Consider the following 108650-nt stretch of genomic DNA (forward strand, 5'->3'; position numbering starts at 1 on the left):
GCGCCGGGGGCGGCGCAGCGGGCGGCGCAGGGGGCGGCGCCGCTCGGGGCCGCGAGCCGGAGTCGCCCGGAGTCCCCGTCGCGGCCGACGATGCCGCGTACCTCATCTACACCTCGGGCAGCACCGGCGCGCCCAAGGGCGTCGTCGTCGAGCACGGCCAGCTGGCGGCCTCCACCCTGGCCCGCCGCACGGTCTACCCCGGCCGGCCCGTCTTCCTCCTCGTCTCCCCGCTGGCCTTCGACTCGTCGGTGGCCGGCCTCTGGGGCACCCTCACGGCAGGCGGCCACCTGGTCGTCGCCACCCCGGACGAGGTCCGCGACCCGGAGCGGCTGGTCGAACTCGTCGAGCGCCACCAGGTCACCCAACTGCTGTGCGTGCCCTCCCTCTACAGCGTCCTGCTCGACGCCGCCCGCTCCCTCGGGGGCGAGCGCCTGAGCTCCCTGGAGACCGTCGTCGTCGCGGGCGAACCCCTGCCGCCCGAACTCGTCGACCGCCACTTCGCCCAGCGCACCGCCCCCACCGCGCTGGTCAACGAGTACGGCCCCACCGAGGCGACCGTCTGGGCCAGCTACCGGCGCTTCGACGCCCCCGGCCCCGTCTCCATCGGCCGGGCGGTCCCCGGCGCACGGCTCTACCTGCTCGACGACGAGCTGCGCCCGGTGCCGCCGGGCACCGAGGGCGAGCTGTTCATCGGCGGCGCCGGGGTGTCCCGCGGCTACCACGGCCGGCCGGAGGCCACGGCCCGTGTCTTCCTCGACGACCCGCATCCGGACGTGCCCGGGGCCCGGATGTACCGTACGGGCGACCGCGCCCGCTGGAACGCCGACGGCACCCTCGCCTTCCTCGGCCGCCGCGACCACCAGGTCAAGATCCGCGGCCACCGGGTGGAACTCCCGATGATCGAGGCGCAGTTGTCCGCCCTGCCCGGCGTTCGCGAGGCCGTCGTCGTCCCCGACGCCGACGGCACCTCCCTGACCGCCTTCGTCCTCACCCCGGCCGATCCGGTGCCGGCCCCCGAGTCATTGCGCGAGCAGCTCGCCACCCGGCTCCCGGCCGTCATGGTCCCGGCCCGGATCGTGTGCCTCGACGCGTTCCCCCGCACCGTCAACGGCAAGGCGGACCGGGCGGCCCTGCGGGCCCGGGCCGAGGAGCAGCCCCTGCCGGGCGCCGCTCCCACCGCTCAGACCGCCGCCGCCGTGCCAGTGGCCCAGGGCGACCTGACCGCGCAGGTCGCCGCCGCCTGGGCGGAGGTCCTGAAGGCCCCTCACGTGCCGCTGGACGTCAACTTCTTCGACCTCGGCGGCCACTCCCTCGCGATGTTCCAGCTCCGCGAGGCGCTGGAGCGCCATACCGGCAAACGGCCGCCGGTGATCGCGCTGTTCAAGCACACCACCGTCGCCGCGCAGGTCGCGATGCTGCGCGACGGCGACGGTTCCCCCGAAGGCGCCGACGGCACCGCCTCGGCCGAACGCCGCGCCGCCGCCCGCCGCGCCCGCGCCCTGCGCGCCCGCCGGCAGGACCCGGCCCAGGAGACCGCGAAGTGACCACCGACACCATGACTCCGTACGACACTCCCGCAGCCGCCGAGACTCCGCACCACGCGACCGACCACGCCGCCGCCGACAGTGCCGACACCGCCCTGTGGCTGTACCGGACCGCTCCCGTCGCCGACCCGGTCGCCCGCCTGATCTGCTTCCCCCACGCCGGAGGATCCGCGTCCTTCTTCCGCGACTGGGGTCACCGGATCCCCGGGGTCGAGGTGTACGCGGTCCGCTACCCCGGCCGCGCCGAGCGCCTCGCCGAGCCGGTGGCGACGGACCTGCGCGAGCTCGCCCGCGCCGTCGCCGACGCGGTGGCCCCCCTGGCCGACCGCCCCCTGGCCCTGTTCGGCCACAGCATGGGCGCGCCGATCGCCCTGGAGACCGCCGCGGCGCTGGAGGCCCGCGGGATCGACCCCGTCCACCTGTTCGCGTCGGGCTCCCGCAACGCCCCGTACCCGTCCCCCGAGGACTGGGCCGACCCGGACGAGGCGGACGACCCGGCCGTCGTCGAACGGCTCCTCACCCTCGGCGGCACCGATCCCGAGCTGGCCGCGGACCCTGAGTTCCAGGAGCTGGTCCTGCCGTACGTACGGGCGGACGCGCACATGTTCCACGCGTACGCCCCCGGCTCCGGCTCCGGCTCCGCCCCGAGCGTGCGGTGCCCGGTCACCACCCTCACCGGCGACGCCGACGCGGACGCCGACTGCCGGCCCTGGAGCGAGCTGACCACGGGCGGTGTCCGTGAACAGGGCGTGCCGGGCGACCACTTCTACCTGGTGGCCGCGCCTCCCCACGCCCTGATCCGGGACACCCTGGCCGGCGCGCCCGTCCCGTCGGCCGGCTGAACCGCCGCGTCCCTCCCCCGCCCCACCTCCACCACCGAGGAACCCGGAGCATCTGTGGAAACTCTCCAGGCGAGCGCACCCGACTGCGCCCCCGCCGACGGGCTCGCCGGCCTGCTGTCCCCGCTCGCCGAGCCGGAGTTCCTCCGCCACCGGCTGGGGTCCGGACCCGTCGTGATCCGCGGCCGGGAAGGCCGCTTCCGCGGCCTGTTCGGCTGGCCCCAGCTCAACGAGGTCCTCGCGGCGGCCCGCACCGACGCCTCCCGCATCCACCTGGTGCGGGCCGCCGACGGGGTGCCCCTGGCGTCCTGCGCCGAGCCCGTCCCCCAGCTGTCCCCGCGCGGCCGCCCCTCGCGGCTGCGCCCCGAGCGCCTGTACGAGGTGCTCGGCGCGGGCGGCACCCTCGTCGTCGACGGCATCGAGGAACTCCACGCCCCGCTGCGGGCCCTGGCCACCGCGGTGGAGGGCTCCCTGCGCTCGCTCGTCCAGGCCAACCTCTACGCGAACCTGGGCGGGGCCGAGCAGGGCTTCCACACGCACTGGGACGACCACGACGTGTTCATCCTCCAGGCCGAGGGCGCCAAGCACTGGGACATCCACCCGCCGACCGAGGAGCACCCCGTCGGGGTCCTCTCCGCCCCGGCCCCGCCGGCCGGGGGCGCCGCCACCTGGTCCGGGGAACTGACCGACGGCGACGTGCTCTACCTGCCGCGCGGCTGGTGGCACACCGTCAAGGCGGTCGAGGGCCGCCCCTCGCTCCACCTGACCCTCGGCACCCGGCTGCCCTCGGCCGGAGACCTGCTGCGGCGCCTGCTCGTGCACCTGGCCCGCGCCCACTCCCTCGTACGCCAGGACCTGCCGAGGTTCACGACCGAGGAGCACGCGCAGGACTGGTACGAGGGCCTGCGCGAGGTCCTGGTCGCCGCCGCCCGCGAGCCCGGCCTCCTGGAGCAGCTGGCCGGGCAGGTCGACGGCGGAGCCCCGGCCCGGCCGCGGTTCGGCCTCCCCCACGGCGGGCCGGTCACCGACCCGGCCGGCAACCGGTGACCCGCCGGGCGGGGGCGCGCCTGAGGCCCCCGGCGGCCGTACGCGGCCTGCCGCCGGCGTTCTGGTGGATCTGGCTGAGTGTCCTGGTCAACTGGATCGGCGGCTTCGCCGCTTCCCTGCTGGCCCTGTCGCTGACCGCCGGGCGCGGCTACTCGGCGACGTACGCGGGGCTCGTCCTGTCCCTCGTCGGGCTCGGCGGGATCGCCGGCGCGTTCCTGGGCGGAGCACTCGCCGACCGGATCGGGCGGCGTACGACCATGTTCGCCGCGCACGTCTGGACGGCGGCGAGCATGGCCCTGCTCGGCGTGAGCGGCGAGCCGTGGGCGGTGGCCGCGTCCGCCCTGGCCATGGGGCTCGGCGCCACCGCGGTACGGCCCGCGATGCAGGCGTCGCTCACGGACCTCGTCCGGCCGGAGGACCGCCAGCGGGCCTTCGCCCTGAACTACTGGGCCCTGAACGCGGGCGGCGCCATCGCGGCGGTGCTGGCGGGCCTCATGGTCCGCCACGGCTACGCCCTGGTCTTCCTGGCCGATGCCGCCGCGACCCTGCTGTGCGGAATCCTGGTGCTGGCGAAGGTCCCCGAAACCCGCCCCGCCCCGGCCGAGCGGCCGACGGCTCCGGCCTCGCCGGGGTCCGCACCGGCATCCGGGCCGGAATCCGGGCCGAAGTCCGCTCCGGTGTACCGCGACGGCTCCTTCATGCTCTTCGTCCTGATGACCACCCTCTTCGCCGTGGTCTTCAAACAGGGGTCCGCCACCCTGCCCGTCGTCATGACCCGCGAGGGGCACTCGCCCGAGATGTACAGCCTGGTCATCGCCGCGAACGGGCTGATGGTCGTCGCCCTGCAGATCCCCCTGAGCCGGCTGGCGGGCGGACGCTCGCGCGCCATGGTCCTGCTCGCCGCCGGCCTGCTCCTCGGCTGGGGCTTCGGCCTGACGATGCTCGCGGACGGCGTCGCCGCCTTCGCCTGCACCGTACTGATCTGGACCCTGGGCGAAATCCTGCAGGCCCCGGCCGGTATCGCCGTCACGGCCGACCGCGCCCCCGCCGACCGACGCGGCCGCTACCAGGGAATGTACGGGGGCGCCTGGTCGACCGCCGCGTTCCTGGCGCCCGCGGGCGGGGGCTGGGTCCTCGACCAGTGGGGCGCCACCGCCCTGTGGACCCTGTGCGCGGTGCTCGCCACCACGGCGGGCGTCGGCTTCGCGCTGGTCACCGGTCGTATCGAGGACTTCCGTACGGGCCGTCCGAGCCCCGTACGGGACGGAAGCGGCACCCCGCTTCCACATCCACCCGCCTCCTCCGGACCCGGAAGAGGAATCGCAACCGAAGGGAACCCGTCATGAACGAGCAGTTCATCGCCGACACCTGCGTCGCCGCCCACGTCGACACCGAGGAGTTCGTCGTCAACAACTGCGTGGCCGCCTACGTCGACGCCGACGAGTTCGTCGTCAACAACTGCGTCGCCGCGTACGTGTGAGCCGATGACATCCACCCGTACCCAGGAGCCCGGCCCGGACAGCGACCGCTGTCCGGCGCCGGGCACCGGCCCGCACCACCCGGCCGTGGTCGGCGCAACGCGGGTCCTCACCGGACCCGCCGGTACCCCGCCCGCCCTCCACCTGGCCGTGAGCGACCTCCCCGACCCCGGCCCGGACCGGCCGTGGCAGGCCGACCGGCAGGCGTTCGGCACCTCCTGGGCCGGACCCGAGCAGGCCCGCCGCTCCGCCGAGGGGGAAGCCGTCGAGCGGCTGTGCAACTCCGTACCACCCGCCCCGCAGCGGATCCGCTACGCGACCCACGAAGAGCTGACCCGCCGGGGCATCCCCGCGCTGGACCCCCGCCGGCTCGTCCTGTACTCGCCCCGCCAGTACGCGCGCCCCGGCTTTCCGTTCCGCCCCTTCCTGCGGGACTCCCCGGCCCATTGGATCGAAGGCCGCTTCGCCGATCGCGACGAGCCCGTCCACGTACCCGCGTTCCTCGTGTACACGGCCTGGCGGCGGATGCCGCACGCGCGGCCGGAACCGCTGTACGCCTTCCCGGCCCTGGGCGGCACCGCCGCGGGCCCCACCCCCGGACACGCGCTGCGCGCCGGGCTGGCGGAGGTGGTCGAACGCGACGCGGCCGCCGTGTGGTGGGCCCACGCCCGGCCGCTGCCGGCCCTGGAGCCGACCCCGTACCTGCGCGGCCTGACCGGCGGCGCCTCCCGCGAGTTCGACATCCGGCTCATGTACGTCGAGAACGAGTTCGGGGCCCCGGTACTCGCCGCCGGCGTGCGCAGCCGCGCCGAGGGCTGGCTGACGTACGGGTTCGCCGTACGCCCGGACCCGGTCGAGGCCGCGGCCAAGGCGCTGGCGGAGGCGTACACCCTGCACCTGACCTGCCGCACCCTGGACAACCCCGCGGCGACCGTACGGACCCCGGGCCGGCCTTCCCCGCTCAAACCCTGGCGCGCCGACCGCCGCTACCTCGACTCCTACCGCGGCGACGCGTCGGACGTCGTCGAGCAGCTGTGCCAGCAGCAGCTCTACCTGGACCGCAGGGCAGCCGACCGCGTCGCGCCGTGGGCCTGGGACCTCCCGCCCGGCCGCTGGAGCGACGTCCCGCGCATCGACGCGGGCGATGCGGGCGACACCTTGCTCGACCGGGTCCGCGCCCAGGGGTACGAGGTCATCACCGTGGACATCACCACCCCAGAGGCCACGGCCGCGGGCATGCACGCGGCCCGCACCATCGTCCCGGGCACGGCCGGCGCCGCCCCGGCCGCCTACCCCGCCCTGGGCGCCGGCCGCCTGCAACAGGCCGGCACCCGCCTGGGCTGGACCTCCTCCCCTCTCCCCGAGACGGCCCTCAACACCTTCCCGATGCCGCACTCCTGAGCGGGACGGGCATGATCCGGCACCGGCAGCCGTGCGGGCGGCGGGCCGCAGGTGCAGTCAGCGGACCGGGACGGGCAGCGGGACGGCCGGGCTGACGGGCGGGCTCAGCCGGTCGGCGCCCGGCGGCACGGGCACGGCGGCGAACGTGGCGTCCTGCTGTGCCTGGAGCTCCTTCTTCCGGGCCGGCGTCGTGGAGGGCAGGCGCTGCTCCTCGTACAGCAGGTGGGTGACCTCCTGCGCGTGCTTGCTGGCGGGGGTGTGGAACTGCACCTCGAAGAGCTGCCCGGAGCGCGGGGCGCGCCAACCGGTGTTGAGGCCCTTGTAGCCGCTGGTCCTGCCCCAGGTGTTGGACCACTTGGTGTTGTCGTTGCCCCAGGCCGACATGACGGCGGACACGGTGGTCACGCCGTCGGTGTAGGCGCCGTCCGGCCACTGGAGGGTGTATCGGACGGCGTCGCCCAGCCGGGCCAGGACCGCGTCCACATTCTGCTCGGGGTGTTCCTTGAGGGAGGTGGCGACCTTCCGCTTGAGGGAGTCGGGCGACTTGAGGCGGTGCTCGAAGCCGATCAGCTCCGCGCCCGACGCGAGGGCGGCGGTGCGCACATCCACGCTGATCGACCGCTCGGCCGTCTTCGTCCGGTCGATGTAGGCGTCGACCTCGGCGTTGTCGGAAGCACTCAGTGCGAGCCCGTCCCCCTTCCAACCGCCGTCGTCGCCGGAGCCGGCGGCAGCCGCCGGCCCGGCACCGAGGGCCAGCGCGGTGGCGAGCGCCGCCGTGAGCAGGCCTCGGCCGACGGTGGGTGTGGTGGTCGTGCTGGTCGTGCTGGTCGTCATGGACTCCGCCTTCACGCTGGTGGGATGACCTCGGTAAAGGCACAACCGACCCGGCGTCCGGAGGGTTACTGCGCTCCGCCGACCACCGCGCCGGCGACGGCGCGACCGGCGCGCGCTTCCTGACGGCGCTCGACCGCCTGCTCCACCACCCGGAGGATCTGCGACCCGCGACTCGCGCTGCCGGAGCAGGACCACCCCGCGCTGGGTACCCTCCTCGGGTATGCGGACTACGGGGCCGTCCGTACCGAGGGAGCGCATGGAGGCGCACCATGGGACAGCATGTGACGGCAGGCGTCGACGGTTCGCCCGAGAGCCGGGCGGCGGCCCGCTGGGCCGCCCGCGAAGCCGCGTTGCACGCAGTGCCCCTCCGGATCGTCCACGCCGTGGACCTGCCCCTGATCCCGGTCGCCCCGCGCCTGGACCAGGTGACGGCCGACCGGTGGGCCGACGAGGAACTCACCCGGGCGGTGCAGGACGTACGCGGTCGGCATCCCGGACGCCGTGGTCGCCCACAGCTGAGACCGGGCTACGAGACCGACGACGCCGCACTGCCGTAGCCGCCAGGTGCCTCGTGCCGTTCGTACGGCTCCTGGGTCCGGTCTCGCCCGGTGGGCGGCCGTGCTGCTCAGGGCGGTCGGGTCCCCGGAGGGGCCGTTCGGACCTCTTCGCCGCGCTCCGCCCCGGCCGCCGCGACGTGCTGCTTGACGTCGGCGAAGCTGTCGGGGGCCACGGAGACCGAGTCGATCCCCGCATCCACGAGGATCCGGTGAAGGCAGTCGTCGCTGGGGCGCTGGTAGGTGTCCGGGGCCCTGGGACAGACCGTCCGGGCCACACGACGGCCCTGGGCGGCCCGCCTCGGACGGTCCGGCGGGGGCGCACCCTGGAGACATGTCCCAGGTGACCACAACCGATCTGTACGAGGTCACGATGGCGCTGTCGTACCTGGAGGAGGGCATGCGCGCCCCGGCGACCTTCAGCCTCTTCGTACGGGACCTGCCGACGGGCCGGGGCTTCCTCGTCGCCGCCGGCCTGGAGCCGTCGCTCGACTACCTGTCCCGGTTCGAGATCACGGCGGACGACGTCGGCGTGTTCGCACGGGCCCTGCACCGGCCACCCGCGGAACTGGCGGGCCTGGCCGGGCTGCGGTTCGACGGGACGGTCCGTGCCGTTCCCGAGGGGCGGACCGTCTTCGCCGGCGAGCCGCTGCTGGAGGTGACTGCGCCGCTGCCGCAGGCCCAGCTCGTCGAGACGTACCTGCTCAACCAGGTCTGCCACCAGACGGCCGTGGCCTCGAAGGCGGCGCGCTGCGTGCTGGCCGCCCGCGGGCGGCCGCTGGTGGACTTCTCGCTGCGGCGCGACCACGGGCCGCAGGCCGGCATCCAGGCCGCCAGGCTCGGGGCGCTCGCCGGCTTCGCCGGCACCAGCAACGTCGACGCAGCGGACAGGCTCGGCCTCACCGCCGCCGGAACGATGGCGCACTCCTACATCGAGTCCTTCCCGTCCGAGGAGGACGCCTTCCGTGCCTTCGCCCGGGCCCACCCGGGCCCGGTGACCCTCCTCGTCGACACGTACGACACCGAGCAGGGCGTCGTCACCGCCGCCCGGGTACTGGCTGACCTGAGGCGCGGGCCGGGCTGCGCGATCCGCCTCGACAGCGGGGACCTCGGAGAACTCGCCCGCCGCTCGCGCGCCCTGCTGGACGCCGCCGGGCTCACGGACGTACGGATCATCGCCAGCGGCGGCCTGGACGAGTACGAGGTCGACGAACTGGTGTGCTCGGGGGCGCCGATCGACGTCTTCGCGGTCGGCACACGGGTCGGGGTGGCGGCGGACGCGCCGTACCTGGACGCCGCCTACAAGCTCGTGGAGTACGACGGGCGGCCGGTGATGAAGCTGTCCTCCGCGAAGGTCACCGCTCCGGCGCCCAAGCAGGTCTACCGCCGGCCTGGTGAGCCGGACGTGATCGCCCTGCGCGACGAGGAACCGCCGCCGGGTGCCGGGGCGCTGCTGCGCACGGTGATGCGGGACGGCCGCAGGACCGGGCCGCCCGACACGCTCGCCGCCGCACGCGCCCGTCTGACGGCCGATCTCGCGGCCCTGCCCGAGTGGGCCCGGCGCATCCGCGACCCTCGGGCGCCGACCCCGGTGACGTCGGCCCGGCTGGCCCGGCTGACGGACGAGGTCCGCGGGCGGCTGCTCGCGGATCTCAGCCGTCTGAGGGCGGACAGGACCAGTGCTCTTCCCCGGCCGCGAGACTGACGGGCCGCTCACCGGGCACCGTGGACCGCCGGCCGGCCCGCCGGCAGGTGCCCTTCGGGTCCCGATCGGGCCCGGTCGGCCCCTCACGCCGCGACCGGCGGAACCTGACGCTGGAAGAAGCGCCTTTCACGGACGCGACCGGCGCATCGAGGAGGCATGCCATGACTGCCCAGGTCACTGCGGGCATCGACGGCTCGCAGGAAAGTCTCGCGGCGGCCGCTTGGGCCGCGCGGGCTGCGGTGCTCCGTGAGGTGCCGCTGCGGCTCGTCCACGTCGAGGAATGGCCCGTCACGCCGGAGATCCCGTACCAGCTCGCCGCCCACCATGCCGAGCGGTCGTCCGGCCTGCTCCGCGACGTCGCGGAGCAGGCACGCAAGGAGCATCCGGGGCTGGAGGTCACCACCGAGCACCAGCTGGGCCGTGTCTCCGGTCTGCTGAGCGCGGCGGCGGACGAGTCGGACCTGACGGTGCTGGGCTCCCGCGGCCTCGGCGGGCTGGTCGGCTTCCTGATCGGCTCGGTGTCGCTGGCCGTCGTCGGGACCTCCCGGACGCCGGTCGTCCTCGTACGGGCCGACGGGGCAGCCGGGGCCGACGACAAGCAGACCGCGGACGTGGCGTCCGGAACCCCGACGCAAGCGCCCCGACCCGAGTCCTCCCCCGGCGGGATTCTCGTCGGCGTCGACCTCGGGCACCCGAGCGAACCGGTACTCGCATTCGCGTTCGCCGAGGCCGCCCGCCGGGGCGGGACGCTCCGCGTCCTGCACTCCTGGACCCTCCCCCGCCCCTACGCGTACGCCGCGGTGGCCGACCCGGGCATCGGCGAGCTCAGGGGACAGCAGGTCGCGCAGCGGCTGGCGGACGCGGTGCGGCCCTGGCGCGCCATGTATCCGGGCGTCCACGTCACCGAGGAGGCCGTCGTCGGCGCCCCCGGGCCCGAGCTCGTGAAGGCGTCCAGGGGCGCGGAGCTCCTGGTCGTCGGACGGCGGAAGCGCAAGGCCCGCCTCGGCCCGCACATCGGCCATGTCGCTCACGCGGTGATCCACCACTGCGCTGCGCCGGTCGCCGTGGTCCCAGTCGGCTGACGCCGCGGCGGCCCGCTGGCACAGGACCGGCCACACCCGGCTTCCCGTCCCCCGGCCGCGCGAAGGAGTATGGAGTATGGCCATGCGGAACTGCTTCGTCCGGAACGGGGTCGTCGCACTGCACCGGACCCTCGGCCCCGGCCACGACCGAACCACCGAGGGGGATACGGCGGGATGAGATCACAGCCGTCCGCCGCCGGCCCGGAAGGGGCCGCCGGCAAGTCAGGGAACGGGATGCGGGCGTCGTTCCCGCTCGGCCGTGTCGCGGGCGTACGGGTCGGCCTCCACTGGAGCGCGCTGGGCATCTTCTGGATCATCGCCCTCGGCCTCGCCTCGGGCAGCCTCCCCCACATGTATCCCGGCCGGCCATGGGTGGCGTACTGGGCCGTCGGCCTGGGAGCGGCGGCCGTCTTCCTCGCCTCGCTGCTCGCGCACGAGCTGGCCCACGCGGTGGTGGCCCGCCGCAACGAGGTCGACGTGGACGAGATCGTCCTGTGGCTGCTGGGCGGTATGGCCCGGATCCGGACGGAAGCTCCAAGCCCCGCTGCCGAACTGCGCATCGCCGGGGCGGGCCCTTTGGTGAGCCTCGTCCTGGGCGGGCTCTTCGCGCTGGCCGCCTGGGCACTCGACGCATCGGCGGGAGGAGGCCTCGTCGTCGAGGCCCTGATATGGCTGGCCGCGATCAACATCCTCCTCGCCCTCTTCAACACCGTCCCGGCCGCCCCGCTCGACGGGGGCAGACTGCTGCGGGCGTTCCTGTGGTGGCGCGGCGGTGACCCGTACCGCGCCAGCATGCAGGCCACAGCTGCCGGACGCGTGTTCGGCTGGCTCCTCGTGGCGGGCGGCCTGCTCATGTTCGCGCGCGGCGACGTCTTCGGCGGACTCTGGTTCGTCATGATCGGCTGGTTCCTGATCGCCGCTGCCACGGCGGAAGGCGGTCAGGCACAGCTACGGGCCCTACTCGCCGGACTCCCCGTCCGGCAGGTGATGACACCCGACCCGGTCACCGTCGCACCCGGCCTCACGATCGCGGAGTTCCTGGCGGACGCCCGCTACCGGTACCGGCACTCCGCCTATCCCGTGACCGGCGACGACGGGACGCCGCTCGGCCTGCTGACCCTCCGAGGGGCCGGAGGCGTACCCGAGGGGCGGCGGCCGCACGTGACCGTCGCCGAGGCCATGCTGCCGCTCACGCACGTCACCGTGGTCGACGCGGGCACCGCCCTCACGGAGCTCACGCCGCAACTGGCCCCGGGAGCCGAACACCGCACGCTGGTCACGGACCAGGGCCGACTGATCGGCATCGTCTCGGCCTCCGACGTGGGCCGGGTGGTGAGCTGGCTGACAACGACGACACCGCGGCGACGGAACAGCGGGTGACGCGTCGAGCCGCCGTCGGCAACCGGCCGCTGACCGGTTCGGCTGCGCGCGCAGGCGGGGCCGATCTCGATCAGGGGTGCGTTGCGGTGGACCACGCGGATCTCTCGGCGCGAGTGGGAGAAGGCGCCGCAAGCATGCGCAACGGCCGACGGATTGCCGGCTGGCCGGTGAGTGCCTGGGTTCCCATGACGGCGAGGAGCGCGAGGCGTTCGGCGTCCCGGCTGCCGGGTTCGGCTGTGTAGACGACGCCGGGACGGTGAACGCCGGGACGGTGAACGGCGGCGCGTTGGGTTTCGTGGCAGCGGACCTCACGAGTGACGCTGGGTGGGCAGATGCCGTCGCCTCCGGTGCGGCCCCGGCTTCAGCAACGACTTTCGCCCCACCTGCGGCTCCGTACGACACGTGTCGCTCACCGGCCGTTCAGCAGCCGGGTGGCGGCCAGTTGCCGGTAGGGGGCGTCACACGCCGTCGCGGTTCTCCTGCTTGCAGCCAGGTCTCCTTCTCCCGGACCTGGTTCGTGCGTCGACGGCCGCTCCATCACTCCAACAGGCCACCGGTTGGGGACGGGTGGGCCGCCGGCACCCGTTGCTCCTCGACCGGAGCGGCCCGGCTTCTTACGGGCCGTAGCAGGGGAAATTCAGCCCGTAGTAATTAGGTGAATCCTCGACTGAATTTCCGTCAACAGGCGCCCGGGCTCTATTTCGATTCGATAACGAGATCTCCGACAAGGCCTGGACCATCTCCTGCCGGTCGGAGCAACTCCCTTAAAACTGCAGGAAAGTGACTGTTCATCAAACATGCACCGCGAGGTAACGGTCAGATATCTCGACCTCGATTCCCGTTTGTCTGAATTCTCCGCCTACCGGTCTGACAGGCTTCCGTCCACCCACTCCTCCGACCAAGGTTTGAGGTGCACATGGCGGGCGACCGTCGAAAGAAACATGACCATCGGTGTAGGCCGCGCCGGTTGATATTTCTCGCCGCCACCAAGGCGTCGGTGGTGACAGCGGGGGGTCCCGCCCACTCCGGCCTCGGTGACCGGGCCCAGGCGGGAACGCCGGCTGACCCCGAGGCGGGCGCCGCGGCGGCGGAACGAGGCGGGCGTCCTCAGGACGCGCCCGCCGCCGACGCGAGCGGCTCGACCGCCGTGTCGGACCCGGCGGCGGATACGCCCTGACCGTGAGCACCGCCCGTACCACGGCGGGTTGCTGTTCGACCTCCAGCGCGCGGACTGCCGCGCGACCCAGGTCCGGACGGTCCAGAAGTCGGCTGACCTTCCTCCGAGCGGCCGTCCACCGGCGGGCGGCTGCCCCACTCGGTCGCCCGCCGGACGCCGGCCCGAATTTCCCGGACCAATCAGATCAACCCGTTCAACCCGTTCAACCCGTTCAAGGAGCATGATGCACAAACGTCGCGCGTCCCGCCGCAAGAAAGCGCTGATAGCCGCGGTCACCGCCGCACTCTCCGGCGGTCTGCTGTTCGGCTTCGGCGCCCTCGCCCAGGCCGGCGCGGTCAGTGGCACGGTCATCGGCGGGCAGGGCAACTACAAGACCATCAACCACCGCGCCAAGCCGTCCCTCTCGGCCCAGGTCAACGGCACCTCGAAGGTCGGCGACAAGATCTCGATGTCCTGCCGGACCACCGGCGACACCGTGGAGAACAACCCGCGGTGGATCTACACCGGCTCGTACTACATCGCCGACGCGTTCATCCGTGAGAACACCACCGGTCTGCCGGTCTGCGGCTCGAACCCGCAGCCGAACCCGAAACCCACCCCCACCCCCACGACCCCCACCACCGCGAAGTCACTCAAGATCGACATGCAGAAGCAGGTCAGGACCCAGTGGTGCTGGGACGCCTCCGGCGTGACCATCGCCAAGTACTGGGGCCGCACCGTCACCCAGGAGCGGTTCTGCCAGCTCGCCGCCCAGGGCACGTGGGTGAACTGCAACAACCAGCCCGCGACACTGGAAGACATGGCCAACGGCCTGGCCAAGCTGGGGATGAGCAACAGCGGCCGCAGCCTCTACCGCAACGCCTCGTTCAACGAGTCCGCCGCCGAGATCGCCGCGGGCCGGCCGTTCGCCGTCCGGTTCGGCTGGCGCAGCGGCGGCGGCCACATGAACGTCATCTACGGCTACGACAGCACCAGCAACATGGTCGCGGTCGGCGACCCGTGGCAGACCACCCAGACCTACACCTGGTGGAACTACAACACCTACGTGAACAACAACCAGTTCCAGTGGACCCACTCCCGCATCGGCATCCAGGGCTGAGGAGAACACCGACCATGCAGACCACTCAGACCGCTCAGACGATGCGACGTGCCAGGCGCGCTGCCGTCCGGGCCGCCGTCCTCGCCACGGCCGCGCTCGCCGCCGCCCTGTGCGGCACCGTCTCCGCACACGCCGCGGAGGGCGACGGCATCGCGGGCTACCCGTCCGCCCAGCAGACCCTCCGCAGCGACCAGACCAAGGACACCGTCTCCCGCTTCCTGGTCTCGGCCCGGCAGCCCGCCGCCGCCTCCGGCGCGGACGGCGGCTCCGTCGGCACCCCCGGCAACGCACCCGCCGCGGTCGGCGCGCCGCCGAGGTTCGATCTCAAGGACCCGGTGCCGATGTTCGAGATCAGCCCCGAGTTCGTGGCCGGCAAGACCCAGGCGACCCCGCAGACCGCACTGCGGCTCTCCTACCTCGCCTCCCGGGTGACCGCCGCCGACGGCAGACACGCCGCCGTACTGCTCGCGCCCAAGGGGAACACCGCCACGACGGGAAGCGGCCCGCAGAACGTCGGCGCCGAGGGCTGGGAGCTGGCCGGCATCCGGGACGGGGACAACGATGTCAGCCTCGCCGAACGCGGCACCCCGCAGAGCCGTGCCTTCACCGAGCCGCAGATCCACGCCTGGTACCGGCTCACCGACGCGGGCATGGTCGAGCCGCTCAACGAGGAGGCGACCACCGGCCTCGGCGGGAAGCGCTCCGTGACCCTCGCCGCCTACCAGAAGCTGGTCAACGCCCGGTACGGCGACAAGCTGCCCGGCTCGGAGTACGACCGCAAGGGCCTGGCCGGCGGGTACGCCGGTCTGGTGCAGGACCAGCCGGCGGCCCAGGCCCCCACCGCGTCCGGGACCCCCGCGGCCGACACGTCCTGGCACCCGGCAGCCGTCACCGGCGCCGCGGCCCTCGCCGCGACCGGCGTCGCTGTGGCCTACGCACGCCGCCGAAGGACCACCGTCGTCCGCTGACCCGCCCCTCGTGGAAGGCCGGGCCCCCTCCCGTGCTCAACCCGAGTGCCCTGAGGGCTTCGCCCATCGCATACTCATGAGCACGGGAAGGGGCCCGGACCTTCGGCCTGGCGCCAACCAACCACGGAAACAGGAGATTCACGACGTGCGTGTGCTGTTGTCGACGTATGGGTCGCGTGGGGACGTCGAACCGCTGGTGGGGCTCGCGGTGCGGTTGCGGGAGATAGGCGCGCAGGTGCGGGTGTGTGCGCCGCCGGACGAGGACTTCGCGGAACGGCTGGCCGGGGTCGGCGTGTCCGTGGTGGGTGTCGGGCAGTCGGCACGCGCGCTGACGACCGCGGCTCCGCCGCCGTCGAAGGGCAATCTGCCGCAGCGCGCGGCAGAACTGATCGCCAGCCAGTTGGAGGTGATGCCGGCGGCGGCAGAGGGGTGCGACGTACTGGTGGCGACGGGGGCGATGCCGGCCATCGCCGGTGCGCGGTCGGTGGCCGAGAAGCTGGGCATCCGCTACGTGTCCGCGATCTTCCAGCAGCTGACCCTGCCTTCGCCGCAACGCCCGCCGCTGGCATACCCCGGGCGGCCGTTCCCGCCGGAAGTGACCGACAACCGCGCGCTGTGGGACCTGGACGCCCAGAGCATCAATGCGCTGTTCGGTGAGGCGCTGAACACCAACCGGACGTCGATCGGCCTGCCCCCGGTGGACAACGTCCGCGACTACGCCTTCGGCGCCCGGCCGTGGCTGGCGACCGACCCGGTGCTGGACCCGTGGCTGGAGACACCGGACCTCGACGTCGTACAGACCGGCGCGTGGGTGCTGCCCGACGAACGCCCCCTGCCCGCCGGTCTGGAGGCGTTCCTGGACGCCGGCGCGCCGCCCGTGTACGTCGGGTTCGGCAGTATGGCCGTGGGCGGCGGGGAGAATGCGGCCCGGGTGGCCATCGAGGCGGTCCGCTCGACGGGCCGCCGCGTCCTGGTCGGGCGCGGCTGGGCGGAACTGGGCCTCGTCGACGACCGGGACGACTGCTTCGCCGTCGGCGAGGTCAACCATCAGCAGTTGTTCGGACGCGTGGCCGCCGTCGTGCACCACGGTGGCGCGGGTACGACGACGACGGCCGCCCGGGCCGGCGCTCCGCAGGTGGTGGTGCCCCAGTTGGCGGACCAGCCGTACTGGGCCGCCCGGGTGGCCGACCTGGGCATCGGCACAGCCCACGCCGGCCCGGTCCCGACCGTCGATTCCCTGTCGGCCGCACTCAAGCCGGCCCTGGCGCCGGAAACCGACACCCGGGCGAAGGCCGTGGCCGCCACGGTCCGCACCGACGGGGCGACACGGGCAGCAAGACTGCTCCTGGACACCACCACCTGAGGAGGCCGAGCCGGGCCCGCGAGCCGCCCCTGACCCACCCACGCCGGCGGGGCGGACGCCCAACTGGTTCTGGCGCTGCTACGCCACCGCCTGCAGGACCGGCCCTGCGGTCGCTCCGACGCCTGGCCCCAGGACACCCGCCTACGGGCCAGGCCGCTGAGCGTCCCCAGCCGCAGGCCTCGGCTGTGCAGCGCCACACCCCTCTGTCACCCCCTGCGGTTAGGATTCCCGTGGCTTCCGCCAAGTCCGGCAGCGCCGGACGGAACGGGCGGAGACCTCAGACGGCGCGGTGACGGAGAAAGCGGGAACAGCGCATGCGGGAAGGCCGGTGGACCACGGTCACCGAGTCCGAGTTCGATCACGAGCGCCGCGCGCTGGACGCCATCCGTGAGCAGCTCCCCGACGCCGACCCGTGGCGTGCCTGGTCGAATTTCACCTTCACCGCCAACACCGGCCATGTCCGCGAGGTGGACCTGCTCGTCGTCGCCCCGGGCGGCGCCTGCATGATCGAGCTCAAGAACTGGCGGGGCACGGTCACCAGCGAGAGCGGCACCTGGGTGCAGCTCAAGCCGGGCGGCCGCCGGGAGTCGCACGGCAACCCGCTGCACCTGGTCAACAAGAAGGCCAAGGAGCTGGCCGGCCTGCTCTCCCACCACGGCAAGCGCGTCTGGGTCGCCGAGGCGGTCTGCTTCACCGACGGCTCGCTCCGGGTCCGGCTCCCCGCCCACGACCAGAACGGCGTCTACACCCTTCCCGAGCTGCTCGCCATGCTCAAGGAGCCGCCCCGTGACGAACGGCGCAGGATCACCGCCGTCGACTCGCGGGAGATCGAGGCCGCGCTGAAGCGGGTCGGCATCCGCCGCAGCGACGCCGAGTACAAGGTGGGCCCGTACGAGCTGGAGCGGAAGGCCTTCGACGTAGGCCCGACCTGGGCGGACTACAACGCCCAGCACAGCGAGCTGCCCGAGACCGCCCGTGTCCGCATCTACCTGCGGGAACGCGGCTCGTCCGCGTCCCTGCGGCAGTCGGTGGAGAACGCCGCGCGCCGTGAGGCGGCAGTGCTCCAGCGGTTCAAGCACCCCGGTGTCGTGCAGCTCCAGCAGTACCACCCGTCGGGTCACTCCGCCGGCCCCGTCCTGATCTTCGACTACGACCGCCAGACCCTGCGGCTCGACGAGTACCTGCACCAGTACGGCGACAAACTGGACATCCTCGGCCGGATGGCACTGGTCCGGCAGCTCGCCGAGACCGTACGCTCCGCCCACTCGCGCCGGATCTTCCACCGGGCCCTGGCCGCCCGCTCCATCCACGTGATTCCCCGCAGCCGCGGCCGCAAGGGCCAGGCGATCGGCGAGGACGCCGCCTGGATCACACCGCGCCTGCAGATCTCCGACTGGCAGATCGCGACCCAGAGCAGCGGCACCGGCGGACCCACCCCGGGCGCCACCCGGTTCGCCCCCACCGCGCTGTCCGCCATGCACCTGGCGAAGGACTCGGACCCGTACTTCGCCCCCGAGCTGACCGCCCTCAACGCCGACCCGGTCTACCTGGACGTCTACGGCCTCGGCGTCCTCACCTACCTCCTGGTCACCGGCAGGCCCCCGGCCGCCAGCCAGGCAGAGCTGCTCGCCCGCCTCGAAGCCGGCGAGGGCCTGCGCCCCAGCTCCCTCGTGGACGGCCTGTCCGAGGACATCGACGAACTGGTCCAGGCCGCCACCGCCTACCGGCCCGCCCAGCGGCTGTCGACGGTGGACGAGTTCCTGGAGATGCTGGAGCTGGTCGAGGACTCCCTCACCGCGCCCTCCGCCGACGCCGCGGCCGCCGTCCACGAGGCCGCCGAGAGCCCCGAGGCCGCCCCGGTCCCGGAGAAGGACCCGCTGGAGGCTGTGGCCGGGGATGTCCTCGCCGGACGCTGGGAAGTCCGCCGCCGACTGGGCACCGGCTCCACCAGCCGGGCCTTCCTCGTGCGCGACCGCGCGGCGGAAGCCCGTGGGACGCGCCCCCTGGCCGTGCTCAAGGTGGCCCTCTCCGACAGCCGCGGCGCAGTACTGGAGCGCGAGGCCGAGACCATGGGCCGGCTGCGCGCCGACTCGCGCGTCATCCGTCTCGTCGAGCCGCAGCCCCTCAAGATCGGCGGCCGTACGGTCCTCGCCCTGGAGTACGTGGGCGACGAGCGCGAGGGGGACCCGGAGCGCACCGACGAGTCCGTCAGCCGCACCCGCCACCGCGAGGAGACCGTCGCCCGCCAGCTCCGCGAGCGCGGCCGGCTCCCCATGGACCAGCTGGAGGCGTACGGCGACTACCTCTTCGGCGCCGTCGACTTCCTGGAGGGCGAGGGCGTCTGGCACCGCGACATCAAGCCGGACAACATCGCCATCCGCATCCGCCCGAACCGCACCCGCGAACTCGTCCTGATCGACTTCTCGCTCGCGGGCTACCCCGCGACCGAGCACGAGGCCGGCACCGAGGGCTACCTCGACCCGTTCGTCGGGACCCTCACGCGCACCGCGTACGACTCGCACGCCGAGCGGTACGCGGTCGCGGTCACCCTGCACCAGATGGCCTCCCGCGAGCTGCCCAAGTGGGGCGATGGCTCCGTCCCGCCCCGGATGACGGACCCGAAGGAGTTCCCGTACCCCGTCGTCGCGGCCGACGCCTTCGAGCCGGCGGTACGGGACGGCCTGGTGGCCTTCTTCCAGAAGGCCCTGGCCCGGGACATCAGCAAACGCTTCCCCGACCTGAAGCCGATGCGGGACGCCTGGAAGAAGATCTTCCTGGACGCCTCGCAGTCCGTCCCGTCCAGCCACCGCTCCCGCCACCCTGAGCCGACGGCCACCCCGCGGACCCCCGATGCCGGCACCCCCGCCATCGCGGAGGCCGACTCCCTGACCGCCGAGCAGCAGCGCGACCGGCTGGCCGCCGAGGTCACCCGGGACACCCACCTCTCGGCCGCCGGCCTCACCCCGGCCGCCGAGTCCTTCCTCTACGGCCTGGACATCACCACGGTCGGCGCCCTGCTCGACTACAGCCGCAACAAGCTCCTCAACGCGCCCGGCCTGGGCGCGAAGACCCGGGCCGAGGTGCAGCGCCGCCAGCGCGAGTGGGGCAAGCTGCTGCGCGAGGAACCGCTCTCGCCGCTCAGCCCGCGCGGCCGGGCCGAGGCCAAGGAGGAGCTCGCCCAGCTCACCGCGGCCGAGTCCGCGGTACTGGGCAGCCTGTCGCTCACCGAAGGTGCCGCAGGCCTCTCGGGCAAGACCCTCCAGTCGGTCAGCCTGGACACCCTCGCCACGCTCTTCGTCCCGGAGCTGAACAACAACCGCTCCAACGCGAACAAGGTCGAAATGGTCCGGCTGCTGCTGCGCCTGCCCGACGAGCGCGGCGAGCTGCCCGCCATCGGCGTCTGGCCGAAGCAGAAGGACGTGGCGGAAGCCCTCGGCCTGTCCGCGGGCCGCATCCCGCAGATGCTGAAGGAGGAGCGCAAGCGCTGGAAGAAGCACCCGGCGGTGCAGGCGCTCCGTGACGAGATCGTCGGCCTGCTGTCCGGGCTGGGCCGGGTCGCGTCCGCCGTCGAGATCGCCGACGCCCTGGCGGTCCGCCGCGGCACCCAGCTCGCGGAGCGCGAGCAGCGCCGCGCGCTGGCCCTCGCCGCGGTCCGCGCCGTGGTGGAGGTGGAGCAGCTGGATCCGGAGGAGGCCGAGTTCCAGCACCAGCCGAACCGCAAGGCCACCGAGGACTCCCTCGGCGCCGGCCTGCTCGCCCTGGACGTCCGCGAGGCCGACGGCCCGGACACCCCGACCGCCCCCGGCCTGCTGGACTACGCCTCCCGGCTGGGCCGCACCGCGGACCGCCTGGCGAAGCTGGAAACCCTCCCCACGGCGGCTACGGTCCTCGGCGAACTCGGCGCCCTCACCCCGCCCCCCGGCACCATCGAGTGGGACGAGCGCCGTGTCGTCGAGCTGGCCGCGGCCGCCTCGCTGAACGCGGCCGCCACCCCGCGTCTGGAGATCTACCCGCGCGACCTGCCGCTGGTACGGGCGCTGCGCCTCACCCAGGCCGGCCTGATCCGCCTGATCCCCGGCGTACCGGAAGGCCGCCAGCCGGGCATCCGGGACGAGGACATCCACGAGCGCGTCCGGGCCCGCTTCCCCGAGCTGGTGATCCCGGACGGCCGGGGCGCCCTCACCCACGACCTGCCGACCGGCGGCCCCCTCACCAAGGCTCTCCGGGACGCCGGCTTCGACCTGGCTCTGTCCACCCGCGAGGACACGAAGACGCTGCGCTACCTGCCCAGCCGCATGGACAGCGTCACCAGTTACTTGACCTCGGGCTCCGGGCTGGGCGCCACGGACGCCGGCGCGGTGACCCGCTACGCGGACGACCCCCTGGTGGCGGGCTCGGCGCGCGCGAAGGAGCGGCTGCTCGCGTCGGCCCGGAAGGACGGCTACCGGGTCCTGACCGTGCACCACGGAAGCTCCCCGGCGGCGGTGCGAAAGCTGGCGTCGCACCCCATCGACGCCCAGCCGGTCTCGGTGACCGAACTCTTCCTGGAAGCCCTGCACGGCCTGGTCCCGCCGGGCACCAAGCCGACCTGGGAAACCCTGCTCAAGGCGGACGCGGCCGATGCGGGTTCGCGCGGGGCCCTCAAGTTCGCCGAGTACGCGCGTACGGCCTGGGGCACGGTGGAGCCGCGGGTACGCGAGCTCCTTGCGCCGGGGGCGGGTGGCGGGCCGGTGTTGCTCACCGACGCGTCGGTCTTCGCCCGCTACGACGCGATGGGCGTCCTGGACCGGCTGGCGGAGGCCGCCCGGCAGGGCGGACGCGGCCTGTGGCTGTTGGTCCCGCAAGGTGACCCGGCGCGGGAGCCGAAGCTGGGGCTGGTGGCCGTGGCGTACCAGGTCGGCCTGGGCGAATGGATCGAACTTCCGGACTCGTGGGTCCTGGACCGGGACCGGCTTCCCGCCGGTGCCGCTGTTGCAACCGAGGGAGACGTCAAGTGATCGACCGTAAGGCCCTGTTGGACGATCTGAAGAAGCAGGTCACAGCGGCCGAGGCCGATCTGACGAAACAGGTGAAGGCCGTCGAGGAGGTCGGCACCCGCCTGCGTGCGGAATACGACCGCGCCCGCAAGCTGGGCCGCACGGCCGCGACCTGGAACTCCTGGCTGGACGAGCGGGTCACCCAGGTAGCAGTGGCCTGGGTGTTGGGCACGGTCTTCGTCCGCTTCAGCGAGGACAACCGCCTGATCCCGGAGCCGTACCTGACGGCCCCCGAACCGGACCGCCGCGACCTGGCCCTGGCCCGCTTCGAGGACTACGTCGGCCGGTCCGACGACCCCACATACCGCGGCTGGCTGGAACACGCCTTCGCCGAACTCGGCGCCGGCCAGGCGGGCCGCCTCCTCTTCGACCGCCGCCACAACCCCCTCTACCAGATCCCGCTGTCCCACGACGGCGCGCGTGACCTGGTGGACTTCTGGCGCACGCGTGACGAGGCGGGCGTCCTGGTCCACGACTTCACGGACCCCCTGGAGGAGGACGGCGACGGCACGAAGGGCTGGGACACCCGCTTCCTGGGCGACCTGTACCAGGACCTCAGCGAGGCCGCCCGTAAGACGTATGCGCTGCTCCAGACCCCGGAGTTCGTGGAGGAGTTCATCCTCGACCGCACGATGGACCCGGCGGTCCGCGAGTTCGGCTACGACGGCCTGAAGATGATCGACCCCACGTGCGGGTCGGGGCACTTCGTCCTGGGCGCGTTCCGGCGCCTGGTCCGCCTGTGGGCGGAGGGCCAGCCCGGCAAGGACCTGCACGAGCGGGTCGCCGCCGCTCTGGACTCGGTCCACGGCGTCGACCTGAACCCCTTCGCGGTAGCCATCGCCCGTTTCCGACTCCTGGTCGCAGCAATGGCGGCGAGCGGGGTCCGCACGCTGGCGGAGGCCGCAAAGTACGAGTGGCCGATCCACCTGGCAGTGGGCGACTCCCTCATTAAGAACCGGTACAAGCAGGAAGCCCTCTTCGAGGGCGACGGGTCAGAGGGCTCAGACGAACTCGCCGAGTTCAAGTACCAGACGGAAGACATCCACGAGCACCCGGACATCCTGAAGCAGGGCCGCTACCACGTGGTGGTCGGCAACCCGCCGTACATCACTGTGAAGGACAAGAAGCTCAACGAGTTGTATCGCGGCTTGTACGACGCCTGCACGGGAACCTACGCACTCTCAGTTCCGTTTGCACAGCGATTCTTCGAACTGGCCAAAAAGGGAAGCGGCGGCGACCGGCGTGGGCGGGTCGGCCAGATCACCGCGAATTCATTCATGAAGCGCGCAGCAGGAAAGCGACTGATTGAAGAATTCTTTGCCCACAGAGTCGAACTGACAGAGGTCATCGACACTTCCGGCGCCCACGTTGCCGATCACGGAACTCCAACTGTAATTCTGATCGGGCAGCACGGAACCCCTTCCGAAAGTCGGCCAGTACATACAGTTCGCAGCATCCAAGGGGAACCAGAAGTCCCCGATCAGGACTCAGTCGGATACGTTTGGGATGAGATTCTCGAGAACATCGACAAGCCCGAATATTCCGGCAAGTGGATCTCCATCGCCAACCTTGATAGAGGTCGATACTTCGGAAACCAGCCCTGGATCTTGTCGGATGGTGGACTCGAACTGGTCGAGGAGATCGAGAAGGGAAAAACCAGACTGCGGGAGGTCATCTCCCCGCCCGTTGGTGGAGCGATTCGTTCCGGAGCCGATGACGCCTTCATCCGCCCACGCAGGCCATTCCGAAGCGGCGAGCTCCGAAATTCAGAACACTTGCGCCCAGTCCTGACGGGCGAAGATGTTCGCGACTGGGATGCCACACCCAAGGAATTTATCTGGTATCCGTACGGAAATACGCTTGACCCGCTCGCCCTGGCGCACGAGCTATGGCGGGTTCGGCGAACGCTCGAAACGCGTCGAACGTTCCAGGGCGACATGGCAGCAGCAGGCCTTGAGTGGTGGGTCTACATGCAACACACGAAATCCACTTACGAAACAGAGCTCTCCATTACCTTTTCCTTCGTGGCGACGCACAACAATTTCGCCCTAGACGGAGGGGGTAATGTATTCAACCAAAAGTCGCCCGTAATCAAACTCCCCAAGTCATCAACGCACGAAGAACACGCGAATATCCTTGGACTCATCAATAGCTCAACCGCCTGCTTCTGGTTCAAGCAGAACTGCTTCGACCGCGGACACGGCGGAATTGGCGGCGGCATCGCCAGCGAGGGCTGGGAGAAGTACTACGAGTTCACAGGATCCGTAATTGAGAACTTTCCCCTCAGCGACGACTCTCCCGAGCTAATTGCTAGTTCAATTCAAGACTTGACCTCAAGAATTAAGGCATCCAGCCCCTGGACGCTCGCGTCTCACGTCACACCAACACTCGGACTTCTTCAAAACGGGCACTCAACCTGGAATTCAATCCGGTCCCGCATGATCGCTCTTCAGGAGGAGCTGGACTGGCAGGTCTACTCCCTCTACAACCTGTACCCCGAAGACCTGCGTGTCTCCAAGGACCCGGACCCGGACTCGCCCGACATCCCCGAACTCGCCCTCGGTGAGCGTGCCTTCGAGATCGTGCTTGCCCGCCGCGTTGCCGCCGGCGAGGCCAGCGACGAGTGGTTCAAGCGGCACGGATCTACGCCCATCACCGAGATCCCGTCCCACTGGCCCGCCGCCTACCGCGCAATCGTCCAGAAGCGGATCGACGCCATCGAGTCGTCCCGCGCCATCGGCATGGTCGAGCGGCCCGAGTACAAGCGACGCTGGGCTACCGAGGGCTGGGACGCGCTCCAGGAGAAGGCGCTCCGCGCCTGGCTGCTCGACCGGATCGAGGATCGTTCGCACTGGTTCGATGAGAATGGGATGCCCGCCCTCATCACCCTCTCCCGCCTGACCGACAACCTCTCCCGCGACGAGGACTTCGTCTCCGTCGCCAAGATCTACGCCCCGCGCAAGGAACTGCCCGCCGTCGTCGCCGAGCTGATGAGCGACGAGCACGTGCCGTTCCTCGCCGCCCTGCGCTACAAGCCCTCCGGGCTCAAGAAGCGCGCGGACTGGGAGGACGTCTGGGATCGCCAGCGGCAAGAGGACGCCGAGCCGGACGAGCTGGCCAAGCGGAAGATCAGGGACAAGATCCCCGTGCCGCCGAAGTACACCTCGGCCGACTTCCTGCGCCCCTCCTACTGGCGGGCCCGCGGCAAGCTCGACGTACCCAAGGAGCGCTTCATCTCCTACGGCCAAACCAATGCCGCCACCCCCGAGCTGTACGGCTGGGCCGGCTGGGACCACGGGGAGCAGGCGTACGCTCTCGACACGTACATCGCCACCAACGAGGCGATGAGCGCAGAAGAGGCAACGCCCTTCCTGGCCGGCCTGCTGGAGCTTCAGCCCTGGCTCGACCAGTGGCACAACGAGTTCGACGCCAACTTCGGCTCCTCGCCCGCCGTGTTCTTCCGGGGCGACCGGCAGATGGAGCAGGGCAAGCACGGCCTCACCGACGACGACCTGCGCGCCTGGCGGCCCGCGGCCACAACCCGAGGACGCCGCACCACCAAGAAGTAGCAGCCCCTCAAGGCAGAGCGGCTCCCGTGATCAGGCGATCGCGGGAGCCGTTCCGTTGGTCTCAGCTGCTCAACTGCCGGTCCCGAAGCGCCGCAACGAAGGAGTTCCAGCCGCTCGCCCCGAACACGATCACCGGGCCGTCCGGAATCTTGGAGTCCCGCACGGGGACGCCAGCAGCAATACCGTCGGCGACCTCGACACACTGGCCACCGTCAGGGTTGCTGTAACTACTCTTCCGCCATGTAACGGCACTCAGCTCGATGGCTCGCACGGTACTTCCTCCAACATGCGCAGGATGAACTTCCGCGACTCGGCGGGGGAAAGCGCCAGGTCACGAACCGCATCGTAGGCGCGCTGCAGACGCTCAACCGACGCGTTTTCCTCAACGAGTTCACCACGGTGAGCGCTCTCCGTGTAGGCCACGGTACGCGCATCCGGCAGCCGCAGGAACATGACGTCGGTACTCACCAAGGCATGTGGCCCAACGCCCAACGGCAGCACCTGGATCGTCACATGCGGCCGGTCGGCCAGTTCCAGCAGGTACTCAAGCTGAGTACGCCACTCACCGGTGTCCAGCAACCCCGCACGCAGCACCGCCTCCGACAGGATCGTCCGGAACCGCGGCGCCTCCTTCCCCTCCAGCAACTCCCGCCGCCCCATGCGGGCCTCAACCTGCTGCGTCAGCTCCGGCTCTGCCATCCCGCCCACAGTCAGCAGCTCCCGCGCGTACCCCGGAGTCTGCAACAACCCAGGCAGCACGCTCACCGCGAAGTGCCACAGGCTCACCGCCTCCGCCTCCAGCGCCATGTACCGCCGGTACTGCTCGCGGAACTGCCGCTGGTCGCCCGCCGCCAGCTCCCACAGCGCCAGCAGCAGCCCCGGCGTCCCGTAGTGCTGGTCCAGGGCCTGGACCACCTCCGGGCCGCCGATGGTCTCGCCCTTCTCCATCTTCCCGAAGAGCGACCAGTCCCACCCCAGCCGCTCCCCCAACTGCCGCAGGCTCGCCCCGCTCCCGGTCCGGAGTATCCGCAGTTCCTCCGCGAACCGCTGGCGCGGTTCCTGGCTGCGGCCGGTGATGACGCGTCGTTGCGGCATGGCGCTCCCCTCCGAGGCGCTGGTGTGGAAGTTGTGGAACCAGTGATCACCTGCGGCGAAGGACAACCACCGCCCGGCGTGCCGGTCCCGTTCCGGATGCATCCTCGTAATGCCCGTACTACGCACCGTAATCCCCCGCACCGATCCGGTTCAGGCGAACGAGCAAGAGACAGACAACTGTCCGCATCCTCCAGATCCCCAGCGACAGGAGAGCCATGTCCGCAACTCCCCCGCAGCAGCCCAAGTTCCTCACGCGCAACACCCGCGCCACGCGAGCCAAGATCAAGGAAGCCGTTGCCGCCCGCGACGCCCTCGCCGTCGCCCTCACCCGGGCCGGCATCCAGCTCCCCGCCATGGACGTCCGTACCCCCTGGCCGAACGAGCGCGAGAGCGGGGCCCCGTACGCGCTCGTGGACCTCGGGGTGTGTTCGGCGCCCGTTGCCCATGCCCTGGCCAAGGTGATCGCGAAGGGTACCGCCGGGTGACGGGCCTACCCGCCGTCCGGCACGAGCCACTCCCCCTCCGGCTCGGCGAGGCCGTACGGGACCGTCGTACCGACCGCGTCGGGCTCGTCGCCGGCCACGACAGGACCGGCGTACGACTCCGGCCGCTCACCGCCGGCCCCGAGTGGACCGCGGACCCCGCCGACATCGAGCCCGTCAGCAGGTGGGAGCGGCTCCTGGCCTGTCTCGCAGAGCTGAATGCCCGCAGCCGCCGCGCACTTTGAGCCACTCCACCCCAGCCACGTGATCACCGCCTGTCCTAGGATGGCCGGACCAATCTCAGCGGCCCGACGGGCTTCCTCGCCGCAGGCGCATACGCATACGCATACGCATACGCGTCCGCGGACACCGACAGGACATGCCCCCACCCGCACGAGTCACTTCGTGCTGCCTGGGGGCAAGTCTTGCTGTTCCGCGAATCCGTGGCGTCCGTGGCCGCCCGCTTCTTCGGCGGTTCGATCGCGGAAGGGGCGCTCGCGCTGATGCTGGCCGAGAACTTCCTGCACGCCCGCGGCCACCGTCCCCACCCCTCGGAGGTCCAGTCCTGGGAGCGCAGCCTCCCGGTGCTCGCGAACACCCTCGTCGAGGCCGGGCTCGGCGACGTCGAGATGATGATCGAGTACGCGCTGCCGCTGACCAGCAAGCGCGCCGACGTGGTTCTGGCCGGCGTGCACCCGGCCACCGGGGAGCCCTCGTACGTGGTCGTCGAGCTCAAGCAGTGGAGCAAGGCGTACCAGGAGGAGAACGACCCGCGGCTCTGCCGCATCGAGGCCTACGCCGACCCCGTGCTGAACCCGATCGAGCAGGTCCGCGCGTACTGCGACTACCTGGTGTCGTTCAACGGGGCCGTCGCCCAGGCCCCCGACTCCGTCACGGGCGTGGCGTATCTGCACAACGCCAAGGATTCCGCCGTCCGCTGGCTGCGCGAGGTGCCGGAGGACGTGCACGGCCGGCTGTTCACCCAGGACCAGCGCAGCTCGTTCCAGGACTACCTGCGGTCCCGGCTGGCCCCGAAGTCCGGTGCGGAGGCCGCCGAGATCCTGCTCAACGCCAAGGTGCGGCCGTCGAAGCAGCTGATGAAGGTCGCGGCCGAGGAGGTCCGCAACCGGGAGCAGTTCGTGCTGCTCGACGAGCAGAAGGTCGCCTACGAGCTGGTCATGTCGGCGGTCCGGAAGGCCAAGCAGGCCAATCACAAGCAGGTGATCGTGGTCACCGGCGGGCCCGGCTCCGGCAAGAGCGTGATCGCCCTGTCCCTCCTCGGCGAGCTGTACCGGCACGGCGTGGCCGCCCTCCACGCGACCGGATCCTCCTCCTTCACCCAGACGATGCGGAAGATCGCGGGAGCGCGGAAGACCGAGGTGAAGAAGCTGTTCATGTACTTCAACAGCTTCATGGAGGCGGAGCCGAACGACCTCGACGTGCTGATCTGCGACGAGGCGCACCGCATTCGGCTGACGTCCGCGAACCGGTACACGAAGGCCGCGCTGCGCACGGGGAGGCCCCAGGTCGCGGAGCTGATCGACGCGGCCCGGGTGCCGGTGTTCCTGCTGGACCAGCACCAGGTGGTGCGTCCGGGAGAGATGGGGACGGTCGAGCAGATCCGGCAGGCCGCGGCGGCGCAGGGCCTGGACTGCACGGTCGTGCCGCTCGACAGCCAGTTCCGGTGCGGTGGCAGTGACGCGTACCTCCACTGGGTGACCAGCCTGCTCGGGCTGGCGGGCGACGGGCCCGTCGTCTGGGAGCCGGACGACAAGGTCCAGCTGCTGACCGTGGACAGTCCGCAGGAGCTGGAGGACTTCCTGACCGCCCGGAAGGCGGAGGGTTACGGCGCACGGATGGCGGCCGGCTACTGCTGGAAGTGGACCACCAACATCACCTCGGAGATGACAGAGCTGCCCGCCGATGTCGTGATCGGCGACTGGGCCAGGCCGTGGAACGTACCCGGCGACCGCTCCCTGTTCGGTCTGCCGCCGCGTGCCCTGTGGGCCACCGAGGAGGCCGGCTTCGGCCAGGTCGGCTGTGTCTACACCGCCCAGGGCTTCGAGTACGACTGGTCCGGGGTGATCATCGGGCCGGACCTGGTCTGGCGTACCGACCGCTGGGTGGTGGACCGTGCCGCTTCGAAGGACCCGATCTTCACCAAGGCGACCACGGACGAGGACATCGACCGGCTGATCCGCAACACGTACAAGGTGCTGCTGACCCGCGGCATGATCGGCACCGTCGTCCACTCCACGGACCCGGAGACCCGGGAGAAGCTGCGCGAGCTGATCCCGCCTGCCCGGGTGTGATCGTCTCTGGCGAGATCGGTCCCGCAATGTCGGACCCACCCCATACGATCGGGTGAGCAGCGCGACGACCGACCCACCGGAGAGTGAGCCCCTACATGGCCCAGCAGCCGCCCCTGCTCCGCGATGTGATCAACATCAAGGAGTCCATCTCGACCTCGGACTTCGTCCTGCAGCTCTCGGAGGCCACCAGCCCCGAGGGTGCCGAGCGGGCGCTGAAGGACTACGTGGTCACCGAGCGGCTGCTGGAGAACTTCGACGAGGCACTGGGGCTGATCAAGGCCGCCCTGGACGGGCACACATCCAAGGCGGCCTACCTCCACGGCTCCTTCGGTTCCGGTAAGTCGCACTTCATGGCCGTGCTGCACGCGCTGCTCAGCGGCAGCCCGGCCGCCCGCGCCAAGGGCGGCTTCGACCCCGTGCTGACCAAGCACGAGTGGCTCGGTACGGACGGCAAGCGGTTCCTGCTCGTGCCGTACCACATGCTGGGGGCGAAGGCCCTGGAGCAGCGGGTCCTCGGCGGGTACGTGACGCACGTGAAGCGGCTGCATCCGGAGGCCGAGACCCCGCAGGTGTACCGGACGGACGCGCTCTTCGACGACATCCGGGCCATGCGCAGCCGGATGGGTGATGACGCCGTCATCGCCGGCCTGGCGGCCGAGGGTGCCGGCGGCGCGGACGAGGACGACGAGTGGGGCGAGTCCTTCGCCTGGACCCCCCAGCTGCTGGACACCGCGCTGGCCGCCGAGGAGGTCCACGAGGCCGCCCAGGGGCTCAACCTGGTCAGCCCGGCGACCCCGGCCGAGCTGCGCGCCCGCCTCGTACAGGACGCGAGCACCAATCTCCTCCCCGGCTTCGCGAAGAACGCCGCCGAGGACGAGCACGGCTTCATCTCCCTCGACGCCGGTCTGTCCGTCATCGCCGAGCACGCCAAGGGCCTCGGGTACGACGGCCTGATCCTGTTCCTCGACGAGCTCATCCTGTGGCTGGCCACGCTCATCCACGACCAGAAGTTCGTCGCCAAGGAAGCCAGCAAGATCACCAATTTCGTGGAGGGCGGCGACGCCCGCCGCGCGATCCCCGTGGTCTCCTTCATCGCCCGCCAGCGCGACCTGCGCGAGCTGGTCGGCGAGGAGGTGTCGGGAGCTGCCGAGTCCTCCATCCAGGACACCCTGAACCTGGCCTCCGGCCGGTTCGACAAGATCACGCTGGAGGACCGCAACCTCCCGCAGGTCGCCCACGCCCGGCTGCTGCAGCCGAAGGACGACGAGGCCGCCGCGCTGGTCCGGGCCGAGTTCGAGAAGACCCGGAAGGTCCGCCAGGAGGTGTGGGACACCCTGCTCGGCTCGGACCGCGGCGCCGACGGGGTCGGGGCCGACGAGGAGAGCTTCCGGCTGACGTACCCGTTCTCGCCGGCGTTCATGGACACGCTGGTGCACGTCTCCTCTGCCCTCCAGCGCAACCGGACCGGTATGAAGCTGATGGGCCAGCTCCTCGCCGACCACCGGGACGAGCTGCGGCTGGGCGACCTGATCCCGGTCGGTGACCTGTACCCGCTGATCACGGCGGGCGGCGACAAGCCCTTCACCGACAGCCTCAAGGTGGTCTTCGAGGCCGCGGACAAGCTGTACCGGACCAAGCTGCGCCCGTACCTGCTGGCCACGCACAACGTGACGGAGGAGGAGGTCGAGCAGTACACCCACCGCCCCGACAGCCTCACCGACCAGGCGCTGCGCGCCCGGGTCAAGCTGTTCGTCGGTGACAACCGGATCATCGGCACCCTGCTGCTCTCCGCGCTCGCGCCGAGCGTTCCCGCCCTCGCCGATCTGACCATCCGCCGGCTGTCGGCTCTCAACTACGGCTCGGTGGTGGCGCCCATCCCGGGTCGCGAGTACGGCATCCTCCAGAACAAGGTGTCCGAGTGGGCGGCCCGTTTCCCGGAGATCGTGGAGACCGGCAGCGAGGCCAACCGGGGCGTCCGCCTGGAGCTGTCCGGCGTCGACGTGGACTCGGTCATCGCGAACGCCAACGTCAATGACAACCCCGGCAACCGCACGGCACTGGCCCGGCGGCTGCTCGCCGACGAGCTCGGCATCACCCAGGGCCAGCTGATCGACGAACTGCCCTTCGTCTGGCGGGGTACGGAGCGCACGGCCGAGGTCGTCTTCGGCAATGTGGCCGACGAGGACGACCTGCCCGACCACGACCTCATGCCCCGGCAGGACGGCCTGTGGCGGATCGTGATCGACCTGCCCTTCGACGAGAGCGAGTACGGGCCGGTCGAGGACCGGGACCGGATGCGCAGGCTGCGCGAGAAGCAGGGCGAGCCGTCGCGGACGGTGGCCTGGCTGCCCACCCACCTTTCGCACCAGCGGTACGCCGACTTCCGGCGCCTGGTCGTGATCGACAGGGCGCTCGCGGACGAGCAGCGCTTCGACGGCCAGTACGCGGGCCATCTGAACGCCGACAACCGCGCCCGCGCCAAGGGCCTGCTGGAGACCCAGCGGGAAACCCTGCTCAAGAACGTCAAGGCCGCCTTCAAGCAGGCCTACGGCCTGGCCGACAAGAAGGCCGCCGACGTGGAGCTCGGGTTCGACGACCACCTGACCTCGCTCCGCGAGGTGGAGGGGCTGACCCTCTCCTTCGGGCAGTCGCTGCGCGACGGCATCCGGCACATCGCCGGGAAGCTGCTGGCGACCCAGTTCCCGGACCACCCCGACCTCGACCCGGAGAACACCGGGACCACGGTCAAGCCGGCCGACGCCCGCAAGGTGTTCACCCACGTCCGGGCCGCGGCCGAGGCGCGGGACGGGCGTGCCGAGGTCCCGGCGGCGGACCGGGCCCTGATGCGGCGGATAGTCGGCCCGCTGCGCCTGGGGCAGCAGAAGGAGGCGTACTTCGAGCTGTCGCAGTTCTGGGCGGACCACTTCCGCCAGCTGGCCCGGGAGCAGGGCGTGACCGGCGACCTCAGCCTGATCACCCTCACCGACTGGACGGACAAGCCGGTGCCGCGCGGCCTGCCCGACTTCCTCGCCCGGCTGGTGGTCGCCTCGTACGCGGAGATGGACGACCGGGTCTGGGTCCGCGAGGGCACCCCGCTCGACCCTGCCCCGGAGCTCACCCAGGTCAAGGAGCGGGACGCCCTGCGCAGCCAGCCCCTGCCTTCGGAGGAGGACTGGGAGGCCGCCCAGCAGCGGTACCGCACCATCTTCGGTGCGCCCGCGCCCACCCTGCGCCGCGGACGCATGGTCAACCAGCTCGCGCGGGAGATCGGCGCGCAGGTGCGCACCTACCAGGGCCCGGCGGACGAGCTGGTGGAGCAGCTGCAGAAGCACGCCTCCTTCCTTCGGCTCGACGAGACCGTGGAGACCGGTCGCCTCGCCATCGCGCGCCGGGCCGTCGACCTCCTCAAGGCCCTCGACCGGACCTCGGGGCACGGCGCCGCCGGGGCGAAGCGGACCGTGGAGGCCCTGGCCGGTTTCGACCTCGGACCGGTCAGTGCGGAACGGCTCGGCAACTCGCTGAAGCAGGCGACGGCGGTGGCCCAGGCTCTGGTCTCGGCCTCGTGGACCACCCTCGACCTGGCCTCCGGTCAGGGGCCGGAGGGGGCCGAGCTCCTCGATTCGCTGCGCAACGTGGCCGCCGAGGCCCAGCTGACGCACGATCTGGTGAAGGCCCTGAACGACGCGAAGGACGCGGTCCTCGCCCTGATCAAGCGGAACCAGGCGGCCGTCACCCCGGCGCCTGCGCCGCAGCCCGTGGCGCCTGCTCCGCGCGCCGATGACGTATCGCTGGTCACGCAGAGCAGCCATCCTCCGGTCCAGGAGGAGAACTCCCCGGCCCGCGGCGGCAGCACCGGCGGGCAGCCGCGCCGGTCGGGCGGGCGCCGGACCACGGCCGCCCGGGCGGTCGCCGAGCTGCAGGCCGAACTGGCCGAGCTGGCGGCCCTCGCGCCGGGCACCACGGTCGAGTTCACGTGGCGGGTCGTCGAAGGATGAGCACGCCACCGACGAGCACGGCACCGACGAGCACGCCCGCGACGGGCACCGTCGCGGTCCGGCTGAACCTGGCGACGATCACGCAGTACCTCTCCTCCCACAGCTCACTGGCCGACTCCCTGAAGGGCGGGAGCCGGCGGCGGGCGGTGCTGCTGCGGTCCGCACCCCAGTGGGACGGGCCTGCCGAGCCGGTCTGGGGTGAGGGCCAGACCGCCCGGATCGTGGCCGCGCCCTCCCCGCTCGCCGTCCACGAGCTGGTCCTCGGCCAGCTCTCGGAGCAGGCGGCCGGGCCGGGCGTGCTGGTCGTGCTCACCGACCGGGAGCAGCACGAGCTCGACCCGGCGATCCTGGCGCGCACCCACAAGAAGCGCATCGATTCGGTGGACAGCTGGGATGTCGTCCGCGACGCGTTCGGCGCGCAGGCCGTGGACAGCCGGCTGCGGTCCGACAACTGGGCCGCCGAGGCCCTGCTGGACGCCACGCCTCCCGGTGGGTGGCCGGCGCTGGCCGGCGGCATGCTCTCGCGGAGGGCCGCACTGTCCTCGCTGACACTGCGACGGCTCCGGCTCGGCCGGTACGCGGAGGACGCGCCGTCCGGTGCCGCCGGTGCGTCGGTGGGCAACGGGCTGGACACGCACACCCTTTTGGGCTGGTCCCTGCTGCCCGGCGGGCCGGAGCGGCTGCTGGAACTGCGCGGACCCGAGCGGTCGGGGCTGGTGGAGTTCCTTGCCGAGGAGGACCAGGCCGGGCTCGCCGGCCGCGCCCTCCTCGGCCTGGTCCTGGCCGAACACGGTGCCGACGCGGTGGCCTTCGGCCTGGTGTGCGCGGCGCTGTGGTGCCATGCCGTACCGGATGCGGCCGTCTACCAGGCCCGCGGGCGGGCGGAGCGCTGGTTCGGGGAGCAGCCCCCGGCCACCGGGGAACAGTTCGACGTGCTCGCCGCAGCCTACGGTCGGGCCGCCGAGGAGTACGTGTCGGCGCTCGCCTCGGCCGCGCGGGTGCGAGGTGGCGGCGCCCAGGCGGAGGAGGCGCGGGAGGCCCGGCGGATCCTCGACACCGTGCTGGACCGGGCCTCGGCCCTGGTCCGCCAGTTCGGGGCAGAGGCTGCCGCGCGGACGAGCCCCGTTCTGCAGGCCGGGCTGGAGGCCGGGTTCACCGCCGTGGGGCGGGCCCTGTCGGAGGGCGATCCGAGCGCCGTGGCCGTGGCGGTCAAGGCGCTGGACGATCATCTGCGGGCCGAAGGCCCGCACACCCTCGCCCGCATCGAGCGGACGCGGATGGCCCAGCGGCTCGCCCGATGGCTGGCCGGCGCGCCCGCTGCCGGCTCGGACACGGTGGCGGCGGCCATAGAGCGCCACCTCACCGAGACCGGGTGGGTCGACCGGGCCGTCGAACACATCGAGGCGGGCGGGGACCCCGATGCGGAGCTGAGGGCGGCGTACGACCGGCTCGCGGACCGGGTGCGCGCCCAGCGGAAGGAGATCGACCGGGACTTCGCCGGTCTGCTGGCCTCCTGGACCGCCGCCGGCAGCCCGCCGAACTCCATGCTGACGGTGGAGACCTTCCTCGACCGGGTGGTGAAACCGGTCGTCCGGAGCGGCGCCGGCCGGCGAGTGCTCTTGGTGGTGCTGGACGGGATGAGCGCCGCCATCGCCACCGAGCTCGGCGAGGAACTGCGGTCCTCCTGGGCGGAGTTCGACCCCCTCGACGAGGGGGATCCGCGTCGGCGCGCCGTCGCGGCCGCGCTGCCCACGGTCACCGCTGTGTGCCGGACCTCGCTCTTCGCGGGGCGGCTGCTCCAGGGCTCGCAGAAGGACGAGAAGCAGCTGTTCCCCGGGCTGTTCAAGCAGTGGGCCGGGGCGCCGGCCGCTGTCTTCCACAAGGACGACCTGCGCGCGGACAGCGCCGGCCACGCCTTCGGTCCGGAGCTGACCGAAGCCCTGACGGACGGCCGGACGCATGTCGCGGTCGTCCTGAACGCGATCGACGACCGGCTGGGCAAGGAGCAGAAGCTCGGCGACGGCGCCTGGCAGGCCTCGCACATCCCGGGGCTGCTCGAGTTGCTCCGGGTGGCGGCGACCGAGGGCATGGCGGTGCTGCTGACCAGTGACCACGGGCATGTGGTCGACCGCCGCGGCGACCCGGTCAAGGCGGCGGCGCCGCTGTCCGCCCGCCACCGGGCGCCGGGCGGGGACACCGCCGCGGCCGAGGTGGTGCTGTCGGGCCCCCGCGTGGTCGCGCCGGAACCCGGTGGATCCATCGTCGCCCTGTGGGACGCCGACTCGCGGTACACGGCTCGTAAGGCCGGCTACCACGGCGGTGCCTCTCTGGCCGAGTTCGCGATCCCCGTGCTCGCCTTCCTGCCGTTCGGGGCCGAACCGCCGGCCGGGTGGCGGGAGCTCGGCAACCGGCGCCCGGCATGGTGGGAGACCGACGGGCAGCCGCCCCTCCGCCCGGCCGCGCCGGCCGTGGAACCGGCACCCGCACCCGCCCGGCCCGTCCGGCAACGGCCGACGAAGGTGCAGGCCGAACTGGCCCAGACCCACGACTCGTTGTTCGAGGTGGCACTGGTCCCTGCACGCGAGGACTCGGCGGCACTGGTCGAGCAGGTCCTCGTATCGCCCGACGATGCGCTGGTGGAGGCCCTCTTCGCAGCCGAGGCGTTCCAGAGCCAGCTGGAGCTCCTCGCCCGGAAGCCACCGAAGGACAAGCTCGACCGGGCGGTCCGTACCCTGCTCGACGCGGGCACCCTCCCGGTGACCGCACTGGCCCAGCGCGTCGGTTACCCGGCGACCCGGGCGGACGGCTTCGCGGCGATCCTGCGTCAGCTCCTCAACTTCGACGGGGTCCAGGTCCTGGAAACCCTGCCGGACGGACGCACAGTTCGGCTTGATTCAGCCTTGCTCAAGATGCAGTTCGATCTAGGCTGACATCCCGTTTGCCGCCGAACCACTGAGCAAGGACGTATGAGCGCCAACGACCGCGTACTGATCAACCAGATGATCGAAGAGAAGCGGAACTCGCGTTCCGTGGCGCTGTCCTTCGATGCGGCCTTCGAGAGGTTCGCCTGCGAGCACGCGCTGCACGGCTTCGGCCTCTCCGAGGAGGAGGTCGAAGCCGGGGTCATCGGCGGCTCCGACGACGGCGGCATCGACGGTGCGTACGTGTTCCTGGGCGGACGGCTGCTGCACGAGGACAGCGAGATCATCCAGCAGCCGTCCGCTGCCGCCCAGATCGACACGGGAACCCAGCTGACGCTGTGGCTCGTCCAGTCCAAGACCTCCTCCGCCTTCTCGGAGACGGCCCTGGACAAGGTCGAGGCGACGTGCGCGAACCTGCTCAACCTCGAGGCGGACGACGCCGACTTCGCGCTCCTCTACTCCCCCGACCTGATCGCCAGGTTCCGGCTGTTCAAGGACGCCCTGAGCCGGCTCCTCACCCGCCATCCGACCGTACTGATCAAGTTCTCCTACGTGACGCGCGGGGAAGCCGGCGAGGTGCACCCCAAGGTCCAGGCCAAGGCGAAGATCCTGGAGGACCGGTTCGACAAGGCCTTCGCGATCTCCCGGGGAGAGGTGGAGTTCCTCGGTCCCGCGGAGCTCTGGAAGCGCGCCAGCACCCGGCCCTCGTACACCCTGGAGCTCCCGTACCGGGAGAGCATCACGCACGGCACCAGCCACATCGCCCTGGTCGCCCTCGGGGACTACATCGAGTTCCTCAGCGACGACAACAAGGTCATCAAATCGCACATCTTCGACTGGAACGTCCGGGACTACCAGGGCGACGTCGAGGTGAACCGGGAAATCACCCAGTCCTTGCGGGACCCTGCGGCGCCCGAGTTCTGGTGGCTCAACAACGGCATCACCATCGTCTGCTCCCAGGCCACCTCGGTGGGCAAGCGGCTCAGCCTCTCCGACGTCCAGATCGTGAACGGGCTGCAGACCTCCTACACCCTGCACCAGACGCTGTCCGCCCGGCACACGGCCGACCCGTCGGAGCCCGTCTTCGACCGGCTGGTGCAGGTCCGCATCCTCGTCACCGCCGACCAGGCCGCCCGTGACGCCGTCATCCGTGCCACCAACCGCCAGACCACCGTCCCGGTTGCCTCGCTGCGCGCCACGGACGACATCCAGCGGCAGATCGAGACGTACTTCCACGAGCACGGCTGGTTCTACGACCGGCGCAAGAACTTCTACCGCAACCAGGGCAAGCCCGCCGACCGCATCGTCAGCATCCCGCTGCTCGCCCAGTCCGTCATGGCCATGGCGCTGGGGCGCCCTGACTACGCACGGGCCCGGCCGTCGAGCCTGCTGAAGTCGGACACGGACTACCAGCGGGTCTTCTCCGAGAAGACCGGGCTGCCGGTCTACCTGTGGCTGGCCCAGGCACAGCGTCGTGTGGACGACTTCCTGCAGGCGCGGCCGGAGCCCATCTCCCGCTCCGAGTACACGAACCTCCACTTCCACCTCGCCATGCTCGGCGCGGTCGATCTGGTGGGCCGGGTGTTCACGCGGCCGGACGCCCTCGCCAATGCGGCACGGGAGGAGGTCTTCCCCACTCCCGCACGCCTGGAATCCCTCTGGACCTCCCTCCACGAGCAGTTCCGGGCGTTCCAGGAAGAGCGGAACTGGGGAGCGGACAAGGCCTCGAAGAGCGCGGAGTTCGTCACCTCCGTGACGGAGAACCTCGGCTACGGCAGCTTCCGCGGGTAGGCGGCGTACGCCCGCAGGGACGATCCGGCACGGATGGGAGAATGCGGGGGTGACCGACCCGCGCTCTTCCACCGTCTCCGCTGCCCGTCGCCGTGCCGCCATCGACGCACTGCGCCGGGGCGCCGTGCCCGAGAACGGGCTGGACCTGCTGGCCACAGGCCTGGACCGGTTCGAGTCCGCCCTCGAGGCCGAGCTGGACGCGGTGGTCTCCGGCGCCTCGGTGTTCAAGGCCGTCCGCGGTGAGTACGGCTCCGGGAAGACCTTCTTCACCCGGTGGCTCGGTGAGCGGGCCAAGCAGCGCGGTTTCGCCGTGGCCGAGATCCAGATCTCGGAGACGGAGACCCCGCTGCACCGGCTGGAGACGGTCTACCGGCGCCTCACCGAGCGGCTGACCACGGCGAGCTTCCCGCCCAGCGCCCTGCGCCCGGTGATCGACGCCTGGTTCTACGCCCTGGAGGAGGACGCGCTCGCACAGGGGGCGACCGAGGACGAACTGGCCGACGCCGTGGAGAAACTGCTGACGGCCCGCCTCAGCGAGGTCTCCCGGCACGCCCCGTCCTTCGCCACCGCACTGCGCGGGTACCGGGCCGCCCTCGCCCAGGGGGACGAGGCCACGGCATCCGCGGTCCTCGCCTGGCTCGGCGGCCAGCCGCACGTGGCCGCAGCCGCCCGCCGGTCCGCCGGCGTACGCGGCGACCTGGACCACTTCGGTGCGCTCGGCTTCCTCCAGGGACTGCTCACCGTGCTGTGCGACTCCGGGCACCGCGGACTGTTCCTGGTACTCGACGAAGTGGAGACCCTGCAGCGGGTCCGCTCCGACGCCCGGGACAAGGCCCTCAACGCGCTGCGCCAGCTCATCGACGAGGTGCATTCCGGGCGCTTCCCCGGCCTCTACCTGATCATCACGGGTACGCCGGCCTTCTACGACGGACAGCAGGGCGTGCAACGGCTGGCCCCGCTCGCCCAGCGGCTCGCCACGGACTTCACCACGGATCCGCGCTTCGACAATCCGCGCGCGGTGCAGCTCCGGCTGCCGGGGTTCACGCAGGACTCCCTGGTGGGTCTCGGGATCACCATCCGCGATCTGTACGCCGCCGGCGCCTCCGCCCCCGACCGGGTGAAGGCCCTGGCGGACGACGGGTACATCGCCGACCTGGCCGGGGCGGTGGGCGGCGCCCTCGGCGGCAAGGTCGGCGTCGCGCCCCGCATCTACCTGAAGAAGCTGGTCGGCGACGTGCTCGACCGCATCGACCAGTTCGAGGACTTCGACCCCCGGCAGCACTACCGGCTGACGGTGTCCAGCGGTGAACTCACCGAGGTGGAGCGGAACCTGGCTGCCGCGGCCTGCGCCGACGAGATCGACCTGGACATCGAGTGACAGTCCACTCCGACCGGCCGGAGGACCGGCACGAACCCGTCGACCGCCTGGACCCGGTCGTCCTGCACCACGTGGTCAACACACTGGGCTGGCCGGACCTGCGGCCCTTGCAGCGGGCGGCGATCGATCCTGTGATGGACGGGCACGACGCGGTGCTGCTGGCCCCCACGGCCGGCGGGAAGACCGAGGCCGCCTGTCTGCCGATCCTGTCCGCCATGTCGGCGCAGAACTGGTCCGGCACGTCGGTGCTCTACCTCTGCCCGCTCAAGGCGCTCCTGAACAACCTGGTGACGCGCATCGACGGCTACGCCCAGTGGCTGGGGCGGAGTGCGGCGCTCTGGCACGGGGACACCAAGGAGTCACAGCGCAACCGGATCCGCACGGGCCGGCCCGACATCCTGCTCACCACGCCGGAATCACTGGAGGCCATGCTCATCGGCGTGAAGACCGACCACGCCCATCTGCTCGGCGGAGTACGGGCAGTCGTCGTGGACGAGGTGCACGCGTTCGCCGGCGACGACCGGGGCTGGCACCTGCTGGCCGTGCTGGAACGCCTGGAGCGGGTGGCGGGCCGCCCCATCCAGCGCATCGGGCTGTCGGCGACCGTAGGCAACCCCGAGCAGCTGCTGACCTGGCTGCAGGGAGCGGGAGCCGGCCGGCGGCCGGGCCGGGTGGTCGCTCCGGGCCTTGCCCCCGCCCAGAAGGAAGGTGCGGCTGCCCCGCCTCCCGGAGAGGTCGAGCTGGACTACGTCGGCTCCCTCGACAACGCCGCCAAGATCATCGCGGCTCTGCACCGCGGCGAGAAGCGACTGGTGTTCTGCGACTCGAGGCGCCAGGTGGAGGAGTTGGGCGCCGCACTGCGGGCCCGCGAGGTCTCCGTGTTCCTCTCCCACGCCTCCCTCTCCGCCGACGAGCGCGCCCGGTCGGAGCAGGCGTTCGCCGAGGCTCGCGACTGCGTGATCGTGTCCACCTCCACCCTCGAACTGGGCATCGACGTGGGCGATCTGGACCGCGTCATCCAGATCGACTCCCCTACCACCGTCGCCTCGTTCCTGCAGCGCATCGGACGTACCGGGCGGCGTCCGGGATCCAGCCGCAACTGCTTGTTCCTCGCCACCCGGAAGGACGCCCTGCTGCAGGCCGCCGGCCTGCTGCTGCTGTGGGGCCGGGGCTGGGTCGAACCCGTGATCCCGCCACCCGAACCGCGCCACCTGGTCGCCCAGCAGCTGCTCGCCGCAACCCTCCAGAAGCACAAGCTGGGGGATCAGCTGTGGATGGACGAGTGGAACGGACTCGCACCGTTTGACCGTTCCGCAGCCCCCGTCCTGCGCCACCTGGTGAGCGAGGGGTTCCTCGACTCCGACGGAGGTCTGCTGTTCATCGGTCCCGAGGCGGAACAGCGTTTCGGCCGCCGTCACTTCATCGAACTGACAGCCTCGTTCACCGCGCCCCCGCAGTTCACCGTACTGTCCGGGCGCACGGAGATCGGCCAGGCCGACCCTTCCGTACTCACCGAGGAACGGCCCGGGCCTCGTCGGCTGCTGCTGGCCGGGCGCAGCTGGCAGGTGACGTACATCGACTGGGGACGCAAGCGCGTGTTCGTCGAACCCGTTGACAGTGGCGGCATCGCCAAGTGGTCCAGCGGCACGCCCACCGGTCTCTCGTACGCGCTCACCCGTGCGATGCGGGACGTCCTGCTCGGCGCCGATCCGCCCGTCTCCCTGACCCGCAGGGCTGCCGCGAGCCTCCAGGAGTGGCGAGACGAGCAAGCCCCTCACACCGTCCATCCCGGCGGGACCCTCATCACCCGCACCGGAGCGGACGTCCGCTGGTGGACCTGGTCCGGCTACCGGACCAACGCCACCCTCGCCGCCACCCTGTCCACGGTCACCGATCCCCTGCAGCGCCCGACCGATTGCTACCTCCGCCTCAGGGAAGACCTGACCTCGGACACATGGCAAGCCGCCAGGGACAGCGCCCGCGCCGCTTCGGCTCTCGTACTGCCCGACGTCGACCAACGGGCGGTGCACGGCCTGAAGTTCGCCGCGGCACTGCCCACCAGACTGGCCACAGCCACACTGGCCGCACGGCTCGCCGACTTCGAGGGAGCACGAGAGACGCTGGCCGAGCCCGTGCGGTTCTCGTCAAATCGCCGATAAGGGGCGGACGCAGTGCGCCTTCGCCCGCATCATCCCGTTCTCCCGGACGGCGGCGCGCTGATCCAGCGGGCGGCGAGGAGTCCGGAGGCGGCTGTGAGGGCGGCGGCGGCGATGACGGTGGCGTCGAGGCCGAGCCAGTCGGCCAGGATGCCGGCGACCAGGGCGCCGACCGCGTAGCCGATGTCCCGCCAGAAACGGTACGTACCGAGCGCGCCCACCCGCCAGGCCGGGTGGGCGTGGTCGGAGACGGACGCGATGAGGGCTGGATAGACCATCGCCGTGCCCAGGCCGAGCGCCACCGCGGACAGGATTCCGGCGAGCAGGGGCCGGTCGAGCAGGGCGAGGGCGATGACGAAGCCGGCGGCCTGCACGAGCATGCCGTAGACGATGAGGGGTTTGCGGCCGATGCGGTCGGCGAGGTGGCCGGTGGGGATCTGCCCGAGGCCCCACAGGATGGGGTAGAGGCCCTTGATCAGACCGACGGCGGCGAGCCCGAGGCCGTGGTCGGTGAACAGGAGCGGGAAGACGCCCCAGGTGAGGCCGTCGTTGAGGTTGTTGACCAGTCCGGCCTGGCTGGCGCCGCGCAGTGAGCGGTTGCGCCACGAGGTGCGGGTGAACGTGGCCTTCAGGCCGGTGTCCTCGTCGGTGGGCAGGGGCTTGGGGTGGTGGGCGAGTTCGAGGGCGACGTGGGCGGCGGTGTCGCGGACGACGAGGGACAGAGCGAGGCCCGCGGCGACGAAAACAACGCCGATGAGCTCGGGGACGGGGCGCAGGCCGTATGCGGTGGCGAGGTAGCCGGTGAGGAGGGCGGTGACGCCGACGGCGGTGTAGCCGGCGGCCTCGTTCAGGCCGGTGGCCAGGCCGCGTCGTGAGGGGCCGACGAGGTCGATCTTCATGTTGACGGTCATCGACCAGGTCAGGCCCTGGTTCAGACCGAGTAGGACGTTGGCCGCGACGATCCAGCCCCACGACGGCGCGTAGGCGAGGGCGAAGGGGACGGGGATGCCGATCAGCCAGCCCGTCACGAGGAGCTGCTTGCGGCGGAAGCGCGCCGTCAGCGCCCCGGCCGCCAGGTTCGTGAGGGCCTTGGTGAGGCCGAACGCGATGATGAACGAGAAGACGGCCAGGTCGCTGGTCAGGCCGAAGGTCTCGGAGCCGATGAGCGGGACGGTGGTGCGTTCCAGGCCGACCAGGCCGCCGACGCAGATGTTGACGATGACCAGCAGGGTGAACTGGAGCCAGTTCTCGCGCAGGCCGAGGCGTACCGGACGACCGGAGGCGTTCGTCGGTGCCGTCGAGGTGGGGTCAGCCGTCACGAGCGCGTGTCCTCCGTGCCCTGGACGAGCTGCTCGCCGTGTGCGGCGGCGTAGTCGGCCGGTCCGCCGTCGAGCACGGCCACATCGGTGTGACCGGCGCGTTCGAGGAGGCTGGCGGCGGTCATGGCGCGCTCGCCGTGCCCGCAGGCCACGACCGCGCCCTCGGGGGCGTCCGCAGCTGTGCGCGTGAGGCTGCCCAGTTCGATGTTGACCGCGCCGGGGACGTGTCCGGCGGCGAACTCCGACTCCTGCCGCACGTCGACGTAGGGACGGTTGTCCGTCCGGTCGGCCGTGACGAACGCGGTGGTGGCAAGCCGGTGGCCGGCAGCGGTCCAAGCGGGCATCCCGCCCGCGAGGCGGCCGGCGAGGCGCTCGTATCCGATCTTGTACGCCTGCCAGACGATCTCGCTCAGGTCCTGGCCGTCGGCGGTGACGAAGGCGAGCGGGGCGGTGTCGGGCAGGAGCCAGCCGAGCCAGGTGGCGAACTGGCCTCGCAGGGGTATGGAGAGCGATCCGGGTATGTGGCCGGCGGCGTAGTCGGCGGCCGGCCGTACGTCGACGGCGTGGCCGCCGTCCGCGACGAGGGTGCGGACCTGCTCGGCGGAGAGCTCGGTCAGCAGCGGGGTGCCGGTGACGATGCCGGGACCGCGTCGGTTGGCCTCGCCGAGGTGGTCGAAGTAGGCGGGGTAGGTGCCCAGGCTCGCGATGAGCTGGGAGACGAAGGTGTCCTCGTCGGGCGCGGCGAGCAGCGGATTGGCCCGCTTCTCGGCGCCGACGGTGGAGGTGCGTTCGCTGCCCGGTGGGGCCGAGCAGAAGGAGCCGGCGCCGTGCGTGGGCCATACGGCCGTCTGGTCCGGCAGGGCGGTCAGCCGCTTGAGGGAGTGGTACTGGGCGCGGGCCAGCTCCTCCGTACGGTCGGCGCCGAGGAGGTCGGTGCGGGCGGCGGAGTTCACGATCAGCGACCCGCCGGTGAAGACGCCCAGTTCGCTCCGGCCGTCCAGCAGCAGGAAGGAGAGGTGCTCGTCGGTGTGGCCGGGGGTGGCCAGGGCCCGCAGGGTCAGCCCGCCGAGGTCGACCTCGTCACCGTCGACGAGGCCCTGGTGGTCGAAGGCCCGGTTGCCGGCGGCGGAGGCCAGGACCCGGGCGCCGTGGTCGCGGCCGAGCTGGACGGCACCGGAGAGGAAGTCGGCGTGCAGGTGGGTATCGGCCGCGTACGTCACGGTCAGACCACGTCGCTCGGCGGCGGCATGCAGGGCGCGCAGGTCACGGCTCGCGTCGACGGCGAGAGCGCGGCCATCGCCCAGGTCGACGAGGTAGGCGCTGTTGCCGAGTCCTTCGTCGACCAGCGGGATCAGGTGATCTTCGGGGAAACCCATCGAGCTGTCCTTCACGAGAAGAAGGGACGGGCGGTGGGCGGGGCATCGCCGCCCGACATCAGTTACAGTAATCCATAGATATTTGGAGGATGCAATGCGGAACGCCGGCACCAGCGGCACGAAGGCCGCGCTCTACGACGCGTTCGCCGCCAGCGGCAAGGCGCTGGCCAGCGGAAAGCGCTTGGAGCTGCTTGATCTGCTCGCCCAGGGCGAGCGCACCGTGGACGCCCTGGCCAAGGCCGCCGGGCTGAACTTGACCACCGCATCGGCGCATCTGCAGACCCTCAAGCAGGCCGGCTTCGTCGCCACCCGACGCGAAGGCGTCCGGATCCACTACCGGCTCGCCGGCGACGACGTCGCCCAGCTCTTCGCCCTCCTGCGCAAGGTCGCCGACCGCCACCAGGCCGCCGTTCCCGCCGCCCGGGACGCCTACCTGGGCGAGGACGGCGCCGCGGAGGTCACCCACGAGGAACTCCTGGCCCGGATCGACGCCGGCAACGTGGTCGTGCTCGACGTCCGGCCGCCGGAGGAGTACCTCGCCGGACACATCCCCGGCGCGGTCTGCATCCCGGTCGCCGAGCTGACCGACCGGATCGGCGAGCTGCCCGAGGACACCGAGGTCGTCGTCTACTGCCGCGGCGAGTACTGCGCCCTCGCCTACGACGCCGTACGCCTGCTCACCGACCACGGCCGACGGGCGGTCCGGCTCGACGACGGCATGCTCGAGTGGCGCCTGGCCGACCTCCCCGTGCGCGCCGGGACGACGGCGTGAACCGTAGGGACCTGCTGTCTGGCCGCGGCTGACGGGCGGCTGCCACACTGGCCGCGACTGGCTGCGACACCCGGAGAACCATCTCCGCCGCAGGCTTCACCCTGATCACCGTCGACCGCTTCACCTTCCCCGAGAGCAGGATCCCGGTGCCGGCCGGCGCCCAACATTCCCGGCACCGCCGTACGCGATGACCACGGAGGCACCCCATGACCGCCCCGGACGACCAGACCCAGCCCGCCCCAGCAGCGGAGTCGACCATCGCCCGCGCCTCCGCCGACCTGCTGGAACACCTGGCGGACAAGCTCGGAGCGCGGGCCTCCGTACGGGCCGTCTACGGCGAGCCCGTCACCAGCGGCGCCGTCACCGTCATCCCCGTCGCCGAGATCGCCTACGGCTTCGGCGGCGGCGCCGGCCGGGACAGCACGGCGGCCAAGCACGGCGAAGGAGGAGGGGGCGGCGGAGGAGCCGCGGCCCGGCCCCGCGGCTTCATCGTGATCAAGGACGGAACCGCCGTCTACAAACCCGTCCGAGACCCCTGGATGAGCATCGTCGTGCCACTCGCCGCCTTCGTGACCGGCATGGCCGCCGCTCGCCTTGCCCGGCGGTGGGCCCAGAGGGCTTGACCTTCGGGTCGGGTCACTTCGAGTACGCCTGACCCCCAGCCGCTTCTCGGACAGCGGCCCGCGACGGGCGTCACGAGGTCTGCGGGCGGCCGAAGAGCACGTCGTAGCCGGGTGGGAGCTGGAGCAGGACGTTGTGCATGAGGTCCTCGTCGAGGGAGTCGGCCACGACACTGAGGACCGCGCTGACGTCCCATGCGGCGGTCTGCTCGGTCGCGCCGTCGATCCAGGCGGCCGTGGCTCGTACGAATCTCTGGGGATCGAGGGGCTCTGCGGCCTGCAGCGGGTTGAGGAGGATGAGGGCATAGGTCTCGGGAAGCCGGGCGGCCACCCGCGCCCGGTCCTCCCCGGCCAAGTGAGCGCCCAGGAGGGCGAGGACGACGCGGGCGGCCCGGTCGGCCTCCTCGTGGCTGCCGTATTCACCGCGCTCGCGGACCTGCTGTATGAAGGCGTCCCATCGCATGGTCATGAGGGTTTCTCCTGCTCACCACGCGTGCGCGAACCCGGACTTGCCGAGGCGTGGACGGAGGTCGGGCAGGACGACTGCCCCGTTCCCGTCGCGTGGCGTACCGCTCGCGTGCCGTACCGCCGCCCGGGAGGGAGCCGGGCGGCAGTCGGGCGGCAGTCGGGCGGCGGTACCCGCCTGTGGGCTTCCGGAGCCGGCGCGTGTCAGCTGCTGATCTGCTTGCGGGCTCCGTCGCCGATGGCGATCTTCCGCGGCTTGGCGCGTTCCGCGATCGGAATGCGCACGGTGAGCACTCCGGCGTCGTAGTCGGCCTCGATGTTCTCGGTGTCGAGGGTGTCGGCCAGCACGACCTGTCGCGAGAAGACACCCAGAGGCCGCTCGGAGAGTTCCATCTGGGCCTCGTCCGACTTCGCGACGGGCCGGCGCTCGGCCTTGACCGTCAGCATGTTCCGTTCGACGTCGATGTCGATGGCCTCCTTGGACACGCCGGGGATGTCGAAAGCGATCACGTACGCGTCGCTTTCGCGGTAGGCGTCCATCGGCATGACCGAGGGCTTGGACCAAGTGCCCGGGCCCAGCAGCTGCTGGGCGAGACGGTCCATCTCACGGAAGGGATCAGTGCGCATCAGCATGGAAGTACACCTCCGGTCTCTGCATCGGATGCCAGTGCGCTTCAGGTTTCTGTTGTAGCATGTCATCGAAGCGATGACAAGGGTCAGTGTCAGCGGAATGATGACTTCATTCCGCTGTGGGTAGCCGTAGCCTGACGACGATCCGGCCCGGCAAGCACGCCGGGCCGACGCACCGGGAGGTAGACGTGACAACGCCCGAGCCGGCCGGCTCGCCGGTATCGTTCCTGGCCGCCGCGGCTGCCCTTGAGGTGATCGACGGGGCCGTACGGGATGCCCACGCGCAGCGGGCGGACGCTCCGGACGACGCGCGGGCGGCGCTCGCCGCCCTCCTGCTGCTGCGGGAGGTCCGCGAGCGGCTCGCGTCCTGGGAGAGCGGACTGATCGAGACCGCGCGAGCGGCGGGGGCGAGCTGGGCGGATCTGTCGGGGCCTTTGGGTGTCTCCAGCCGGCAGGCGGCCGAGCGGCGCTACCTGCGGCTGCGGCCCGGTGCCGCCGGAAGCACGGGTGAGCAGCGCGTCCAGGCCACGCGTGATTCGCGTGCGGCGCAGCGCATCGTGAACGCCTGGGCACGGCAGAACGCCGCGGATCTTCGTCAGCTCGCAGGCCAGATCAGCGCGCTGACCGGCCTGGACACGGCGGCAAGCGCCTCGATCGGCTACGTCCGCGACGCCCTCGCGGGTGACGACGTCGCCGATCTGCTCGGCCCGCTCGCCGCGGCCGAACCGCACATACGCCGCAGGCACCCGGACCTCGCCGACCGCATCGAGACGCTGACCCGGCAGACCGACAGGGTCCGCCAGGCAGGCGACCCGCGGCGTCAGAGAACAGAAAGCCCGGAGTGACCGCTCCTGCTGGACCACGTCCCGTGCCCGGCGTGGCGCAGCGCGGCGGGCTTATGCGGCCACCCGGAGTTCGTCTTCTGCGCTCCTGGTGAGGCTGATCCGTATCAGGGCTGCGGCGAGCCGGGCCAGGTCCTTCGGCGGTACCAGGTTCGCGAGGCCGGCGGGCGTGTGGGGAAGCCCGAGCCGGCCGGCGGCCTCGCAGGAACGTTCGTCGAAGAACGGGCGCACCTGCGGCCAGACGGCCTGGACCTCCCGGCAGAAGATGTCCGCGCCGACCGGTCCGATCCTGGGGAACTCCTGGAGCAGCTCCCGCAGGTGTTCCGTGTCACCGGCGGCCTGCTCCCGGAGACTCCGCAGGTCCCCGCGGTAGTGGTCGAGCAGGAGCTGGGCGCTGTCACCGAGGGCGGTCGCGGTGCTCTCGTCGTACCGAACGTAGTGTGCGCGGCCGAGCGCGTCCACGCGTTCCTGCCAGCCGGAGTCCGCCATCGCCCGGGGTGTCCGCAGCCCTGCCGCGAACAGCTCGCGGGCTGCGGCTGTGGCCGTCTGCGCCCTGATGCGGACCGAACACAAGATGGTGAGCACCAGCAGCTGGAACAGCGGGGCGGGCTTGTCGCGGAGGGTGATACCGGCTTCGTCGGCATAGGTCTGCCCGTAGTCGCCGAGCAGCCGCTTCGTCACTTCCGCTCTGTCCACGGGATGCTCCTCTCCATGCCTCGATCCGTCATGTTCGCCTCGGCAGGCAAGGCGGTGGCCGGCCTCCTTCTACGCGGCTACCCGCGTGGCGTCGGCCGACACGGATCGGCGGCGCGGAGGGAGGATCGTGCCTTCCGGCCCGCTGACCACGCCGGGCGGGCGGCGCGGTGGTGGTGTGGGCGCCGGAGTTCTGGGAGTTTCCGGCGTGGGCGGCCGGCGCCGACCTGATGTTCGCGGAAGCGGCGGGATGGGACCGGCGGATCCGCTTCCGGGGCGGGGTCGGCGGCCACGCGTACGTGCTGGAGGTGGGGCGCGAGGCGATCCGGCACGGAGTACGGCGCCTGGTGTACGCGCACATCGGCCGGCCGTGCCTGCGGGCGATGGACGCGGGACTGCGGCCGCAGTGGGGCGAGTGGGGGCGCGAGGGCCGGACGTACGCCCTGAGCTGCCCCGGGCGATGACGAGGGGCCGGGCATCCGGAACGGCCGCTCTCGTCGGCCAGAGCCTGCCCGGCCCGCTCGGCATCGTCGCCGGGCCGGACGGTGACCCACCGACCGGCTACCCGGGACGGCGCATGCTACGCACCGCCCGACCAGGGCGTGAACGCGCCGGTACGGGAGAGACCGGACCGGGTTGGACTCGTGCCGGCGGAGGCCGACCCGCCACCCGAGCTGTCGCCGAGATCCGCGCATGGCTGCGGCCGGGGCGGGCAGGCGCCCGTCGTCAGGCAGTACCGCGGCCGTGTGCCCGCCTGTCTGGCCTTGGCCGCGTGCGTTCTCCGTGGCCGAGGCGGACGGAGTGCCCGTGGCCGGCATCGCCGCCGTGGCCGGTCAGTTCGCCGTGCCGGTCGCATGGACCCCGTACTTCGCCGTCGACGACGCCGACCAGGCGGTGGCCCGGATCCGCGAACGCGGCGGCAGCGTCGCCGTCGGGGCCCCGTCACCTACCCGCCGCCCGGCCCGTAGCCGAAGGGAGCTCACGATGAGCAGCCCGAACGAATCCCGGCCGCACGAGGAGCAACCCTCGGTGGTCATCCGGGACAGGCGACGAATCGACCCGGAAACCCTCCAGCCCCGGGAGCCCGACGAGGAGACCCCCGAGCGGGAAGGGGGCGAGCACGTGCTCGGGACGCCGGACCGGGCCGGCGCCCTCGAGGCCCAGCTCGCCGAACGCACGGCCGAGCTACGGCGGGTGGAGGCGGAGTACGAGAACTACCGCAAGCAGGTGCAGCACGACCAGGCCGCCATCAGCGAGATCGCCACCGCCAAGGTCCTCGACAGCCTCCTGCCGGTACTCGACGCCATCGACCGCGCCCGCGGGCTCGGCGAGGTCAACGGCAGTCTGTGGGCCGTGGCCGAGGCCCTGGAGGAACGGCTCGCGGACCTCGGGCTGGAGCGCGTGGGCACGGCAGGCGAACCCTTCGACCCCGCCCGCCACGAAGCCGTCGGCCACCAGGTCTCCGACGACGTCGACACCCCGGTCTGCACAGCCGTCGTACGGCCCGGCTACCAGGTCGGCACACGGCTGCTCCGACCGGCCCAGGTATCGGTCACGGAACCCCCGGACCAGGCACCGCCGGCAGCGACAGCGCCCGACAGCTGAGACTGCCCAGGAGCCGTCCCCCCACCCCCAGTTCGCCGCCCCCCAGGGCCGCGATGCGGGGCTCAGAATTGCGACTCGTCCCGGGCCCTTCACGTTCTCTCGGAGGCGTGCGCGACCGCGTACTCGACGTACGTGGGCGTGGGGAGCGCTTGCGGGCCAGTAAATACGCTCGGGACTTGGCGCCGGATTCGCCGGTCATCGGCAGCAGAGCAGTGGAGGCCCGAGGTGAACAGCCGGATCCCGAGAACGATGCAGGCGTGGATCTGCCCCGCCGGGCAGCCGGGCACGACCAGGCTCGTGAAGCTGCCCGTTCCGGTGCCGGCGCCGGACGAGCTGTTGGTCCAGGTCGCTGCCTGCGGGGTGTGCCGGACCGATCTGCACATCCGCGACGGCGACCTGCCACCCCACCGGGACCAGGTCGTCCCCGGCCACGAGGCCGTCGGCGACGTCGTCGCCACCGGCAGCCACGTCACGACGCCGGCCGTCGGCTCCCGGGTCGGCATCCCCTGGCTCCGCGACACCTGCGGCGTGTGCCGCTTCTGCACGCGCGGCCGGGAGAACCTCTGTCCCTCGTCCCGCTACACCGGCTGGGACGCAGACGGCGGTTACGCCGAGTACGCGACAGTGCCCGCGCCGTACGCCTACCCGATGCCGACCGGATACAAGGCCGAGGAGCTGGCCCCGCTGCTGTGCGCGGGCATCATCGGCTACCGGGCCCTGCTCCGCGCCGAACTCCCACCGGGCGGCCGGCTCGGCATCTACGGGTTCGGGGCCTCGGCCCACCTCACCGCCCAGCTCGCCCTCGCCCAGGGAGCCACCGTCCACGTCCTCACCCGGTCGTGGGCAGCCCAGGCGCTCGCCCTGGAGCTCGGCGCCGCCTCAGCGGGAGACGCTCCGACGGGGCCGCCCGAGCCACTGGACGCCGCGATCCTCTTCGCCCCGGACGGCGCCCTCGTCCCCGTGGCCCTGGAGGCACTGGACAGCGGCGGAACCCTGAGCATCGCGGGCATCCACCTCACCGACATCCCGCCGCTGGACTACGAGCACCACTTCTTCCGCGAACGCACCATCCGCAGCACCACCGCCAACACCCGCCAGGACGGACGCGCGTTCCTCGCAGCCGCCGCCGAACACCGGCTGCGCCCGACCCTCACGCTGTACGACTTCAGGCACGCCGACACGGCACTCGACGACCTCGCCGCCGGCCGGGTCCGCGGAGCGGCGGCCCTTCGGATGGTCAGCCGGTGATCTCCACCTTGCCGTTGGCGGCGGCGGGCTCGGGCTTGGGTGTGGTGAGGCCCTTGAGGAGCTGGGTGAGGTCGACTCCGGTGGTGGAGCCGAGGAGTTCCATGCCCTGGGCGACGTTGTCGGCGACCGTACGGGACAGCTTGCTCGCGCCGTCGGTGGAGATGACGGTCATCTTGTCGATGGCGGACAGGGGTTCGGCTGCCTTGGCGACGACCTGCGGCAGGGCCTCGACCAGCATCTGGACCATCGCCGCGTCGCCGTAGCGCTCGTACGCGTCGGCCTTTACCCAGGGTCCGCCGCACGGCGGCGCAGTGTTGAGAACCCGTCAGGACATCGGGTGGATCACTCCTTGCGGCCGCTCGGTGGCGCCGTACGCAGGTCGTCTCAGGCCAGGGCGAAGTAGCGCAGCCAGAGGTAGAGCGCGGCCACGGCGACCGTGGCGGCGGTGACGACGAGGCCGTACTTGGTGAACTGCCAGAAGGAGATCGGCTGACGGTTGCGTTCGGCGATGCCGAGGACGACGACGTTGGCGGAGGCGCCGATGGCGGTGGCGTTGCCGCCGAGGTCCGCGCCGAGCGCCAGGGCCCACCACATGACGTGGTCGGGGTCGCCGCCCATGTCGGTGACCAGTTCGCTGGTGATGGGGGCCATGGTGGCGACGTACGGGATGTTGTCGACGATCCCGGACAGGACGGCGGAGCCGCCGAGCAGCAGCATGGACCCGCCGAGTTCGGCGCCGCCTATCGCGTCCGCCAGGGAGCCGGCGAGCTCGCCGATGACGCCGGTCTCGATGAGGGAGCCGACCATGACGAACAGGCCGGCGAAGAAGGCCAGGGTGGGCCACTCCACCTCGCCGAGGACCTCGCCGGTCTCGACCTTGGAGATCGCCACGAGCAGGCCCGCGCCGAGGAGGGCCACGACACTGGGCTCGTAGTGCAGCACGGGGTGGAGGACGAATCCGGCGACGACCAGGGCGAGGATGCCCAGGCCCTGGGCGAGGAGGCGGGGGTTCTTGATGGCCTCGCGCTCGCGCAGCTCCATGACCTCGGCTGCGCGCTTCTCGTCGTAGACGAAGTACTTCGCGAACATCACCCGGCACAGCAGCACGAGGACGACTATCAGGAGCGCGCAGAGCGGGGCGAGGTGGACCAGGAAGTCGTTGAAGGTCAGGCCGGCCCGGCTGGCGATGATGATGTTCGGCGGATCGCCGACCAGCGTGGCGGTGCCACCGACGTTCGAGGCGAGGACCTCGGCGATCAGGAAGGGAGCGGCCGGCAGTCGCAGCCGGTCGCACACCAGCAGGGTGACCGGGGCGACCAACAGGACCGTCGTGACGTTGTCCAGCAGCGCCGATGCCACGGCGGTGATGACGATCAGCATGGCCATCACCCGGAACGGGCGGGCCTTGGCCTTCTTCACGGACCAGATCGCCAGGTACTCGAAGAGGCCGGTCCGCTTGAGCACGCCGACGATCATCATCATGCCGAGCAGCAGGAAGATGACGTTCCAGTCGATGCCGGTCTCGGCGGAGTGGAAGGCGGAGGCGTCGTCGGTGGCGCCGATGGCCAGCATCAGCCCGGCTCCGCCCAGGGCGGCGGCGACGCGGTGGACCCACTCGGTGATGATCAGGACGTAGACACCGGCGAAGACGGCGACCGCGGCCCAGCTCTGCCAGTTGCTCACGCCTGGCCCCCCGCCGCGAGCAGGTGCCGCATCAGGGCGGCGGCCGAGACGACCCCGAGGAGCCGGCCCTGGTCACCGACGTACTCGATCACGGCGACGAGCGGGACGTGCGTACGGGCCATGGTGGCCGCGATCTCCATCGTCCCCGCGTCCGGGCCGACGTACGGCGGCTTGAACGTACGGGCCGGCAGCCACTGCGCGACCGTCTTGCCCACCAGGCTCTCGGCCATGGCCTCGGCGTGCCGCTCGTCGATGACCGGCGCGAGCAGCGGGTCCTCCATCACGTACTCGGGCACGAGCTGGCGCACCAGCTGGGAGCCGGGGACGGCGGCGTACGGGGTGCCGTCGGTGTCCAGGACCAGCAGCGCGGGCAGATTGCGCTCGGCCAGCAGCCGGACCGCGTCCACGGCGCTGTCGTCGGTGGTGACGTGCGGATAGGGCTCGGCGAGATCACGGGCGGACATGGCGCTACTCCTGGTGGGGTGTGTTGCTGGGGCGGGAACCGCGAGACCGCCGCGGGAGGTGGTCCTTGCGCGGACGTCCGGTGGATCGGGCCTCGGATCGGCCACGGGGCCACGTCGGCAGATGCCGTCATCCGGAGGGGTTCGTGCGAACCGCCGCGGCGGACGCGGTGCCGTCGGGCACCGAACAGCGACGAGCGTCATGAAGCCGGGCCCCGATCTGCGAAGAGAGTTGTCCCTTGTTCGCCGACCAGGCTTCCCGGCACACCAGCAGCAACTTTATAGGTTTCTTACAGCTTCTTGACGAGTCTCTGACGGCAGTTCGGCGCGCCGCAGACTGCCGGACTCCGGCAGGGAAGTCGGGACAGTGGCCGACTCGGGGGAGAGGATTGACAGCCGCCGGTCCTTGACGCGATCTTGATGCTCCGGCCCAATGGCGGTGTCGAATCATGGAAGAAGGGCCGGCACGTGGCTGGACGTATCGCGCGGGTGTGGCAGGCGGTGTTCACCGCCCACCCGGCCCGCACGGTGGTGTCGGCGTTCGCGCTGGTCATCATCCTCGGCTCGGCCGCTCTGATGCTGCCGGCGGCATCAGCCGACGGCTCGGTCACCAGCCCTCTCACCGCGCTGTTCACGGCGACCTCGGCCGTGTGCGTCACCGGGCTGGTGGTCGTGGACACCGCCGAGCACTGGTCCACGTTCGGTGAACTGCTGATCCTCGCGCTGATCCAGGTCGGCGGGTTCGGGATCATGACCATGGCGTCCCTGCTGGCGCTCCTGGTCTCCGGGCGGCTGAGACTACGGATGCAGCTGACCGCGGCCGCGGAGACCAAGAGCCTCGGCCTGGGCGACGTACGCCGTGTCCTGCTCGGTGTCGCGGGCTGCACACTCGTCGTCGAGCTGGCGGTCGGCGCGTTCCTGGCGCAGCGCCTGCGGTTCGGCTACGGCTTCGGCTTCGGCGAGGCCGTCTACTCGGGCCTCTTCCATTCCGTCTCGGCGTTCAACAACGCCGGGTTCGGTCTGCACGGCGACAGCATCACCCGGTACGCCCAGGACCCCTGGGTCACGATGCCCATCGCGGTGGCCGTGATCCTGGGCGGCCTGGGCTTTCCCGTCCTGCTGGAACTCATGCGGCACCGCAACCGGCAGCGGACGACCGGTCTGCGCAACTGGTCGCTGCACACCCGGCTGACCCTGGTCACCTCGGCCGCCCTGCTGGTGGTCGGGACCGTGCTGACCTGCCTGCTCGAGTGGACCAACCCCGGCACGCTCGGCCCGTTCGACTGGGGGCAGAAGGTCCTCAACGGTTTCTTCTACTCGGCGATGAGCCGCACGGCCGGCTTCAACGCCATCGACATGGGCGCCCTGAACGCCTCCACCGTCCTGTTCACCTGCACGCTGATGTTCATCGGCGGCGGCAGCGCGGGCACCGCCGGCGGGATCAAGGTCACCACCTTCTCCGTGCTGGCCGCCGCCATGGCGGCCGAGGTGCGCGGCGAGCCCAACTCCACCGTCATGGGCCGCCGCCTCGCCCCGCACGCCCTGCGGCAGGCCCTGACCGTGGCCCTGCTCGGCGTAGGGCTGGTCATCGCTGCCACGCTCGCGCTGCTGACCGTGACCAAGGCCCCCGCGGAGGCGGTGCTCTTCGAGGCCGTCTCCGCCTTCGGCACGGTCGGCCTGTCCACGGGCATCACCGCGGACATCCCGGTCTCCGGTCAGCTGATCCTGATCCTGCTCATGTTCATCGGCCGCCTCGGCCCGATCACCCTGGTCTCCTCGCTCGCCCTGCGCGAACGAGTGCGCCGCTACCAGCTACCCGAGGAGCGACCCGTCATTGGGTAACTACCTGCACAACCTGCGCCGACGCCGCCACAAGCGACTGCGGGACGTCGCCGGCCACGCGGCCGCCGACCAGCGCGTCGCCGTCATCGGCCTGGGCCGGTTCGGCAGTTCCCTGGCGAACGAGCTGACCCGCCGCGGCTGGGACGTGCTGGGGATCGACACCGACTCCACGCTCGTCCAGAAGCACAGCGACATCCTGACCCACTCGGCCGTCGCCGACTGCACCGACCCCGTCGTCATGCGCCAGCTCGGCGTCGGGGACTTCCCCAGCGTCGTCGTGGGCATCGGTACGGACATCGAGGCCAGCATCCTGATCGCCTCCAACCTGCTGGAGGAAGGCGTGCCCAACATCTGGGCCAAGGCCATCAGCCGCCAGCACGGCCAGATCCTCGAACGCCTCGGCGTCCACCACGTCGTCCTGCCCGAGCACGAGATGGGCGAACGCGTCGCCCACCTCGTCACCGGCCGCATGCTCGACTTCATCGAGTTCGACGACGACTATGCGCTCGTCAAGACCATCACCCCGACCACGATCACCGGGGTCCCGCTCGGCGAGAGCGCCGTACGCACCCGCTACGGCATCACGGTCGTCGGCATCAAGCGTCCGGGGCAGGGCTTCACCCACGCCACCGCCGAGACCGTCGTCGAAAAGGGCGACGTCATCATCATCACCGGCAAGACCCGGGCCGTCGAAACCTTCGCCGAGCTCAGCTGACCCGCCCGGTCCGCCACGTCGCCACGCCGAGCACCAGGGCTCCCGCCACTGCCAGTACACCGCCCGCCGCCGTGAACGCCAGTGTCGTGTCCGGCGAGGCGCCGGCCAGCCGGGGTACGACGTTGGCCGGCGCGGTCGCGTAGATCAGCAGGAAGGCGGCGCCCCGCGCCCGAACCGGTACGAGACGGGCGCGCAGGCGGCGCGGAACCCGGTCGGCGAGCATGGCGAGACCTGCGGGAAGCAGGGTCAGGGAGAACAGGATCAGGGCGGTCCACTGCCACTTCATGGGGGCGGTCCTTCTGCAGTACGTGATGCATGGGTGGGTGATCAGCCGACCAGACTTCCCGGCACACCACGCGTCGCCCGGCGACGCGCCGGCTGCACGTTACAGGCGCCTGCAGGTCCGGGGCCAGGGGAGCCGTCGGCAACGGGCGGTCCGGAATTCTGCCGCTAAGGCCTCGTCAACACACCGTAAGGGGCGTGTAAAGTCCACGGTGGCGTGCCGGGAAGTCTGGTCGGCGATCAGGGGACAACTCTCTTCGCAGATCGGGGCTTCCTGCCATGGTGCTCGTCGCTGTCTTCGGTGTCGCGCTGCTCGTCGCGGTGCTGCTGTCCGGGCTCGCCGCCAGGACCGTACTGTCCACGTCACTGCTGTTCCTGCTCGGCGGAGCGCTCGTCAGCGACGGCTTCCTCGGACTGGTCCACATCACCGCCGACAGCGAGATCGTCGCCGTGACCGCCGATCTCGCGCTGTTCGCGGTGCTGTTCACCGACGGCATGCACGTCTCGTTCCCCAAGCTCCGGGAGAACTGGAAGAACCCGGCCCGCGCGCTGGGACTGGGGATGCCGCTCGCCATGGTCGGCATGGCGCTGATCACGCACTACCTGGTGGGCCTGGACTGGACGACGTCCTTCCTCGTCGGTGCCGTGCTGGCGCCGACCGACCCCGTGTTCGCCTCCGCGATCGTGGGGCGCAAGGAGGTCCCGGCGAAGCTGCGGCAGCTGCTGAACGTGGAGAGCGGCATCAACGACGGCCTCGCCCTGCCCGTCGTGCTGATCCTCATCGCCGCCGCCGGACCCACCTCCTCCCACGCGGAGGCCTCGCTCGGCATGATCAGCCTGGAGCTGGCGCTGGGCCTGGCCTTCGGCATCGTGCTGCCGCTGGCGGTCACCGCCCTGGTCAGGTTCCGGCTCCTGGGCGCGGAGCCGAAACTCCAGCCGCTGCTGCCGCTGGCCACCGGGATCATCCTCTACGGGCTGTGCCACCTCACCCACGCCAACCCCTACCTCGCCGCCTTCTCCGCCGGCGCGGTCTTCACCGCCGCCTCCCCCGAGGCCAAGACCGCCTTCGAGCCACTGGGCGAGGCACTTGCAGAGCTGGCCAAATTCGCCGCGCTGCTGGTCTTCGGCGCGCTGCTCACCCCGCAGCTGTTCGGCGACCTCTCGCTCGGCGGGTACGTCGCCGTGGTGCTGGCGATCGTGCTCATCCGCCCCGCATCGCTGCTGCTCTCACTGATCGGCACGGGGTTCGAGCGCCGGCAGAAGCTGGTGGCGGCCTGGTTCGGTCCCAAGGGCTTCGCCTCGGTCGTCTACGGACTGCTGGTCCTCCAGGCCGGAATCCCCCAGGGCGAACAGGCCTACACACTGATCGCCGTCTGCATCGCCTTCTCGATCATCGCCCACAGCAGCACCGACGTCCCCATCGCCCGCCTCTTCCACGTCGACGAGGACACCGCGCCCGCGGCCCACCGACCGGTGCCGGCAGGGCAGGCGGTGTGAGGGGGATCGGCCGCAGGCACGCAAGAAGCGCAGGAAGCGCAGGAAGCGCACAGATGCTGCGCGGAGCCCGCCGCCGCGAGATGCGGCTCGCCCAGCGCGATCGGGTGCAAGCCCTCGCCGCCACCGTGGAACCGCCCACGGAGCCGCTGGTCTGGCGGAGCGGAACCACGGCTCGGATCGCCGCAGTCCTGTGGTGTGTGACGTTCGCGGCGTTGACCGTGCCGCCCGTCGGCGGGAGCCTGGCCGCTCCGGACATCGGCGGTCTGGTCTTCGCCGTCTGGACCTCGCTGGTCGCGGGCTGGGCCGCCTGCCGGGTGGCCCTGTGGCGGGTCACCGCCGACCGGGACGGCGTACGCGTCCGCCGCCTGTGGTCCACCACCTTCCTGTCCTGGTCGGTCATCAGCCACGTCGAGGCCCGCCGCGACGGCCTCCTGGAGTTCGTCGGGCCTCCGGGGGAGCCGATGGGAGGACTGTTCCGACCGCCGTGGCTGAGCCGCCGCCTCGGCCTCCCGGACACCCTCGGTGAGGTCGCCGACACGCTGACCGCCATGGCCCTCCACCCCCGGCTGCGCGCACCGGCCGAGGCCGACCGCGCGCTGTCAGGCACACCGTTCGCCCGGTGGGCGATCCCGCTGGGGCTCCTGCTCTGTCTCGCCCGCGATCTCGTCCACCGTTGACCCGGCACCGGGCTCAGGCGTCGCCGCGGCTACGACCGGCAGCTGATCACATCTCTCCCGGCCCGGTGGGTGCCGTACCGATGGAGCCTCCCGTGAGGTCTGCGCGGCGTCCGAGCAGCTCGGCGAGACCGAGGCGCGTCGCGGCCAGCACGACACGGTCCTCGGGCCGCAGTACGTAGCCGGGGTGGAGCTCCCACACCAGGCCCGTGTGCCGGCCCGGTGCTCTGCCGTCGGTGGTCGAGGCGAGGTCGGGCCGGCGGTCTTCCGGGGCAGCGGTGTCCAGGGCGATCACCCGCCAGGCGCCGGGACGGAAGGATTCAGCGATGGTCCTGCCCTGCAGCTGCGGGTGACCGCTGACCTCGATGGCGGCGAACAGCAGCACCCGGCGCTCCACGGGTATCGCGCCGAGGATCTGGCGGCCCATCATGGCTCCGGCGAAGGCGGGAGCGGCGAGGTGGGTGACGCTGCGGCTGCGGGTGAGCGCCTCCGGGTGCGCGGCCCGCAGGGTGCGGTAGACGGCGGCGGAGAAGTCGTCGTCGTACAGCCGCAGCACCGCCCTCAGGTCCGGCTCGACCGAGCGGGCGTAGAGAGCGGCCTCCAGGTTCGTGGTGTCCGAGCTGGTCAGCGCGAGCAGGGCGTGCGCGCGGTGGATCCGGGCCGCCTCCAGGACGCCTTCCTCGGTGACGTCACCCAGCACGACCGGAACCCGTAGGCTGCGGGCGAGGGCCAGCCCCCGGGCCTCGGGGTCGGACCCCACGCACACGACCGGGATCTCCAGTTCCCGCAGCCTGGCCAGGACCCGGGTGCCGACCTTGCCCAGGCCGAGCAGGACGACGTGCCCCGACAGTGTGCGGGGCGGGCGGCGCAGGACCGTGGCCGTGCGGAAGGCCCCCAGCCCTTCCAGGGCCGCGGCCACCAGCACGGGCAGGATCAGCATGCCGACCAGGCCGGCGAGGATCTGGAGCAGCTGGCGCCCGGCCGGTTCCTCGACAGCCGGGTCGTTGATCGCGAAGATGTCGAGGAGGGTCATGTAGGCGGCGTGCAGAGGGTGGTCCCCGGTCGTGGCCCAGGCGGCCAGGGCCAGGGCGCCGACCGCGGCCGCCAGGCCGAACAGCGCCCAGCGCAGGCGCCGGGAGAACAGCGACCCCATGGGCAGCGCCGCCGTGGCGAGCCGCGGCCCGGACCGCTGGGGGCCGGCGTAGGAGACCGTCTCCAGGGCGACCACGCCCCGGCCGGTCGCCGCCGCGACCGCCCGGTCGTCCGGCAGCAGCTGCGGACCCCGCTCCCCGCTGTGCTCGGCGCCCTCGGCGCCGGCCGGGTCGGCCGTCGTCGCGGACAGCAGCGCCAGGGTGCACAGCCCCGGATCGGCCACTTCCCCCCGGCCGGGCGGAGTGCGCTCCACGGCCCGCAGCAGCAGCCCGTCCGCCTGGACGACCTTGCCCGTGCCCGCGACCGCGGTCGCCGCCAGTGCGGGCGCGGCCGTGTCGGCATCGGAGAGCACGGTGGTCGAGGAGTCGAGCTCCCGCAGGTCGACGGTGGGGTCGGCGACGATCGCCGCCTGGTCCAGCAGCTCCTCCAGGTGCTGGCCCAGCTTGCGGTTGTAGAGCCGGATCACCAGCCGCAGCCTCGGATTCAGCCGCCGGGCCACGAGCGCCGCGCGCAGATTGGTCTCGTCGTCCTCGTAGACCAGCGCCAGTGCCGAAGCGCCGGCCACCCCCGCGGTGGTCATCACCTCCTCGGTGGGCTCGGCCGCCTCCACCCACCGCAGCTCCCGCCCGCCCGGCTGCCGCTCGGCGGAGTCTCCCGGACGAGGCCTCGCGGACGGCACCCGGGCCGACAGGCCGGCGCCGAGCCCGGATCCGCCCCCGAAACGCCCGTCCGGCCGCGTCCGGCCGGCCGGACGTGCGGGCACCACGAGGGTCACCCGCTCCCGGTAGACGTCGCGCAGCTCAGCCCCGAGGCGGTGGGCCAGCCCGTCGTCCCCGCAGACGACCATCCGGCCGCCCGTGTCGGCGAGTTGGCGTGGTGAAGCAGTCGAAGTCACTACCCAAGGATGCACCGGGCCCCCTCACGTCCCCGAGGGCCACATCCTCAGCGGGCGCGGGCGCTCCCGCACGTAGCCCGCCCGCACAGTCGGACGGAGAGGGGGACGGCAGGGCCGTCCGCCCTGCCGTCCCCCTCTCCCCTCCCCCGCCGCCGGAGCCCCCCGCCTCCCCCGGCGACGCGCGAGACCGCCCCACCTCCCGGCTCCGAAGCGCGGTGGGACGGCGGTGCGTTCACGGCCTGATGATGCAGGCGCCCGCCCGGTCACCGCATTGCCGGTGACCGGCAGTCTTTACGCTGCCCTGATGCCGGTGTCGGCTGCGTCCTTGCGGCATGTCACCCTGGTCGGCGTCAAGGGCGTGTCAGGGACGCGTCGGGATCGGGGTGGGAATCATGGCGGAACGTGGCACGGCGGAGGAGTATCTGGCGGGGTACGCGCAGATGCTGCTGGATGCCTGCGCCACCGGCCGCCGCCTCACCCGCGCGGAGCTGGACGTCCGCCGGGCGGAGGGTGAGCGGGCGGCGGAAGCCAACCTGAGCCTCCGCGACCTCGTACGCGCGCACCTGGCCGAGGCGCGGAACGTGCAGGAGACGCTGGCCCCGGCGCCGGCCCTGAGCCTGCTCGGGGTCGTCGAGCAGGCCGTGGACGCCTTCGCCGAAGGCTTCGACCGGGCCTCGCAGCTGGCGGTACGTCAGGAGGAGGCGGCCCGGCGGGAGTTCATCGACGACCTCCTCTACGGCGGCAGCGACCTCGGCCGGCTCGCGGAGCGAGCCGAGCGCTTCGGCATGCGCCTGTCCCGCGCCCACGCGGTGGCCGTCGCCACCGGCCCCGAACCGTACGGGGACGGCTATCCGGTCGCCCGCGGCATCGAAACGGCCGTCCACACCCGCTTCGGCAACCGGCACACCCTGCTGACCACCAAGGACGGCCGCCTGATCTGCGTCGCGCCGGGCGATCAGCCCGAGGTCCTCGCCTTCTTCGCCAAGCAGGCGTACGCCGCGACCGACGGCGGCCGGGTCGCCGTGGGCCGCGCCCATCCCGGACCGGGAGGTGTCGTCCACTCCTACGAGGAAGCCCTCAACGCCCTGGACCTCGCCGACCGGATGAACCTGGAGGGACCGGTCCTGCACGCCGCCGACCTGCTCGTCTACCCCGTTCTCGCACGGGACCGGCAGGCGATGGCCGACCTAGTGGAGACCACGCTCGGCCCGCTCCGCCAGGCACGCGGCGGGGCTCAGCCATTGGTCGACACCCTCGTCGCCTACTTCGACAGCGGCTGCGTCGCCGTCGAGGCCGCCCGCCGCCTCTCGCTCAGCGTGCGCGCCCTGACGTACCGCCTGGAGCGCATCCGCGCCCTCACCCAGACCGACCCGGGCGACCCCCGCCACCGCTACACCCTCCAGACCGCGGTCATCGGGGCCCGGCTGCTCGGCTGGCCGGACGCCTCAGCGTGACCCGGGACCACGGCCTGTGGCCGCCGCCGCTCCCGCCGTGCTGCGGCAGACCGAGTTCATCGGGCTTCACGAGGTGGCGGTTGCGGGGAGGGTCGACCGGGACGAGAGCTGGCCGGGGGCCGGGGGCAGGGTGAGGACCATGGTGAGGCCGCCGCCGGGGGTGTCCTCGGCGGTCAGGGTGCCGCCGACGGCTTCGGTGAAGCCGCGGGCGACCGCGAGGCCCAGGCCCACACCCGCCCCGGCGGGGGCGTCCCCGTAGCGCTGGAAGGGCTCGAAGATGCGCGTCTTGGCCTCGTCCGGGACGCCCGGCCCGCGGTCGACGACACGCAGTTCGACGCGGTCGGCCAGCGCACTGGCGGAGACCAGGACGCGCTGCCCGTCGGGGCTGTACTTGACGGCGTTCTCCACGATGTTGGCGACGGCGCGTTCCAGGAGTCCGCGGTCGACGGCGACCATGGGGAGGGTTTCGGGGATGTCGAGCTCCACACTGTCGTCGGGTACGCCGGCCAGCGCCATCGGGACGACTTCGTCGAGGTCGGTCTCGCGGATCAGCGGGGTGACGGTGCCGGTCTGCAGGCGGGACATGTCGAGGAGGTTGCCGACCAGGGCGTCGAGCCGGTCCGCGCCTTCCTCTATGCCTTCGAGGAGGTCCGCGCGGTCCTCCTCCGACCACTCCACGTCATCGGCGCGCAGGGAGGTGACGGAGGCCTTGATCCCGGCGAGGGGGGTGCGCAGGTCATGGCTGACGGCGGCGAGGAGTGCGGTGCGGATGCGGTTGCCCTCGGCCAGGCGCTGGGCCTCTTCCGCCTGGCCGACCAGGCGCTGGCGGTCGAGTACGACGGCGGCCTGGGCGGCGAAGGCGCCGAGGACGCGGCGGTCCTCGGCCGGCAGGACCCGGCCGGTGAGCGCGAGGGCCATGTTCTCGCCGATGGGCATGTCGACGTCGGCTTCCTCGGGGCGCTCGGCCGGGGCGGGCCCGGTGCCCGCCGCCAGGATCCAGGGCTCGACCTCGCTGGGGCGTTCGAGCAGGGCCACCGATTCCATGGCGAAGGTCTCACGGACCCGTTCGAGCAGCGCGTCCAGGGAGTCCTCGCCGCGCAGGACGCTGCCGGCGAGGAAGGAGAGGATCTCGGCTTCGGCCCGTAGCCGGGCGGCCTGGTGGGTGCGGCGGGCGGCGAGGTCGACCACGGAGGCGACGGAGACGGCGACCGCGAAGAAGACCACGATGGCGAGGATGTTCTTGGGGTCGGCGATGGTCCACAGGTGCAGGGGTGGTGTGAAGAAGTAGTTGAGCAGCAGGGACCCGAAGGCCGCCGAGGCCAGCGCGGGCATCAGTCCGCCCAGCAGGGCGGCTGCCACCGTGAGGGTGAGGAAGAGGAGCATGTCGTTGGTGAGCCCGAGGTCGGGAACGACAGTGCGCAGCAGTACGGTCAGCAGGGCCGGTCCGAGGATGCCGACCAGCCAGCCCCAGATGATCCGGGAGCGGCCCAGGCGGGAGCCCCGTGCGACGGGCAGCCCGCGTCCCTTGGCGGCCTGGTCGTGGGTGACGATGTGGACGTCGAGGTCGGGTCCGGATTCGCGGGCGACGGTGGCGCTGACGCCGGGGCCGAAGACGTACTGCCAGGGCTTGCGCCGGCTCACGCCGAGGACGATCTGGGTGGCGTTGACCCCGCGTGCGAACTCCAGCAGGGCGTTGGGGACGTCGTCGCCTATGACGTGGTGGAAGGTGCCGCCGAGGTCCTCGACCAGTCTGCGCTGGAAGGCGAGTTCCTTGGGCGAGGCCGAGGTGAGTCCGTCGCTGCGGGCGATGTAGACGGCCAGGACCTCGCCGCCGGCGCCCTTCTCGGCCAGACGGGCTGCCCGGCGGATGAGCTGACGGCCTTCGGGGCCGCCGGTGAGGCCCACGACGATGCGCTCGCGGGCCTGCCAGGTGGAGCGGATGTTGTGCTCGCCCCGGTATTCCTGGAGGTACTCGTCGACGCGGTCGGCCACCCACAGCAGCGCCAGCTCGCGCAGGGCGGTGAGGTTGCCGGGACGGAAGTAGTTCGACAGGGCCGCGTCGACCTTGTCCGCCTTGTAGACATTGCCGTGTGCCATCCGCCGGCGCAGGGCCTGCGGGGACATGTCGACCAGCTCGATCTGGTCGGCGCGGCGGACCACCTCGTCCGGCACCGTCTCCTGCTGGCGGATCCCGGTTATCGTCTCGACGACGTCACCCAGGGATTCGAGGTGCTGGATGTTGACGGTGGTGATCACGTCGATGCCGGCCTGGAGGAGCTCCTCGATGTCCTGCCAGCGCTTGGCGTTGCGGGAGCCGGGCACGTTGGTGTGGGCCAGCTCGTCCACGAGCGCCACGGCAGGCCGGCGGGCCAGCACGGCGTCCACGTCCATCTCGGTGAAGACGGCGTTCCGGTACGCCAGCTCCTTGCGCGGGATCTCCTCCAGCCCGTGCAGCATGACCTCCGTACGCGGCCGGCCGTGGTGCTCGACGAAGGCGACGACGACGTCGGTGCCGCGCTCGATCCTGCGATGCCCTTCGGAGAGCATCGCGTAGGTCTTGCCGACGCCGGGGGCCGCGCCGAGGTAGATCCGGAATGTGCCGCGTCTCATGTCCCTTGGCCTTCGGGTTCGAAGCGATAGCCCATGCCGGGCTCGGTGATCAGGTACCGGGGGTGTGCCGGGTCCGCTTCCAGTTTGCGCCGGAGCTGGGCCATGTAGACGCGGAGGTAGTTCGTGTTGTCACTGTGCGTCGGGCCCCACACCTCGATCAGGAGCCGGCGCTGGCTGATCAGCCGGCCGGGATGGGTGATGAGGATCTCCAGCAGCTGCCACTCGGTGGGGGTGAGCCGGACATCGCGGCCATGGCGCCGGACCCTTTTGGCCACCAGGTCCACCGTGAAGTCCTCGGTCGCGATCTGGAACGTCTCCTCCGGGTGCTGCGGAGGCTCGTTGCGACGCAGGGCAGCGCGGAGCCGGGCGAGGAGCTCGTCCATGCTGAAGGGCTTGGTGATGTAGTCGTCGGCGCCGGCGTCCAGGGCCCGGACCTTGTCCTCGGAGGTGTGGCGGGCGGACAGGACGAGGATCGGCACCCGGCTCCAGTCCCGTACGCCCGTGATGACGTCGAGGCCGTCCATGTCGGGCAGGCCGAGGTCCAGCAGTATGACGTCCGGCTTGCGGGCAGCGGCGAGCTGGAGCGCCGTACCACCGTTGGAGGCCGACTCCACCTCGAACTTGCGCGCCTGGAGGTTGATCCTCAGGGCGCGGACGAGCTGCGGGTCGTCTTCCACGACCAGGACCCTGGTCATCGCTGTGGCGCCTTCCTTCCGCGGTGAGCGTGCTGAACATGGCTGAACATGGGGTGGAGCCGACGGGACGCGAGGTTGCGCGTCCCGCCGGCTCCGGCGCCCGTTTCCCAACGGGCGTCAGCTCTTGGCCAGGTCCCTCAGGGCCAGGTTGAGCTCGAGGACATTGACGTGCGGTTCGCCGAGGAATCCCAGGGTGCGCCCGTCGGTGTGGTCCGCGACCAGCTTCGCCACCTGCTGTTCGGTGAGTCCGTTCTCCCGGGCCACGCGGTTGATCTGGATCCTCGCGTACTCGGGCGAGATGTGCGGGTCGATCGCGGAGGCCGAGCCGGTGACCGCGTCCTTGGGAACCTCCGACTCCGGCACGCCGTTGAACTCGGCAACCTGCTGCTTGGCGTCCTTCACCGCCTGTACCAGCCGGGAGTCGGACGCGCCGAGCTGGCTGGAGCCGGTGGCGAGCGGATCGTACGAGCTGTTGGACGGGCGCGGCTGGAACCACTTCGGGTCCGGGCGCGCCGCCTCGTTCTCGTCGTCCGGGTTCTGCTTCGGCAGGTCCCAGCTCTGCCCGACCAGCGAGGAGCCGACCTCCTTACCGCCGGCCTTCACGATCGAGCCGTTGGCCTTGTCGTGGAAGAGGGCCTGGGCGACCCCGGTGACCGCGAGCGGGTACAGGATGCCGGTCACGACGGTCAGCACCAGCAGCATCCGCAGCGCGGCCATCAGCAGACGGCCCGTGTTGGAGACGGAAGTGTTCATGGCAGATCAGCACGTTCCTAATTCAGGCGAGCCCGGGGATGAGGGAGATGAGCATGTCGATGAGCTTGATGCCGATGAACGGGACGACCAGGCCGCCGAGTCCGTAGACGCCGAGGTTGCGGCGGAGCATCTTGTCCGCGCTGGACGGCCGGTACCGGACACCCTTCAGGGCGAGCGGGACCAGCGCGATGATGATCAGCGCGTTGAAGATGACCGCGGACAGGATCGCCGACTCCGGCGAGGACAGAGCCATGATGTTGAGCTTGTCCAGGCCCGGGTAGGCCACCGCGAAGATCGCCGGGATGATCGCGAAGTACTTCGCGACGTCGTTGGCAATGGAGAACGTGGTCAGCGCACCGCGCGTGATCAGGAGCTGCTTGCCGATCTCGACGATCTCGATGAGCTTGGTCGGGTTGGAGTCGAGGTCGACCATGTTGCCGGCCTCCTTGGCGGCCGACGTACCCGTGTTCATCGCGACACCGACGTCCGCCTGGGCCAGGGCCGGGGCGTCGTTGGTGCCGTCGCCGGTCATCGCGACGAGCTTGCCTCCCGCCTGCTCCCGCTTGATCAGGGCCATCTTGTCCTCGGGCGTGGCCTCGGCGAGGAAGTCGTCGACACCCGCCTCCTCCGCGATGGCCCGGGCGGTCAGCGGGTTGTCACCCGTGATCATGACCGTCTTGATGCCCATGCGGCGCAGCTCCTCGAACCGCTCCCGCATGCCCTCCTTCACCACGTCCTTGAGGTGGATCACGCCCAGGACGCGGGCGCCGTCGCCGTCCTCCGCGGCGACCAGCAGCGGCGTGCCGCCGGCCTCGGAGATCGTGTTGGCCAGGGCCTCGGCGTCCTCGGCCACCTTGCCGCCGCGCTCCTTGACCCAGGCGATGACCGAGGCGGTCGCGCCCTTGCGGACGAGGTGCCCGTCGACGTCCACGCCCGACATGCGGGTCTGCGCCGTGAAGGGCACCCAGGTGGCGTGGGCGAGCTCGCCCTGGTGGCGCTCGCGCAGCCCGTACTTCTCCTTCGCGAGGACCACGATGGAACGGCCCTCGGGGGTCTCGTCGGCCAGCGAGGACAGCTGCGCGGCGTCGGCGACCTCGGCCGCGGTGGTGCCCTTGACGGGGACGAACTCGGCGGCCTGGCGGTTGCCGAGGGTGATGGTGCCGGTCTTGTCCAGCAGCAGGGTGGACACGTCGCCGGCGGCCTCCACGGCACGGCCCGACATGGCCAGGACGTTGCGCTGGACCAGCCGGTCCATGCCCGCGATACCGATCGCGGACAGCAGCGCGCCGATCGTGGTCGGGATCAGGCAGACCAGCAGCGCCGTCAGCACGATCATCGAGGTCTGCTCGTCGGCGCCCGCGTAGATCGCGAACGGCTTCAGCGTGACCACCGCGAGCAGGAAGACGATCGTCAGCGAGGCCAGCAGGATGTTGAGCGCGATCTCGTTGGGCGTCTTCTGCCGCGCCGCGCCCTCGACCAGGTTGATCATCCGGTCGATGAAGGTCTCACCGGGCTTGGTGGTGATCTTGATGACGATCCGGTCGGACAGCACCTTCGTACCGCCCGTGACGGCCGAGCGGTCGCCGCCGGACTCGCGGATGACCGGCGCGGACTCGCCCGTGATCGCGGACTCGTCCACGGAGGCCACGCCCTCGACCACGTCGCCGTCGCCCGGGATGATGTCGCCGGCCTCGCAGACCACCAGGTCGCCGATCTTGAGGTCCGTGCCCGGGACCTCCTCCTCGCCCTTGCCGTCCTTGGTCAGGCGTCGGGCGACGGTGTCGGTCTTGGCCTTGCGCAGGGTGTCCGCCTGCGCCTTGCCGCGGCCCTCGGCCACCGCCTCCGCCAGGTTCGCGAAGATCGTCGTGAGCCACAGCCAGGCCGTGATGGCCCAGCCGAACCAGTCGGTCGGGTCCTTGATCGCGAGCGCGGTGGTGACCACCGAGCCGACCAGGACCACGAACATGACCGGTGACTTGACCATGATCCGCGGGTCGAGCTTGCGGATCGCGTCCGGCAGCGACTTGACCAGCTGCCTGGGGTCGAAGAGGCCGCCGCCCACGCGTCCGCCCTCGGGCTTGTGGCCCGTCGGGACGTCGCTGTGCGGTGCCGGGGTGACAGGGGCGGTGGACATCGCGTCCTCGTGCTTCTTTGCGTCGATGGTCATGACCCCAGCCCCTCGGCGAGCGGACCCAGCGCCAGCGCCGGGAAGAACGTCAGACCGGTGATGATCAGGATCGCGCCCACGAGCAGCCCGGTGAACAGGGGCTTCTCGGTGCGCAGGGTGCCCGCGGTGGCGGGCACCGGGGTCTGCTCGGCGAGCGACCCGGCCAGGGCCAGGACGAACACCATCGGCAGGAACCGGCCCAGCAGCATGCACAGGCCGAGCGTCGTGTTGAAGAACGGCGTGTTGGCGCCGAAGCCGGCGAACGCGGAGCCGTTGTTGTTCGACGCGGAGGTGTAGGCGTACAGGACCTCGGAGAAGCCGTGGGCCCCCACGTTGGTCATGGCCTCCTTGCCGTCCGGCAGCGCCATGGCCACGGCCGTGCCGACCAGCACCAGGGCGGGCGTGATCAGGATGTAGCACGCGGCGAGCTTGATCTCGCGGGTGCCGATCTTCTTGCCCAGGTACTCCGGGGTGCGGCCGACCATCAGACCGGCCAGGAACACCGCGATCACGGCCATGATCAGCATGCCGTAGAGGCCGGAGCCGACACCGCCGGGCGCGAGCTCGCCCAGCATCATGCCGAGCAGCAGCACACCGCCGGACAGGCCGCTGAAGGAGTCGTGGAAGGAGTTGACCGAACCCGTCGAGGTCATCGTGGTGGAGACCGCGAACAGCGAGGACGCACCCTCACCGAACCGCTGCTCCTTGCCCTCCATCGCGCCGCCCGCCAGCTGCGAGGCCGCGCCCGGGTGGGCGTACTCGATCCAGGTCACCAGGACCACGCCGACGAACCAGATCGTCCCCATCGCGGCGACGATGGCATAGCCCTGCTTGACGTTGCCGACCATCCTGCCGAAGGTGCGCGGCAGCGAGAACGGAATCACCAGCAGCAGGAAGATCGTCAGCAGGTTGGAGAAGCCGTTGGGGTTCTCGAAGGGGTGGGCGGAGTTGGCGTTGAAGTAGCCGCCACCGTTGGTGCCCAGATCCTTGATCGCCTCCTGGGAGGCCACCGCGCCCGGCGAGATGCTCTGCGTCTGGCCGGTCACCGTGGTGAGCTCGTGGATGCCGCCGAAGTTCTGGATGGCACCCGCGGCGACCAGCACGATCGCGGCGATCACGGAGATCGGAACCAGGATGCGGACGGTGCCGCGCACCAGGTCCGCCCAGAAGTTGCCCAGCTCGCCGGTGCGGGAGCGCGCGAAGCCGCGGACCAGCGCCACCGCGACGGCGATGCCGACGGCCGCGGAGACGAAGTTCTGCACGGCGAGGCCGGCGGTCTGGGTGACGTGGCTCATCGCCGCCTCACCCGAGTACGACTGCCAGTTCGTGTTCGAGACGAAGGACGCGGCGGTGTTGAACGCCTGGTCCGGGGTGATCGCCTTGAAGCCGAGCGAGAGCGGCAGGACGTCCTGCACGCGCTGGAGCACGTACAGCAACAGCACGCTCACCGCGGAGAAGGCGAGCACCGCCCGCAGGTAGGCGGACCAGCGCATCTCGGCGTTCGGGTTGGCGCCCACACTGCGGTAGATCCACTTCTCCACCCGCAGGTGCTTCTCGGAGGAGAAGACGGCTGCCATGTAGTCGCCCAGGGGGCGGTGCACCAGGGCCAGAGCGACGATCAGCGCTGTCACCTGGAGCACGTCAGCAAGAACGGGGCTCATGTCGGGGCTCAGAACCTCTCCGGCTTGACGAGGGCGAGGATGAGATAGCCCAGCAGGGCGACGGCCACGACCAGGCCGATGATGTTCTCGGCGGTCACAGCTTCGTCACCCCCTTGGCGATGAGAGCCACCAGCGCGAAGACCGCGATCGTGGTGACGACGAAGGCCACATCGGCCATCGTGAGCTCCTGGATGAAGTGGGTGTGGTGAATCGGCCAGCTGGCCGGAGATGAGCTAACCGCGTCCGCGGTGGGCCGTTAAGACTTCTTGACGGCACCCATACGCCCGGCAGCGCGGTCTTAACGGGATCCATACGCGACGCCGTACGCGGGCCGCCCACCGGCGCCCCGGGACCGGCCCGGCCGCCATGGAGGGCAATCACTACTTCCCGCCCGAGTCGCTGCACCTCGAGTACTTCGTCAGGAGCCGGAGCAGGTCGCTGTGCTTCTGGAAGGGCATCGCCCGCTACTACACGCTGGAAGTCGGCGGGGTGAGCAATCCGAACGCGGCCTGGTACTACCCCAGGCCCAGTCCCCTCGCCCGGAGGTTCAAGGACCACGTGGCCTTCTGGCAGGGCGTCCGGATCGAAGGCACGCCCGAGCCGGCACCGGACAGCGGCACCAGGACCGGCGCCGTGTGAGGGCCGGAGGCCGGGAGTGAGCGGCGCAGGAGGTGGCGCACGGCCACGACGGCCTGCATCGCGGCGGCGGGGCGCAGCAGGGTGGGGCGGGGCCGTTCGGGCATCGTGCCGTGGTGGATGGCGATGGCGGTGACGGTGGTGATCGGCAGTGCCCAGGCAGCGATGGCCGCCGCGCGCAACGGCCGGCTGGGTTCGTGGGTCAGGGTGAGCCAGGTCCAGAACGCGGCGTCGGCGAAGGTGTCGGCGTAGTCACCGAACGGGGAGGCCGTGCCCCGGTGGCGGGCGAGGCGGCCGTCGGCGAGGTCGCTGGCGATGGCCAGTGCTCCGGACCAGCGTGAGGCTCCGCCGGGCAGGGCGGGGAGGTTGGCGCGGATCAGGGTCAGGACGTCGGCGGCGCTGAGGTGGGTGCGGCCTTCGAGCAGGCCCAGGTGGGTGACGCAGAGGGCCCAGCTGATGCTCACCCAGCAGCGTCCCGGTCGTCTGCCGGCGGCCAGGGTGAACAGCACGGCGTGCAGGGCCGTGAGCTCGGCCAGTGCCGCGGGACGGCGGGCGGCCTGGCGCAGTGACCGGTGGGCGGCCCGCCCGAGGAAACGCATCGTGGCCTGCGGGTTGAGAGGTCCGCGGCGCAGACCGGCCAGCAGAGCGTCGGTGGCGGCGCGGCTGTCGTCCATGTCGGATACGGGGTCCACTGCCTGGTCCTCTCGCACTGCGCGTGATCGCTTGCCCCTCACGGTATGCATGCGATTGCTCGTTGAAGGTGAGCGTGGTCACCGAGCCATGGACGTTGTCAGCCCTAGCCTGGCGGTGGGACAGGAGAACCGGGACGGGGAAGGTGGAGAGGGACATGGCGTGGGCCGGTCGGCTGATGGCCGTGGGGGCGGTGGGCGGTGCGGCGGCGGGCTACGTGGGGCTGGTGACCGGGGCTGTGCCCCTGGATCTCGGGGTGGGGCGGCGCACACGACCGCTGGGGCCGCAGTACGTCGTCATCGCCGCACCGCGCGAGACGGTCTTCGATGTGATCGCCCAGCCCTATCTGGGCCGGGCCACCCGGGCCATGCGCGAGAAGGTCGCGGTACTGGAACGGGGCAGCGACATGGTGCTCGCCGCGCACCGCACGCCCGTCGTGGGCGGGCGGCTGACGGCGACGACCGTGGAGACCGTACGGTTCACCCGGCCGGAGCGGGTCGATTTCCGTCTGGTGCGCGGCCCCGTCCCGGCGGTCTCCGAGACGTTCGAACTCACCGAGGAGGCACCGGGCACGCGGCTGGTGTACCGCGGTGAGCTGGGCACCGACCTGTGGGCGCTCGGCCGGTGGTGGGGCGGCGTGGTCGCCCCACGCTGGGAGGCGACGGTCGCGGCATCACTGGCAGCGGTCAAGCAGGAGGCGGAGCGGCGCGCGACCCTCGGCTGAGCGTATTCCTGCCTGGTGAACCGGTACTGCGGTCACCGACGTCACGGGCGACCTCGGCCAACGGGCGACCTCGGCCATCCAGCGCGCGGGACAGCCCTGCCGGTCAGCCCGGAGGGGACGCACCTCAGCCGTGGCCGAGGTCGGCGAGTGCGTCCTCCACGCCGCGGTGGAAGGTGGGGTAGGCGTAGATCATGTGGCGTAGCCGGTCGACGGGGATCTCGGCCTGGACGGCCACGGCCAGCCCGTAGAGGACTTCGCCGCCGGCCGGGCCGGCGGAGGTGGCACCGATCAGGACTCCGCGGTCGGCGTCCTCCACGAGTTTGATCACGCCGTCGTTGCCGGCCTTGTGGATCCAGCCGCGTGCCGAGGACGGCACCCGCGCGGTGCCGGTGCGCACCCGCAGTCCCTGTTCGCGGGCCGCGTGTTCGGTCAGGCCGACGGAGCCGACCTCGGGGTCGGTGAAGGTGACCCGGGGCAGGGCCCGGTGGTCCGCGTCCGGTCCCGGCTCGCCGAGGACGTCGCGTACGGCGATCTCGGCCTGGTACATCGCCACGTGCGTGAACATCCCCAGCCCGGTGACATCGCCGACGCCCCACAGACCGTCTGCGGCGCGCATCTGCCCGTCGACGGTGAGGGTGCGGGCGCCCGGGTCGAGGCCGATGGTCTCCAGGCCGAGTCCGGCGAGGTGGGGGTGGCGTCCGGTGGCCACCAGCAGCTGCCGGCCGGTGAGCTCCTCCCCGCCGTCCAGGGTGAGGTGGAAGGTGGCGCCGCGGTGGTGGACCGCGGTGGCCCGGGTACCGGTGCGCACGGTGATGCCTTCGCTTCTGAGCACGTCGGCGAGGAGCGCGCCCGCTTCGGGTTCCTCCGCGGGCAGCAGCCGGTCCATGGCCTCGACGACGGTGACGACGGCTCCGAAGCGGGCGAACGCCTGGGCCAGTTCGACGCCGATGGCGCCGCCACCGAGCACCAGGAGGGACTCCGGGGGTTCCTCGGCGGCGATGGCCTGCCGGTTCGTCCAGTACGGCACCGCGTCCAGGCCCGGCACCGGCGGGATCTGCGGGCGGCTCCCGGTGGCGAGCACCACCCCGCGCCGTGCCGTGAACACCTGGCCGTCGGCCTCCACCCGGCCGGGACCGGCCAGTCGCGCGTGCCCGCGGACGAAGCGTCCGCCCTTGCCGGTGAACCGTTCGACGGCCACCTGGTCGTTCCAGTCGTCGGTCGCCTCGTCGCGGATCCTGGCCGCGACCGGGCCGAAGTCGGCCGTGACCTCGGCGCGTCCGGCCATGCCGGGGATGCGGCGGGCCTCGGCGAGCAGGTTGCCGGCGCGGATCATCATCTTGCTCGGGATGCAGGCCCAGTACGGGCACTCACCGCCGACGAGTTCGGCCTCCACCCCGACGGTCTCCAGTCCGGCCCCGGCCAGGCGCCCGGCTGCATGCTCACCGCCCACCCCCATGCCGATCACCACGACGTCTACTTCCTGCTCCCTCGCCATGAGGGCCTCCCTGGATCAGTTGTGCCGGTGCTGCGGTCCATGCCTGCCCCGTCCAGGCAAGGCTGTGTCGTTTGCGGGGCCGTCCGGGCCGCCAGTGCCCTGGACTGGGCCGGCGCTCCTGGAGGCGTCCCGGATCAGCGTGGTGGTCGCACTGCCGATCGTCCCCCGCGCGAGACGGGGGGTTCGGTGAGCGCGCTTACAGTTATCACCCCTGTCCGGGGCCTACGTTCGGATCATGGTGCTGAGGATCGTGCTGGGCACGGTGTACACGGCGATGGCCATCGGGCAGCTCGCCTCGTTCAGCCGGATGCCGGGAATCCTGTCCGCGTACGGACTGGTGACCGGCGGCGGCGCGACCGCGCTGGCCATCGGCTTGATCGCGGGCGAGCTGGTGTGCGGCATCTGGTTCCTGACCCGGCCCCGCTCAAGGGCCCTGGCACCGGTGTGGGTGTACGCGGGCGTGTCGGTGGTGTGGACGGTTCTGGCCACGCAGGCTTACGCGCGCGGGCTGACGGTGGCCAACTGCGGCTGCTTCGGGACCTACCTGGCCCAGCGGCTGAGCTGGTTCGTCCTGCTCCAGGACGCGCTGACCTTGCTGTACGCGGGACTGCTGCTGCGCGGGCCCGCTGCTGATGGCCGGCGGGGCACTCGGCGCCGTCGGCGGGGTTCTGCGCAACCCGTGGCTGATCACGGTCGGAGCGGTGGTGCTCCTCATGGGGGCCGGCTACGTCCTGCGGTGCCGGGTCCGCCGTCGCCGTGGCGCCGGAGATCAGGGCTGCTGCCCGACCGTCCCAGACCCGCCGCACGACGATGACGACTCGAGCCCGCTGAAGCGAAAAGAGCAGCCCCGCGGAAAGGGAATCCGATGACCCAGGCACCCGCGCCCCGGCGCAAGGTGGACCGCGACGAGGTGTTCGTGGAGTTCACCAAGTCGATCTGCCCGATGTGCAAGACGCCCGTCGACGCGCAGGTCAACATCCGCGAGAACAAGGTCTACCTGCGCAAACGCTGCCGCTACCACGGCGAGTTCGAGGCACTCGTCTACGGGGACGCGGAGGAGTACCTGTCCTCGACCCGCTTCAACAAGCCGGGCACGATCCCGCTCGCCTTCCAGACCGAGGTGAAGGACGGCTGCCCGCTCGACTGCGGGCTGTGTCCGGAGCACAAACAGCACGCCTGCCTGGGGATCATCGAGGTCAACACCGGCTGCAACCTCGACTGCCCGATCTGCTTCGCCGACTCCGGCCACCAGAGCGACGGGTATTCCATCACCCACGAGCAGTGCGCGCGGATGCTCGACGCCTTCGTGGCCTCCGAGGGTGAGGCGGAGGTGGTGATGTTCTCCGGCGGGGAACCCACCATCCACAAGCACATCCTCGACTTCATCGACCTCGCCCAGGCCCGCCCGATCAGGAACGTCACCCTCAACACCAACGGCATCCGCCTGGCCACCGACAAGAACTTCACCGCCGAGCTCGGCACACGCAACCAGGCGGTGGGTAAATCGGTGAACGTCTACCTCCAGTTCGACGGCTTCGACGAGCGCACCCACCTGGAGATCCGGGGCCGCGACCTTCGTACGTTCAAGCAGCGCGCGCTGGACAACTGCGCGGAGGCCGGCCTGACCGTCACCCTCGTCGCCGCCGTCGAGCGCGGCCTGAACGAGCACGAACTCGGGGCGATCATCGAGTACGGCATCGACCACCCGGCCGTACGGTCCGTCGCCTTCCAGCCGGTCACCCACTCCGGCCGGCACGTGCCGTTCGACCCGCTGAACCGGCTCACCAACCCCGACGTCATCCGGCTCATCAACGAGCAACGTCCGGACTGGTTCCGGAAGGGCGACTTCTTCCCCGTACCGTGCTGCTTCCCGACCTGCCGCTCCATCACCTACCTGCTGGTCGACGGCGAACCGGGCAACCGCACCGTCGTCCCCGTCCCGCGACTGCTGAACGTGGAGGACCACCTCGACTACGTCACCAACCGGGTCCTGCCCGACGCCGGGATCCGCGAGGCCCTGGAGAAGCTGTGGTCTGCCTCCGCGTTCATGGGCACGGCCACCACCGAGGAGAAGCTGAGGGCCGCGGCCGACGCGCTGGACTGCACGGACGGCTGCGGCATCGACCTGCCCCAGGCCGTGAAGAACCTGAACGACAAGGCGTTCATGATCGTCGTGCAGGACTTCCAGGACCCCTACACCCTCAACGTCAAACAGCTCATGAAGTGCTGCGTCGAGGAGATCACCCCGGACGGCAGGCTCATCCCGTTCTGCGCGTACAACTCCGTCGGCTACCGCGAACAGGTCCGCGCCGAACTCTCCGGCGTGCCCGTCGCCACGGTCGCCCCGAACGCCCTGCCGCTGGCCGACCGGCTGACGGCAACCCCGTACGGATCGAAGACCGCGCACACCACGCGTGAGGAAGGGGAGTCCTCGTCATGACCCGGCCGCCCAGCGGTGAGGAGCTGAAGGTATGCTGCGCCGCCGCCTACTCCTCCGACGTCGTCGCCCTGCTCCTCGGCGCCTCGTACCACCCCGGCGGTACGGCCCTGACCCGCCGCCTCGCCGACGGCCTCGCCCTGACCCCCGGGGCGCGAGTCCTCGATGTCGCCTCCGGGCGTGGCACCACCGCCCTGCTCCTCGCCGACGCCTACGGCAGCGACGTCGACGGGGTGGACTACGCGCCGGCGAACACCGCCCTCGCCCAGGGCGCCGCCCAGGCCGCGGGGCTCACCGACCGGGCCCGGTTCACCACCGGGGACGCCGAGCACCTCCCCCACCGGGACGGGGTCTTCGACGCGGTGGTGTGCGAGTGCGCGCTGTGCACCTTCCCCGACAAGGCCCGGGCCGCCGCCGAGTTCGCCCGCGTCCTGAAGCCAGGCGGCCGGCTCGGCATCACCGACGTCACCGCCGACACCGACCGCCTCCCGCCCGAACTCAGCGGCCTCGGCGCCCGCATCGCCTGCATCGCCGACGCCCGACCGCTCCGGCAGTACACCCAGATCCTGGCCGCCGCCGGACTGAGCACCCTGCGCACCGAGCGGCACGACGACGCCATGCTCCGCATGATCGACCAGATCGAGGCACGGCTGAACCTGCTGCGCATCACCGCCGCGGCCCGCCTCACCGAGGCCGGCGTGGACCTCACGGCGGCTCCCGCCGTCCTGGCGGCGGCCCGCACGGCGGTCGCGGACGGAGTCCTGGGATACGCCTTGCTGATCGCGGAAAGGAACCCTCGGCTCGCCTGACTCGGCCACGAAGCGAGCGGCGGCCACGAGCGTGAACCTGAAGGCGCGACCGGTCGCGCGCAGGACCCCGGGCCGGGCCCACTCCAGGTGCACGATCAGCCCTTCGAGGCGAGGTAGTTCTTGATCTCGCCCAGTTCGCGCTCGAAGTCGTCGTAGTCCTCATGGACGCCGTTGAGGTACGCGCGGCGACCACTCCTCTCAGCTGTGACTCCTGTCGCGGCCGCCTCGCCACGTCACTTGGGCGGCAGGCCGGCGGCGAACGCATGACCTTGATCGATCCAGCCGACCAGATCCTCGTCCTCGGAAAGGGCGGACGCGGCGACGACGACCCAGCCGCGCATCGGGCGACCGGTGAAGTCGAAGGGCCTCGTCCCCGGTCGCGCAAGTGCGGCGTCGGTGGCGTCCGGGCCGACCCGGACCATGAGCTCGTCCCCGATCACACCGACGGCCATGTTGCCGGCGTGCAGGAACGCCAGGCCGCCGAACATCCGCTTCTCCGTGATGTCCGGGCCCGCGCCGAAATGAGCCCGGATCCGTTCCGCCAGTCCCTCGTCGAACGCCATGACCGCCCTCGCACTCAGTCCTGCGGCGCACTCAGCCGCTGCTCCAGGTCCCGCAGGTCCTTGACCAGCGAGGATCGCACCTTGCGCCCCATGAGCGGCGCCGCGAGCCCGTAGAGGCCGGACGCGTCGCCCCGTACGCGGATCCGGGCGAGCGTGCCACCGTCCGGGGTCGGGGTGAAGGTGTAGGTCACGTGCATCGGCATCGGGCCCGCGACCGACACCATGTCCAGCAGCCTCGGGGGCTCGTACGCGGCGACGCGCAGCACGTAGTCGATCCGCCTGCCCAGGAAGTACGCGGTCCGCGTCACCTCGGCCCCGACCCCGAAACCACCCCCGTCGGCCTCCCGCGTCAGCTCCGCCGTACGGATGCCCTGCGTCCACTCCGCGTCATGGCGCCAGTCCATCGCGTACCCGGCCACCCGCTCGCACGGCAGCGGCAGCACCCGCTCCACGATCTCGTCGATTCCCATCCGCTGCCCCTACTCCCCTTCCTGCCGGCACCCACCTCCATGGACCCACCCCCCTTGGGGCTGCGGCAACCGGGGCCCGCGTGACTACCAGCGCGTAGGTAAGGACGGTCACATACCGCCCAGGGCGGGCGTCCTAGCGTCGGCGGTGGAAGCAACAGAACGAACCCAACCCGATGGGGCGATCACCATGACCACGGCAGCACACGTATCCCCCAAGACCGCCGCGATCCCGGTCCACGCCGTCCGGGGCGCCGCGGCCGGGCTCGTCGGCGGCGTCGGCATGGGCATCTGGATGTCGGTGTCCCGGCCCGTCATGGACACCGCAATGATCACGATGGTCGCCGGACTGCTCGGCTCCACCAACGCCCTCGCCGGCTGGCTGATCCACCTCTCCATCGCCCTGCTGGCCGGCACCACCTTCGGCATCGTCTTCGGCCACCTCGCGCAGCGCCTCGCGCCCGCGGTCGTCCTCGGCCTGGTCTACGGCGCGGTGTGGTGGGCCCTCGGGGCCCTGTGGATCATGCCGGCCAACATGGGCATGCCCGTCTTCGAATGGAACGAGGTCTCCGCCTCCAGCCTCGGCGCCCACCTCGTCTTCGGCCTGCTGGCCGGACTCACCTTCGCCTCCATCGCCCGGAGCGCGGGCGAGCCGACCGGCCGGACCTCAGCATGACCACACCGACACCACCGACGGCGCCCCCACCCGGCCCAGGCGTACCGACCCGGGGCGCCGAACCCCGCGCCGGCGCCCCGCAGGACTACTGTCTGGCCCACAGCACGGGCACGCTGGCCGACCCGCCCTGGGGGACAGTGCCCCCACCCTGGGCACCGGGACGACGCGAGGAACCGCACCACATGAACCACAGCGGCGACAACACCGGCGACGACGCCGAGAAGACCTTCTGCATCTCCGAGGTCGACATCTTCACCGACCTGACCGAAGCAGAGATGGACGCCATCGCCGCCGCAGCCCCCATGAAGACCTACAGCGCCGGCGAACTGCTCCACTCCCCCACCCAGCCCTCCGAGGTGCTCTTCATCCTCAAAAGGGGCCGGGTCCGCATCTTCCGGGTCTCCGCCGAAGGCCGCGCCCTCACCACCGCGATCATCCGCCCGGGCACCATCTTCGGCGAGATGGTCCTGCTCGGGCAGCGCATGTACGACAACTTCGCCGAAGCCCTCGACGACGTCACCGTCTGCGTCATGAGCCGCACCGACGTCCACCGCTTCCTGCTCTCCGACGCCCGCATCGCCGCCCGCATCACCGAAATCCTCGGCCGCCGCCTCACCGACCTCGAACAACGCCTCGCCGACAGCGTCTTCAAATCCGTACCCCAGCGCATCGCCACCACCCTGCTCACCCTCACCACCGAAACCCGGCCCCGCGTCCTCGGCGCCCGCAGCCCCCAGATCGCACTCACCCACCAACAGATCGCCGCCCTGGCCGGCACCTCCCGCGAAACCACCACCAAGGTCCTGCGCGACTTCGCCGACCAGCACCTCATCCGCCTCGCCCGCGGCCACATCACCGTCCTCGACCCCGAACACCTCACCGACCACGCCGGCTGACACCACCGAACCGTGGGCAGCAGGCCGCCCACCACCCGCATCCCGGCCGACAGTCGAGCCGACCGCAAACAAGATCCTGGAGCCATGGAGATCGAAGTCCTGGTGGTGCCCGACTGTCCACACCGGCAACTCGCCGAGCAGCGGCTACGCCACGCTCTGGATGACGAGGGACTGGCCGCCACCGCCTTCGCCACCCGAGTGATCACCGGCGCGGCCGAGGCCGAACGGTCCGGCTTCACCGGGTCACCGACCGTCCTCATCAACGGCCGTGACCCGTTCGCCCAGCCGCACGCCACGCCGTCGCTCGCCTGCCGCATCTACCGCACGCCCGACGGCCCGTCCGGATCGCCCAGCGTCGACCAGCTCCGACAGGCCCTCGCCACCGCCTCCCGCCGCACGGACACCTGAGCGCCCCCGTCGGATGCCCATGATGAGGGCCCACCCGCCGACGCGCAGCGAGGCCGTCCCTCCGCGTTCGAGCTTGCGGACGACGCCGACGGACACACCGGCGGCCTCCGCCAACTGCTCTTGCGTCATGGCACCGCGCAACGCCTTCAAGCGCTCAGAGGTGGTGTACTCCGACCACTGCATGCTCCAGAACCTCCGCGTGATGGGCCCCACACGGACAGTACTCACAGAAACGGGCGGTGGACAGCCTTCGGCCAGGCGGCAGTTGACGCTCAGACCGTGAGCACAGCCGTGACACCGAGAAGAGCCTCCAGCTCGGCCACTGCCCTGTCCTCGTCGGTGACGTAAACGGTCGTGATGCCCAGCTCGGCAGCCGGCGGCAGGTTCACCTCGTAATCGTCCACGAACACGCACCGCTCGGCAGGCAACCCGATCCGCTCCAGGGCCAGCCGGTAGATAGCCGGGTCCGGCTTCGCCAACCCCTCCAGCTCGGACACGACGTGCACATCGAAGAGGTCCCAGATACCCACGTGCTCGTACGGGGTGAACGGGTCGAGCCCGAAGCTGTTCGACAGCAGCGCGAGCCGATGCCCGGCAGCCCGCGCGGCCCGGGCGAGCGCGATCATCCGACGCGCCGGAGGAACGTCGGCCCAGGCCCGCCCCATCAGGTTCACGGGGTCCACGTGCTCACCGAGGAGAGCCGCCCTCGTTCCATGCCGCCTGCCCGATCTCCCCGATCTCCAGCGCCGTGTACAAACGCCGCCCCCTCCGGATGATCGTTGAGCGTCGCCCGCCACGCCCCTGCCTCCAGCCCCTCCGACATGCACCACTCGCGATGAGTAGGGATGGGGCTGGCCGTGAGCGCTCCCGCGAAGTCGAGAATCAAACCTTTCCGGTCATTCTTGTCGGCAGCGCCATTGCTGTGCAGCATCTGCTGGCGTCCCTTCCCTGATGAGCTCTAGAAGCGACGCTATCGCGCGTCCAGAACAGTGAGGTACGAGACCTCGGGCGATCCGAGGTCTGGACCGGCGTCGCTTGAGCCCGGCGTATCGCCCTCTACCCACTGTCCGATACCGCCCCGCGGGTACCGCTCGCAACTCGGCCCGGAGTTGTCAGTGGTGGATGGTAAGTCTGTTCTTCGGACGGTCATCTTCTCGGGTGAAAGGCGAACTGCCATGTCAGGAGAGCGTTACGTCGACCACAGGGTCCTCAAAGCATTCGCGCAGAGCAGGGTCAACGTGCCAGCGGAGGAGGCAAAGGAGCGCCGCCGACAGGTGAACCACCTGCGGGAACGTCTGGAGAATTACATCGCCGCCCACCCAGACTTCGACCTGGTGAAACTCCGCGCCTCTGGGAGTACGGCCAAACACACGGCGATCCGGCGCAAGAGCGGCACAGGATCCGACGCGGACGTCGCGGCGTACCTGCGTGTCGGAGACCCTGCGGTAGACGTCTCGAACGTGCTGGCCTGGCTCGAGGAGCGTTGCAGGGAGGTCTACGGCAAGACGAAGGTCGCAGAGGACTTCAAACCGTCCAACCACGCGGTGGGTATCACCATGCGCGGCTCCGGCTTGAAGATCGACGTGGTACCGGTGCTCTACACCGGCGAACCGGACGACAGGGGCTACCTGGTCACCAGCGACGGCGTCAAGGTGCTCACCTCTGTCACGCAGCACCTGCGCTTCATCGAGAAGCGCAAGGCGGTGGCCGGCGACGGCTACCGGGAGCTGATCCGCCTGCTGAAGGCGTGGGTTCGTGAGAGCAAGGAGGTCGACCCGCAGCTGCGCTGCAAGTCGTTCCTGATCGAGCTCCTGGTCGCACACCTGTGGGACGTCGGCTGGAATGGCAAGCCACTCCAGGTCAACGACTACCCGGCAGCGATCGAACAAGTTCTCGCCTACATCGTCCGCACCGGCCTCAAGACGCCGATCCTTTTCACCGACTACTACAAGGCCAGTGCGGTGAGCGCGACGACGGAACCCATCCAGGTCTGGGACCCGGTAAATCCGGAGAACAACGTCGCAAAGTACAGCGAACTCGACCGCCTACGGCTGGTGAACCACGCCAAGGCCACCCTCGACACCCTCACGATGGCTGCCTACGCGGCCACCAAGAGCGAGGCGCTCGACGCCTGGCGTGAGGTGTTCGGTCCCACTTTCCCGGGAGAATGACCATGACCGGCTCGTACACCAGATCCGCCTCCTCCTCGTTCACGATCACTGACGCCCGCTACGTCGGAGGCAGAGTCGCTGCCGATCTCCGCCTCCTGTTCAACCTCTATGGCGAGCCCTCCCTCGACCGAATCGACAACTTCGCCGAAGAGGTCGCCCTGCTCCTGCGCGACGGCTATCTCGACACTGTCGACTACGGCTTCCGCGACACGGCCAACAACGCCTGGAAGCTCCGCCTGCGCTACAAGGCCACGACCGGCGGTCAGCTCGTGGACTCCCGGCCAGGTAACTTTCCCGACCCGGTCGACCTCACCGGCTACGGCTTCTACAGCTTTCTGACCTATAGCTCCGCCTTCGACCTCCTGACCGGCACCCAGCAGGCGACGGTCAAGGGAGCTCTGCCGATCTCCCGGACGACCGGCGTCGCCCCGAGCGCCCTCTCAGGCAACACCACTGCAGGGCATGGCTACGCCCGCAACGGCGCTGGCGTCTCACGCGACGTCTACCTCGCCTACTAAGCCCAGTGCTATAGCAGGAGGATCAAGAACGTGACCAGCCAGGACGACCTGTTTCACCCCGTCATCGAACTGCCCGAGCCCACCCGCCGCGCCCGCTACGACCGGCTGATCGGCCTGGACAGCACAAAGCTGCGCCTGCGTAAGGAAGCGGCGCTCCTCGCTGATCCGCGCAGACTCCAGGCGTGGGCCGTCACCCATCATGGCGGCGATGTAGCCGCCCTCACTCTCTTCGTGGACCGGGCACCACTGTTCGTCTTCGCAGGCGATGTCGGCTCCGGCAAGTCGGCCCTGGCCGAGTCCTTCGGCTGCGACCTCGCCGACTTCCTCAGCCTGCCCGTCTACCTGTACCGGCTCAAGCTCGCGACCCGCGGCAGCGGCCTGGTAGGCGAGATGACGTCGCTCATCGGCGACGCCTTCACCCACATGCACATGGTAGGCAGGCGCGTCTCCGGCCCCCAGGGTGCTCGCGCCGTGCAGATCCTCGTCGTCGACGAGGCCGACGCCCTGGTCCAGTCCCGCGAGGCCCAGCAGATGCACCACGAGGACCGAGCCGGCGTCGACGCGTTCCTGGCCGGAATCGACAGCCTGGCCGGTGCCCAGCTCCCCGTCGTCGTCGTGTTGTGCACCAACCGGCTCGGCGCCCTCGACCCGGCCGTCATGCGCCGCGCCGCGGCCACCTTCACCTTCGCTCGCCCCGACGACGCGCAGCGTCACGCGGTCCTCACCCAGGCGCTCGGCGGGCTCGACATCCGCCCGGAAACCGTCCGCAAGGTCGTCGAGCTCACTGGCCCCACCGGCATCTGCCCCGGCTATACCTTCTCCGACCTCACCCAGCGCTTGGTCCCAGCTGCCGTCTTCCGTGCCTTCCCCGACCGGCCGGTCACCGACGACGACCTCCTCGCCCTCGCCGAAGAGCTGGAGCCCACCCCTGTCTTCATCGAGGAACGCTGATGCCACATCTCCCCGCTCCTGGCCCCACCAGCGTTCGCACTACCGGTGACTACTACCAGTGGCTCGTCGCATGGGAGAGCTGCCTGACCCTCCTGCGGGAGAACGCCACTCGCTCACACAACCCAATCCACACAGTCGGCGTCGAGCTTGACGGCGTGGGCAACCTCGATGATGTCGTCCTGCTGCGTGACGCTCCCCCGAACACCTACAAGCAGGTGAAGTACGCGGTTGACAGCACCACTCCGGTCAACGAGGAGTACCTGACCAAGCCCAGCGCCAGCGGCGGTCCGTCGATTCTCAAGAAGATCGCCAAGACATGGAGGGAGTTGACCGCCGACGGTGGAAGTGCCGACGTGCGCCTGGTAACCAACCGGGCGGCCGACCCCGAGGACGACTTGATGGCGGGCCGCGACGCCCGTACCGGCCTCCTTATGCCCAAGGCAGCCGTCGGCGGAGCCAAGTCGCTCCGAGGTAAGGCCCGTGCCCGGTGGGCCCAGGAGGCAGGAGTAACAGAGGCCGAACTCATCGATCTCCTGTCGGTGCTGCGCTTCGACCTGCCTCTGGACATGGTCAGGTTCCAAGAGAACCTCCAACTCCTGATGACTGTCACCGGCCTCCGTCACGACCAGCAAGCACTTGAAAAGGGTGTCGGCTGGGTCGCCAAGATGGTCCGCGAGGGCCACCGAAAGCTAACGAAGACGATGATCGAGGCTGCCGTCACCGAGCTTGAACTCAAGGCGGGGCCTGCCCGAGCCATTCTGTCGATTGCCACCCTCAAACCGGACCCGCTGGCGTCGGAAGCTGACCACGCCATCGACTGGATCGATCGCTTCGACGGAGACTCCGACTACACCAAGCGTCGCCCACTGTCACCGCACACGTGGGCTCAGCTGCAGACGGACATCGAGGCCGCGCCTGGACACCTGCCTGCCGGGACAACCGCTGTCTCCGTCACGGGCAGCATCCGTCTCGCGCCAGCCTTCCTCGTAGGCACCACCTTTCGCATGGTCACCGGTACCGACCTCGCAGCAGTTCAACGCGGGAGGACTGGTAGCCAACTCTGGTCCAGCAACGAGCCATTCGACACCCCTCTGGCGCCCGAAGTCATCGAGCACGAGATCAGCCAAGGTGACGAGATCGCTGTCGCCATCGCCGTTGCAACGGACCCAACTGAGGACGTCTTTGAGTACTTGGACGAGCAGAACCTCCCCGTCAGCAAGCTCATCGTCCTCACCCCGCCGAGCGGCACAGCAAATGACGGATCTATCCCCGACAGTGCCGCCGCCAACGCCTTGGCCGTCGGCATCCGCGACCACCTCCGCCGCTGTACACGCCGAGTCCGCCGGATGCACCTCTTCCTCGCTTGCCCCATGGGGCTTGCTGTTCTGCTGGGAAACCGGTGGAACCGCCTTTGTCAGACCATCGTGTACGAGGACATCAAGATCGACGACGGATACGAAGCGGCGTTCACCATCGAGGCATAGGGGCCTCATCGACTAACAACAGAGCGCCACAGATCAGGCATGCGGCGGCCCGCGACCTAGCCAGATCCACGAGATCTACCACCCCGCACTCGCCACATGTGTCGAGGGCCGGAACGAGTCGAGGGCGACATCCTCCTCCGCGCGTCCCCGCCCGAAGGCCGCGGCTCATGACCCCCACCACAAGGACAGGCCGCGGCTGACGAGTTCACGGACAAGCCCTGAGACCACCCACCCTCCCGCTGTCTTCAGGGCCTCGAACCGCCAAGTCCGGTCACGCCACTTCGCTGCGAATTCCTTCACCGCACGTCCTCTCTCCAGGTCCGGCCTCTCCAGCCGGTCGTCGGCCATTGATCCGGATCCGTGCGGGGTTCAGCGGGTCGTTTCCCGCTGAACCCCACATCGCCGCAGGCCAGACCTGGTGAAATAGGCGTTCAACGAAAGTTCGGATTGAACGGGTGACGGATGGACGACCAGTCCGCGGCTGAGCGGCTCGCGACGGAGCTGAGGCAGCTGCGCACGAACGCCGGATCCCCTACGTACGCCCAGATCGCGCGGTGGGGAAGCCGGCAGCGTCCCCCAGTCAGTCTCGGCAAGAGCAAGCTCAGCTTGTGGTTCAGCGGCAAGAGCGTTCCCGAGGACGGCCGCCCCTTCGCCGTCCTCGTGGAACTGCTCGAAGCCAGGGCCCAGCAGAAGTCCGGCACACCCGGCCGCGGCACGGCCGCATGGCGGATGAGACGGACGGCGGCGGACCAGGAACGACGCCGTGAGACCGGGGGCCTCCCCCGCCGTTCGGCCGGGGACGACCCGTCCGCCTCCGGACCGACGCCGGGCACCTACTCGGTGCGTCCTCCGTACGGAGAGCTGCCCACCCGCCTTCATGGCCGGGACAGCCTGTTGGCCGATCTGGAACGGGCGCTGGCCGAGGGGCACGAGCAGGTGCAGGTCCTGCACGGGCTCGGCGGATGCGGAAAGACAACAGCGGCGCTGCGGCTTGCCCGGCACGCCCGGGACCTCGGACATCAGGTGTTCTGGGTGTCGGCGACGACGAACGAGCGGTTGCTGACGGGTATGTCTCAGGTGGCCCGTGAACTGGGCGTGGATGAAGACGGCCTCAGTCGCGCATGGGCGGGGCAGTCGAGCGCGCTGGATCTCGTGTGGCGTTGTCTGGACCGTGCGGGCGAGCGCTGGCTGCTCGTCGTCGACGCCGTGGACGACCTCTCGGCCGTCGCTTCGGAGCACGGCTCGCCGGGGGACGGCACAGGGTGGATCCGACCGAGTCGTTCCGGCCTCACCGTGGTGACGAGTCGCGTCGGCAACCCCCTGCTGTGGGGAACGGAAGCAGTGTGCCGAGCGGTGGACATGCTGTCCGCCGAGGACGGGGCGAAGGTCCTCACTGATCTGGCGAGAGACGCCGGGCCGGTGGAAGACGCTCGTACACTCGCCGCGAGACTGGGCGGGCTGCCCCTGGGACTGCACTTGGCAGGCTCATATCTGGCGAAGGCACGAAGGAGCCTGGGCTTCGCGCGCGGCGTCATGGATGTCCGGCCCGTGGGGGACTTCGCCGGGTACACGGCCGAACTCGACCGGCTGGGCGCCCCGCTGCTCGACGCGGGTGGATCATTCAAGTCGGGCACGGCCGACCAGCAGCTGCGCCGACTGGTGAGCCACACCTGGGAGATCAGCCTCGACCTGCTCACCCGACAAGGGTTGCCGGAAGCCAGATTGCTCATGCGGGTCCTGTCGTGCTTCGCCCCGACCCCGTTCCCCACCGCGCTGCTCGCCTACGGTCTCGTCGCTCCGGAGGGCGGGTTCCCGGAAGGATTCGAAGAGGGCGAGGCAGCCATCGACGCACTCGTCGACGTGGGCTTGTTGAACCTGGTCGACGTGGCCGTCTCGGTCGGCGGAAGCGGCACGGCGAACGCGGCAAACTTGTGCCTCACAGCCCACCCGCTGGTACTGGAGACCAACGCGGCACAGGTGCGCGGCGGAGACGGAACCGCCGAGGTGTGGCGGGCCGCCGCCCGCGTCGTGCGATGGATGGGAGGGGGTACGGATACGCCTGATCAATGGCGAAGGTGGCAGGTCCTGGTCCCCCATGTTCTGGCTGCCCTGCGCTCCGCTCCCGCGAACGACGTGGAGTCGTTGGCCTGGTTCGTCGAAGTCGGATGGGCCTCCTACGGCTACTGCCTGGCCTCCAACCACCGGGGCCAGGCCGATGAACTGCTCAGGTTGATGATGGAGCGTGCCGTCGCCCTGCCGGAAGACCGTCCCGTGGTCGGTGCGATTCGTGGCCAGTACTACGAGGCCATCGGCGATGTGGACGAGGCTCGTCGGCTCTTCGAAGAGAGCCGCGCCGAGCGAGAGCCGCAGGACGTGGAAACACTGCAATTCCAGTTCCGATGGGCGCGCGCCCTACAGTCGACCGGACGGCTGCCCGCCGCTGAAGAACAGCTGCGCGCGATTCTGGACGGGCTGCGCTCGAACGGCTCCGTGAGCAACAGGTTGCTGGTCCACTCGGTCCTTGTCCTGGTGCTCGCAGCACAGGGCAAGGACGAGAGGGCGGCCGCGGAGGCGCAGGCGCTGATGTCCACCATCGAGACGGAACCGGCCGAACTGGGCATCCCTCTGCTTCACCACGTGGGTCACGCGCTCACGGAAACGCGTCAGACGGAACAGGCAGAGAGCGTGTACGGTGCGCTCCTCTCCCGACTCGATGAAGCGGACGAACAGCTCTCCCCCCTCTACCACGACATTTCCCTGCAACTGCTCGATCTGCTTCTGCACGGGGGACGTGAACGCGCGGCCATCACGTTGATCAGCCGTCTCCTCGGTCTCTACATGCCGACCGGGAACGACTCTCCGGCAAGCCCCGCGAGTCTCGTCGACCTCATCCAGACCCGGCTCGACCTTCAGCTGGAACTGGCGGAGTGCAGCAGCGCCGAGGACGAGCTGCGGGGGTTGCTGCGCGATCAGCTGAGCGTGAGCGGGGGCATCGGCTTGCTCATCGTCGAGTTGCACATCGCGCTCGCCCGCCTGTTCATCGCACAGGGGGACTTCACTCAGGCCCAGGAACAGCTGGGGCTGGCCGAGAAAGCCGCGACCGCAGCCGACGGCGGCAAAGTGCCCCTGTGGACGGTCCCCCTCTGGAAAGCCCGGTGCCTGTGCGCCCAGGACCGATGCGCAGAAGCCCTGGGCTGCTACGAACAGACGGTCGCGCTGCTCGCCGATGACCCCGACGGCATGGCGTGCGTCATGGAGGAAGCCGCTGACTGCCTCGCCACGGTCTCGGGTGGCGAAGCCCACGTCGGACAGTGGGAGTCCGGCGGGAGGGCAATGGATTGAGCGCCACGAGCGTCACCTCAGCGCCAAGCCATTGCCCATAACGCCCACACCACGCCTACCGCGCACCACAAAACCCCTGCGGCCCCGGGCACCACACGCACCGGACACACCGCTCAGCGTCACGGAGAGTCACAACCGAGAAGCGATTGGCAGAGGCAGCCAACAGTTCGGTAGTCAGTGCCCCAGTGCCACATCAAGGCGCCCACCGCCATACAGCCAAGGGCTCCGCCTGGCGGTCATCAACCAAGCATGACGGCGCATCAGGAACCGCGCCGTCCATGCGTCAAATGAGCGTCACGAGCGTCATCTCAGCGTCAAGATACCGCCCGTAACGCCCACACCGCGCATACCGCGCACCCGCAAAACACCAGGTCAGAGCCCTTACTTAACCGGCTCAAGGATCGCCACGCACTCCACGTGGTGCGTCATCGGAATAAGATGCAGTAAAAACATGTGAAAGGAAACCACAGGTCAGCGGCTCGCAGGGAGCAAACCGGACAGGGTGCCTGTGTGCGTTACGAGCAGAGCGGGCGGTATGTACCGTGCGCTGACGCTTCCTTCTCGCTTCCGTCTGGGCGTTCTGGGCCCGATGCCGCACGCGGAGCCGGCGGCGCGGCGGCGACCGTCCACAGAGTTGGCTTGGGGGTGGTTTCACGCGCCTTCTGCAGGCGGTGCACTGCATGGCCGCAGTCTTGGCGGCGCCGGGGACTCGCGGATCACCGCCCGGACAGCGGCGATCAGCTGGGTGACGGTGTCCTGGGTGGCCACCGCGTCGTCCAGCACCGTGGAATCCAGTGCCCGCCGGTGCCTGCCCTTCAACACTCCTGTGGCCTTGACCACCTCCCGCACAGCCTCCAGGCTCAGAGCAGCGTTGGCGCGATGCCGAAGGCGTCGGCTTCCATGGGGGCTTCCGGCTGCCCGCTGACGGTGGCCGTCGTCAGCGGTAGGTGCCGTGCGCCGCGGTCAGTTCGGCGAGGCGGCCGTGGGCGAGCGCGCGGGCGGCGGTGCGGGGCGAGGTGCCCTCGGCCGCGGCCCGGTCCAGGACGAGCGTGACGAGCTCCCGGATCGAGGAGCGCACCTTGGCGTAGGCCTCCTCCGCGGCCGGGCCAATGTCGCCGAACAAGGTCCACCACCACCACGCATTTGTACCGGAGTTGGCGACGATGTCGGGAAGGACCGTGATGCCGCGGGCAGCCAGGAGCGGCTCGGCCTCCGGCACCACGGGCAGGTTCGCCGCCTCGGCCACGTACCGCGCCGTGACCCGGGCCTGGTCGTCGGGGCCGATCGCGTAGGAGACCGCCGCCGGGACCAGGACCTCCGCGTCTGTGGCGAGCCAGGCATCGCCGGGCAGCCGGGCGTCCCCGGGACGCAGGGCGGACCGGGACACGACGCCACGGGAGTCGCGGGCGGCGAGCAGAGCCTCGACGTCGAGCCCGTCCGGATTGGCGATGGTGCCGCAGGCGTCGGCGACCGCGACCACCGCCAGTCCGGCGCGATCCAGGAAACGGGCGGTGGCACCGCCCATGGTGCCCATGCCCTGGATGGCGACCCGCGTGCCCCGGCGCGGCACGCCATCACGATCGAGGGCGGTGAGCACCGCTTCGGCGACTCCGCAGCCGCCGACGAGCTCGTCGAGTCCGATGCTGTCGTCCTCGACCGCGAAGGCGGCCGCGAGGCGGGCGCGCGCCTCCGCCTCGTCGGCCAGCAGAGGGAACACCGCCTGCACCGAGCTGGTCAGCCCGGCGTCCCGCACGGCCCGGTCGATGTCCGTCTGCCGCAGTCCGAGGTCCTCCCCGGTCGTCCAGAAGCGTTCGACGTACGGCGTCATGGCTCGCAGGTAGCGAACGAGGATCCCGTACGCCTCGGGTTCGGCCGGGTCGCAGTCGATGCCGCCCTTGGCACCGCCGAGCGGCACGTAGCGGGCGCCCGCGTCGTAGTGCAAGGCCTCCTTCAGCGACATCCCCGCAGCGAGTTCACCGACCTCGGCGAGGGTGCAGCCCTCGCGCATGCGCAGGCCGCCGCTAGCGACACCGCGGACGAGCCCGTCGATGACCAGGTAGCCGCTCCGGCCCGTGACATGGTCCCTCCAGGTCGTGTGCAGCAGCGGCGTTCGCGGGCCGGCAGCGAGGTCGGACGGACACAGGCGGTTGACGGTCGGGCCGGTACTCATGCTCGGGTCTCCTCGGGTACGACGATGACGGTGGGTCCGGGGGTGCACAGCGCGGTCGCGAGCGCGGCCGCCAGCTCCCGCGGTGTGCGGGCGACTGCGCCGTTGCCCCCGTAGGCACGGGCCAGCGCGGGCAGATCCGGGGACGGCAGGTCGACGGCCACCGGAGCAGCGCCGCGTGCCTCCATCTGGTTGCGGATCTCCCCGTAGCCGCCGTTGTCGAAGACGACGACGGGGAGGGGACGGTCGAGCTGTGCGGCGGTGGCGAGTTCCTGCACGGTGAACTGGAGCCCGCCGTCGCCGCTCAGGGCGACCACCTGGCGGTCGGGACGTGCCGTCGCGGCTCCGACGGCCGCGGGGAGCGCATAGCCGAGGGTGCCGAATCCGGTGGGGTGCAGCATCCGGCCCGGGGGGTCGAGGGGCATGTGCGGGAGGGCGCCGTAGTAGCAGGCCATGGCGCTGTCGGAGGTGATGACGGCGTCGGTGGCCAGGACGCCGCGGAGGGCGTCGAGGTACGGGACCCAGCGGGCGTCACGGGCCGCGTGTTCCGCCCGTGAGCTGCGGCGGAGCCGGTCGGCCAGGGCCACCGGAGGACGGACGGGGCCGGGGACAGGGGCGGGACCGGAACCGAGGGCCCGCGCAGCGGATGCGGGGGAGTCGGAGACAGCGACGGGTGCCCGCGGCGGCTCCGCGACGTGGCGGAGCAGATCGTCGAGCACCGTCGCCGCATCACCGGTCAGCGGGATGTCCGCGGGCGGGTCGGCGTACATCCGGTCGGGGTCGATGTCGATCCTGATGAGGACGCCGCCCGGCGCCGGCGGCGGCCGCCAGAAGTCGGACTCCGCGAGTTCGGTGCCCACCGCCACGACGGTGTCGCAGTCGGCGAGCCACTTCTGGACGGTTCCGGTGTGCAGAGCGACCCCGAGGGACAGCGGATGCGACTCCGCGACCGTGCCCTTGCCGTTGGCCGTGGTGACGACCGGGGCGCCGAGGAGTTCGGCGAGCCGGGTGCACGCCGGCCCAGCCGCGCGGGCCCCGCCGCCCACGACCAGGGCCGTGCGACCGGCCCGGCGCAACTGGTGTGCGGCCCGGAGCAGTTCGCCGGCGTCGGCGCGGGCGGGTGCGGCCGGTGCCGTGCGCCGCGGCCGTGTCGTGACGGGCCCGGACTCCTCCAGGAGGTCGAGCGGTATCTCGATGTGCACGGGCCGGGGCCGGCCGGTGCGGAACGAGGTGAAGGCGCGGGCGACCGCCGTGTCGATCTCCCCGACGGAGGTGACGCGGTGACTGAAGGCGGTGACCGCCTCCATCGCCCGCTGCTGGCCGGGGGTCTCGTGCAGCCGCCCGGTGGGCAGCGCTGGGTGCCGCAGCGGCATCCCCGGCGACAGGACGAGCAGCGGGACGCTGTCGGAGTAGGCCTGGCCGACGGCCGCGACCGTGTTGAGGAGGCCGGGCCCCGTCGTGGTCAGGACGACGCCGGGGCGGCCGCTGGTACGGGCGTAGCCGTCTGCCGCGTAGGCGGCGCCCTGCTCGTGACGGGTGGTCACCGGGTGGACTCCGTAGGGGCGGAGGTGGGCGTACACCTCCAGGTTGTGGGTGCCCGGTATGCCGAAGAGCACGCCGACCCCGTGTGCGGCGAGGGCCCGGGCCACGGCCCGGCCGCCCGTCATGGTCGTCACGGTGTCGGTACCGGCGGCCGGCTGGGATGGCATGGGCAGGCTGCTCTCTCCGTCGCTGGGGGTGGCAGCGGAACCGCGGTCGAGCCGCGGGCCGCACGGGGGATGGCGTGGGACGGGCGGCCGAAGAACACTCCGTCGAGATCGCTCCCCTGCACCATAACCCCTGATGGGAGCGGAGTTGACGGCCCCTCACCAGCGTACGCCGTCCGGTCGCGGCGGGTCGTCGGAAGGGTGACCCGGCGCTCCTCCGGCAGAGGGATGCGACCCGCGGCGGCGGCGTGGTGGGGTCGGACCCGAGAGAGCCGCGAGGGCCCGCGACAGGAGGCGAGGTGTGCGCGTGGTGACAGCGGCGGAGGGAACGACGCGGGCGGGGGACGGACCCGCCGCGGCACGCATTCCCGTGTTCGGCGCGCCCTACGACTGGGACCCGATCGACGACGCGGTCCGGCGGCACGGAGCGGCGGTCGTGTCCGGCCTGATCGGGACGGATCAGGTGGCCGGGTTCAACCGCGAGGTGGACGACTGGATCGCGGCGGACGCGGGGCGGCTGGCGCCGGAGACCGAGTCGGAGCGGTACAACCTGTTCCTCGGTCGCCGGACGCTGCGCATCCACGCGCTGCCCGCCAAGATCGAGGCATCCCACGATTTGATCACTCACCCCGAGGTGCTGGGCTGTGTGGAGCGCCTGTTGTCGCACTGGTCGAACGGCGCGTTGCTGAGCGCTGCCGAGGTGATCCAGATCGGTCCGGGCGAGTCCTCGCAGCTGCTCCACCGCGACACCGCGTCGTGGTGGCCGCACCTGGAGCGTAGCGAACACCCCTGGAACGTCAGCGCGATGATCGCGCTGACCCGGTTCACCGAGGAGAACGGGGCGACCCGGGTGGTGCCCGACAGCTACGACTGGCCGCTGGAGCGGCGCCCGCACCCGTCCCAGATCCGCCGGGCGGTCATGGAGCCGGGCGACGTCCTGTTCTTCCGCGGCGACCTGCTGCACGGCGGCGGCGCCAACCGCACGGCGAGCCAGGACCGGCGCGGGGTGACCCTGAGCTACTGCGCGGGCTGGTTGCGGCCGGTGGACAACATCATGCTGGCCATCCCCCCGGCCCGGGCGGCGAGCCTGTCCGACGAGCTGCTGTCCATGCTCGGCTACACCGCCCACGACTCGACCGGCATCCGCGGCGGTCTGGTGGGCACGTACGACTACACGGACCCGCTGCGGGCGCTGCGCAGCGGCGAACTGCACTGAGCGACACGGCCACTGAGCGGTACGGTCCCGGGCCCACCGGCCGCAGGCCGTCCGGGGTGCCGGGGGTCCGCCGATCAGGCCGGGCCCGCTCCCTCGTCCACCGGGTCGGTGGGCCCTCCCGGGCCCAGAACGACAGTGACCACGGTGCACACGTCGCCACCCCGCTCGTCGCATACGTCACTGCGCAGCGTCAGCCGGTCGTAGCCCCCGACCCGCTCCAGCCGCTCCAGCACCGAGCGCGTGGACAGCAGGTCCCCCGCGACGACCGGACGGTGCTGGACGACGCGTTGCGAGTGGTGGATCATCTGCCCGCCGTCGAAGCCGAACCCGGGGTCCTCCAGCAGGATCCGGGTCACCATCCCCGCCACCGTCACCACGAAGGTGGGGGGCGCGATGATGTCGGGGTAGCCCAGTGCACGGGCGGCGGCCGGGTCCCGGTAGACCGGGTTGGGGTCGCCGACGGCCTCAGCGAAGGCGCGGATGTCGGTCCTCGTGGCGAGGTACGGCTCCGCACTCCGGTAGGGCCTTCCGGTGTACGTGGCGTCGGGGGCCATGGTTCTCCTGTTCTGGTGTGCGGGGTCAGCGGACGCGGCGGCGATAGGCGCGCGCGGCAAGCGGGAGGAAGACTGCCAGGATCGCGGCCGACCACAGCAGCGTCCCGGCGACCTCCCGCCCGGCGGGAGCTCCGGAGAGCAGGGCTCTGACGGCGTCGGTGGCCCAGGTGACCGGGTTGACTCCGGCCCAGATCCGGACCCAGCCGGGCATGTCGTCCGTGTCGACCAGTACGGAGCTGCCGAAGGCGAGCGGGAAGAGGAACACCGTCGCCAGTGTCTGCACGCCGGAGGGGGTGCGGGCCTTGAGCCCCAGCAGGGTCCAGATCCAGCACAGCGAGAACGCGAACACCAGGATGAGGGCTCCGGCCGCGGCCACTCCCTGGACACCGCCCGCGGGGCGGAAGCCGATCGCGGCCGCGACGGCGGTCATCACCGCGAGGGACAGCCCGTAGCGGACCAGGTCTCCCAGGACCGCGCCGAGCAGGGGGGCAGTGCGCGAGATGGGCAGGGTGCGGAACCGGTCGAACAGCCCTTTCTCCAAGTCGGTGTTGAGGGCCAGGCCGGTGCCGAGGGTCGAGAGCACCACCATCTGCACGGCGATGCCGGGCAGCGCGAAGTCCCGGTAGGTGCGCCAGTCCCCCGCCATCGCCTCGCCCATGACGAAGACGAACAGAGTGACGTAGATCAGCGGCTGGAGGACGAACCCGACGGTCTCCTCCGGCACCGTCCGGAGCCTGCTGACGCTGCGCCGGGCCAGGGTCAGGGACTGCCTGAGGGCTGCGCGGGCAAGGCCGCCGCGGGCGGGCGTGTCAGTGTCCTGCATCATCCGCGGCTCCTTCCGCGAGGGCGCCGGCCCGGGGCCGGCCGGTCAGCGCCAGGAACACCTCGTCCAGGCTCGGATAGCCCAGCGATATCTCGCCGACGACGAGACCGGCGTCCATCAGCCGTCGGGCGACGTCGGGGAACGCGGCGGCTTCGTCCAGGTTCATGCGCACGACGTCCCCGTCGGCCGCGGCCGGCCGGCCGGTGAGCGCGGTGGCGGCCCGTGCGACGGCGTCGGCGCGGGACCGGTCGGGCGGGTGGAACTCCACCCGGTGCCCGCCGACGCGCTGCTTCAGCTGCCGGGGCGGGCCGGTGACGACCACGCGGCCCCGGTCCAGGACCACGACGTCGTCGGCGAGCCGGTCCGCCTCCTCCAGGTACTGCGTGGTGAGGAGGACGGTGGTGCCCTTGGCCACGACGTCCAGGACCAGGCTCCACAGCTCTCCCCGGCTGCGCGGGTCGAGGCCGGTGGTCGGCTCGTCGAGGAACAGCACACGGGGGCGCCGCACCAGGCAGGCGGCGAGGTCCAGGCGCCGGCGCATGCCGCCGGAGTAGGTCCGTACGAGCCGCCCGGCGGCCTCCGACAGACCCAGCAGGTCCAGCAGCTCCGCCGCCCGGCTCCGGGCCGCCTGCCGGGAGAACCCGCCCAGCCGCGCCACCATGACCAGGTTCTGGGTGCCCGTCATCAGGTCGTCGACGGCCGTGAACTGGCCGGTCACGCCGATGGCGGCACGGACCCGGCCGGCCTCGCGGACGACGTCGTACCCGGCCACGGAGGCTCGGCCCGAGTCGGGGGGCAGCAGGGTGGTGAGGGTCCGCACCACGGTGGTCTTGCCCGCGCCGTTGGGGCCGAGCAGGCACAGCACGCTGCCCTCCGGCGCGGCCAGGCTGACTCCGTCCAGCGCGAGGGCCCCGCCGAACCGCTTGACGAGGCCGTCCGCCACGATGGCGGGCGCCGCCCGGTCAGCCACCGATGGCATGGACACCACCATCGACGTGGACGATCTCCCCGGTCGTGGCGGGGAACCAGTCCGACAGCAGGGCCGCGCAGGCGCGGGCCGTCGGCTCGAAGTCGTCTCCGCGCCAGCCCAGTGGCGCCGTCTCGTCCCATCCGTCGGTCTCGAAGCCGGGGACGCTGCGCGCGGCCACGCTCCGCAGGGGGCCCGCCGCGACGAGGTTGACCCGGATGCCGCGGGGGCCGAGGTCGCGGGCGAGGTAGCGGGAGCAGGCCTCGAGGCCTGCCTTGGCCACGCCCATCCAGTCGTAGCCCGCCCAGGTGCGGGAGGCGTCGTAGTCCAGGCCCACGATGGATCCGCCGGGACCCATCAGCGGCAGGCACGCCATCGACAGTGACTTCAGCGAGTAGGTCGACACGTGCAGCGCGGTGGCGACGTCCGGCCACGGGGTGTGGAGGAAGTTGCCGCCGAGGGCGGACTGCGGGGCGAACGCGATGGCGTGGAGCACCCCGTCGAGGCCGTCCACGTGCTCACGCACGCGTTCGGCCAGCGAATCCGTCTGTTCCGGGTCCGTGACGTCGAGCTCCAGGACCGGAGCAGGCCGCGGGAGCCGCTGGGCGATGCGCCGGACCAGGCTCATCCGCCCGTAGCCGGTCAGGACGACCTCGGCGCCCTCCTGCTGGGCGACGCGGGCCACGTGGAAGGCGATGGAGGCGTCGGTGAGGACGCCGGTGACGAGAAGGCGCTTCCCGGTGAGGATGCCCATCATGTTCTCTTTCGGGTCGGAGCGGTCGGCCGGTGTCACATGCCCATGGAGGAGCCGCCGTCGACCGGCAGGACGGCACCGGTGACGTAGGCGGCGTCGTCGCTCGCCAGGAACCTGACGGCATGCGCGACTTCCTCGGGGGCGGCGCTCCGGCCGAGCGGGATGTCCCGGACGTACTGCTCCAGGAGCTCGGCAGGCAGACCGGCGGTCATGTCGGTGTCGATGAGCCCGGGCGCGACGATGTTGACGGTGATCCCTCGCGGGCCGAGCTCACGGGCGAGGCTGCGGCCGAAGCCGATCAGGCCTGCCTTCGAGGCCGAGTAGTTCGTCTGGCCGGCCGCCCCTTGGAGGGCGACCACGGACGAGACGAGCACGATGCGGCCGTAGCGAGCGCGCACCATGCCCCGTAGCGCGCGCTTGACGATGCGGTATGCACCGGTGAGGTTGGTGTCGAGGACGGAGGTGAAGGCCTCCTCGGGCATGCGGGCGAGCAACTGGTCCTTGACGATGCCCGCGTTGACGACCAGGACCTCGACGCTGCCCTGACTCGCCTCCACCTCGGCGAAGGCCCGGGTCACCTGCTCGGGGTCGGTGATGTCGCAGACCACGCCGGGCAGGCCGGCGGGCGGCTCGCCGGTGCGGTACGTGACCGTCACCCGCTCGCCCGCCGACTGCAGGGACCGGGCGACGGCGAGACCGATCCCCCGGTTCCCGCCGACGACCAGACAGGAGCGGCTCATGGTTTCTCCTCCTCTCGGTCGCGCCGCGCTCAGCGTGCGGATCCGGCGTGGCTCGCCAGCCGGTCCGCGATGTGCGGGTTGAGCTCGTAGCGCTCCAGCACCTCCCGAGGGAGGTCCCGGGCACCGCTGACGGTGCCTATGCAGGAGGCCGCACCGCACAGGCAGGCGAAGGGGCCGACCATCTCCCACTCGGTCGTCGGGTAGAAGAACGTCAGCTCCTCGCCCGCGGCGATCGGGCGCAGTGCCACCACCTGGAGCCGGACGGTGTCGACATGGGTGTTCGGGTCGCAGGAGTGGTTGAGGTGGCGCACCCGGGGGCCGTCGATGTGGCGCCCGCCGATGTCGATGGTGTAGATCGACGGCGTGTCGGCCTCGACGCACTGCCCGAGGTCGGTGACGACCTCTCCGGCGGCCAGGTCGTGCGCGGCGGCGACTCCGTTGCCGTAGCTGAGGTCGTGCAGGGGGGTGAGCGTGTCGTGCTGCATGGTCTTCCTTCGGTTGCGCCCGCGGTCGTGGGGCCGCGGACGGGTGGTGGTGTTGCGATGCGGTCGGGGTGGGCGGTCCGTCCCAGGCGGGCGTGACTCGGCGGCCCGGTCCGGACGGCCCGTCAGCGAGCGGTGCCGGCCCCGGTCCCGTCCAGGAGTTCCAGCAACGTCTCGGCGAACCCGTTCACGGTGGGGTTGTCACGCAGGGCGGTCGGGCGCAGCCCCGGCACCAGCGCCTTGAGGCGGCGGATGACGGTCATGGTGCGCAAGGAGTCAAGGCCGAGGTCGAAGAACCGGTGCTCGGGGTCGAGCGCGGCCGCGTCCGGCAGGTCCAGCGCCGCGGCCACGACCTCGCGCACCTGGCGGCGCAGCAGGGCGCGGCGTTCGGTCCGGTCCGCGCGTTCGAGGGCGGTCCGCAGCGCCACAGTGGCGTTCCGGCCGTCGGCCGACACCGACGCCGGGGCAGGGGCGGTGCCGGCGGCCGGCTCCACGAGCAGCGGGGTCGGCGTGCGGGTCGCGTAGGCGGCGGCCAGCGTCGGCCAGTCGGCGTCGGCCACGACCCATTGCGTGACCGGGGCGCCGATGACGTGGTCGAGGGCCGCCACGGCGCGTTCCCCGTCCATCAGGCGCATGCCGGTCGCCGTGATGAGCCCGGCCTCCGGGGCGTCGTCCAGGCCGGTGGCCCACGTGCCCCAGTTGACCACGTGCGCGTCCCGTCCCGCCCGGCGCCTCACGTGCACGAGCGCGTCCTGGAAGGAGCCGGCGGCGGCGTAGGCGGCCATGGAGTGGGAGCCCAGCAGTGCCGTGGTCGAGGAATAGCACAGGAACTCCGCCGACGGCAGGTCAGCGCTCAGCCGGTGCAGCAGGGCGGTGCCCGCGACCTTGGGCCGCAGCACCTCCTCGAGCCGCCGGGCGTCGAGCTCCGCCACGGGCGTGACGTCCTCCGTGAAGGCCAGGTGGTAAATGCCGCACAGCGCGGGGAGTTCGGTGCCGAAGCGGGCGAATAGGGCCTCCATGGCGTCCTCGTCGGCGACGTCGGCCCGCACCGCGGTGAGCTCGGCACCCGCCTCGCGCACCGCGTCGACCACCGCGTCGGGGACGCCGTTGCGGCCGACCACCACCAGGTGACGTGCGCCGAGCCGGACGAGTCGCCGCAGCAGGAGCAGCCCGATCCGCCCCGATCCACCGACCACCAGATGCGCGCCGTCCGGGTCCGCGGGCCGTGGCCGCGAGGGGTCCGGCAGCGCCGCACGGACCAGGCGCGGCACGAGCCGGACGCCGTCGCGGTACGCGCACTGCACTCCGGCGGTGCCCGCGGCCAGTTCAGCGCGGACGGCTGCGGCGCCGACTTCGGTGCCGGAACTCCCGGTGAGCCCGCCCAGGTCGATCAGCCCGCCCCAGTCCTCCGGATGTTCGAGGGCGAAGCACCGGCCCATGCCCCACAGTTGAGCCTGAGCGGGGTCGGGGTCGTGGTCCCCGGCGGCCTGCGCGAGCGAGGTGACCAGCCAGAGGCGTGCACCGCCGCCCCGGCCGCCGAGGGCCTGCAAGAGGTGCAAGGCGTCGGCGGCGAGACGGACGGCCGCCTCGGCGTCCGCCCCGTTCCCGGCAGCCGTGTCGAGCGAGCCGCAGTGGACGATGTGCTGTACGTCCGCCAGGGAGCCGAGCCGGTCCCGGACGGCCTCGGCGGACAGCCCGGCCAGCTCCGCGGCGTCCGTCGTCCGGCAGGGCACCCCGGATTCCCGCAACCGCGCCACGAGCGCCGCGCCGACGCCGCGCCGGTCTACGACGACCAGCACCGACCCGTCCCGCCCGCCCGGACCGGATCCCGCCGCGGACGGCGGTGCGGGCAGCGGCTCGGGCTGCCACTCGACCCGGTGCACCCAGGCAGCGGGGACCCGGGCGGGCGTGCCGGTGCGCCGCAAGCGCACGCCCCGGGCCCAGCCCACCCGTACACCGTCGCGGTACCAGTCGAGATCGGCGGCCGCGGACCCGTCGGGTTCGTCGCGGGTCTCGGCCGTCACGCGGAGGACGGCCACCGCGGCCGCCGGGGCCGCGCTGCCGGCCACGAAGCGGAAGCGGTCCACTCCGGTGACCACGGCCGCGCCTGCGGCCTCCTGCTCGTGTCCGTGCGGGAAGCAGGCGGCGAGTACCTGGAATCCCGCGTCGAGGACCGCCGTACCGGGCCGGAGCCGCGCCTCCCGGGTGCCCTCGCCCGCGGGAGGGCGCACCTCGGCCTCGGCGGCCCCCTCGCGCTGCCAGAGCCGGTGCAGCGCCCACAGCGCCTCGCCGTACTCGATCCCGGCGGCTGCCAGGCCGGCCCGGTGGTCGGCGGGGGCCACGGCCGCCGTCCCCGCGGGATCCGCCTCCGTGCCCCGGGCCCCCGGGGCCGGCAGGTCCGCCTGGAGCGGTTCGGCGCCCTGCACGGCGTCCGGGTGGAGACGGGCCGACGCGCAGAGCGTCCACTCCCGCTCCCCGGCCGCACGGGCGTGCACCTCCATCGAGGCGGGGCCGCCTTCGCCGGTGGCGGCCCGCAGGCAGGTCTGGACGGTGACAGGGACATCGGGCGGGAGCACGAGCGGGGCGTGCACCGTCAGGTCACGGACGGTGACGGGCCCCAGGCCCGCGTGTTCCGCGACGTCAAGTGCCGTCCGCAGGTACGCCGACAGCGGCAGCAGGGCATGCCCGCCCACGCGGTGCTGATCGAGGGGTCCGCACCATCCGGTGCGCAACTCCGTCTGCCACAGGACGGTTCCGGGCACGGCGGGCACCTCGGTCATCGCCCCGGGCAGCGGGGGCGCCGTGGGGGTGACCCGCGCGGGCCCGGCCGACGGCCGGGCCGTGGTCCAGTACCGGCGGCGCTCCCAGGGGAGGCGTGGCAGGTCGAGCAGCCGGCCGTCGCGGGCCCACTGTTCCCACGGCAGGTCCGCCCCGAGGCAGTACAGCTCGCCGAGGGAGGTGAGGAAGGCTTCGCGCGGATCGGTGTCCCGGCGCAGCGTCGGCAGCACGTGTCCGGGCGCCCCGGCATCCCGCAGGGTCGCCGCGACGTCCCGGGTCAGCACCGGGTGGGGGCTGACTTCGACGAACGTGGTGAAGCCCGCGTCCACCGCACGGCGCACGGCATCCGCCAGCCGGACGGGGGCGCGCAGGTTGTCCGCCCAGTACGCGGCGTCGCACAGCGGGTCGGTCCCGTCGCGCCCGCCCACGGTGGTGAAGAAGGGGATGGCGGGTGTACGGGGGCGCAGTTCGGCCAGTGCCTCGCGGAGCGGCGCGAGCAGCGGATCCATCTGGGGCGAGTGGGAGGCGACGTCCACCCGCACCGTGCGGGCGTTGACCTCATCGGCCTCGCACAGGTCGACGAGCCGGCGTACCGCCCCGGGGTCCCCGGACACGACCACGGCGAGCGGCCCGGGCACGACGGCGACGTCGACGGCCCCGTCGAGCCCGGTCCGGGCGAGGCGGGCGCGCAGCAGGTCCTCGGGCTCCTCCACCACCGCCATGACGCCGGCCCCGGCGACCCTGGTGAGCAGCGACGACCGGCGACAGACGACCCGTACGCCGTCGATGGCGTCGAGGGCCCCGGCGACAACGGCGGCAGCCACCTCGCCCATGGAGTGCCCGATCACGGCTGCGGGCCGCACCCCGTGCGCCCGCCACATCGCGGCGAGGGCCACCTGCACGGTGAACAGCAGCGGCTGTACGGCGTCGACACCCTCGGGCAGGCGTCCCGAGCGGAGCACCTCCTCGACCGAGAAGCCGGCTTCCGCGCGGACGAGGGGGTCGAGGTCGGCGACGCTGCGGGCGAAGGTCGGCTCCTCACGGAGCAGGCGGCTTCCCATGCCCTCCCACTGAGAGCCCTGTCCGGAGAAGACCCACACCGGACCCGGGCCGCCGCCCGTGGGGGCGGGGGAGGCGGTCTCCGCGGCGTGGGCGCGCAGGCCGCGGACGAGCGCGGCACGGTCCGCGGCGACCACGGCCGAGCGGTGCGGTTCGTGGGAGCGACGCAGAGCGAGCGTGTGCAGGACATCGGTGGGCGAGGCGTCCTGGTGGTGCGCCAGCCAGTCGGCCAGCCGTCCTGCGTGGGCGCGCAGCGCGGCGGGGGACCCCGCCGAGAGGGGGAACAGCAGCGGCCGGGTGGGGCCGGCGGTCCGCCGGGCGGCGGGAGCCGCATCGCCCGCGGGGGCTTCCTCGACGATCAGGTGGGCGTTGGTGCCCCCGAAGCCGAAGCCGCTCACACCCGCACGGCGTGGCCGGTCGGGCCGGGGCCGCCACGACGTGTTGGCCGTGACCACCTTGACGGGGAGGCGGTCGAACGGGATGTGCGGGTTGGGACGGTCGAAGTGGAGGCTGGGCGGCAGCTGCCCGTGGGCCAGGCACAGGACGACCTTGATGAGGCCGGCGACTCCGGCCGCCGCCTCCAGGTGCCCGATGTTGGTCTTCACGGAACCGATGAGCAGGTCGCGGGCGCGACCTGCGGGGGCCAGCGCCGCCGTGAGTCCCTCGACTTCGATGGGGTCGCCGAGCTCGGTGCCGGTGCCGTGCGCCTCGACGTAGTCGATGTCGCCCGCCTCCAGGCCGGAGGCCGCGGCCAAGGCACTGCGGATCACGGCCTGCTGGGCGGCCGGGTTGGGCGCCATGAGGCCGTTGGTGGCACCGTCCTGGTTGACCGCGGAGGCGCGCAGCACGGCGAGGACGGTGTCACCGTCGCGCTGCGCCAGCGAGAGGCGCTTGAGGACGACCAGCCCACAGCCCTCGCCCCGCCCGTAGCCGTCCGCGCCGACGGCGAACGCTTTGCTGCGCCCGTCGGCCGCCATGACCCCGGCGTCCTCGAAGTTGACGGTCGCCGCCGGTGACAGCAGCAGGTTGACCCCGCCGGCGAGTGCCAGGTCGCACTCGCCGTTGCGCAGGCTCTGCACGGCGAGGTGCACGGCCACGAGGGAGGACGAGCAGGCGGTGTCGACGACCATGCTGGGGCCGTGCAGGCCGAAGGTGTAGGAGATCCGGTTGGCAATGATGCTGAGCGCGGATCCCGTGCCGCTGAAGGCGTCAACGCGCTCGATGTCGTTCATCTGCAGGACGCCGTAGTCGGAGGCGGAGGCGCCGACGAACACCCCGGTCGAGCTGCCCTTCAGGGAGCGGGGCGGGATCCCGGCGTGCTCCAGCGCCTCCCAGGCGACTTCCAGCATCAGGCGTTGCTGGGGGTCGACGGCCTCCGCCTCGCGGGCGGAGACACCGAAGAACTCCGCATCGAAGGCCGCCGGGTCCTCCGCGAGGAAGCCGCCCCGGGACGGCGTGCGGGCCAGGACGTCGTCGTCGCCTTCGGTCCGGGCGGCCGCCGCCCACCGGTCGGGGGGTACAGTGCCGGTCGCGTCACGGCCCTCGCGCAGCAGGCGCCAGAAGGCGGCGGGGCTGTCGGCGCCGCCGGGGAAGCGGCAGCCGAGCCCGATGACGGCGACGGGCTCGTCGCCGCCGCCCGGCGCGGTAGTGGTCCGTACGCACACGGCCCGCGCGTCATCCGCGCCGACGAGGTGGCGGGCCAGTGAGGCCACCGTGGGTGCCCGGTAGCCGACGACCGGGGACAGCGGGCGGTCGAGCAGCTCCTCCAGCGCGCCGGACAGCTGGACCAGCATCCGGGAGCCGACGCCGAGGTCGGACAAGGGCCGTTCCTCGTCGATGGTGTCGGCCGCCAGGTCGAGTTCGGCGGCCAGCCAGGCGGTCAGCCAGGCTCGCAGTGCCTGCTCGTTCATGGAGGTCACCATTCCGTGTCGTCGCGGTGCAGGGAGGATTCGGCGAAGGCCGTCGCGCAGGACCGACGGCGGATCTTCCCGCTGCTGGTCTTGGGCAGGGCCCCGGGGCGTACGAAGAGCACTTCGGCGGCGTCGACGCCGTGGTGCACGGTGACCGCCCGGCGCACGGCGGTCACCGCCTCGTCCCGGGTCAGGTCCGGCCGGGTGCGGCCCCGGCGGCGTAGCTCGACAGCGATGACGAGCCGTTCGCCGTCGTTGCCCGGCGCTGCGAACGCGGCCACTACGGCGGGCTCCAGCGCGGCGAGCGCGTCCGTGACGGTCGCCTCGACGTCCCCGGGGTAGTGGTTGCGGCCGTCGATGATGACGAGGTCCTTGCGCCGCCCTGTCAGGAAGAGCTCCTTCTCGCGCAGGAACCCCAGGTCGCCGGTGCGCAGCCAGACCGGCCCCGTCGTCCAGCCGTCGCGGGTGGTGAGAACGGCGCCGAATACCTCGGCCGTCTCCTGGGGTCTGCGCCAGTAGCCCGCTGCGACGTTGGGTCCGCTGACCCAGATCTCCCCGACCGTCCCGTCGGGCACCTCGTGTCCGGTCCCGGGGTCGGCGACGGCCACCTGCAGACCGGGAAGCGGGGTGCCGCACCCCACCAGCCCCCAGGCGCGGGGGGCGTCGGGGTCGCAGGGCACGGCCGTGCCCCGCGCGACGGCGTCCCGGTCGAAGGAGCGGATCACCGCACCGTCCGGTGCGGTGGTGACGCCGAGGGTGGCCTCGGCCAACCCGTAGCCGGGAGCGTGACCGTTGAGGGTGAAACCGCACGGGGCGAAGGCCTCGGTGAAGGCCAGGACGCTCTGGGGGCGGACCTGTTCGCTGCCGTTGCACAGGGTGTGCAGGGAGTCCAGGCGCAGGTCGGCGCGCTGTTCGGCGGTGACGCGGCGCACGCACAGGTCCAGGGCGAAGTTGGGAGCCGCGGTCCACGTGCCCCGGTACCGGCTGACGAGCTCGAGCCAACGGTGGGGCCGCTGCACGAACGCGGTGGGGCTCAGGTGCACGGCGTGCGCGCCCACGCTGAGAGGCATGGCCACACCTGTGATCAGCCCGAGGTCGTGGAAGTACGGCAGCCAGGAGACGACGACGTCCTCGGCGACGAGCTGGGAGCGCACACTGCTCTGCCGGGCTGCGGCGAGCAGGTTCTCGTGGCTGACCACCACGCCCCGGGGGGTGGACGTGGACCCGGAGGTGTACTGCAGGTAGGCGGGCGCCTCCGGTCGTACCGGCGGGTGGCCCGCAGGCCCCACCGGCGTCTGCGGCAGCTCGTCGAGCCGTACGACGGGCAGTTCGGCTCCCGAGTCGGTGCGGCCGACCTCCCTCACGGCGTCCGCGCTGTCGGCGGCGGTCAGCAGGCAGGCCGGGGCGCTGTCGCGGAGGACGCCCTGGAGGCGCTCGTTGCTCCGGTAGGCCTCGGGCGCGTACAGGGGCACCGCGATGACTCCGGCGTACAGGCAGCCCAGGAAGCCCACGAGGTAGTCCAGCCCCTGCGGGGCCAGTACGGCGGCCCTGTCGCCCGGAGCGCAGTGGCGCAGCACGGCGTCGGCGACGGCGCGTGCCCGGGCGTCGAGCTGCCGGTAGCTGAGGGTGCTGGGGATGCCGCGCCGGTCCTTCGCGTACTCCACGAAGGTGAAGGCGGGCGTGTCCCCGGCCGTGGCGGCGGTCCGGCGGATCAGGGCCACCAGATCGCCGGCTGCCTCGCCGGGGAGTTGTTCCGGACCTGAGAGTGGCATGTGTGGATCTTTCTCGCGCGAGCGGTTCAGCGCTCGAAGAGGTCGCGCAGGTATGCGGCGGAGCGGTGGTCAAGGTGCTCGGAGAGCATCCGCCGGGCTTCGGCCTTGTCCTCCGCCGGGACCGTGTCGGCCGCCAGGCCGAGTTCCGCCGTCTCGGCCAGGGCGTAGAACTCCTCGCGGAGCAGGGAGCAGGTCACGGCGTCGAAGTGGCGTCCGTCGACGAAGAAGTAGTCCCGCAGGATGCCTTCGACGACGAAGCCGGCGTTGACGACGATCTGCAGCATGTGCCGGTTGTGGGTGCCGAGCGTCATCTGCACGCGGCGGGCGTCGAGCGCGTGGAAGAGGTGGTTGAGGAGGAGGACGTTCGCCTCGACCCCGTAACCCTGGGTCCACAGGCCCGAGGCGCCGATGACGGACCCGATGGTGTAGCTGCCGTGGTACGCCAGCGGGCCCCAGTTGACCGCCCCGATGCGCTCTCCCTCATGGGTGACGACCATCAGGAAGGACATGCCGCCCTGGCGGGCGGCCTGCTGGATCTCGGGCCCGGTGAGCAGTTGCGGGGCGCCCGAGGAGAAGGTGCTCGCGGCGGTCATCGACCAGTCGGCGATGCGCTCGTAGTCGGCTTCGGTGCAGCGCTGCAGCGAGACGAAGTCCCCGCGCATCAGCCCTCCCAGCGGCGGACCGCCAGCACGGCGTTGTGGCCGCCGAAGCCGAAGGAGTTGCTGACGGCCGTGCGAACGGCGTGCTCCTGGGCGGTGCCCGGCACGAAGTTGAGCTCCTCGTCCTCCGGGTCGTCGCAGTTGAGGGTGGGCGGCACGATCCCGTGGGCCATGGCCTGCATCGTGGCGATCAACTCCACCGTGCCGGCCCCGGCGATCAGATGGCCGATCATCGACTTGATCGAGCTGATCGGGATGCAGGTGGCGTGCTCCCCGAACACGGCCCGGATCGCCTCCACCTCGGTGCGGTCGTTGAGGAGGGTGCTGGTTCCGTGCGCGTTGATGTAGTCGATGTCCTCGGGCCGCAGGCCGCCGTCCTCCAGGGCTGCGGTCAGGGCCCGCCGGGCGCCGAGACCCTCCGGGTGCGGGGCGGTCGAGTGGTAGGCGTCCGTCGTGGCCCCGTAGCCGACGACCTCGGCCAGAATGGGTGCGCTGCGGCGCAGCGCGTGCTCCGCCTCCTCGACGACCACGATGCCGGCGCCGGCGCCGAAGACGAACCCGTCGCGGGCGCGGTCGAACGGGCGGCTGGCCTTGTGCGGTTCGTCGTTGCGGCGGGACAGTGCCCGCAGGTTGGCCATGGCGGCCACGTCGAGGCGGCTGATCGGGTCGTCTGCGCCGCCGGCGACCACCGCGTCTACCCGCCCGGAGCGGATCATGTGGACGGCCTCACCGACGCAGGTGGTACCGGTGGCGCAGGCGGTGATGATGGCGCCGGTGGGGCCTTCGGCGCCGAAGCGCATGGCGACCTCGCCAGCGGGGTTGTCTGGGGCGCCGCCGATGGCGTAGTTGGAGTTGATGGACTTGGGGCCGCGCTCCAGCATCCGCTCGACGGCTGCGATGCCGGCGATGTTGGCACCGTAGCCGGACCCGATGAGCACACCGAGGCGGTGCGCGGTCTCCTGGGTCGTCCTGAGGCCGGACTGCTCCATAGCCTGGACGGACGCGGCGACGGCGTAGCGGCCGAAGTGGTCCATGCGGCGGCTCTCGCGCCGGGACATGTACTGCAGCGGGTCGAAGTCGACGACCTCCGCCGCGATGCGGGTGGGAAGATCGGAGGCGTCGAACCGGGTGATCGGCCCGATACCGCTGCGGCCGGCGACCAGAGCGGCCCAGAGGTCCTCGACGGTGTTGCCGAGCGCGGTGACCACACCCGCTCCGGTGATGACGACGCGTCGGCGGCCGGCGCCGCTGTCCGAGGGGTTGGGCATGGGAAGTCCTTCGGTGTTCGTTGAGGTGGCCGCCCTGTCCGGGCATGCGGTGGGTGCGCGCGGCGCAAAGGGGCGCCGCGGCGTGTTCAGTCCTGGGCCGGTGCGGCCGGTGTGACCGGGACACCGGGGCCGGTGGCGTGGGCGAGCCGCCGCACGGCCCACTCCCGCAGCCGCCGGGCGTCGGTCTTGCCCCGGGGGGTGACCGGGAAGCGGTCGGTGACCAGCACGTGGTTGGGGTGTTCGTAGCCGGGCAGCGCCTCGCACAGGCGGCGGCGCCATAGGCGCGGATCACCGGCGTCCGGGTCCTCCACGACGAACACCAGCGCGTGCCCGCGCCGTTCGTGCACGAGCGGGACCACTCGGACCGGCCGGCCGCACAACGATTCCGCCTTGCGTTCCAGGACGTCGGGGTAGAGCGTGTGCCCGAGCCGGTGGACGGCGGCGTTCCGGCCCAGCACGTGCAGGTTGCCCGCCTGGTCGAAACGGCCCACGTCTCCGGTGGGGTGGTCGGTGGCGGACGGGCGCGGTGTCATGCTCCCATCGGCCGTGAGGTAGCCCTCCATGAGGTCCGGGCTGCTGATCCGCACTTCCCCGGCCTCCCCGGCGGGCAGCGGCCGACCGGACCGGTCGACGATGCGCACCTCCAGGCCGGGCAGGACCCGGCCGCAGCCCGACGGGTTGTCGGGGGTGGCGTACGCGAGGTTCCCGGCCTCGGTGCTGCCGTAGCCGTCGAGGAGCGGCCTGCCCGTGGTCTCGGTGAAGTCTGCCTGCAGCCTCGGGTCGAACGGTGCGCCGCCGGTGCACCACATGCGCACGCCGCCGAGCCCTGCCCGCAGTCCGGGACGCCGGCGCATCAGGTTGACGACGCTCCGGTAGGTGGCGGGCGTGGCGTCCACAACGGTGGCCCCGCACCGGGCGCCCGCCTCCAGCGCCCGGTCCAGCCGGGCGTAGGGGGCGACGACGAGCGAGCCGCCGCCCAGGGCCGCGAGGAGCACCAGCGAGATGCCGTACTGGTGGGAGAAGGGCAGCAGGGGGAGGAACACGTCGTCCTCCCGGTAGGGCATCAGCAATCTGGTGCGCTCCAGGTTCCCGATGACCGCCCGGCCCGACTTGACGATGCCCTTGGAGGCGCCGGTGGTCCCGGAGGACCACAGCACGAGCGCGTCCGGCTGCGCCCGCCACCGGTCGAAGCCGAACCGCCCCGGCTCCCGGCTCCCCGGCTGCCGGGCTTCGGCCTGCGCCTCGGCCAGGGCCGCGGTGGTGATGCCGGGGCAGCCGGGGGGCAGGGCCGCACGGTCGTCCACCACGGCGAACCGCACGCGGGCGGCCATGGCCGACTTCACGGTCTCCTGCTCCGTCTGCCCGGGGTCGACGAGCACGACGGACGCGCCCAGGTGGACGAGCCCCAGGAAGGCCACAACCTGGAGGGGAGAGTTCTCGGCCTTCACGAGGACCCGGGTACCCGTGCCGACCCCCCGGGCGCCCAGCAGCTGCGCGGTGGCGAGCGCCCCGGCGCCCGCGTCCTGGCCGCGCCCGGGTTCACGGGCGTCGAGGATGCGCAGGGCAGGGGCGGCACCGCGGTGGGGAGGCACCCAGTTCCGCTGGTCCATGGGAAGTACCTGCTCCTTGAGCGTCGGATGAGGGCTGGAAGACGAGTCCGTGTGGATCCCGTCGTGGGAACGGGGCATGCTGGGGGTGGCGTGAGCCGAATTGGCCTCGGCTCACGCCACCGGTCACCGCCTCGGAGGCGGTCGTCAGCAGTTCTGGCTGACCGTGCTGGCCGCCATCAGGGCCGACTCCTCCTCAGAGGTCTCCAGCTCCTGCAGATCGATGATCGAATCCATCGAGATCACCTCCCTTTGGGAAGCGTCCACCTCTGCCGTACGGGCGGCGTCGAGAGGTGGGGGCGGTCATGGGTACTGCCGGGGAACGGTTCAGCAGTTGTTGCTGACCGTGCTGGCCGCCATCAGGGCGGACTCCTCCTGAGAGGTCTCCAGCTCCTGCAGGTCGAGGATGGACTCCATGGTGTTCACCTCCTTTCGGGGAGGGTTCGGCCTCCGCCGCACGGGCGGCGTCGAGGGGTCGGGGCGGTCATGGGTACTGCCGGGGAACGGTTCAGCAGTTGTTGCTGACCGTGCTGGCCGCCATCAGGGCGGACTCCTCCTGAGAGGTCTCCAGCTCCTGCAGGTCGAGGATGGACTCCATGGTGTT

Annotated in this window: 84 protein-coding genes and 5 pseudogenes; 47 read left to right on the forward strand and 42 right to left on the reverse strand. The window is 71.5% G+C overall.

Translation table 11 applies throughout. From position 1 onward, the window contains the following. The 6 genes from GPJ59_RS00005 to GPJ59_RS00030 form a co-directional block, all read left to right on the forward strand. Positions 1 to 1544 (forward strand): non-ribosomal peptide synthetase (locus GPJ59_RS00005; protein ID WP_219664027.1); only part of this gene is annotated, 1544 nt, incomplete at its 5' end. Next, the gene (locus GPJ59_RS00010) at positions 1541 to 2386 is read left to right on the forward strand and encodes a thioesterase II family protein (protein ID WP_308120052.1); all 846 of its coding nucleotides are present in this window, start codon (positions 1541 to 1543) and stop codon (positions 2384 to 2386) included. The genes GPJ59_RS00005 and GPJ59_RS00010, both read left to right, overlap by 4 nt. Before the next feature lie 54 nt (positions 2387 to 2440). Next, positions 2441 to 3430, forward strand: coding sequence for a cupin domain-containing protein (locus GPJ59_RS00015; RefSeq protein WP_219664028.1), 990 nt, complete (start codon positions 2441 to 2443; stop codon positions 3428 to 3430). Next, the gene (locus tag GPJ59_RS00020; RefSeq protein WP_219664029.1) at positions 3427 to 4776 is read left to right on the forward strand and encodes an MDR family MFS transporter; all 1350 of its coding nucleotides are present in this window, start codon (positions 3427 to 3429) and stop codon (positions 4774 to 4776) included. Before GPJ59_RS00015 ends, GPJ59_RS00020 begins: the two co-directional genes overlap by 4 nt. After that, positions 4773 to 4910 carry a hypothetical protein gene (locus GPJ59_RS00025; RefSeq protein WP_219664030.1) on the forward strand — a complete coding sequence of 46 codons (138 nt, stop codon included), beginning with the start codon at positions 4773 to 4775 and terminating at the stop codon, positions 4908 to 4910. Before GPJ59_RS00020 ends, GPJ59_RS00025 begins: the two co-directional genes overlap by 4 nt. A gap of 4 nt (positions 4911 to 4914) precedes the next feature. Then, a complete protein-coding gene (locus GPJ59_RS00030; RefSeq protein WP_219664031.1) occupies positions 4915 to 6309 on the forward strand; it encodes a YcaO-like family protein in 1395 nt (464 codons plus the stop codon). A gap of 57 nt (positions 6310 to 6366) precedes the next feature. On the opposite strand, the gene GPJ59_RS00035 is transcribed toward GPJ59_RS00030, so the two are convergent. Then, complete coding sequence (locus GPJ59_RS00035) at positions 6367 to 7143, reverse strand: ATP nucleotide 3'-pyrophosphokinase (protein WP_219664032.1); 777 nt, start codon at positions 7141 to 7143, stop codon at positions 6367 to 6369. A gap of 269 nt (positions 7144 to 7412) precedes the next feature. On the opposite strand from GPJ59_RS00035, the gene GPJ59_RS00040 reads away from it, so the two are divergent. The 9 genes from GPJ59_RS00040 (at position 7413) to pglX (ending at position 25076) form a co-directional block, all read left to right on the forward strand. After that, complete coding sequence (locus GPJ59_RS00040) at positions 7413 to 7700, forward strand: universal stress protein (protein ID WP_219664033.1); 288 nt, start codon at positions 7413 to 7415, stop codon at positions 7698 to 7700. Between the two features lie 331 nt (positions 7701 to 8031). Next, positions 8032 to 9402: a nicotinate phosphoribosyltransferase gene (locus tag GPJ59_RS00045; protein WP_219664034.1), complete on the forward strand. Its 1371-nt coding sequence runs from the start codon at positions 8032 to 8034 to the stop codon at positions 9400 to 9402. 161 nt (positions 9403 to 9563) lie between these two features. Then, positions 9564 to 10484, forward strand: coding sequence for a universal stress protein (locus GPJ59_RS00050; RefSeq protein WP_219664035.1), 921 nt, complete (start codon positions 9564 to 9566; stop codon positions 10482 to 10484). A gap of 174 nt (positions 10485 to 10658) precedes the next feature. After that, positions 10659 to 11864, forward strand: a complete 1206-nt coding sequence (locus GPJ59_RS00055) for a site-2 protease family protein (protein WP_258023621.1) — start codon at positions 10659 to 10661, stop codon at positions 11862 to 11864. A 1397-nt stretch (positions 11865 to 13261) separates the two neighbouring features. Next, the gene (locus GPJ59_RS00060) at positions 13262 to 14140 is read left to right on the forward strand and encodes a papain-like cysteine protease family protein (RefSeq protein ID WP_219664036.1); all 879 of its coding nucleotides are present in this window, start codon (positions 13262 to 13264) and stop codon (positions 14138 to 14140) included. A gap of 14 nt (positions 14141 to 14154) precedes the next feature. Then, on the forward strand, positions 14155 to 15108 hold the full coding sequence (locus GPJ59_RS00065) for a hypothetical protein (RefSeq protein ID WP_219664037.1): 954 nt from the start codon (positions 14155 to 14157) through the stop codon (positions 15106 to 15108). 145 nt (positions 15109 to 15253) lie between these two features. Beyond that, on the forward strand, positions 15254 to 16471 hold the full coding sequence (locus GPJ59_RS00070; protein ID WP_219664038.1) for a glycosyltransferase: 1218 nt from the start codon (positions 15254 to 15256) through the stop codon (positions 16469 to 16471). A 314-nt stretch (positions 16472 to 16785) separates the two neighbouring features. Next, a complete protein-coding gene (gene pglW / locus GPJ59_RS00075) occupies positions 16786 to 21468 on the forward strand; it encodes a BREX system serine/threonine kinase PglW (RefSeq protein ID WP_219664039.1) in 4683 nt (1560 codons plus the stop codon). After that, positions 21465 to 25076, forward strand: coding sequence for a BREX-2 system adenine-specific DNA-methyltransferase PglX (gene pglX / locus GPJ59_RS00080; RefSeq protein WP_219664040.1), 3612 nt, complete (start codon positions 21465 to 21467; stop codon positions 25074 to 25076). Before pglW ends, pglX begins: the two co-directional genes overlap by 4 nt. 61 nt (positions 25077 to 25137) lie before the next feature. On the opposite strand, the gene GPJ59_RS00085 is transcribed toward pglX, so the two are convergent. Next, positions 25138 to 25347, reverse strand: a complete 210-nt coding sequence (locus tag GPJ59_RS00085) for a DUF397 domain-containing protein (protein WP_219664041.1) — start codon at positions 25345 to 25347, stop codon at positions 25138 to 25140. Then, positions 25329 to 26171 carry a helix-turn-helix domain-containing protein gene (locus GPJ59_RS00090; protein WP_219664101.1) on the reverse strand — a complete coding sequence of 281 codons (843 nt, stop codon included), beginning with the start codon at positions 26169 to 26171 and terminating at the stop codon, positions 25329 to 25331. Before GPJ59_RS00090 ends, GPJ59_RS00085 begins: the two co-directional genes overlap by 19 nt. A 215-nt stretch (positions 26172 to 26386) precedes the next feature. Between GPJ59_RS00090 and GPJ59_RS00095 the strand changes: the two genes are divergently transcribed. From GPJ59_RS00095 to GPJ59_RS00125, 7 genes are all read left to right on the forward strand, one after another. Next, positions 26387 to 26656, forward strand: coding sequence for a hypothetical protein (locus GPJ59_RS00095; protein ID WP_219664042.1), 270 nt, complete (start codon positions 26387 to 26389; stop codon positions 26654 to 26656). A 422-nt stretch (positions 26657 to 27078) separates the two neighbouring features. Continuing rightward, complete coding sequence (locus GPJ59_RS00100; protein ID WP_258023622.1) at positions 27079 to 28965, forward strand: DUF2075 domain-containing protein; 1887 nt, start codon at positions 27079 to 27081, stop codon at positions 28963 to 28965. 95 nt (positions 28966 to 29060) lie between these two features. After that, positions 29061 to 32960 carry a BREX-2 system ATPase PglY gene (gene pglY, locus GPJ59_RS00105; RefSeq protein ID WP_219664043.1) on the forward strand — a complete coding sequence of 1300 codons (3900 nt, stop codon included), beginning with the start codon at positions 29061 to 29063 and terminating at the stop codon, positions 32958 to 32960. After that, a complete protein-coding gene (gene pglZ / locus GPJ59_RS00110) occupies positions 32957 to 35890 on the forward strand; it encodes a BREX-2 system phosphatase PglZ (protein WP_219664044.1) in 2934 nt (977 codons plus the stop codon). Before pglY ends, pglZ begins: the two co-directional genes overlap by 4 nt. Before the next feature lie 36 nt (positions 35891 to 35926). Beyond that, a complete protein-coding gene (locus tag GPJ59_RS00115; RefSeq protein ID WP_219664045.1) occupies positions 35927 to 37672 on the forward strand; it encodes an AIPR family protein in 1746 nt (581 codons plus the stop codon). Between the two features lie 49 nt (positions 37673 to 37721). Beyond that, on the forward strand, positions 37722 to 39050 hold the full coding sequence (gene brxD / locus GPJ59_RS00120; RefSeq protein WP_219664046.1) for a BREX system ATP-binding protein BrxD: 1329 nt from the start codon (positions 37722 to 37724) through the stop codon (positions 39048 to 39050). Beyond that, positions 39047 to 41209, forward strand: a complete 2163-nt coding sequence (locus tag GPJ59_RS00125) for a DEAD/DEAH box helicase (RefSeq protein WP_219664047.1) — start codon at positions 39047 to 39049, stop codon at positions 41207 to 41209. The genes brxD and GPJ59_RS00125 overlap by 4 nt, the downstream gene beginning before the upstream one ends. Positions 41210 to 41238: 29 nt before the next feature. On the opposite strand, the gene GPJ59_RS00130 is transcribed toward GPJ59_RS00125, so the two are convergent. Together GPJ59_RS00130 and GPJ59_RS00135 are read right to left on the reverse strand one after the other, a co-directional pair. Continuing rightward, positions 41239 to 42525, reverse strand: a complete 1287-nt coding sequence (locus GPJ59_RS00130; protein ID WP_219664048.1) for an MFS transporter — start codon at positions 42523 to 42525, stop codon at positions 41239 to 41241. After that, positions 42522 to 43901 carry an MBL fold metallo-hydrolase gene (locus GPJ59_RS00135; RefSeq protein WP_219664049.1) on the reverse strand — a complete coding sequence of 460 codons (1380 nt, stop codon included), beginning with the start codon at positions 43899 to 43901 and terminating at the stop codon, positions 42522 to 42524. The genes GPJ59_RS00130 and GPJ59_RS00135 overlap by 4 nt, the downstream gene beginning before the upstream one ends. A 94-nt stretch (positions 43902 to 43995) precedes the next feature. Here GPJ59_RS00135 and GPJ59_RS00140 point away from each other — a divergent pair, with 94 nt between their 5' ends. Then, a complete protein-coding gene (locus GPJ59_RS00140) occupies positions 43996 to 44673 on the forward strand; it encodes an ArsR/SmtB family transcription factor (protein ID WP_219664050.1) in 678 nt (225 codons plus the stop codon). Positions 44674 to 44879: 206 nt separating this feature from the next. Beyond that, positions 44880 to 45296: a GerW family sporulation protein gene (locus tag GPJ59_RS00145; RefSeq protein WP_219664051.1), complete on the forward strand. Its 417-nt coding sequence runs from the start codon at positions 44880 to 44882 to the stop codon at positions 45294 to 45296. Positions 45297 to 45366: 70 nt separating this feature from the next. Here the strand turns inward: GPJ59_RS00145 and GPJ59_RS00150 are convergent, their stop codons facing one another. Further along, positions 45367 to 45762 carry a DUF2267 domain-containing protein gene (locus tag GPJ59_RS00150; RefSeq protein WP_219664052.1) on the reverse strand — a complete coding sequence of 132 codons (396 nt, stop codon included), beginning with the start codon at positions 45760 to 45762 and terminating at the stop codon, positions 45367 to 45369. Positions 45763 to 45962: 200 nt separating this feature from the next. Next, positions 45963 to 46391, reverse strand: a complete 429-nt coding sequence (locus tag GPJ59_RS00155; protein ID WP_219664053.1) for an Hsp20/alpha crystallin family protein — start codon at positions 46389 to 46391, stop codon at positions 45963 to 45965. A gap of 185 nt (positions 46392 to 46576) precedes the next feature. On the opposite strand from GPJ59_RS00155, the gene GPJ59_RS00160 reads away from it, so the two are divergent. Beyond that, complete coding sequence (locus GPJ59_RS00160) at positions 46577 to 47233, forward strand: hypothetical protein (RefSeq protein ID WP_219664054.1); 657 nt, start codon at positions 46577 to 46579, stop codon at positions 47231 to 47233. A 51-nt stretch (positions 47234 to 47284) separates the two neighbouring features. Here GPJ59_RS00160 and GPJ59_RS00165 read toward each other — a convergent pair whose 3' ends face one another. Then, positions 47285 to 47926, reverse strand: a complete 642-nt coding sequence (locus GPJ59_RS00165) for an endonuclease (RefSeq protein WP_219664055.1) — start codon at positions 47924 to 47926, stop codon at positions 47285 to 47287. Between the two features lie 167 nt (positions 47927 to 48093). Between GPJ59_RS00165 and GPJ59_RS00170 the strand changes: the two genes are divergently transcribed. From GPJ59_RS00170 to GPJ59_RS00180, 3 genes are all read left to right on the forward strand, one after another. Continuing rightward, positions 48094 to 48387: a hypothetical protein gene (locus tag GPJ59_RS00170; protein ID WP_258023623.1), complete on the forward strand. Its 294-nt coding sequence runs from the start codon at positions 48094 to 48096 to the stop codon at positions 48385 to 48387. Between the two features lie 343 nt (positions 48388 to 48730). After that, complete coding sequence (gene grpE / locus GPJ59_RS00175) at positions 48731 to 49528, forward strand: nucleotide exchange factor GrpE (RefSeq protein WP_308120053.1); 798 nt, start codon at positions 48731 to 48733, stop codon at positions 49526 to 49528. Between the two features lie 249 nt (positions 49529 to 49777). Continuing rightward, positions 49778 to 50776 (forward strand): zinc-binding alcohol dehydrogenase family protein, encoded by a 999-nt coding sequence (locus GPJ59_RS00180; protein ID WP_219664104.1) that lies wholly within the window; start codon positions 49778 to 49780, stop codon positions 50774 to 50776. On the opposite strand, the pseudogene GPJ59_RS00185 reads toward GPJ59_RS00180, so the two are convergent. The 3 genes and pseudogenes from GPJ59_RS00185 to GPJ59_RS00195 all read right to left on the reverse strand — a co-directional run. After that, positions 50766 to 51059: pseudogene (locus tag GPJ59_RS00185) on the reverse strand (flotillin domain-containing protein); the annotation flags it as partial. The gene GPJ59_RS00180 and the pseudogene GPJ59_RS00185 sit on opposite strands and share 11 nt — an antisense overlap. A gap of 101 nt (positions 51060 to 51160) precedes the next feature. Then, a complete protein-coding gene (locus tag GPJ59_RS00190; RefSeq protein WP_219664056.1) occupies positions 51161 to 52459 on the reverse strand; it encodes an ArsB/NhaD family transporter in 1299 nt (432 codons plus the stop codon). Then, a complete protein-coding gene (locus GPJ59_RS00195; RefSeq protein WP_219664057.1) occupies positions 52456 to 52923 on the reverse strand; it encodes a CBS domain-containing protein in 468 nt (155 codons plus the stop codon). The genes GPJ59_RS00190 and GPJ59_RS00195 overlap by 4 nt, the downstream gene beginning before the upstream one ends. Positions 52924 to 53388: 465 nt before the next feature. Between GPJ59_RS00195 and GPJ59_RS00200 the strand changes: the two genes are divergently transcribed. Both GPJ59_RS00200 and GPJ59_RS00205 read left to right on the forward strand, forming a co-directional pair. Then, a complete protein-coding gene (locus GPJ59_RS00200) occupies positions 53389 to 54762 on the forward strand; it encodes a TrkH family potassium uptake protein (RefSeq protein ID WP_308120054.1) in 1374 nt (457 codons plus the stop codon). Next, positions 54755 to 55477 carry a potassium channel family protein gene (locus GPJ59_RS00205; protein ID WP_219664059.1) on the forward strand — a complete coding sequence of 241 codons (723 nt, stop codon included), beginning with the start codon at positions 54755 to 54757 and terminating at the stop codon, positions 55475 to 55477. The genes GPJ59_RS00200 and GPJ59_RS00205 overlap by 8 nt, the downstream gene beginning before the upstream one ends. Here GPJ59_RS00205 and GPJ59_RS00210 read toward each other — a convergent pair. Further along, positions 55470 to 55763, reverse strand: coding sequence for a hypothetical protein (locus tag GPJ59_RS00210; protein ID WP_219664060.1), 294 nt, complete (start codon positions 55761 to 55763; stop codon positions 55470 to 55472). The two genes, GPJ59_RS00205 and GPJ59_RS00210, sit on opposite strands and share 8 nt — an antisense overlap. Before the next feature lie 275 nt (positions 55764 to 56038). Between GPJ59_RS00210 and GPJ59_RS00215 the strand changes: the two genes are divergently transcribed. Beyond that, positions 56039 to 57256, forward strand: coding sequence for a cation:proton antiporter (locus GPJ59_RS00215; protein ID WP_219664061.1), 1218 nt, complete (start codon positions 56039 to 56041; stop codon positions 57254 to 57256). A 53-nt stretch (positions 57257 to 57309) separates the two neighbouring features. Next, on the forward strand, positions 57310 to 57933 hold the full coding sequence (locus GPJ59_RS00220; RefSeq protein ID WP_219664062.1) for a hypothetical protein: 624 nt from the start codon (positions 57310 to 57312) through the stop codon (positions 57931 to 57933). 46 nt (positions 57934 to 57979) lie between these two features. Here GPJ59_RS00220 and GPJ59_RS00225 read toward each other — a convergent pair whose 3' ends face one another. Then, positions 57980 to 59929, reverse strand: a complete 1950-nt coding sequence (locus tag GPJ59_RS00225) for an NAD-binding protein (RefSeq protein ID WP_219664105.1) — start codon at positions 59927 to 59929, stop codon at positions 57980 to 57982. 440 nt (positions 59930 to 60369) lie between these two features. Between GPJ59_RS00225 and GPJ59_RS00230 the strand changes: the two genes are divergently transcribed. Then, positions 60370 to 61431, forward strand: coding sequence for a PucR family transcriptional regulator (locus GPJ59_RS00230; RefSeq protein ID WP_219664063.1), 1062 nt, complete (start codon positions 60370 to 60372; stop codon positions 61429 to 61431). 66 nt (positions 61432 to 61497) lie between these two features. Here GPJ59_RS00230 and GPJ59_RS00235 read toward each other — a convergent pair whose 3' ends face one another. The 6 genes from GPJ59_RS00235 to kdpF form a co-directional block, all read right to left on the reverse strand. Next, positions 61498 to 64041 carry a sensor histidine kinase gene (locus GPJ59_RS00235; protein ID WP_219664064.1) on the reverse strand — a complete coding sequence of 848 codons (2544 nt, stop codon included), beginning with the start codon at positions 64039 to 64041 and terminating at the stop codon, positions 61498 to 61500. Continuing rightward, on the reverse strand, positions 64038 to 64736 hold the full coding sequence (locus GPJ59_RS00240; RefSeq protein WP_219664065.1) for a response regulator: 699 nt from the start codon (positions 64734 to 64736) through the stop codon (positions 64038 to 64040). The genes GPJ59_RS00235 and GPJ59_RS00240 overlap by 4 nt, the downstream gene beginning before the upstream one ends. Positions 64737 to 64853: 117 nt before the next feature. Next, positions 64854 to 65489: a potassium-transporting ATPase subunit KdpC gene (gene kdpC / locus GPJ59_RS00245; protein ID WP_219664066.1), complete on the reverse strand. Its 636-nt coding sequence runs from the start codon at positions 65487 to 65489 to the stop codon at positions 64854 to 64856. A 22-nt stretch (positions 65490 to 65511) separates the two neighbouring features. Then, positions 65512 to 67656 carry a potassium-transporting ATPase subunit KdpB gene (gene kdpB, locus GPJ59_RS00250; RefSeq protein ID WP_258023624.1) on the reverse strand — a complete coding sequence of 715 codons (2145 nt, stop codon included), beginning with the start codon at positions 67654 to 67656 and terminating at the stop codon, positions 65512 to 65514. Further along, positions 67653 to 69317: a potassium-transporting ATPase subunit KdpA gene (gene kdpA / locus GPJ59_RS00255; protein WP_219664067.1), complete on the reverse strand. Its 1665-nt coding sequence runs from the start codon at positions 69315 to 69317 to the stop codon at positions 67653 to 67655. Before kdpA ends, kdpB begins: the two co-directional genes overlap by 4 nt. An 8-nt stretch (positions 69318 to 69325) precedes the next feature. Next, positions 69326 to 69415 (reverse strand): K(+)-transporting ATPase subunit F, encoded by a 90-nt coding sequence (gene kdpF, locus GPJ59_RS00260; protein WP_219664068.1) that lies wholly within the window; start codon positions 69413 to 69415, stop codon positions 69326 to 69328. A gap of 268 nt (positions 69416 to 69683) precedes the next feature. Here kdpF and GPJ59_RS36925 point away from each other — a divergent pair. Further along, positions 69684 to 69830, forward strand: a pseudogene (locus GPJ59_RS36925) (DUF427 domain-containing protein); the annotation flags it as partial. Between the two features lie 2 nt (positions 69831 to 69832). On the opposite strand, the gene GPJ59_RS00265 reads toward GPJ59_RS36925, so the two are convergent. Next, complete coding sequence (locus tag GPJ59_RS00265) at positions 69833 to 70645, reverse strand: CDP-alcohol phosphatidyltransferase family protein (RefSeq protein ID WP_219664069.1); 813 nt, start codon at positions 70643 to 70645, stop codon at positions 69833 to 69835. 155 nt (positions 70646 to 70800) lie between these two features. Between GPJ59_RS00265 and GPJ59_RS00270 the strand changes: the two genes are divergently transcribed. Beyond that, a complete protein-coding gene (locus GPJ59_RS00270) occupies positions 70801 to 71367 on the forward strand; it encodes an SRPBCC family protein (protein ID WP_219664070.1) in 567 nt (188 codons plus the stop codon). Between the two features lie 124 nt (positions 71368 to 71491). On the opposite strand, the gene GPJ59_RS00275 is transcribed toward GPJ59_RS00270, so the two are convergent. Further along, a complete protein-coding gene (locus tag GPJ59_RS00275; RefSeq protein WP_219664071.1) occupies positions 71492 to 72862 on the reverse strand; it encodes a dihydrolipoyl dehydrogenase family protein in 1371 nt (456 codons plus the stop codon). Positions 72863 to 73097: 235 nt separating this feature from the next. Here GPJ59_RS00275 and GPJ59_RS00280 point away from each other — a divergent pair, with 235 nt between their 5' ends. The 3 genes from GPJ59_RS00280 to GPJ59_RS00290 are packed head-to-tail and all read left to right on the forward strand — an operon-like array spanning position 73098 to position 76108. Further along, a complete protein-coding gene (locus GPJ59_RS00280) occupies positions 73098 to 73676 on the forward strand; it encodes a MauE/DoxX family redox-associated membrane protein (RefSeq protein ID WP_219664072.1) in 579 nt (192 codons plus the stop codon). Between the two features lie 51 nt (positions 73677 to 73727). Continuing rightward, positions 73728 to 75302 (forward strand): radical SAM protein, encoded by a 1575-nt coding sequence (locus tag GPJ59_RS00285; RefSeq protein ID WP_219664073.1) that lies wholly within the window; start codon positions 73728 to 73730, stop codon positions 75300 to 75302. After that, complete coding sequence (locus GPJ59_RS00290; protein WP_219664074.1) at positions 75299 to 76108, forward strand: class I SAM-dependent methyltransferase; 810 nt, start codon at positions 75299 to 75301, stop codon at positions 76106 to 76108. Before GPJ59_RS00285 ends, GPJ59_RS00290 begins: the two co-directional genes overlap by 4 nt. Before the next feature lie 233 nt (positions 76109 to 76341). Here GPJ59_RS00290 and GPJ59_RS00295 read toward each other — a convergent pair whose 3' ends face one another. Together GPJ59_RS00295 and GPJ59_RS00300 are read right to left on the reverse strand one after the other, a co-directional pair. Beyond that, positions 76342 to 76671 (reverse strand): TfoX/Sxy family protein, encoded by a 330-nt coding sequence (locus GPJ59_RS00295; protein ID WP_219664075.1) that lies wholly within the window; start codon positions 76669 to 76671, stop codon positions 76342 to 76344. Positions 76672 to 76685: 14 nt separating this feature from the next. After that, complete coding sequence (locus GPJ59_RS00300; RefSeq protein ID WP_219664076.1) at positions 76686 to 77141, reverse strand: SRPBCC family protein; 456 nt, start codon at positions 77139 to 77141, stop codon at positions 76686 to 76688. A 187-nt stretch (positions 77142 to 77328) separates the two neighbouring features. Here GPJ59_RS00300 and GPJ59_RS00305 point away from each other — a divergent pair, with 187 nt between their 5' ends. From GPJ59_RS00305 to GPJ59_RS00315, 3 genes are all read left to right on the forward strand, one after another. Continuing rightward, the gene (locus GPJ59_RS00305; RefSeq protein ID WP_219664077.1) at positions 77329 to 77814 is read left to right on the forward strand and encodes a hypothetical protein; all 486 of its coding nucleotides are present in this window, start codon (positions 77329 to 77331) and stop codon (positions 77812 to 77814) included. Between the two features lie 182 nt (positions 77815 to 77996). Then, complete coding sequence (locus tag GPJ59_RS00310; protein ID WP_258023625.1) at positions 77997 to 78710, forward strand: Crp/Fnr family transcriptional regulator; 714 nt, start codon at positions 77997 to 77999, stop codon at positions 78708 to 78710. 84 nt (positions 78711 to 78794) lie between these two features. Further along, entirely contained in the window at positions 78795 to 79118 is a 324-nt protein-coding gene (locus GPJ59_RS00315; RefSeq protein WP_219664079.1) for a hypothetical protein, read from the forward strand. 45 nt (positions 79119 to 79163) lie between these two features. Here GPJ59_RS00315 and GPJ59_RS38345 read toward each other — a convergent pair. Both GPJ59_RS38345 and GPJ59_RS00325 read right to left on the reverse strand, forming a co-directional pair. Next, positions 79164 to 79301 (reverse strand): annotated as a pseudogene (locus GPJ59_RS38345) (helix-turn-helix domain-containing protein); the annotation flags it as partial. 89 nt (positions 79302 to 79390) lie between these two features. Next, a pseudogene (locus GPJ59_RS00325) lies at positions 79391 to 80049 on the reverse strand (HAD-IA family hydrolase). A gap of 244 nt (positions 80050 to 80293) precedes the next feature. Here GPJ59_RS00325 and GPJ59_RS00330 point away from each other — a divergent pair. From GPJ59_RS00330 to GPJ59_RS00350, 5 genes are all read left to right on the forward strand, one after another. Further along, complete coding sequence (locus tag GPJ59_RS00330; RefSeq protein ID WP_219664080.1) at positions 80294 to 81289, forward strand: CBASS oligonucleotide cyclase; 996 nt, start codon at positions 80294 to 80296, stop codon at positions 81287 to 81289. A 2-nt stretch (positions 81290 to 81291) separates the two neighbouring features. Beyond that, on the forward strand, positions 81292 to 81807 hold the full coding sequence (locus GPJ59_RS00335) for an HORMA-1 domain-containing protein (RefSeq protein WP_258023626.1): 516 nt from the start codon (positions 81292 to 81294) through the stop codon (positions 81805 to 81807). A 30-nt stretch (positions 81808 to 81837) separates the two neighbouring features. After that, positions 81838 to 82758 (forward strand): AAA family ATPase, encoded by a 921-nt coding sequence (locus GPJ59_RS00340; RefSeq protein WP_219664082.1) that lies wholly within the window; start codon positions 81838 to 81840, stop codon positions 82756 to 82758. Further along, positions 82758 to 84242, forward strand: coding sequence for an SAVED domain-containing protein (locus GPJ59_RS00345; protein WP_219664083.1), 1485 nt, complete (start codon positions 82758 to 82760; stop codon positions 84240 to 84242). Before GPJ59_RS00340 ends, GPJ59_RS00345 begins: the two co-directional genes overlap by 1 nt. Positions 84243 to 84704: 462 nt before the next feature. Next, positions 84705 to 87584: a tetratricopeptide repeat protein gene (locus tag GPJ59_RS00350; RefSeq protein WP_219664084.1), complete on the forward strand. Its 2880-nt coding sequence runs from the start codon at positions 84705 to 84707 to the stop codon at positions 87582 to 87584. Between the two features lie 667 nt (positions 87585 to 88251). On the opposite strand, the pseudogene GPJ59_RS38805 reads toward GPJ59_RS00350, so the two are convergent. The 3 genes and pseudogenes from GPJ59_RS38805 to GPJ59_RS00360 form a co-directional block, all read right to left on the reverse strand. Next, positions 88252 to 88478 (reverse strand): annotated as a pseudogene (locus GPJ59_RS38805) (IS5/IS1182 family transposase); the annotation flags it as partial. A gap of 43 nt (positions 88479 to 88521) precedes the next feature. Beyond that, a complete protein-coding gene (locus GPJ59_RS00355) occupies positions 88522 to 89754 on the reverse strand; it encodes a Glu/Leu/Phe/Val dehydrogenase dimerization domain-containing protein (protein ID WP_219664085.1) in 1233 nt (410 codons plus the stop codon). Further along, on the reverse strand, positions 89751 to 91460 hold the full coding sequence (locus GPJ59_RS00360; RefSeq protein WP_258023627.1) for a thiamine pyrophosphate-binding protein: 1710 nt from the start codon (positions 91458 to 91460) through the stop codon (positions 89751 to 89753). The genes GPJ59_RS00355 and GPJ59_RS00360 overlap by 4 nt, the downstream gene beginning before the upstream one ends. A 298-nt stretch (positions 91461 to 91758) precedes the next feature. Between GPJ59_RS00360 and GPJ59_RS00365 the strand changes: the two genes are divergently transcribed. After that, the gene (locus GPJ59_RS00365; protein WP_219664086.1) at positions 91759 to 92673 is read left to right on the forward strand and encodes a phytanoyl-CoA dioxygenase family protein; all 915 of its coding nucleotides are present in this window, start codon (positions 91759 to 91761) and stop codon (positions 92671 to 92673) included. 74 nt (positions 92674 to 92747) lie between these two features. Here the strand turns inward: GPJ59_RS00365 and GPJ59_RS00370 are convergent, their stop codons facing one another. The 14 genes from GPJ59_RS00370 to GPJ59_RS38810 all read right to left on the reverse strand — a co-directional run bounded on the left by GPJ59_RS00370 (position 92748) and on the right by GPJ59_RS38810 (position 108644). Next, positions 92748 to 93227: an FAS1-like dehydratase domain-containing protein gene (locus GPJ59_RS00370; protein ID WP_219664087.1), complete on the reverse strand. Its 480-nt coding sequence runs from the start codon at positions 93225 to 93227 to the stop codon at positions 92748 to 92750. Positions 93228 to 93252: 25 nt separating this feature from the next. Beyond that, positions 93253 to 94053, reverse strand: coding sequence for an ABC transporter permease (locus GPJ59_RS00375; protein WP_219664088.1), 801 nt, complete (start codon positions 94051 to 94053; stop codon positions 93253 to 93255). Beyond that, complete coding sequence (locus tag GPJ59_RS00380; RefSeq protein ID WP_219664089.1) at positions 94037 to 95029, reverse strand: ATP-binding cassette domain-containing protein; 993 nt, start codon at positions 95027 to 95029, stop codon at positions 94037 to 94039. Before GPJ59_RS00380 ends, GPJ59_RS00375 begins: the two co-directional genes overlap by 17 nt. After that, positions 95013 to 95774: an enoyl-ACP reductase FabI gene (gene fabI / locus GPJ59_RS00385; protein WP_219664108.1), complete on the reverse strand. Its 762-nt coding sequence runs from the start codon at positions 95772 to 95774 to the stop codon at positions 95013 to 95015. The genes GPJ59_RS00380 and fabI overlap by 17 nt, the downstream gene beginning before the upstream one ends. Positions 95775 to 95806: 32 nt before the next feature. Next, positions 95807 to 96511: a 3-oxoacyl-ACP reductase FabG gene (gene fabG, locus GPJ59_RS00390; protein WP_219664090.1), complete on the reverse strand. Its 705-nt coding sequence runs from the start codon at positions 96509 to 96511 to the stop codon at positions 95807 to 95809. A gap of 29 nt (positions 96512 to 96540) precedes the next feature. Next, positions 96541 to 96996 (reverse strand): SET domain-containing protein-lysine N-methyltransferase, encoded by a 456-nt coding sequence (locus tag GPJ59_RS00395; RefSeq protein ID WP_219664091.1) that lies wholly within the window; start codon positions 96994 to 96996, stop codon positions 96541 to 96543. Between the two features lie 122 nt (positions 96997 to 97118). Beyond that, on the reverse strand, positions 97119 to 102740 hold the full coding sequence (locus tag GPJ59_RS00400; protein WP_219664092.1) for a type I polyketide synthase: 5622 nt from the start codon (positions 102738 to 102740) through the stop codon (positions 97119 to 97121). 5 nt (positions 102741 to 102745) lie between these two features. Further along, complete coding sequence (locus tag GPJ59_RS00405; RefSeq protein ID WP_219664093.1) at positions 102746 to 104512, reverse strand: fatty acyl-AMP ligase; 1767 nt, start codon at positions 104510 to 104512, stop codon at positions 102746 to 102748. A gap of 26 nt (positions 104513 to 104538) precedes the next feature. After that, the gene (locus GPJ59_RS00410; protein ID WP_219664094.1) at positions 104539 to 105174 is read right to left on the reverse strand and encodes a GNAT family N-acetyltransferase; all 636 of its coding nucleotides are present in this window, start codon (positions 105172 to 105174) and stop codon (positions 104539 to 104541) included. After that, positions 105174 to 106439 (reverse strand): beta-ketoacyl-ACP synthase II, encoded by a 1266-nt coding sequence (gene fabF / locus GPJ59_RS00415; RefSeq protein ID WP_219664095.1) that lies wholly within the window; start codon positions 106437 to 106439, stop codon positions 105174 to 105176. Before fabF ends, GPJ59_RS00410 begins: the two co-directional genes overlap by 1 nt. A gap of 86 nt (positions 106440 to 106525) precedes the next feature. Continuing rightward, on the reverse strand, positions 106526 to 108049 hold the full coding sequence (locus tag GPJ59_RS00420; protein ID WP_219664096.1) for a class I adenylate-forming enzyme family protein: 1524 nt from the start codon (positions 108047 to 108049) through the stop codon (positions 106526 to 106528). A gap of 144 nt (positions 108050 to 108193) precedes the next feature. Next, positions 108194 to 108283, reverse strand: coding sequence for a class III lanthipeptide (locus GPJ59_RS00425; RefSeq protein ID WP_219664097.1), 90 nt, complete (start codon positions 108281 to 108283; stop codon positions 108194 to 108196). A 90-nt stretch (positions 108284 to 108373) separates the two neighbouring features. Further along, positions 108374 to 108463: a class III lanthipeptide gene (locus GPJ59_RS00430; RefSeq protein WP_199838249.1), complete on the reverse strand. Its 90-nt coding sequence runs from the start codon at positions 108461 to 108463 to the stop codon at positions 108374 to 108376. Between the two features lie 91 nt (positions 108464 to 108554). Next, entirely contained in the window at positions 108555 to 108644 is a 90-nt protein-coding gene (locus tag GPJ59_RS38810; protein ID WP_199838249.1) for a class III lanthipeptide, read from the reverse strand. Positions 108645 to 108650 lie beyond the last annotated feature (6 nt).

Source organism: Streptomyces bambusae (assembly GCF_019400985.1).
GTDB lineage: Bacteria > Actinomycetota > Actinomycetes > Streptomycetales > Streptomycetaceae > Streptomyces > Streptomyces bambusae_A.

Bases quoted from the DNA above. Each gene is read 5' to 3' on its own strand.
- GPJ59_RS00270 (WP_219664070.1), top strand. From the start codon at position 70,801: ATGGCGTGGGCCGGTCGGCTGATGGCCGTGGGGGCGGTGGGCGGTGCG.
- GPJ59_RS00115 (WP_219664045.1), top strand. From the start codon at position 35,927: ATGAGCGCCAACGACCGCGTACTGATCAACCAGATGATCGAAGAGAAG.
- GPJ59_RS00305 (WP_219664077.1), top strand. From the start codon at position 77,329: ATGACCACGGCAGCACACGTATCCCCCAAGACCGCCGCGATCCCGGTC.
- GPJ59_RS00150 (WP_219664052.1), bottom strand. From the start codon at position 45,762: ATGACCATGCGATGGGACGCCTTCATACAGCAGGTCCGCGAGCGCGGT.
- GPJ59_RS00240 (WP_219664065.1), bottom strand. From the start codon at position 64,736: ATGACCAGGGTCCTGGTCGTGGAAGACGACCCGCAGCTCGTCCGCGCC.
- GPJ59_RS00380 (WP_219664089.1), bottom strand. From the start codon at position 95,029: ATGCCATCGGTGGCTGACCGGGCGGCGCCCGCCATCGTGGCGGACGGC.
- kdpB (WP_258023624.1), bottom strand. From the start codon at position 67,656: ATGACCATCGACGCAAAGAAGCACGAGGACGCGATGTCCACCGCCCCT.
- GPJ59_RS00230 (WP_219664063.1), top strand. From the start codon at position 60,370: ATGGCGGAACGTGGCACGGCGGAGGAGTATCTGGCGGGGTACGCGCAG.
- GPJ59_RS00135 (WP_219664049.1), bottom strand. From the start codon at position 43,901: ATGGGTTTCCCCGAAGATCACCTGATCCCGCTGGTCGACGAAGGACTC.
- GPJ59_RS00400 (WP_219664092.1), bottom strand. From the start codon at position 102,740: ATGAACGAGCAGGCACTGCGAGCCTGGCTGACCGCCTGGCTGGCCGCC.
- GPJ59_RS00300 (WP_219664076.1), bottom strand. From the start codon at position 77,141: ATGGGAATCGACGAGATCGTGGAGCGGGTGCTGCCGCTGCCGTGCGAG.
- GPJ59_RS00210 (WP_219664060.1), bottom strand. From the start codon at position 55,763: ATGAAGTGGCAGTGGACCGCCCTGATCCTGTTCTCCCTGACCCTGCTT.
- GPJ59_RS00345 (WP_219664083.1), top strand. From the start codon at position 82,758: ATGCCACATCTCCCCGCTCCTGGCCCCACCAGCGTTCGCACTACCGGT.
- GPJ59_RS00145 (WP_219664051.1), top strand. From the start codon at position 44,880: ATGACCGCCCCGGACGACCAGACCCAGCCCGCCCCAGCAGCGGAGTCG.
- GPJ59_RS00335 (WP_258023626.1), top strand. From the start codon at position 81,292: ATGACCGGCTCGTACACCAGATCCGCCTCCTCCTCGTTCACGATCACT.
- GPJ59_RS00425 (WP_219664097.1), bottom strand. From the start codon at position 108,283: ATGGATTCGATCATCGATCTGCAGGAGCTGGAGACCTCTGAGGAGGAG.
- GPJ59_RS00195 (WP_219664057.1), bottom strand. From the start codon at position 52,923: ATGTCCGCCCGTGATCTCGCCGAGCCCTATCCGCACGTCACCACCGAC.
- GPJ59_RS00355 (WP_219664085.1), bottom strand. From the start codon at position 89,754: ATGAGTACCGGCCCGACCGTCAACCGCCTGTGTCCGTCCGACCTCGCT.
- GPJ59_RS00315 (WP_219664079.1), top strand. From the start codon at position 78,795: ATGGAGATCGAAGTCCTGGTGGTGCCCGACTGTCCACACCGGCAACTC.
- GPJ59_RS00065 (WP_219664037.1), top strand. From the start codon at position 14,155: ATGCAGACCACTCAGACCGCTCAGACGATGCGACGTGCCAGGCGCGCT.
- GPJ59_RS00055 (WP_258023621.1), top strand. From the start codon at position 10,659: ATGAGATCACAGCCGTCCGCCGCCGGCCCGGAAGGGGCCGCCGGCAAG.
- GPJ59_RS00280 (WP_219664072.1), top strand. From the start codon at position 73,098: ATGGTGCTGAGGATCGTGCTGGGCACGGTGTACACGGCGATGGCCATC.
- GPJ59_RS00310 (WP_258023625.1), top strand. From the start codon at position 77,997: ATGAACCACAGCGGCGACAACACCGGCGACGACGCCGAGAAGACCTTC.
- GPJ59_RS00030 (WP_219664031.1), top strand. From the start codon at position 4,915: ATGACATCCACCCGTACCCAGGAGCCCGGCCCGGACAGCGACCGCTGT.
- GPJ59_RS00155 (WP_219664053.1), bottom strand. From the start codon at position 46,391: ATGCTGATGCGCACTGATCCCTTCCGTGAGATGGACCGTCTCGCCCAG.
- GPJ59_RS00140 (WP_219664050.1), top strand. From the start codon at position 43,996: ATGCGGAACGCCGGCACCAGCGGCACGAAGGCCGCGCTCTACGACGCG.
- GPJ59_RS00360 (WP_258023627.1), bottom strand. From the start codon at position 91,460: ATGCCATCCCAGCCGGCCGCCGGTACCGACACCGTGACGACCATGACG.
- GPJ59_RS00370 (WP_219664087.1), bottom strand. From the start codon at position 93,227: ATGGCCCCCGACGCCACGTACACCGGAAGGCCCTACCGGAGTGCGGAG.
- GPJ59_RS00220 (WP_219664062.1), top strand. From the start codon at position 57,310: ATGCTGCGCGGAGCCCGCCGCCGCGAGATGCGGCTCGCCCAGCGCGAT.
- GPJ59_RS00060 (WP_219664036.1), top strand. From the start codon at position 13,262: ATGATGCACAAACGTCGCGCGTCCCGCCGCAAGAAAGCGCTGATAGCC.
- GPJ59_RS00235 (WP_219664064.1), bottom strand. From the start codon at position 64,041: ATGAGACGCGGCACATTCCGGATCTACCTCGGCGCGGCCCCCGGCGTC.
- GPJ59_RS00405 (WP_219664093.1), bottom strand. From the start codon at position 104,512: ATGCCACTCTCAGGTCCGGAACAACTCCCCGGCGAGGCAGCCGGCGAT.
- fabF (WP_219664095.1), bottom strand. From the start codon at position 106,439: ATGCCCAACCCCTCGGACAGCGGCGCCGGCCGCCGACGCGTCGTCATC.
- pglY (WP_219664043.1), top strand. From the start codon at position 29,061: ATGGCCCAGCAGCCGCCCCTGCTCCGCGATGTGATCAACATCAAGGAG.
- fabI (WP_219664108.1), bottom strand. From the start codon at position 95,774: ATGATGGGCATCCTCACCGGGAAGCGCCTTCTCGTCACCGGCGTCCTC.
- GPJ59_RS00035 (WP_219664032.1), bottom strand. From the start codon at position 7,143: ATGACGACCAGCACGACCAGCACGACCACCACACCCACCGTCGGCCGA.
- GPJ59_RS00225 (WP_219664105.1), bottom strand. From the start codon at position 59,929: ATGGTCGTCTGCGGGGACGACGGGCTGGCCCACCGCCTCGGGGCTGAG.
- GPJ59_RS00350 (WP_219664084.1), top strand. From the start codon at position 84,705: ATGGACGACCAGTCCGCGGCTGAGCGGCTCGCGACGGAGCTGAGGCAG.
- GPJ59_RS00040 (WP_219664033.1), top strand. From the start codon at position 7,413: ATGGGACAGCATGTGACGGCAGGCGTCGACGGTTCGCCCGAGAGCCGG.
- GPJ59_RS00050 (WP_219664035.1), top strand. From the start codon at position 9,564: ATGACTGCCCAGGTCACTGCGGGCATCGACGGCTCGCAGGAAAGTCTC.
- GPJ59_RS00375 (WP_219664088.1), bottom strand. From the start codon at position 94,053: ATGATGCAGGACACTGACACGCCCGCCCGCGGCGGCCTTGCCCGCGCA.
- GPJ59_RS00295 (WP_219664075.1), bottom strand. From the start codon at position 76,671: ATGGCGTTCGACGAGGGACTGGCGGAACGGATCCGGGCTCATTTCGGC.
- GPJ59_RS00420 (WP_219664096.1), bottom strand. From the start codon at position 108,049: ATGGACCAGCGGAACTGGGTGCCTCCCCACCGCGGTGCCGCCCCTGCC.
- pglW (WP_219664039.1), top strand. From the start codon at position 16,786: ATGCGGGAAGGCCGGTGGACCACGGTCACCGAGTCCGAGTTCGATCAC.
- GPJ59_RS00430 (WP_199838249.1), bottom strand. From the start codon at position 108,463: ATGGAGTCCATCCTCGACCTGCAGGAGCTGGAGACCTCTCAGGAGGAG.
- GPJ59_RS00215 (WP_219664061.1), top strand. From the start codon at position 56,039: ATGGTGCTCGTCGCTGTCTTCGGTGTCGCGCTGCTCGTCGCGGTGCTG.
- GPJ59_RS00410 (WP_219664094.1), bottom strand. From the start codon at position 105,174: ATGCGCGGGGACTTCGTCTCGCTGCAGCGCTGCACCGAAGCCGACTAC.
- fabG (WP_219664090.1), bottom strand. From the start codon at position 96,511: ATGAGCCGCTCCTGTCTGGTCGTCGGCGGGAACCGGGGGATCGGTCTC.
- GPJ59_RS00025 (WP_219664030.1), top strand. From the start codon at position 4,773: ATGAACGAGCAGTTCATCGCCGACACCTGCGTCGCCGCCCACGTCGAC.
- GPJ59_RS00285 (WP_219664073.1), top strand. From the start codon at position 73,728: ATGACCCAGGCACCCGCGCCCCGGCGCAAGGTGGACCGCGACGAGGTG.
- GPJ59_RS00395 (WP_219664091.1), bottom strand. From the start codon at position 96,996: ATGCAGCACGACACGCTCACCCCCCTGCACGACCTCAGCTACGGCAAC.
- GPJ59_RS00095 (WP_219664042.1), top strand. From the start codon at position 26,387: ATGTCCGCAACTCCCCCGCAGCAGCCCAAGTTCCTCACGCGCAACACC.
- GPJ59_RS00090 (WP_219664101.1), bottom strand. From the start codon at position 26,171: ATGCCGCAACGACGCGTCATCACCGGCCGCAGCCAGGAACCGCGCCAG.
- GPJ59_RS00275 (WP_219664071.1), bottom strand. From the start codon at position 72,862: ATGGCGAGGGAGCAGGAAGTAGACGTCGTGGTGATCGGCATGGGGGTG.
- GPJ59_RS00045 (WP_219664034.1), top strand. From the start codon at position 8,032: ATGTCCCAGGTGACCACAACCGATCTGTACGAGGTCACGATGGCGCTG.
- kdpC (WP_219664066.1), bottom strand. From the start codon at position 65,489: ATGAACACTTCCGTCTCCAACACGGGCCGTCTGCTGATGGCCGCGCTG.
- kdpA (WP_219664067.1), bottom strand. From the start codon at position 69,317: ATGAGCCCCGTTCTTGCTGACGTGCTCCAGGTGACAGCGCTGATCGTC.
- GPJ59_RS38810 (WP_199838249.1), bottom strand. From the start codon at position 108,644: ATGGAGTCCATCCTCGACCTGCAGGAGCTGGAGACCTCTCAGGAGGAG.
- GPJ59_RS00330 (WP_219664080.1), top strand. From the start codon at position 80,294: ATGTCAGGAGAGCGTTACGTCGACCACAGGGTCCTCAAAGCATTCGCG.
- pglZ (WP_219664044.1), top strand. From the start codon at position 32,957: ATGAGCACGCCACCGACGAGCACGGCACCGACGAGCACGCCCGCGACG.
- GPJ59_RS00180 (WP_219664104.1), top strand. From the start codon at position 49,778: ATGCAGGCGTGGATCTGCCCCGCCGGGCAGCCGGGCACGACCAGGCTC.
- GPJ59_RS00290 (WP_219664074.1), top strand. From the start codon at position 75,299: ATGACCCGGCCGCCCAGCGGTGAGGAGCTGAAGGTATGCTGCGCCGCC.